Source organism: Ruixingdingia sedimenti, from assembly GCF_031432425.1.
GTDB classification, from domain to species: Bacteria; Pseudomonadota; Alphaproteobacteria; order Rhodobacterales; family Rhodobacteraceae; genus Ruixingdingia; species Ruixingdingia sedimenti.
Map to the genome: position 1 here is coordinate 1 of NZ_JAVKPH010000006.1, position 113222 is coordinate 113222.

General features: G+C 68.6%; 106 protein-coding genes and 1 riboswitch. Of the genes, 53 read left to right on the forward strand and 53 right to left on the reverse strand.

The window, feature by feature from the left end; translation table 11 throughout:
* Positions 1 to 158 precede the first annotated feature (158 nt).
* From RGD00_RS07090 to RGD00_RS07120, 7 genes are all read right to left on the reverse strand, one after another.
* The gene (locus tag RGD00_RS07090; protein ID WP_310456611.1) at positions 159 to 866 is read right to left on the reverse strand and encodes an ABC transporter ATP-binding protein; all 708 of its coding nucleotides are present in this window, start codon (positions 864 to 866) and stop codon (positions 159 to 161) included.
* Positions 859 to 1581, reverse strand: coding sequence for an ABC transporter ATP-binding protein (locus RGD00_RS07095; RefSeq protein WP_310456612.1), 723 nt, complete (start codon positions 1579 to 1581; stop codon positions 859 to 861). The genes RGD00_RS07090 and RGD00_RS07095 overlap by 8 nt, the downstream gene beginning before the upstream one ends.
* Positions 1574 to 2518: a branched-chain amino acid ABC transporter permease gene (locus RGD00_RS07100; RefSeq protein ID WP_310456613.1), complete on the reverse strand. Its 945-nt coding sequence runs from the start codon at positions 2516 to 2518 to the stop codon at positions 1574 to 1576. The genes RGD00_RS07095 and RGD00_RS07100 overlap by 8 nt, the downstream gene beginning before the upstream one ends.
* A gap of 10 nt (positions 2519 to 2528) precedes the next feature.
* Positions 2529 to 3389, reverse strand: coding sequence for a branched-chain amino acid ABC transporter permease (locus tag RGD00_RS07105; protein ID WP_310456614.1), 861 nt, complete (start codon positions 3387 to 3389; stop codon positions 2529 to 2531).
* A gap of 22 nt (positions 3390 to 3411) precedes the next feature.
* A complete protein-coding gene (locus tag RGD00_RS07110; protein ID WP_310456615.1) occupies positions 3412 to 4629 on the reverse strand; it encodes an amino acid ABC transporter substrate-binding protein in 1218 nt (405 codons plus the stop codon).
* Positions 4630 to 4739: 110 nt separating this feature from the next.
* Positions 4740 to 5279 (reverse strand): cupin domain-containing protein, encoded by a 540-nt coding sequence (locus RGD00_RS07115; RefSeq protein ID WP_310456616.1) that lies wholly within the window; start codon positions 5277 to 5279, stop codon positions 4740 to 4742.
* 51 nt (positions 5280 to 5330) lie between these two features.
* On the reverse strand, positions 5331 to 6476 hold the full coding sequence (locus RGD00_RS07120; protein ID WP_310456617.1) for an alcohol dehydrogenase catalytic domain-containing protein: 1146 nt from the start codon (positions 6474 to 6476) through the stop codon (positions 5331 to 5333).
* Positions 6477 to 6733: 257 nt separating this feature from the next.
* On the opposite strand from RGD00_RS07120, the gene RGD00_RS07125 reads away from it, so the two are divergent.
* From RGD00_RS07125 to RGD00_RS07145, 5 genes are all read left to right on the forward strand, one after another.
* Complete coding sequence (locus RGD00_RS07125) at positions 6734 to 7570, forward strand: fumarylacetoacetate hydrolase family protein (protein WP_310456618.1); 837 nt, start codon at positions 6734 to 6736, stop codon at positions 7568 to 7570.
* 80 nt (positions 7571 to 7650) lie between these two features.
* A complete protein-coding gene (locus tag RGD00_RS07130; RefSeq protein ID WP_310456619.1) occupies positions 7651 to 8556 on the forward strand; it encodes a VOC family protein in 906 nt (301 codons plus the stop codon).
* Between the two features lie 61 nt (positions 8557 to 8617).
* The gene (locus RGD00_RS07135; protein ID WP_310456620.1) at positions 8618 to 9496 is read left to right on the forward strand and encodes an alpha/beta hydrolase; all 879 of its coding nucleotides are present in this window, start codon (positions 8618 to 8620) and stop codon (positions 9494 to 9496) included.
* A gap of 17 nt (positions 9497 to 9513) precedes the next feature.
* The gene (locus tag RGD00_RS07140) at positions 9514 to 10548 is read left to right on the forward strand and encodes an Ldh family oxidoreductase (RefSeq protein ID WP_310456621.1); all 1035 of its coding nucleotides are present in this window, start codon (positions 9514 to 9516) and stop codon (positions 10546 to 10548) included.
* Entirely contained in the window at positions 10545 to 11789 is a 1245-nt protein-coding gene (locus RGD00_RS07145) for a multidrug effflux MFS transporter (RefSeq protein ID WP_310456622.1), read from the forward strand. The genes RGD00_RS07140 and RGD00_RS07145 overlap by 4 nt, the downstream gene beginning before the upstream one ends.
* A gap of 16 nt (positions 11790 to 11805) precedes the next feature.
* Here RGD00_RS07145 and RGD00_RS07150 read toward each other — a convergent pair whose 3' ends face one another.
* Together RGD00_RS07150 and RGD00_RS07155 are read right to left on the reverse strand one after the other, a co-directional pair.
* Positions 11806 to 12507, reverse strand: coding sequence for a winged helix-turn-helix domain-containing protein (locus RGD00_RS07150; protein WP_310456623.1), 702 nt, complete (start codon positions 12505 to 12507; stop codon positions 11806 to 11808).
* The gene (locus RGD00_RS07155; RefSeq protein WP_310456624.1) at positions 12479 to 12778 is read right to left on the reverse strand and encodes a hypothetical protein; all 300 of its coding nucleotides are present in this window, start codon (positions 12776 to 12778) and stop codon (positions 12479 to 12481) included. The genes RGD00_RS07150 and RGD00_RS07155 overlap by 29 nt, the downstream gene beginning before the upstream one ends.
* A 189-nt stretch (positions 12779 to 12967) precedes the next feature.
* Between RGD00_RS07155 and RGD00_RS07160 the strand changes: the two genes are divergently transcribed.
* The 3 genes from RGD00_RS07160 to RGD00_RS07170 all read left to right on the forward strand — a co-directional run bounded on the left by RGD00_RS07160 (position 12968) and on the right by RGD00_RS07170 (position 15682).
* Positions 12968 to 13468: a hypothetical protein gene (locus RGD00_RS07160; protein ID WP_310456625.1), complete on the forward strand. Its 501-nt coding sequence runs from the start codon at positions 12968 to 12970 to the stop codon at positions 13466 to 13468.
* A gap of 372 nt (positions 13469 to 13840) precedes the next feature.
* Entirely contained in the window at positions 13841 to 14479 is a 639-nt protein-coding gene (locus RGD00_RS07165; RefSeq protein ID WP_310456626.1) for a ribonuclease HII, read from the forward strand.
* Positions 14480 to 14566: 87 nt separating this feature from the next.
* Entirely contained in the window at positions 14567 to 15682 is a 1116-nt protein-coding gene (locus tag RGD00_RS07170) for a site-specific DNA-methyltransferase (protein WP_310456627.1), read from the forward strand.
* A 96-nt stretch (positions 15683 to 15778) separates the two neighbouring features.
* Here RGD00_RS07170 and RGD00_RS07175 read toward each other — a convergent pair whose 3' ends face one another.
* Complete coding sequence (locus RGD00_RS07175; protein ID WP_310456628.1) at positions 15779 to 16141, reverse strand: hypothetical protein; 363 nt, start codon at positions 16139 to 16141, stop codon at positions 15779 to 15781.
* Between the two features lie 158 nt (positions 16142 to 16299).
* Between RGD00_RS07175 and RGD00_RS07180 the strand changes: the two genes are divergently transcribed.
* From RGD00_RS07180 to RGD00_RS07210, 7 genes are all read left to right on the forward strand, one after another.
* Positions 16300 to 17175 (forward strand): NAD-dependent epimerase/dehydratase family protein, encoded by an 876-nt coding sequence (locus tag RGD00_RS07180; protein WP_310456629.1) that lies wholly within the window; start codon positions 16300 to 16302, stop codon positions 17173 to 17175.
* Positions 17172 to 17789, forward strand: a complete 618-nt coding sequence (locus RGD00_RS07185; RefSeq protein ID WP_310456630.1) for a sugar transferase — start codon at positions 17172 to 17174, stop codon at positions 17787 to 17789. Before RGD00_RS07180 ends, RGD00_RS07185 begins: the two co-directional genes overlap by 4 nt.
* 124 nt (positions 17790 to 17913) lie before the next feature.
* On the forward strand, positions 17914 to 20019 hold the full coding sequence (locus tag RGD00_RS07190) for a YjbH domain-containing protein (RefSeq protein ID WP_310456631.1): 2106 nt from the start codon (positions 17914 to 17916) through the stop codon (positions 20017 to 20019).
* Positions 20016 to 20690 carry a YjbF family lipoprotein gene (locus RGD00_RS07195; protein WP_310456632.1) on the forward strand — a complete coding sequence of 225 codons (675 nt, stop codon included), beginning with the start codon at positions 20016 to 20018 and terminating at the stop codon, positions 20688 to 20690. The genes RGD00_RS07190 and RGD00_RS07195 overlap by 4 nt, the downstream gene beginning before the upstream one ends.
* Positions 20691 to 20770: 80 nt before the next feature.
* Complete coding sequence (locus tag RGD00_RS07200) at positions 20771 to 21019, forward strand: hypothetical protein (RefSeq protein ID WP_310456633.1); 249 nt, start codon at positions 20771 to 20773, stop codon at positions 21017 to 21019.
* Between the two features lie 120 nt (positions 21020 to 21139).
* Complete coding sequence (locus RGD00_RS07205) at positions 21140 to 21376, forward strand: hypothetical protein (RefSeq protein ID WP_310456634.1); 237 nt, start codon at positions 21140 to 21142, stop codon at positions 21374 to 21376.
* A 69-nt stretch (positions 21377 to 21445) separates the two neighbouring features.
* On the forward strand, positions 21446 to 22273 hold the full coding sequence (locus tag RGD00_RS07210) for a YihY/virulence factor BrkB family protein (RefSeq protein ID WP_310456635.1): 828 nt from the start codon (positions 21446 to 21448) through the stop codon (positions 22271 to 22273).
* Positions 22274 to 22533: 260 nt separating this feature from the next.
* On the opposite strand, the gene RGD00_RS07215 is transcribed toward RGD00_RS07210, so the two are convergent.
* The 10 genes from RGD00_RS07215 to RGD00_RS07260 form a co-directional block, all read right to left on the reverse strand.
* Positions 22534 to 26352, reverse strand: coding sequence for a translocation/assembly module TamB domain-containing protein (locus RGD00_RS07215; RefSeq protein WP_310456636.1), 3819 nt, complete (start codon positions 26350 to 26352; stop codon positions 22534 to 22536).
* Positions 26352 to 28136, reverse strand: coding sequence for an autotransporter assembly complex protein TamA (locus RGD00_RS07220; protein ID WP_310456637.1), 1785 nt, complete (start codon positions 28134 to 28136; stop codon positions 26352 to 26354). Before RGD00_RS07220 ends, RGD00_RS07215 begins: the two co-directional genes overlap by 1 nt.
* Before the next feature lie 117 nt (positions 28137 to 28253).
* A complete protein-coding gene (locus RGD00_RS07225) occupies positions 28254 to 28970 on the reverse strand; it encodes a hydroxypyruvate isomerase family protein (protein ID WP_310456638.1) in 717 nt (238 codons plus the stop codon).
* A 41-nt stretch (positions 28971 to 29011) separates the two neighbouring features.
* Positions 29012 to 30247, reverse strand: a complete 1236-nt coding sequence (locus RGD00_RS07230; protein ID WP_310456639.1) for a saccharopine dehydrogenase family protein — start codon at positions 30245 to 30247, stop codon at positions 29012 to 29014.
* 22 nt (positions 30248 to 30269) lie between these two features.
* A complete protein-coding gene (locus RGD00_RS07235; RefSeq protein ID WP_310456794.1) occupies positions 30270 to 31364 on the reverse strand; it encodes a carboxynorspermidine decarboxylase in 1095 nt (364 codons plus the stop codon).
* A gap of 221 nt (positions 31365 to 31585) precedes the next feature.
* The gene (locus RGD00_RS07240) at positions 31586 to 32173 is read right to left on the reverse strand and encodes a glutathione S-transferase family protein (protein WP_310456640.1); all 588 of its coding nucleotides are present in this window, start codon (positions 32171 to 32173) and stop codon (positions 31586 to 31588) included.
* A gap of 13 nt (positions 32174 to 32186) precedes the next feature.
* On the reverse strand, positions 32187 to 33206 hold the full coding sequence (holA, locus tag RGD00_RS07245; protein WP_310456641.1) for a DNA polymerase III subunit delta: 1020 nt from the start codon (positions 33204 to 33206) through the stop codon (positions 32187 to 32189).
* The gene (lptE, locus tag RGD00_RS07250; protein WP_310456642.1) at positions 33203 to 33688 is read right to left on the reverse strand and encodes an LPS assembly lipoprotein LptE; all 486 of its coding nucleotides are present in this window, start codon (positions 33686 to 33688) and stop codon (positions 33203 to 33205) included. Before lptE ends, holA begins: the two co-directional genes overlap by 4 nt.
* On the reverse strand, positions 33675 to 36221 hold the full coding sequence (gene leuS / locus RGD00_RS07255) for a leucine--tRNA ligase (protein ID WP_310456643.1): 2547 nt from the start codon (positions 36219 to 36221) through the stop codon (positions 33675 to 33677). The genes lptE and leuS overlap by 14 nt, the downstream gene beginning before the upstream one ends.
* A gap of 78 nt (positions 36222 to 36299) precedes the next feature.
* Entirely contained in the window at positions 36300 to 36875 is a 576-nt protein-coding gene (locus RGD00_RS07260; RefSeq protein WP_310456644.1) for a DUF3576 domain-containing protein, read from the reverse strand.
* Positions 36876 to 37121: 246 nt separating this feature from the next.
* Here RGD00_RS07260 and RGD00_RS07265 point away from each other — a divergent pair, with 246 nt between their 5' ends.
* Positions 37122 to 38081, forward strand: coding sequence for a porin (locus RGD00_RS07265; protein ID WP_310456645.1), 960 nt, complete (start codon positions 37122 to 37124; stop codon positions 38079 to 38081).
* Positions 38082 to 38152: 71 nt separating this feature from the next.
* On the forward strand, positions 38153 to 38806 hold the full coding sequence (locus tag RGD00_RS07270; RefSeq protein WP_310456646.1) for a YggS family pyridoxal phosphate-dependent enzyme: 654 nt from the start codon (positions 38153 to 38155) through the stop codon (positions 38804 to 38806).
* 50 nt (positions 38807 to 38856) lie between these two features.
* On the opposite strand, the gene RGD00_RS07275 is transcribed toward RGD00_RS07270, so the two are convergent.
* Together RGD00_RS07275 and ribA are read right to left on the reverse strand one after the other, a co-directional pair.
* The gene (locus RGD00_RS07275; protein ID WP_310456795.1) at positions 38857 to 39330 is read right to left on the reverse strand and encodes a L,D-transpeptidase family protein; all 474 of its coding nucleotides are present in this window, start codon (positions 39328 to 39330) and stop codon (positions 38857 to 38859) included.
* 32 nt (positions 39331 to 39362) lie between these two features.
* A complete protein-coding gene (gene ribA / locus RGD00_RS07280; RefSeq protein WP_310456647.1) occupies positions 39363 to 40454 on the reverse strand; it encodes a GTP cyclohydrolase II in 1092 nt (363 codons plus the stop codon).
* 151 nt (positions 40455 to 40605) lie between these two features.
* Between ribA and RGD00_RS07285 the strand changes: the two genes are divergently transcribed.
* The 6 genes from RGD00_RS07285 (at position 40606) to RGD00_RS07310 (ending at position 44849) form a co-directional block, all read left to right on the forward strand.
* Positions 40606 to 41292: a response regulator transcription factor gene (locus RGD00_RS07285; RefSeq protein ID WP_310456648.1), complete on the forward strand. Its 687-nt coding sequence runs from the start codon at positions 40606 to 40608 to the stop codon at positions 41290 to 41292.
* Positions 41293 to 41627: 335 nt separating this feature from the next.
* Positions 41628 to 42056 carry a glyoxalase superfamily protein gene (locus tag RGD00_RS07290; RefSeq protein WP_310456649.1) on the forward strand — a complete coding sequence of 143 codons (429 nt, stop codon included), beginning with the start codon at positions 41628 to 41630 and terminating at the stop codon, positions 42054 to 42056.
* 171 nt (positions 42057 to 42227) lie between these two features.
* Positions 42228 to 43016 (forward strand): exodeoxyribonuclease III, encoded by a 789-nt coding sequence (locus RGD00_RS07295; protein WP_310456650.1) that lies wholly within the window; start codon positions 42228 to 42230, stop codon positions 43014 to 43016.
* A gap of 59 nt (positions 43017 to 43075) precedes the next feature.
* The gene (locus tag RGD00_RS07300) at positions 43076 to 43978 is read left to right on the forward strand and encodes a tetratricopeptide repeat protein (RefSeq protein WP_310456651.1); all 903 of its coding nucleotides are present in this window, start codon (positions 43076 to 43078) and stop codon (positions 43976 to 43978) included.
* 26 nt (positions 43979 to 44004) lie between these two features.
* Positions 44005 to 44667, forward strand: a complete 663-nt coding sequence (locus RGD00_RS07305; protein ID WP_310456652.1) for an LON peptidase substrate-binding domain-containing protein — start codon at positions 44005 to 44007, stop codon at positions 44665 to 44667.
* The gene (locus tag RGD00_RS07310; protein ID WP_310456653.1) at positions 44664 to 44849 is read left to right on the forward strand and encodes a Trm112 family protein; all 186 of its coding nucleotides are present in this window, start codon (positions 44664 to 44666) and stop codon (positions 44847 to 44849) included. Before RGD00_RS07305 ends, RGD00_RS07310 begins: the two co-directional genes overlap by 4 nt.
* Before the next feature lie 171 nt (positions 44850 to 45020).
* On the opposite strand, the gene RGD00_RS07315 is transcribed toward RGD00_RS07310, so the two are convergent.
* Positions 45021 to 46247, reverse strand: a complete 1227-nt coding sequence (locus RGD00_RS07315) for an FAD-dependent monooxygenase (RefSeq protein WP_310456654.1) — start codon at positions 46245 to 46247, stop codon at positions 45021 to 45023.
* Between the two features lie 81 nt (positions 46248 to 46328).
* On the opposite strand from RGD00_RS07315, the gene RGD00_RS07320 reads away from it, so the two are divergent.
* The 4 genes from RGD00_RS07320 to RGD00_RS07335 all read left to right on the forward strand — a co-directional run bounded on the left by RGD00_RS07320 (position 46329) and on the right by RGD00_RS07335 (position 52909).
* Positions 46329 to 47666: an amidase gene (locus tag RGD00_RS07320; protein WP_310456655.1), complete on the forward strand. Its 1338-nt coding sequence runs from the start codon at positions 46329 to 46331 to the stop codon at positions 47664 to 47666.
* Between the two features lie 119 nt (positions 47667 to 47785).
* Positions 47786 to 48970 carry an aminotransferase class I/II-fold pyridoxal phosphate-dependent enzyme gene (locus RGD00_RS07325; protein ID WP_310456656.1) on the forward strand — a complete coding sequence of 395 codons (1185 nt, stop codon included), beginning with the start codon at positions 47786 to 47788 and terminating at the stop codon, positions 48968 to 48970.
* A gap of 5 nt (positions 48971 to 48975) precedes the next feature.
* The gene (locus RGD00_RS07330; RefSeq protein WP_310456657.1) at positions 48976 to 52191 is read left to right on the forward strand and encodes a DNA translocase FtsK; all 3216 of its coding nucleotides are present in this window, start codon (positions 48976 to 48978) and stop codon (positions 52189 to 52191) included.
* Between the two features lie 88 nt (positions 52192 to 52279).
* Positions 52280 to 52909, forward strand: coding sequence for a LolA family protein (locus RGD00_RS07335; RefSeq protein ID WP_310456658.1), 630 nt, complete (start codon positions 52280 to 52282; stop codon positions 52907 to 52909).
* A gap of 20 nt (positions 52910 to 52929) precedes the next feature.
* On the opposite strand, the gene RGD00_RS07340 is transcribed toward RGD00_RS07335, so the two are convergent.
* A complete protein-coding gene (locus RGD00_RS07340; RefSeq protein WP_310456659.1) occupies positions 52930 to 53523 on the reverse strand; it encodes a transglycosylase SLT domain-containing protein in 594 nt (197 codons plus the stop codon).
* Positions 53524 to 53616: 93 nt separating this feature from the next.
* A complete protein-coding gene (locus RGD00_RS07345) occupies positions 53617 to 54108 on the reverse strand; it encodes a thioesterase family protein (RefSeq protein WP_310456660.1) in 492 nt (163 codons plus the stop codon).
* 173 nt (positions 54109 to 54281) lie between these two features.
* Here RGD00_RS07345 and hspQ point away from each other — a divergent pair, with 173 nt between their 5' ends.
* Complete coding sequence (gene hspQ / locus RGD00_RS07350) at positions 54282 to 54608, forward strand: heat shock protein HspQ (RefSeq protein ID WP_310456661.1); 327 nt, start codon at positions 54282 to 54284, stop codon at positions 54606 to 54608.
* A 290-nt stretch (positions 54609 to 54898) separates the two neighbouring features.
* On the opposite strand, the gene RGD00_RS07355 is transcribed toward hspQ, so the two are convergent.
* Both RGD00_RS07355 and RGD00_RS07360 read right to left on the reverse strand, forming a co-directional pair.
* On the reverse strand, positions 54899 to 55345 hold the full coding sequence (locus tag RGD00_RS07355; protein ID WP_310456662.1) for an ATP-binding protein: 447 nt from the start codon (positions 55343 to 55345) through the stop codon (positions 54899 to 54901).
* Positions 55335 to 55670: an STAS domain-containing protein gene (locus RGD00_RS07360; protein WP_310456663.1), complete on the reverse strand. Its 336-nt coding sequence runs from the start codon at positions 55668 to 55670 to the stop codon at positions 55335 to 55337. Before RGD00_RS07360 ends, RGD00_RS07355 begins: the two co-directional genes overlap by 11 nt.
* Before the next feature lie 123 nt (positions 55671 to 55793).
* Here RGD00_RS07360 and RGD00_RS07365 point away from each other — a divergent pair, with 123 nt between their 5' ends.
* The gene (locus RGD00_RS07365) at positions 55794 to 56444 is read left to right on the forward strand and encodes an RluA family pseudouridine synthase (RefSeq protein ID WP_310456664.1); all 651 of its coding nucleotides are present in this window, start codon (positions 55794 to 55796) and stop codon (positions 56442 to 56444) included.
* Between the two features lie 9 nt (positions 56445 to 56453).
* On the opposite strand, the gene RGD00_RS07370 is transcribed toward RGD00_RS07365, so the two are convergent.
* The 8 genes from RGD00_RS07370 to RGD00_RS07405 all read right to left on the reverse strand — a co-directional run bounded on the left by RGD00_RS07370 (position 56454) and on the right by RGD00_RS07405 (position 67321).
* On the reverse strand, positions 56454 to 57899 hold the full coding sequence (locus RGD00_RS07370; protein WP_310456665.1) for an aldehyde dehydrogenase family protein: 1446 nt from the start codon (positions 57897 to 57899) through the stop codon (positions 56454 to 56456).
* Positions 57900 to 58387: 488 nt separating this feature from the next.
* Positions 58388 to 59359, reverse strand: a complete 972-nt coding sequence (nrdF, locus tag RGD00_RS07375; protein WP_310456666.1) for a class 1b ribonucleoside-diphosphate reductase subunit beta — start codon at positions 59357 to 59359, stop codon at positions 58388 to 58390.
* Between the two features lie 76 nt (positions 59360 to 59435).
* Positions 59436 to 61559 carry a class 1b ribonucleoside-diphosphate reductase subunit alpha gene (nrdE, locus tag RGD00_RS07380; RefSeq protein ID WP_310456667.1) on the reverse strand — a complete coding sequence of 708 codons (2124 nt, stop codon included), beginning with the start codon at positions 61557 to 61559 and terminating at the stop codon, positions 59436 to 59438.
* The gene (gene nrdI / locus RGD00_RS07385) at positions 61544 to 61957 is read right to left on the reverse strand and encodes a class Ib ribonucleoside-diphosphate reductase assembly flavoprotein NrdI (RefSeq protein WP_310456668.1); all 414 of its coding nucleotides are present in this window, start codon (positions 61955 to 61957) and stop codon (positions 61544 to 61546) included. The genes nrdE and nrdI overlap by 16 nt, the downstream gene beginning before the upstream one ends.
* Before the next feature lie 4 nt (positions 61958 to 61961).
* Positions 61962 to 62183 (reverse strand): glutaredoxin-like protein NrdH, encoded by a 222-nt coding sequence (nrdH, locus tag RGD00_RS07390; protein ID WP_310456669.1) that lies wholly within the window; start codon positions 62181 to 62183, stop codon positions 61962 to 61964.
* A gap of 90 nt (positions 62184 to 62273) precedes the next feature.
* A riboswitch (cobalamin riboswitch) is annotated at positions 62274 to 62460 on the reverse strand.
* 67 nt (positions 62461 to 62527) lie between these two features.
* Positions 62528 to 65239: a methionine synthase gene (metH, locus tag RGD00_RS07395; RefSeq protein WP_310456670.1), complete on the reverse strand. Its 2712-nt coding sequence runs from the start codon at positions 65237 to 65239 to the stop codon at positions 62528 to 62530.
* Complete coding sequence (locus tag RGD00_RS07400) at positions 65236 to 66273, reverse strand: homocysteine S-methyltransferase family protein (RefSeq protein WP_310456671.1); 1038 nt, start codon at positions 66271 to 66273, stop codon at positions 65236 to 65238. The genes metH and RGD00_RS07400 overlap by 4 nt, the downstream gene beginning before the upstream one ends.
* A gap of 79 nt (positions 66274 to 66352) precedes the next feature.
* Complete coding sequence (locus tag RGD00_RS07405; protein WP_310456672.1) at positions 66353 to 67321, reverse strand: LysR family transcriptional regulator; 969 nt, start codon at positions 67319 to 67321, stop codon at positions 66353 to 66355.
* Positions 67322 to 67454: 133 nt separating this feature from the next.
* Here RGD00_RS07405 and torT point away from each other — a divergent pair, with 133 nt between their 5' ends.
* From torT to RGD00_RS07480, 15 genes are all read left to right on the forward strand, one after another.
* The gene (torT, locus tag RGD00_RS07410; RefSeq protein ID WP_310456673.1) at positions 67455 to 68540 is read left to right on the forward strand and encodes a TMAO reductase system periplasmic protein TorT; all 1086 of its coding nucleotides are present in this window, start codon (positions 67455 to 67457) and stop codon (positions 68538 to 68540) included.
* A 47-nt stretch (positions 68541 to 68587) separates the two neighbouring features.
* Entirely contained in the window at positions 68588 to 70159 is a 1572-nt protein-coding gene (locus tag RGD00_RS07415) for a sugar ABC transporter ATP-binding protein (RefSeq protein ID WP_310456674.1), read from the forward strand.
* A 13-nt stretch (positions 70160 to 70172) separates the two neighbouring features.
* Positions 70173 to 71177: an ABC transporter permease gene (locus RGD00_RS07420; RefSeq protein ID WP_310456675.1), complete on the forward strand. Its 1005-nt coding sequence runs from the start codon at positions 70173 to 70175 to the stop codon at positions 71175 to 71177.
* 45 nt (positions 71178 to 71222) lie between these two features.
* Complete coding sequence (locus RGD00_RS07425) at positions 71223 to 72764, forward strand: 4-hydroxyphenylacetate 3-hydroxylase N-terminal domain-containing protein (RefSeq protein WP_310456676.1); 1542 nt, start codon at positions 71223 to 71225, stop codon at positions 72762 to 72764.
* 42 nt (positions 72765 to 72806) lie between these two features.
* Entirely contained in the window at positions 72807 to 73214 is a 408-nt protein-coding gene (locus tag RGD00_RS07430; RefSeq protein WP_310456677.1) for a RidA family protein, read from the forward strand.
* A complete protein-coding gene (locus RGD00_RS07435; protein ID WP_310456678.1) occupies positions 73211 to 74785 on the forward strand; it encodes a 4-hydroxyphenylacetate 3-hydroxylase N-terminal domain-containing protein in 1575 nt (524 codons plus the stop codon). Before RGD00_RS07430 ends, RGD00_RS07435 begins: the two co-directional genes overlap by 4 nt.
* A 3-nt stretch (positions 74786 to 74788) precedes the next feature.
* The gene (locus RGD00_RS07440) at positions 74789 to 75343 is read left to right on the forward strand and encodes a flavin reductase family protein (RefSeq protein ID WP_310456679.1); all 555 of its coding nucleotides are present in this window, start codon (positions 74789 to 74791) and stop codon (positions 75341 to 75343) included.
* A gap of 71 nt (positions 75344 to 75414) precedes the next feature.
* The gene (locus RGD00_RS07445) at positions 75415 to 77805 is read left to right on the forward strand and encodes a xanthine dehydrogenase family protein molybdopterin-binding subunit (protein WP_310456680.1); all 2391 of its coding nucleotides are present in this window, start codon (positions 75415 to 75417) and stop codon (positions 77803 to 77805) included.
* Complete coding sequence (locus RGD00_RS07450; RefSeq protein WP_310456681.1) at positions 77802 to 78110, forward strand: YciI family protein; 309 nt, start codon at positions 77802 to 77804, stop codon at positions 78108 to 78110. Before RGD00_RS07445 ends, RGD00_RS07450 begins: the two co-directional genes overlap by 4 nt.
* Before the next feature lie 37 nt (positions 78111 to 78147).
* The gene (locus RGD00_RS07455) at positions 78148 to 78771 is read left to right on the forward strand and encodes an SRPBCC family protein (RefSeq protein WP_310456682.1); all 624 of its coding nucleotides are present in this window, start codon (positions 78148 to 78150) and stop codon (positions 78769 to 78771) included.
* 11 nt (positions 78772 to 78782) lie between these two features.
* Positions 78783 to 79271, forward strand: a complete 489-nt coding sequence (locus RGD00_RS07460) for a (2Fe-2S)-binding protein (protein WP_310456683.1) — start codon at positions 78783 to 78785, stop codon at positions 79269 to 79271.
* Entirely contained in the window at positions 79268 to 80101 is an 834-nt protein-coding gene (locus RGD00_RS07465) for an FAD binding domain-containing protein (protein ID WP_310456684.1), read from the forward strand. Before RGD00_RS07460 ends, RGD00_RS07465 begins: the two co-directional genes overlap by 4 nt.
* Entirely contained in the window at positions 80098 to 80946 is an 849-nt protein-coding gene (locus RGD00_RS07470; protein WP_310456685.1) for a fumarylacetoacetate hydrolase family protein, read from the forward strand. The genes RGD00_RS07465 and RGD00_RS07470 overlap by 4 nt, the downstream gene beginning before the upstream one ends.
* Positions 80943 to 81665 carry a ribonuclease activity regulator RraA gene (locus RGD00_RS07475; RefSeq protein WP_310456686.1) on the forward strand — a complete coding sequence of 241 codons (723 nt, stop codon included), beginning with the start codon at positions 80943 to 80945 and terminating at the stop codon, positions 81663 to 81665. The genes RGD00_RS07470 and RGD00_RS07475 overlap by 4 nt, the downstream gene beginning before the upstream one ends.
* 4 nt (positions 81666 to 81669) lie before the next feature.
* A complete protein-coding gene (locus RGD00_RS07480) occupies positions 81670 to 82110 on the forward strand; it encodes a cupin domain-containing protein (RefSeq protein WP_310456687.1) in 441 nt (146 codons plus the stop codon).
* Positions 82111 to 82113: 3 nt separating this feature from the next.
* Here RGD00_RS07480 and RGD00_RS07485 read toward each other — a convergent pair whose 3' ends face one another.
* The gene (locus tag RGD00_RS07485; protein ID WP_310456688.1) at positions 82114 to 82683 is read right to left on the reverse strand and encodes an FAD synthetase family protein; all 570 of its coding nucleotides are present in this window, start codon (positions 82681 to 82683) and stop codon (positions 82114 to 82116) included.
* Positions 82684 to 83188: 505 nt separating this feature from the next.
* Here RGD00_RS07485 and RGD00_RS07490 point away from each other — a divergent pair.
* The 4 genes from RGD00_RS07490 to RGD00_RS07505 are packed head-to-tail and all read left to right on the forward strand — an operon-like array spanning position 83189 to position 86828.
* Positions 83189 to 84094 carry an FAD binding domain-containing protein gene (locus RGD00_RS07490; protein ID WP_310456689.1) on the forward strand — a complete coding sequence of 302 codons (906 nt, stop codon included), beginning with the start codon at positions 83189 to 83191 and terminating at the stop codon, positions 84092 to 84094.
* A gap of 2 nt (positions 84095 to 84096) precedes the next feature.
* Positions 84097 to 84558, forward strand: a complete 462-nt coding sequence (locus RGD00_RS07495; protein ID WP_310456796.1) for a (2Fe-2S)-binding protein — start codon at positions 84097 to 84099, stop codon at positions 84556 to 84558.
* On the forward strand, positions 84555 to 85868 hold the full coding sequence (locus tag RGD00_RS07500) for a molybdopterin cofactor-binding domain-containing protein (protein WP_310456690.1): 1314 nt from the start codon (positions 84555 to 84557) through the stop codon (positions 85866 to 85868). Before RGD00_RS07495 ends, RGD00_RS07500 begins: the two co-directional genes overlap by 4 nt.
* Before the next feature lie 3 nt (positions 85869 to 85871).
* Positions 85872 to 86828 carry a VOC family protein gene (locus RGD00_RS07505; RefSeq protein WP_310456691.1) on the forward strand — a complete coding sequence of 319 codons (957 nt, stop codon included), beginning with the start codon at positions 85872 to 85874 and terminating at the stop codon, positions 86826 to 86828.
* Positions 86829 to 86906: 78 nt separating this feature from the next.
* On the opposite strand, the gene RGD00_RS07510 is transcribed toward RGD00_RS07505, so the two are convergent.
* From RGD00_RS07510 to RGD00_RS07560, 11 genes are all read right to left on the reverse strand, one after another.
* Positions 86907 to 88310, reverse strand: coding sequence for an aminotransferase (locus RGD00_RS07510; protein ID WP_310456692.1), 1404 nt, complete (start codon positions 88308 to 88310; stop codon positions 86907 to 86909).
* Between the two features lie 20 nt (positions 88311 to 88330).
* Positions 88331 to 89764, reverse strand: a complete 1434-nt coding sequence (locus tag RGD00_RS07515; RefSeq protein WP_310456797.1) for an NAD-dependent succinate-semialdehyde dehydrogenase — start codon at positions 89762 to 89764, stop codon at positions 88331 to 88333.
* Between the two features lie 16 nt (positions 89765 to 89780).
* Complete coding sequence (gene gabT, locus RGD00_RS07520; RefSeq protein ID WP_310456693.1) at positions 89781 to 91076, reverse strand: 4-aminobutyrate--2-oxoglutarate transaminase; 1296 nt, start codon at positions 91074 to 91076, stop codon at positions 89781 to 89783.
* Between the two features lie 67 nt (positions 91077 to 91143).
* Entirely contained in the window at positions 91144 to 91335 is a 192-nt protein-coding gene (locus tag RGD00_RS07525; RefSeq protein ID WP_310456694.1) for a hypothetical protein, read from the reverse strand.
* Positions 91336 to 91338: 3 nt separating this feature from the next.
* Positions 91339 to 93036, reverse strand: a complete 1698-nt coding sequence (locus tag RGD00_RS07530; RefSeq protein ID WP_310456695.1) for a hydantoinase B/oxoprolinase family protein — start codon at positions 93034 to 93036, stop codon at positions 91339 to 91341.
* Between the two features lie 12 nt (positions 93037 to 93048).
* Positions 93049 to 95079, reverse strand: coding sequence for a hydantoinase/oxoprolinase family protein (locus RGD00_RS07535; RefSeq protein WP_310456696.1), 2031 nt, complete (start codon positions 95077 to 95079; stop codon positions 93049 to 93051).
* Positions 95080 to 95086: 7 nt separating this feature from the next.
* Positions 95087 to 95821, reverse strand: a complete 735-nt coding sequence (locus RGD00_RS07540) for a GntR family transcriptional regulator (RefSeq protein ID WP_310456697.1) — start codon at positions 95819 to 95821, stop codon at positions 95087 to 95089.
* Positions 95818 to 96900 carry a branched-chain amino acid ABC transporter permease gene (locus tag RGD00_RS07545; RefSeq protein ID WP_310456698.1) on the reverse strand — a complete coding sequence of 361 codons (1083 nt, stop codon included), beginning with the start codon at positions 96898 to 96900 and terminating at the stop codon, positions 95818 to 95820. The genes RGD00_RS07540 and RGD00_RS07545 overlap by 4 nt, the downstream gene beginning before the upstream one ends.
* Positions 96900 to 97814 (reverse strand): branched-chain amino acid ABC transporter permease, encoded by a 915-nt coding sequence (locus RGD00_RS07550; protein WP_310456699.1) that lies wholly within the window; start codon positions 97812 to 97814, stop codon positions 96900 to 96902. Before RGD00_RS07550 ends, RGD00_RS07545 begins: the two co-directional genes overlap by 1 nt.
* A 9-nt stretch (positions 97815 to 97823) precedes the next feature.
* Positions 97824 to 98582 (reverse strand): ABC transporter ATP-binding protein, encoded by a 759-nt coding sequence (locus RGD00_RS07555; RefSeq protein ID WP_310456700.1) that lies wholly within the window; start codon positions 98580 to 98582, stop codon positions 97824 to 97826.
* Positions 98583 to 98686: 104 nt separating this feature from the next.
* Positions 98687 to 99889, reverse strand: a complete 1203-nt coding sequence (locus RGD00_RS07560; protein WP_310456701.1) for an ABC transporter substrate-binding protein — start codon at positions 99887 to 99889, stop codon at positions 98687 to 98689.
* A gap of 213 nt (positions 99890 to 100102) precedes the next feature.
* Here RGD00_RS07560 and RGD00_RS07565 point away from each other — a divergent pair, with 213 nt between their 5' ends.
* From RGD00_RS07565 to RGD00_RS07585, 5 genes are all read left to right on the forward strand, one after another.
* Complete coding sequence (locus RGD00_RS07565; RefSeq protein WP_310456702.1) at positions 100103 to 100819, forward strand: ABC transporter ATP-binding protein; 717 nt, start codon at positions 100103 to 100105, stop codon at positions 100817 to 100819.
* Between the two features lie 10 nt (positions 100820 to 100829).
* Positions 100830 to 101939 (forward strand): NAD(P)/FAD-dependent oxidoreductase, encoded by a 1110-nt coding sequence (locus RGD00_RS07570; protein WP_310456703.1) that lies wholly within the window; start codon positions 100830 to 100832, stop codon positions 101937 to 101939.
* Complete coding sequence (locus tag RGD00_RS07575) at positions 101936 to 103333, forward strand: FAD-binding oxidoreductase (protein ID WP_310456704.1); 1398 nt, start codon at positions 101936 to 101938, stop codon at positions 103331 to 103333. Before RGD00_RS07570 ends, RGD00_RS07575 begins: the two co-directional genes overlap by 4 nt.
* A gap of 67 nt (positions 103334 to 103400) precedes the next feature.
* On the forward strand, positions 103401 to 104507 hold the full coding sequence (locus tag RGD00_RS07580; protein WP_310456705.1) for an aminodeoxychorismate synthase component I: 1107 nt from the start codon (positions 103401 to 103403) through the stop codon (positions 104505 to 104507).
* Between the two features lie 5 nt (positions 104508 to 104512).
* On the forward strand, positions 104513 to 105118 hold the full coding sequence (locus RGD00_RS07585; RefSeq protein WP_310456706.1) for an aminotransferase class IV: 606 nt from the start codon (positions 104513 to 104515) through the stop codon (positions 105116 to 105118).
* 315 nt (positions 105119 to 105433) lie between these two features.
* Here the strand turns inward: RGD00_RS07585 and gyrB are convergent, their stop codons facing one another.
* The 6 genes from gyrB to dnaA form a co-directional block, all read right to left on the reverse strand.
* On the reverse strand, positions 105434 to 107884 hold the full coding sequence (gyrB, locus tag RGD00_RS07590) for a DNA topoisomerase (ATP-hydrolyzing) subunit B (RefSeq protein ID WP_310456707.1): 2451 nt from the start codon (positions 107882 to 107884) through the stop codon (positions 105434 to 105436).
* Positions 107885 to 107975: 91 nt separating this feature from the next.
* Complete coding sequence (locus tag RGD00_RS07595; protein WP_310456708.1) at positions 107976 to 108596, reverse strand: LysE family translocator; 621 nt, start codon at positions 108594 to 108596, stop codon at positions 107976 to 107978.
* Positions 108593 to 109030, reverse strand: coding sequence for a VOC family protein (locus RGD00_RS07600; protein ID WP_310456709.1), 438 nt, complete (start codon positions 109028 to 109030; stop codon positions 108593 to 108595). The genes RGD00_RS07595 and RGD00_RS07600 overlap by 4 nt, the downstream gene beginning before the upstream one ends.
* Positions 109027 to 110118, reverse strand: coding sequence for a DNA replication/repair protein RecF (gene recF, locus RGD00_RS07605; RefSeq protein WP_310456710.1), 1092 nt, complete (start codon positions 110116 to 110118; stop codon positions 109027 to 109029). The genes RGD00_RS07600 and recF overlap by 4 nt, the downstream gene beginning before the upstream one ends.
* 70 nt (positions 110119 to 110188) lie before the next feature.
* A complete protein-coding gene (gene dnaN / locus RGD00_RS07610; protein WP_310456711.1) occupies positions 110189 to 111307 on the reverse strand; it encodes a DNA polymerase III subunit beta in 1119 nt (372 codons plus the stop codon).
* Positions 111308 to 111418: 111 nt separating this feature from the next.
* The gene (dnaA, locus tag RGD00_RS07615; protein WP_310456712.1) at positions 111419 to 112789 is read right to left on the reverse strand and encodes a chromosomal replication initiator protein DnaA; all 1371 of its coding nucleotides are present in this window, start codon (positions 112787 to 112789) and stop codon (positions 111419 to 111421) included.
* Between the last annotated feature and the right edge of the window lie 433 nt (positions 112790 to 113222).

Sequence of the window (113222 nt, forward strand, 5' to 3'; positions counted from 1 at the left end):
CAGCGCCTGCCCCGGCGGGCGAGAAGCGCCCGCCATGGGCGGGGCGGGCGCTGGCCGGGGGCTTCGGGCCCCCGGCCAGGGCAACTCCACCTGCATCGCTGTGGCGAAGGCACGCGCCTTCGCCAGACAGAGCGATGTGGGCAGAATACCGACCCGGCCTAATGCCCCAGAAACGCCTGCGCCACCACCGGGTCGTCGCGCAATGCGTCCGCCGTGCCCTGCCCGACGATCCGCCCCGCCTCCAGCACATAGCCGCGCGCGGCCAGCGCGAGGCTCGCGCCCACGTTCTGTTCCACCAGCAGGATCGACACGCCCGTATCGCGCACGCGGCGCAGGGTCTGGAACATCTCCTCCACCACGATGGGCGCAAGGCCGAGGCTGGGTTCGTCCAGCAACAGAAGGTCCGGGCAGGACATCAGCGCGCGGGCGATCGCCACCATCTGCTGTTCGCCCCCCGACATGGTGCCCACCGTCTGCGCCAGCCGCTGGCCGAGCTTGGGAAACATCTCCAGCACCTCGGCCCGCCGCGTGGCCGTGGTGGCGCGCGCGCGTTGGGGGTAGGACCCGAGCGACAGGTTGTCGGCCACCGTCAGTTCGGTGAAATTGCCGCGCCCCTCTGGCACCAGCGCGATGCCGGTTTCCACCACCTCGTGGTCCGGCAGGGCGGTGATGTCGCGGCCCATGAAGCGCACCTTGCCCCCCGGCGCCCGCAGCCGCGCCCGCGTCAGCCCGCGCAGCAGCGAGGATTTCCCCGCCCCGTTCGCGCCGAGGATGACCACGCATTCCCCCGGCGCCACGCCGACGGAAACGGAATCGAGCGCCAGATGCTTGCCGTAGCGGACGGAAATGCCGGTCGCCTCAAACATGGGCTGCACCCCCCAGATAGGCGTCGATCACCTGCGGGTCGGCCAGCACCTCGGCCGTCGGGCCGTCGGCGATGCGCACCCCCGCCTGCATGACGATGCAGCGCGGGCAAAGGGCGCGCACCGCCTCCATGATATGTTCGACCAGCAGGATCGTCGTGCCGCCGTCGCGGACCGATGCGATCAGGTCGATGGCGGTTTTCAGTTCGGTCGGGTTCAGCCCCGCCATCCATTCGTCCAGCAGCAGAAGCCGCGGGCGGGTGGCGATGGCGCGGGCAAGCTCCAGCCGTTTCTGGTCGATGTAGTTCAGATCCGGCACCCGCCGGTCGCCCATGCCGCCAAGGCCCACCCGGTCCAGCGCGGCATCGGCGCGGCGCACGGCATCGGCCCCCCACAGGGGCTCGGGGCCGAAGGCGACCGACAGCAGCACGTTTTCCCGCAGGCTCAGCGAGGGCGCCAGCCGCACCAGCTGAAACGTGCGCGCCACGCCGCGCCGCGCGATGCGGTGCGCGGGCTCGCCGTCGATCCGCTGGCCGTCCACCCGCACCTCGCCCGCGCTGCGCATCAGCGCGCCCGAGATCAGGTTCATCACCGTGCTCTTGCCCGATCCGTTGGGGCCCAGAAGCCCCACCACCTCGCCCGTCTTCAGATGGAAGCTGACGTTGTTCACCGCCAGCAGGCCGCCGAAGCGTTTCGTCAGGTTCCTGACCTCAAGCATGGGGGGCCTCCTTTCCGCGCGCGGGCAGGCCGAGCCGCCGCAGCGCGGATTGCGCCAGATCCAGCACGCCATTGGGCACCAGAAACACGATCAGGATGAAGGCGAGGCCGAGGATGACGGAAAACTGGTCCGGCACCTTCACCGACAGCCATTCGAAGAAGAAGAACAACGGCACCGCCCCGAACACCGGCCCCCAGAGCCGCGTCGCCCCGCCAAGCAGCGCCATGATCAGCGTGATGAAGGAAATCGTCGGGTTGAAGACGATCGAGGGTTCCACATAGGTCCAGCGCGGGGCCTGTATCGCGCCGGCCAGCGTGATGATGACGGCCGAGATCGCGAACAGCGCCAGCTTGACCGCCGTCACGTTGATCCCGGCATGGCGGGCGACGGTTTCGTCGTCGCCGATGGCATGCACGGCCAGGCCGAGCCGGCTGCGTTCTATCCACCAGCGCAGGGCCAGCGTCGCCACCGCCAGCGCCAGCAGCAGCCAGTAGATGCCCCGCGCGTCGATGTCGATGAAGATATAGCGGCCGAGGGTCTTGTTCAGCGTGGTTTCGGCCCAGGTGATCAGCTGCCGGACAAGCTCTGCCAGCCCGAAGGAAAAGATCACGAAATAGACCCCGGCCAGCCGCAGCGTCGCCAGCCCCACGACCAGCGCCACCGCCAGCCCCACCGCGCCCGCGACGATCAGGATCAGGCCGAAGGGCACATGATCGGCCAGCACCGCGACCGTATAGGCGCCAAGGCCGAAGAAGGCGACCGTGGCCAGCGAGATGTACTTGGTCGGCCCCGAGAACAGCGCCCAGGCAGAGGCGAGCACCACGGCGCTCATCACCCCGACCAGCACGCCCTGCAGATAGGCCCCCGCCACCAGCGGCAGCGCCGCCAGCGCCAGCAGCAGAAGGCAAAGGCCGACAGGGATCAGCGCGTTTTTCATCACATGCTCCTCAGGCGAAAAGCCCCTTGGGTCGCCACAGAAGAACGGCGAGGAAGATCGCATAGGTGGCGGCAAGGGTCAGGCCCGGGTCCACGGCATAGGACACCAGCGCCTCGACCAGCCCGATGATCAGACCGGCGGCCAGCGCGCCGCCCATGTTGCCGACGCCGCCCATGATGACGATGACCAGCGCCTTCATGGTCAGGAAGCCGCCGTCCACGGGCGTTACCGGCTGATACATCGACAGGATCGCCCCGCCCGCGCCCGCAATCGCCCCGCCAAGGGCGAAAGCCTGCCGCGCGGTGCGGTTTTCGTCGACCCCGACGAGGGCGGCGAATTCGGGCCGCGTGGCGACGGCGCGCATCGCCAGCCCCCAACGGCTGTGGCGCATGGCGAACCACAGCCCGCCGCCGATCAGCACCGCCAGCACCAGCCCCAGGACGCGCCCGCCCGCGATGCTGGCGCCAAGCACATTGACCGGCGTCTGCAACCACGAATAGCCCGAATAGCCCGACCCGAAAACCTGCGTGAACACGCCCTGCGCCAGGAACATCAGCCCGAAGGTGACGAGGATGGAATCGACCTCGACCTTGGCCGGGTGATGCGCCCGCCGGACCAGCGGACGCATCAGGACCGTGTAGATCAGCCAGGAAACCGCAAAGGCCAGCGGCACCACCACCGCCATGCCCACCAGCGGCGACAGGCTGAACGCGGTCACGAATAGGAAGGTCATGAACGCGCCGAACATGACCGTCTCGCCGAAGCCCAGGTTCATGATCCGGGCCACCCCGTACTGGATGGTCATGCCCAAGGCCACGAGGGCATAGGTGCCGCCAAGCACCAGCCCGACGACCAGAGTGGAAAGCAGCATGGCGGCGCGCCCCGTTCTTGCGTTATTTCCAGGCCGGTTTCGGCACGACGGCCGCGGCGGCACCGGGCTTGTCCACCGGCGCGACGGCGACGAACTGGTCGCCCTGCCACTGGCCGATGTACCACATGTCATGCAGCTGGTTGTCGGTCAGCGTGATGGTGCCGAGGATCGTCTCGAACGTGCCGTTCGACAGTTCCGCCGTCACCGCCTCGCGGTCCAGCCCCTTGCGTTCTATCGCCTGCGCCAGCATTTCCAGCGAGGCATAGATGACCGGGCTGGCCCAGGCGTCGGGCGACTTGTCCAGCACCGCCTTGTGGCGGGCGATGTAATCCTGGATCGCCGGGCTTTGCGCGTTGATCCCGCCGAGGCTGATCACGCCCTCGATATTGCCGTCGTTGATCTGCGGATAGGCGGGGAAGTTGGTGCCGACCCCGGTATGGAACACCGGCGGGTTGTAGGACGAAAGCTGCGCCTGCTTGGTGATGGCGAAAGTATCGCCCGGATAGCTGTAGGCGACGAAGATGTCGGCGCCGGATGCCTGCGCCTCGGCCAGCAGCGTGCTGAAATCCTGCGTGCCGAGCGGATAGGTCTTGTCCATCACCAGATCGAACCCGGTGTCCTTGAAGGCATGGCGCGCGGCCTCGGACAGTTCGATCCCGAACCCGTCGGCGATCGAGATCATCGCGACCTTGCCGTTGAGCGCGCCCGCCTCGACCTGCGGTTTCAGCACCCCGGCGAGCGAATCGCCGTAGCCGTCCGCGGTGCCCAGCATCCAGAAGGCGGTGGGCCAGCGTTTGTAGATGTCGGGGATCGGCGGCACGACAGAGGTGGCGGCAAGCTGCGGATAGCCGAACCGCGCCATCAGCGGCGCCACCGCCAGGTTGAAGCCCGTACCCCAGGGGGCGAGGATGAAATCCACCTTGTCCTGGTTCGCCAGCCGCTCGATCCCGCGGACGACCTCTTCGGTCTGGGACCGGTCGTCGTAGGTGGTGACTTCGATGGGCAACCGGCTGCCATCGGGCAGTTTCAGCCCCCCGGCGGCGTTCACGTCATGCACCCAGAGTTCATAGTTGGGGATCGTGGTGGTGCCCGCGCCCGCGGCGTTCACGCCGGTCTGCGACACGACATAGCCGATGCGCACCGCGCTGCGGTCCTGCGCCAGGGCGGCGGGGACGGCCCCCGACAGGGCAATGACCGCGGCGGCGGCCGTGCCCAGAAGCATGCGACGATTCACTCTCATCTCTCTCTTCCTCTCCCTTCAGGGCAAAAGGCCCTCGTGCCGTCCCCGGGTACGGGGCGGCCTGTGGTGTGATCCGGGGTTCCGCTGCGGCCCCGGGCGGGGCCGAAGGCTCAGCGCGGATGCGCGCCGAGCATGACGAAGGACACGGTGGCCGGTTCGGTGCCCGGGTTGCGCCAGGCGTGGCGCGCGCCGTGCTGCACCACGGTGTCGCCCGCGCGCAGCGTGGTGGTCGCGCCGTCATCCAGTTCCAGCACGATCTCGCCCTTGATCACGGTGACGCAATCCAGCGTGGGCGTGGTGTGCATGCCGGGGTTGTCCATCTCGAACGTCTCGGCGATGCCGGGGGCGGCGGCGGCATGTTCCGGCCCGGCCAGCGCGGGGTTGAATTCCGGCGACATCATCACCGAATCCGGCGGGAAGGTGACGACCAGGAAACAGGCCCCGCCCGGCCCGGCCAGCAGGGGCCCGTTCTGCGCCATCGTGTCGGCATGGCCCTGCCGCAGGTCCGGCGGCCCCGGCACCAGCCAGAGGGGCGAGCTGACGAAGCCCGGCGTGTGTTGCAACACCATCTCGCGCGGGGAATGCCCGTCGCTGACGAAGACCGACTTGCCCGAGGCATCCTTGCCGGTGACGACGCGTCTGATTTTCATGCTTTCTCCCTCCCCAGAAAAGCGCCGCCCCGGGGGGCGGCGCCGGATGCGTCACGGATGGATGACGAAATTGGAAAAGCCGCCATGCCGCACGGCGATGCCCGAAATCGCCTCGTTCACCTGCGCCAGCGGCGATCCTTGCGTTTCCAGCAGCCCGAAGCTGACGACGCCGCTGCCCACCATGTCGGCCATTTCCTGACCTTCGGCGGTGGTGAACCAGGCCGATCCGATCAGGCGCTGGTTGTTGTCCATCATGTAGTGGACGTCGATGGGGATCTCGCCCGCCACCGCGCCGATGTCGACCGCGACGCCGCCCCGGCGCAGCGACCGCAGCCCTTGCAGGAAGGATTCGTGCGCCGCGCCGGGCCCGTTGCAGTCGATGAAGGCATCCACGCCCTCGCCGTTGACTGTATGGCTGCGCGCCCAGGATTCTATGGGACCGTCGTTGATCGAATGCACCTCGATCCGGTCCGGGGCCAGCGCCTTGATTTCCGCCAGCAGCGCGGCATCGCGCCCGGTGCCGAGGATCTTTTTCGCCCCCCGCGCCAGCCCGAACACCGCGCAACTAATGCCGAGCGTGCCCGAAATGCCGTTGACCAACACGATGTCTGTCGGGCCGACATTGGCCTTTTTCAACGCCGAATAGCCGGTGCCCATGTAGCCGAGCCGCGCGGCCTCGTCGAAGCTCATGTCGTCGGGCAGGGCGACGATGGCAGAGGCCGGGGCGGTCATATATTCGCCGAGCCCGCCGGTGTGGTAGTCGCCGAAGGTCTGCATCGCATGCTGGCTGAAACCGAAATACCCCTGAAAGGCATAGTGCTGGCACGACAGCCCGTCGCCGCGGCGGCAGTGGCGGCAGCTGCCGCAGGACCGGCCGGGGTTCACATAGACCCGGTCGCCCGGCTTGATGTTGTGCACCTGCGACCCGACTGCCGCGACCTCGCCCGCCGGGTCCAGCCCGAAGATCGCCGGCAGCGGCGGCTGCGGCATATGCGGGAACCATGTCGGCCAGTTGGCAAGGATGTTGCCGAGGTTCGGCACGATGCCGCAGGACCGCACGCGCACCAGAACGTCCATGGATCCGGGCTGCGGCACCGGCAGGTCCTCGACGATCAGGGGGCCGGCGATCTTGTGCATCCGCGCCGCCTTCATGGTTTTCGGAATGGCCGGGGTGGCCGTGGAAACTGCCGCGTTCATCGCGCTCCTCCCTTGATGTTCCCCGCGGGGCGATCCGCCGGACCGGCCCCGCGCCTTCGATCCGAAGGTTTACCGAAGAATTTCGAAAACACAATATTTTTTCGTAATAGAGATTTCCGGGGCTGGCCGGAAGGCAGGGCGTGCCGGCGGTGCGGGTGTCGCGTCCAGCCCCCGCCCCTGATGCTACCCCTTTCTTTATTTTCGCAAAAGTATATTTATTTCGTAACTCATGAGCAGCTTCGGGACAGGAGAGGGCGATGCGGCTGGTATGTATCCGCGCCGAAGGGCGGGCGCGCCATGCGGTGGAACGGGCCGATGGCCTGCATGAAATCGCGGCGGACCCGGGGGATCCGCAGGCCGTGGCCGCGCTGTTGCAAGACCCCGCCGCGGCCCTGCCCACCGGCCGGGTGTTCGATCCGGCGCGGGTGGATTTCCTGCCGCCGGTGCTGTCGCCCGGCAAGATCTTCTGCGTTGCCACGAATTTCCGCGAACCCACGCTGCCGGACCGGCCGGCGCCGGAATATCCGTTGCTGTTCACCCGATTCGCGGACACGCTGGTCGGCCACGGCCAGCCCCTGCGCAAGCCGGACGAAAGCGACCGGCATGATTTCGAGGGCGAACTGGCCGTGGTCATCGGCAAGCCCGGCTTCCGCATCGCCCGGGAATCGGCGCTGGCGCATGTCGCGGGCTACAGCTGCTTCAACGACGGCAGCATCCGCGACTGGCAGAAACATTCGACCCAGTTCACGCCGGGCAAGAACTTCTTCGCCTCGGGCAGTTTCGGCCCCGCGCTGGTGACGGCGGACGGGATCGACCCCGCCGCGCTGCGCCTGACCACGCGGGTGAACGGCGTGGTGATGCAGCAGATCGGGATGGACCGGATGATTTTCGGCATCGACTGGCTGATCGCCTATGTCTCTGCCTTTGCGCCGCTGGCGCCGGGCGACGTGATCGTGACCGGCACGCCCACGGGCTTCGGGTCGTCGCGCACGCCGCCGCGGTTTCTGACGCCAGGCGATGTGGTGGAGGTCGAGATCACCGGCATCGGTACGCTGCGCAACGCGGTGGCCGCCGCCAATGTTTTCGTAATGTAAAACTATTTTCGAAAATATTTGCCTTACGCCGCCCGACCCTGTATCAGTCGGCCAAGGGAACGGAACCGGAGGGGCCCATCATGTCGCCAGTCGTCTTTGCGATCGGTCACATCAAACTCAACACCACCTGCATCGACGACATGCTGCGCGATGCGACCGACATCCTGGGCCTGCGCGTCAGCGGCGAATCGGATGGCGCGGTCTGGCTGTCGGCGAACGGCCGTGCGGCGGAACTCGTGCTGGTCGAGGCGGCGGAAAACAGCACCAACACCATCGGGCTCGAGGCGCTGACGGCCGAGGCGGTGGCGCAGGCGGCCGCAAGGGTCGAAGCCGCCGGCTGCCGCATCTTCACCGACAGGCCGAGCCTGTCCTGCATGGACGCGGGCGTCACCTTCGACACGCCCGAGGGGCTGCGGTTCGAAATCCACACCCCCACCCGCGACGACATGTACCGCCCGCGCCATGACACCAAGGGCGTCGGCCCGCGGCGGCTGGACCACGCCAACCTGCTGACCCCCGACCCGGCGGCGACGCTGGCGCAACTGGCAGCCATCGGCGGCATGAAGATGTCGGAAAAGCTGGTGAACGATTCGCTCACCTGGCTCTATGGCGGCAACCGGCAGCACCATATCCTCGGGCTGGTGAAGGCGCGGGCGGCGGGGCTGCACCACTATTCCTTCGAATTCCCCGAATTCAACATGTACTGCCGCCTTGGCGACATCCTCGACCGGCACGACCGGCAGTTGCTGTGGGGCCCGGGGCGGCACCGGCCGGGCGACAACACCTATGCCTATTACATCGACAGCGCGGGCTGCATCTGCGAATGCTCGGGCCCGATGGCGCTGGTGGCCGACGACGCGAATTTTGCGCCGCGGATCATCACCAACCTCGCCCGCCCCGGAAACGTGCGCGAAATGAACGTCTGGGGCACGCCCGCGCCGGTGGAATGGCGCGAACACGTCTTCCCGTTCCAGAAGCTGGGCTGAGCCCGCCCCCGCATGCCTGCGCGGCCCCGTGCCCGCGCGGCCTGACCAGAAGGATATTCCCATGCAGGAAAGAGTGACGTTCGAATCCGACGGGCTGGTGCTGTCGGGGATGCTGCATGTCCCCGACGGCTACCGGGGCGAACCGCTGCCCGCCTTCATCGTCTGCCACGGGTTCGTCGGGTCCAAGGACGAAAGCCACGCCCAGATCCAGGCCGAGATGATGGAGCATTTCGGCTATGTCGCCCTGCGCTTCGATTTCCGCTGCTGCGGCGAAAGCGAGGGCGAGCGCGCGCAGGTGCGCTGCATGGATCAGGTGGCTGATGCCAGGAACGCGCTGAGCTGGCTGGCGAAACGGCCCGAGGTCGACGCGAAGCGCATCGGCATCACCGGCCACAGCTTCGGCGCCGCGGTGTCGGTCTATACCGCCGGGGTGGACGAACGGGTGGCCTGCTGCGTTTCGTCCTGCGGGTGGGGGGATGGCGAACGCAAGTTCCGCGGCCAGCACCCCACGCCCGAGGCATGGGCGAAATTCACCGGCCTGCTGGATCAGGGTCGCAGGCACAAACGCGAAACCGGCGAGAGCATGTGGATTTCCCGCTTCGACGCCGTGCCGATCCCCGAGGCGCTGCGCAAGAACCTGTCGCCCAAGGCGATCATGGAAATCCCGGTTGAAACCGCGTGGTCGATGATGAACTTCCGCGCCGACGATGTGGTGGCGAACATCGCGCCGCGGCCCCTGCTGCTGTTCCACACCGCGAACGACATCATCACCCCCACGATCGAATCCGTGCGGATGTTCGAAAAGGCCGGCCAGCCGACCGAACTGATGCTGATCGACACCACCGCCCATTTCCCGCTGGCCCCTTCGGATGCGCCGCGCACCAAGGCGCTGATGAAGGGATGGCTGGACAAGTTCTTCCCCTCGCCCCTCGGCGTCTGACCGGAACGGAGCAGATGATGGCACGGATTCCTGCGCCCGAGCTTCGGCGGTTCACCGAGGCGCTGCTGACCGCGGGCGGCTTCACCCCCGCCGACGCCGCGCAGATGGCGGACCTGCTGGTCTGGGCCAACCTGCGCGGGGTGGAAAGCCACGGGGTGCTGCGGGTGCCGCGCTATGTCGAGATGCTGGAACAGGGCATCGTGCGCACCGGCGCGCCGGTGGCCATGGCGCATCGTTTCGGCGCGGTGACGGTGCTGGACGGCGGCGATTGCCCCGGCGCGGTGGGCATGAACGCGGCGGTGGACCGGGCGGTGGCGGCGGCGCGCGATCATGGCGTGGGCGTCTGCGCGGCGCGCGCCATCTCGCATGCCGGGGCGGTGGGGTATTTCGCATCCGCCGTGGCGCGGGCGGGGATGGTGGGCATCGTCACTACCGCCTCCAAACCGCTGATGAGCTATCACGGCGCGCGGGGCGAGGCGCTGTCGACCAACCCGCTGGCCATCGCCGTGCCCATGCCGGGGGGCGAACCGGTGGTGCTCGACATGTCCACCGCCGCGGTGGCATTGGGCAAGATCATGGCGGCCAAGGATGCGGGCCGGACGATCCCCGAGGGCTGGGCCGTCGACGCGGCGGGCCGCCCGACGACCGACCCGGGGGCGGTGGCGGCGCTGCTGCCGATGGCGGGGGCCAAGGGGTCGGGCCTGTCGCTGATGATCGAGATCCTGACATCGGTCCTGCCGGGCAATCCGGTGATCGCGCCGGCGCTGGCGGGGCAGGCGGGGGGCGGGTTCAACGGCCTCGTCATCGCGCTGGCGCCCGGGGCGTTCGGCGATGCCGCGGCCTTTGCCGCCGCGGTGGCGGATCTGGCCGGGGCGATCCACGCCCTGCCGCCGGCCGAAGGCACCGATGCCGTCCTGCTGCCCGGCGAACGGGGCGCGCAGGCGGCCGCCGCACGGGCGGCGGGCGGCATCCCGCTGGCCGCGGGCACGGTGGCGCGGCTGGCGGAACTGGCGGGCAGGCTGTCGGTGCCGCTGCCGCAGGCGCTGGCATGACCCTGCCCCCCGGCCCGTCCCCCGGCCCCTGCGCGACAGCGCCGGGCTGGACGGGGGGGCCGGGGTTCATCCTGTTCGTCGCCGCGCTGATGGCGGTGCTGTCGCTGTCGCTCGACATCCTGCTGCCCGCCTTTCCGGCGATGGCGGCAAGCTATGGCCTTGCCGACGCGGGGGAAAGCCGCCTGACCCTGACGGTTTTCGTGCTGGCCTTCGGGCTGGGCCACCTGCTGCACGGCGCTTTGGCCGACAGGTTCGGGCGGCGGCCGGTCCTGAGTTGGGCGCTGGTGGTGTTCGCGGCCTGCGGGGTCTGGGCCGCGCTGGCGCCGGGGTTCGACCAGCATCTGGCCGCGCGGTTCGTGCAGGGCCTTGCCGCCGCCGGGCCGCGGGTGGTGGCGGTGGCGCTGCTGCGCGACACGCGCGAAGGGCCGGGGCTGGCGCGCGACATGTCGCGGGTGATGATGATCTTCATGCTGGCGCCGATCCTCGGGCCGGTTCTGGGGCAGGGGATCATGGCGGCCGCGGGCTGGCGCGCGATCCCGCTGGTGCTGGCGCTGGCGGCGCTGGTGCCGCTGGCGATCACCTGGCTAGTGTTGCCCGAAACCCTGCCGCCGGGCGCGCGCCGGGCGCTGGACCCGGCCAGCTACGGACGCACGCTGACGGGGTTGTTGCGGACGCGCGTGACGGTTGGCAACACGCTGGCGGCCGGAATGGCCTATGGGCTGATGTTCGGCTTCATCGGCATTTCGCCCGCGCTCTACCAGACGCGGTTCGGGGTGGGCGAGGGCTTTGCGGCGCTGTTTTCCACCGTCGGTCTGGGGATCGCGGCGGGGTCGTGGCTGAATGCGCGCATCGTCACCCGGGCCGGCCCCGCCCCGGTGCTGCGCCGCGCCGCCCGGGGGCTGGTGGTCTGCGGGGCGGCGCTGGCGGGCTTCGGGCTGGCGCCGCCGCCATTGGTGCTGTTTCAGGCGGTGCTGGTGGCGGCGATGGTCTGCATGGGCTTTGCCTTCGCCAATTGCAGCGCGCTGGCCATCGCGCCGCACCGGCATGTCGCCGGGCAGGCGGCGGCGCTGACCGGGGCGATGACGATCAGCCTCAGCGCGGTGGTGGCAGAGGCGCTTGGGCGGGCCTATGCGGTGTCCTTCACGCTGTTCGGGGCCGGGTGGCTGGCCGGGGCGGTGGCGGTGCTGGCGCTGGTCGCCGCCGCCAACCCGCAGCCTGCGGGACCCGGGGGCCGGGGGTAGGGCGGGCGGCTTCGGCCTACAGCATGCGGATCACATCCTTGTCGATGGCCAGCATGTAGCCCCGCCGCGCCACCGTCTTGACCAGCAGCTCGCTGACCAGTTGGTTGCCGAGCGCGTCGCGCAGCCGCTTGATCCGCGTCGCCCCCGCGGCCTCGTCGCAATCGGCGGCGCTGCGGCCGGAAATCATCGCCTCGATCTCTGCCCCGGTCAGCACCTCGTCATCCATCCGCGCCTCTGCCAGCACCGCCAGCGTCTCGATCGCGGCGGGCGTCAGCGCGAATTCCATGTTGTTGAGGCAGACGGTGCGTTCCTCGCGGCTGATCAGCAGCGAGGACACCTGGATCCCCGCCTGCCGCAATTCCGTGATGCGGCGGTTGAGCGCGAGGATCGTCACCAGAAACACCAGCGCCGCCAGCAACAGCGCGGTGGAAAACACCAGCAGCACGAAGATCACCATGCGATAGCTGACCAGCACCTCGGCAAAGCTGGTGCCGGACTGGGCCAGGATCTCCAGCAGGCGGATGTCGCTGCCCCCGGTGATGCCGTCGTTTTCCACGAAGATCCGCTCGACCCGCGCGTTGAAGGCATTGGCGTCGGGCAGATTGAGGAACAGGAACACCGCCGCCGCCAGCAGGATCACCAGCACCGCCGCCAGCCCGACCCCGACGGTGCGGTTGCCGCGCAGGGCGTCAGTAACGAAGGAAATAGGGGCCCGCACTGGCTTTCCTCTGGTTGAGGCCCTCGGGGCCGAAGACGGACATGACGTTCAGCAGCACCCAGCCATCCGCCCGGATGCGCGCGGCGATCACCGGCGCCGCGGCGGCGGGATCGCAGGCCGCGGCGGGCAGTTCGATCACGCCATAGTGCAGCCGCAGCGGGCCGTCGCGCTTGGCCTTGTAATCGGCATAGCAGGCGGCCTGCGCGGGCGCGGCGGCGGGCAGGGCGGCCAGCAGGGCCGACAGCAGGGCGGCAAGGAAACGGTGGCGCATGGCATCCTCCGAAGGCATGGCCGCAGGATGGGGGGAAGGCGGCGGATATTCAATGACACAAGGGGCGGCGGGGCGATGTTATCGGATAACCGCGCGCCGATATTGCCTTTCCGCCGCCGGCGGGCCGAGCCTTGGCCATCCCGTCGCGGGCCGCACCCGCCGCCCGGACGCCAGAGAAGGAGAGGCCCCATGCCGCACCGCCCCGCATCCCCCTCGCCCGCCCGCCGCGCGCTCGGCCTTGCCGCCGCGCTGGCGGTGGCGTTGGCGGGGTTCACCGCCGCCGCCACCCCGGCCCGCGCCGATGCAAAGGACGTCGCCAAGGTCGTCGTCGGGCTCGGCGCGCTCTACATGATCGGCAGGGCGCTGGACAACGGCCACCGCCGCGACCACCGTCCGCCGCCGGTCTACCAGCCCCGCCCGCAGCCCTACCCGCCCCACTACCGCCCGCCGGTGGTGGAACCGCGCCCGCCCGTCCACCACCGGGGCCCGTCGCTGCCCGGGCAATGCGAGATCCGCGTGGGCGGCGGCCATCCCGTCTATTACAACGCGCATTGCCTGAACCAGCGCGGCTACGACCGCCGCGACCTGCCGCAGAACTGCCTGCGCACGCTGCGCCTGCGCGATGGCGACCGGCTGGTCTACGACGGCAGCTGCGTCGCGAACGCGGGCGGCTATCGCCGCCACCGCTAGCACATACCGGCCGGGGGGACGAGCAGCCCCCGGACCGCCGGCCGCCGGCTGCCCCGTGCAGGCCGGCGGCCTTGGCGTTGTGAGGGGGGAATGCCGGGGCGGGCCCCCGGCCTGCGGACGCCGCCCCCTTGCCCGGCGTTTGGCCCGGGGGAAAGTGCGGGAGCCTCCGGCGGGGATATTTAAGTCCAGCCTGAAGATCGGCGCGTGCCCTTCTTCACTTTCTGTCCATAAATATCCCACGGGGGTGCGGGGGTGTGAAACCCCCGCCGCTGTGTCCTCCACCCGGCCAACGGCGGGAAGAAAGGCTTTGCACCCTTGGGCCAGACCTCGCCCCGGCATTGCATGCGGCGGCGGCTTGGGGTTGATGGGGGCATGACCCGGCTGCACCCCGACGCCAGTTTCGAAACCGCCGCCCGCGCCCGCGGCGCCCTGCGCATCGCGGGGGTGGACGAGGTGGGCCGCGGCCCGCTGGCCGGGCCCGTCACCGCCGCCGCCGTGGTGCTGGATTTCACCTGCCTGCCCGCGGGGCTGGCGGATTCCAAGGCGCTTACCCCCGCCGCCCGGGCCCGCATCGCCGCCGAACTGGCGGGTTGCGCCGAGGTTTCCGTCGCCCATGCGACAGTCGAGGAAATCGACGCGCTCAACATCCTTCAGGCCACCTACCTCGCCATGCGCCGCGCCGTCGCCGGCCTGCGCGCGCCGCCCGACCATCTGCTGATCGACGGCAACCGCATCCCCCCCGGCCTGCCCTGCCCGGCAGAGGCCGTGGTCAAGGGCGATGCGCGGGTGCTGTCGATCGCCGCGGCCTCGATCGCGGCCAAGGTGGCGCGGGATGCGGTGATGGTGGATTTGGCGCAACACCACCCCGGCTACGGCTGGGACCGCAACGCCGGTTATCCGACGCGCGACCATCTGGCGGCGCTTCTAGGGCTTGGTGTCACCCCACACCATAGGCGAAGCTTCCGCCCCGTGCACAACATCTTGTATCAAGAAAAATCAATAACCCCTTGATTCAATAAAGAATTTGACGGCGAATCAGCGATGACTCACACTCTGTCCGTCACAACAGCGCAAAAGCGCGGGCAGAGCAGGTAAGACATGGCGACGAAGACGGCAAAGCCGGAGGCGGTTTCGCTTCCGCTGAACGAAATCCTTGCGGGGGACTGCATCGAGGTCATGCGGGGGTTGCCCGCTGGCTCGGTCGATCTGATCTTTGCCGATCCGCCCTACAACCTGCAACTGCGGGGCGAATTGCACCGGCCCGACAATTCGCGCGTCGATGCGGTGGACGACCACTGGGACCAGTTCGCGTCTTTCGCCGCCTACGACCGCTTCACCCGCGACTGGCTGGCAGAGGCGCAGCGGATCCTGAAGCCCAACGGGGCGATCTGGGTCATCGGCAGCTATCACAACATCTTCCGCGTCGGTGCGGCCTTGCAGGACCAGGGGTTCTGGATCCTCAACGATGTCGTCTGGCGCAAGGCCAACCCGATGCCGAACTTCCGCGGCAAGCGGCTGACCAACGCGCACGAGACGCTGATCTGGGCCAGCCGGTCCGAGGGCGCGAAATACACCTTCAACTACGAGGCGCTGAAGGCGCTGAACGAGGGTGTGCAGATGCGGTCGGACTGGGTGTTGCCGATCTGCACGGGGTCCGAACGGCTCAAGGATGCGGCGGGCGACAAGGCGCATCCGACGCAAAAGCCGGAATCGCTGTTGCACCGTGTGCTGGTGGCGACGACGAACCCGGGCGACGTGGTGCTGGACCCGTTCTTCGGCACCGGCACCACCGGCGCGGTGGCTAGGATGCTGGGGCGCAGTTTCATCGGGATCGAGCGGGAAGAGGGGTATCGCAGGATCGCCGCCGAACGCATCGCCCGCGTGCGGCCCTATGACCGCAGCGCGCTGGAAATCACCACCTCGAAACGCGCCGAACCCCGCGTGCCCTTCGGCACGCTGGTGGAACGCGGCATGCTGCGCCCGGGCGAGGTGCTGGTGTCGCCGCGCGGGCAGACCGCCAAGGTGCGCGCCGACGGCACGCTGGCGGCGGACCGGATGACGGGATCCATCCATCAGGTGGGCGCGCATTACGAGGGTGCGCCGTCCTGCAACGGCTGGACCTACTGGCACTTCAAGCGCGAGGGCAAGATGGTGCCCATCGACCTGCTGCGCCAGCAGATCCGGGCAGAGATGGACCGCCCGCAGGCGCACTGACGCCCCCCTATACCCACGAATTACCGCCGGTGCCCGGGCATCTGCCCGGCACGACTGCCCCGCCTCATGGCGGGGCCTTTTTGGTTGGGGGAGGGGTCAGTCGGGCAGGCTGCTCATCCGCATCAGCCCCTCGGCCAGCCGCCCGGCGGCGCGGGCGTCCAGCGGGCGGTCGTTCGCCGTCACCTCGACCACCGGGCCCGTCCGGCCCTGCCAGTGCAGCCGGCCCGACAGCATCTGCGCGTCGTCGCGCAGCATCTCGAACCGGATGGTCAGCGCCGCGCCCTGCCGCACGGCGCCATAGCGCGCGGCCAGTTGCCGTTCCAGCGCGGCGCAGACCGGCCCCACGCCGACATGTCCGCCCCCGGCCCCGCCGCAGGCCAGCGCCACGGCATCGGTCTGTGCGGCGGCGGCCCCGGGCAGCAGGGCGCAGAGGGTGGCGAGGGCAAGGCGAAGGCGCATCGGCGGGTCCGGTCTCGGGCGGGTGGCTGCATCGACCCTACCACCCGCGCGCCCCGCGTGCAGCCCCCCATCCCGGGGGGGCATCCCGGGGGGCCATCCCGGGGGGTAGACAGCGCGCCGCGCCCCCGCTACCCCGGAGGTTGCAACCAGAGGAACCGATGCCCCAGGATCTGCCCGTGCTTCTTGTCGTCGGCGCGACCGGCAAACTCGGCCGTTTCCTGCGCGCGGCCTGGGGCGCGCATCCGCCCGCCGCCTTTCGCCCGCTGTGGCAAAGCCGCCGCCCGGTGGCGGGGGCGGGTTGGGTCGCATGGGATCCGCTGTCGGGCAATCCGATGCCGCGGGCGGATGCGGTGCTGATGCTGGCGGGCGTGACCGCCGGGCCGCCGGCCGCGCTGGCGCTGAACACCGCGCTGGCAGAGGCGGCCTGTGCCGCCGCCGCGCGGGTGGGGGCGGGGCGGGTCTTTCTGGCCTCCTCGCTCGCCGTCTATGGTGCGACCGATGCCGGGCCGGCGACCGAGGCCGCGCCCCCCGCCCCCCTGCGCCCCTATGGACAGGCGAAATGCACGATGGAATCGGCCGCCGCCGCCTGGCGGGCAGAGGCCGGGCCGGGGGCGCCCGCCGTCACCGTGCTGCGCATCGGCAATGTGGTGGGGGCGGATGCGCTGGCGCCCGCGCTGGCGTCGCGGCGGCGGGTGACGCTGGACCGTTTTCCCGGCGGGGGCGGGCCGGTGCGGTCCTATATCGGGCCGGGTAGCCTTGCCGGGGTGCTGGCGCGGCTGACCGCCCGCGCGGTGGCGGGTGCGGCCCTGCCCGAGGTGCTGAACCTTGCGGCACCCGGGGGCGTGGCGATGGCCGATCTGGCCGGTGCGGCGGGGTTGCCCGTGGTCTGGCAGCCCGCACCCGCGGGCGCGATCGAAAACGCGGTGATGGATGTCACCCGCCTGATGGCGCTGGCCCCGCTGCCGCCCGGCGCCAGCCACCCCGCCGCCATGCTGGCCGAACTTCATGCGCTGACGGCGGAACCCGCCGCATGACCCCGGCCAAGCGCGCCTTCGACATCATCGTGGCGTTGGTGTTGATGGCGGTGCTGGCGCTGCCCTTCGGCCTGCTGCTGCTGGTGCTGCTGGCGACCGAGGGGCGGCCGCTGTTCTATGTCTCGGAACGCATGCGCGCGCCGGGGCGGCCCTTCCTGCTGTGGAAACTGCGCACCATGCGCGCCGACCCCGGCGATGCGGGCGTATCGGGCGGGCACAAGGCGGCGCGGGTCACGCGGGCGGGGCGGTTCCTGCGGCGCACGCGGCTGGACGAGGTGCCGCAGCTGTGGAACGTGCTGAAGGGGGACATGAGCTTTGTCGGCCCGCGCCCGCCCCTGCGCGCCTATGTCGAACGTTTCCCCGACCTTTACGCGCAGGTGCTGCGGTCGCGCCCCGGGGTCACGGGGCTGGCGAGCCTGCATTTCCACCGGCACGAGGAATGGCTTCTGGCCCGCTGCGCCACGCCAGAGGAAACCGACGCCACCTATGCCCGCCGCTGCGTGCCGCGCAAGGCGCGGCTGGACCTGATCTATCAGCGCCGGCGCAATCTTTGCCTCGACATGGCGCTGATGTGGCAGACGGCGGCGCGGGTGCTGCCGGGGCGGCGGCGGTGACAGCGCAGGCAGGTTTCCGCCGCGGCGCGTGGCCCTGCTGCCGCAGCGCGGCGCCTTGCCGCGCGAGGGCTTGCCCTGCGCCGCCCCCTGCCCCTAGAGTGGCCCAAAATCCGAGGTCCTTTGCATGCCCGTTCCTTTCCGGCGCCTGATCCCGCCCGCCGCCGCGCTGCTGGCCCTGGCGCCCGTGGGGGCCTGGGCGCAGACGCTCAATTTCTACGGGGTCACGGGGCTGGTCGACATGCCCTCGGCCGAGATGCAGCCGGATGGCGAACTGTCGGCCAATATCGGCTGGTTCGGCCCCACCCTGCGCAACACGCTGACCTTCCAGATCACCCCGCGGTTGCAGGGCAGCTTCCGCTACAGCGGCGTGGACGGGCTGGCGATCGGGGGCTTCGGGCCGAACGATGTGTATTACGACCGCAGCTTCGACCTGCGCTTCCGCCTGCTGGACGAAGGCCGCTACATGCCCGCCGTCACCATCGGCTTGCAGGATTTCATCGGCACGGGGCAGTTTTCGGGCGAATACATCGTCGCCACCAAGTCCCTCACCCCGCGGGTGAAGGTGACGGGGGGCGTGGGGTGGGGGCGGCTCGGGTCGTATGAAAGCTTCGGGTCCACCGGCACGCGCCCGCCGCCGGATACCGGCCGGGGCGGCAAGCCCAACACGGGGCAGTGGTTCCGCGGCCCGGCGGCGCTGTTCGGCGGCGTGGAATGGCAGGTGAACGACCGTCTGGGGCTGAAGGTCGAATATTCCTCCGACGCCTATGACCTGGAAGAACGGCAGGGCATCTTCAAACACCGCAGCCCGCTGAACTTCGGCGCAGAATACCAGCTGACGGACTCTGTGCGCCTCGGGGCCTATTACCTGTACGGGTCGGAACTGGGGCTGGCCGCGCATATCGCGCTGAACCCGCGCAACCGGCCCACCAAGGGCGTCACCGGCCCCGCCGCCCGCGCGGTGGTGCCGCGCCCCGACCGGCGCGCCGATCCCGACGCCTGGTCGCCCGAATGGACGGCGCAGCAGGGCGCCCCGGCGATCCTGCGCAGCAATCTGGAAAAGCGGCTGGCCGAAGACGGGCTGGCGGTCGAGGCGCTGGCGGTCAGCGGCACGCGCGCCGAACTCTGGCTGCGCAACCCGCGCTATGACGCGGGCGCGCAGGCGATCGGCCGGGCGGCGCGGGCGCTGACGGCGGTGATGCCGGCCTCTGTCGAGGTGTTCGAGATCGTGCCGGTGGTCGATGGCATGCCGCTGTCCAAGGTGCGGCTGCGCCGGTCGGACATCGAGGCGCTGGAACATGCCCCCGCCAATGCCGCCGGCCTGCGCGCACGGGCGGAAATCGTGGACAACCCCCGCCGCCCCGCCGGCGCGCAGAACGGCACCGGCACCTATCCGGCGCTGTCCTGGTCCATCTCGCCCTATTCGCGGCTGAGCTATTTCGACCCCGACGCCCCCGTCCGCGGCGATCTGGGCCTGCGCTTTGCCGGCCGGGTGGACATCGCGCCGGGGCTGGTGCTGTCGGGGGCGATCACGCAGAAGGTGGCGGGCAATCTCGACAAGTACAGCCGGGTGTCGGATTCGGTTCTGCCACATGTGCGCACCGACGGCTATCTGTACGACCGCGAGGATACGCAGCTCGAAAAGCTGACGCTCGCCTGGTACAGCCGCCCGGGGACGAACCTCTATGGCCGCGTGACCGCGGGTTATCTGGAACGGATGTTCGGGGGCGTGTCGGCCGAACTGCTGTGGAAGCCGGTGGACAGCCGCCTCGCGCTCGGGGCAGAGGTCAACTATGCCCGTCAGCGCGATTTCGACCAGAGGTTCGGGTTCCAGAACTATTCCGTCGTGACCGGGCATGTGTCGGCCTATTACGCCTTCGACAACGGCTTCCACGGGCAGGTGGACGTGGGCCGCTATCTGGCCGGCGACTGGGGCGCGACGGTCGCGCTCGACCGCGAATTCGCCAATGGCTGGCGCGTGGGCGCCTTTGCCACGCTGACGGACGTGTCGTTCAACGATTTCGGCGAGGGATCGTTCGACAAGGGCATCCGGGTGACGATCCCGCTCAACTGGGCCATCGGCACGCCGACACGCGCGCAATCCACCGCCGTGCTGCGCCCGGTGCAGCGTGACGGCGGCGCGCGGCTGGCGGTCGACGGGCGGCTTTACGAAACCGTGCGCGAATATCACACCCAGGGCCTCGACGCCCAGTGGGGGAGGGTCTGGCGATGACCGGCGGCAATCGGATGCGTCTGGCACTGGCCGGCGCGGTGGTGGCGCTGGCGGCGGGCTGTTCCTCGGACCGCGGCCACCAGCAACAGGGCGAGGGGCTGCGCATCGCGGTGCAGACGGTGCGGGGCATCGGCCAGCCGCGCGCGGCCGCGCCGACCGGCGTGCCTGCCGGGCTGACGCGCGCGGCCATCGACGGATCGCCCCTGCCGCTGCTGATGGCGACGATCGAGGCGACGGGGGCCACCGCGGTCCTCGGCCTGTCGAACACCAATGCGGGCACACAGAGCTATGCGACCTCCGACCGGGTGGTGATCACGCTACGCGACGGGGTGGTGATCTCCACCGCCGGTTTCGGGCCGGACCTGCGGTCCTCTGCCGGGCCCACGGGGCGGCAGGTGGCGGCGGGGGCGGGCGCCACGCGGCGGGTGCACGACTACCTCGACGGGACCGACACGATGTTCCAGGTCGCGCTCGACTGCACACTGGCGCCCGGGGGCAGCGAAACCGTGACCCTGTTCGAACGCGCCTATGCCACCCGGATCGTGACGGAAACCTGCGCGAACGGCGTCCAGAACCGCTACTGGATCGAGGGCAGCGGCAAGATCAGGCAATCGCGCCAGTGGATCGGCGCGGATCTGGGCTATCTGAAGATCGCCGATCTTTCCCGCTAGGCGCGGCAGGATTTCGTTTTGCCGCGCGCCCGGTCGTGCTAGCATCGGCCATCCGCGCGCAACCCGGAAGGAGTGACCAGATGAAGAAGACCCCGATTCTAGCCGCCGTGGCTCTGGTGGCGGCCACATCGCTGGCGCAGGCCGGCGGCCCGGTGATCATCCCCGCCGAACCCGAACCCGCCCCGCCGGTTCTGGCCCCGGTGTCGAGCTTTGGCCCCGGTGCGACCGCGCTGGCCGTGATCGGCGCTGTCGCCGTGATCGCCGCGATCGCGTCGAACAACGATTCCTCGTCCTCGACCACCGCTGTGGCCTCGGCCGCCGCACGCTGATCCCGGGTGTGGGTTTTTTGCGACTTTCCGCGCGTGTATTGCGTGTAGGGCCATTGCGGCTTTCATCGCATGCGGAAAGATGCTAGCCAGAACCCCAAGGCACCTTCGATGGAGAGGATTATGAAAAAGACTTCGGCTTTTGTCGCCGCCCTGATGGTTGCGGGCTCTGTTTCCGCCGCTTTCGCCGGCGGCCCGGTGATCGTTGCCGCCGAACCCGAACCCGCCCCGCCGGTTCTGGCCCCGGTGTCGAGCTTCGGCCCCGGCGCGACCGCGCTGGCCGTGATCGGCGGCGTTGCCGTCATCGCCGCGATCGCGTCGAACAACGATTCCTCGACGTCGACCACCGCCGCCCAGTGATCGCCGTCTGGCGTTATGCACTTGAAAAAGCTGGCGAAAGCCAGCTTTTTCTTTTTATGCCCTGACGGTATGGCCGGCCTCTATTCCCTTCTGTCCGAAGTCTGGCGCCTGATGGGCAGCCGGCATCTGGGCCTGATCTCTGCCGGGGTCGCCTTTTTCGGCATCCTTGCGGTGTTTCCCGCGCTGGCGGCGCTGATCGCCATCTGGGGCTTTTTCGCCGATCCGCTGGAAGTGTCGCGCCAGTTGCAGGAACTGGCCGAATTCCTGCCGGCAGAGGCATTCGACATCCTGCGCAACCAGACCGAGGCGCTGGTCCAGGCCAACACCAGCCGGTTCGGCTGGACCACCGCGCTGTCGCTTGGCGCTGCGCTGTGGTCGGCGCGGGCGGGGGTGGCGGCGCTGGTGCAGGGGATCAACGCCATCTTCGGGCTGGAAAACCGGGGCGGCGTCCTGCATCAGGTGACGGCGCTGGTGCTGACGGTGGCCTTCGTCGGATCGGCGCTGATGGCGCTGGCGGCGGGGATCGTCCTGCCGGTGGTGCTGGCCTTCGTGCCGCTCGGCCCGTTCGAGGCGGGGTTGATCACGCTGGTGCAATGGGCGATCGCGCCCGCCGCCACGGTGCTGGGAATCGGGATGGCCTACCGCTATGGCCCCAACGTCCCGGGCGCGCGGCCGCGGCTGTTCAGCCCGGGGCTGTGGCTGGCGGTGGCGCTGTGGCTGGCGGCCTCGCAGGCGTTTTCGGTCTATCTGACCAATTTCGGCAACTACAACCAGATCTACGGATCCATCGGCGCGGTGGTGGCGCTGATGATGTGGCTCTACATCAGCGCCTATGCGGTGCTGATCGGCGCGGCGCTGAACGCCGCCCTGGCCGCGCGGCGGGCCGGTACGCCCTGAGGGGGATCAAGCACCAAGCCGGGCCGGGCGGGAACAGGAAACGCACCGCGTTTCCCCCGCCCGTCGCGCGGCGGTGCCGTGAGAGACGGAGATGCCGGGAATAACGGAGAGGCCAGCGCCTGCCCCGGCGGGCGAGAAGCGCCCGCCATGGGCGGGGCGGGCGCTGGCCGGGGGCTTGGGGCCCCCGGCCGGGATAGTGGCACCCGCAGGATGTGGCGAAGGCACGCGCCTTCGCCAGACAAAGCGGCGGGATTGGTTGTCTAGTAATCCCGTTCGTAGAAGATCCCGACGCCGGTTTCGCCGTCCGACGCCGCCGACCCCCGCACCGTCACATTGCGGCTGACGTCGAGGTTCAGCGTCACCTCGCTGGTGCCGTCGCTTTCGAACATCACATCGGCATAGAGGTTCTCGGACAGGTATTTCCCCACCCGGAGCGAGGTTTCCCCCGTCGCGCTGGTGCCCACGTCGAGATCGTCGAGCCCGAAGGACCGCCGCAGCCGGTCGATGATCCCCGCGCCGCCCTTGCCGGTCAGCGTCGCCACCGCCGAGGCCAGCTGCGCCGCCTGGAACGCCGTCAGCGTCTGCAACCCGCGCCCGAACAGCAGTTGCGCCACCACCTCTTCCTGCGGCAGTTCGGGGGACGAGGTGAAGCTGATCACCGGTTCGTCCGCCGGGCCATCGACGCGGATCGTGGCGGTCACATCCTCGGTCTGGGTGGTGGCGGCGAGTTCGACATAGGGCACGAACCGGCCCTCGAGCCGCACATTGCCCTCGGTCAAATCAAACCGCTTGCCCAGAAGATCCAGCCGCCCGCGGATCAGCGTGAACCCGCCCGAAGGCGCGATCGCCGCCGTGGTGCCCGACAGATACACCGACCCGCCCAGTTCGGCATCCAGCCCCCGGCCGCGGATGAACACCCGGTTGGGCGCGTCGATGGTCAGGTCGAGCCCATAGGGCCGCGCCGCCGCGCCGCCCCCGCCATCCTGCCCGCTGTCCAGCAGCCCCGCGCGCGCCCGGGTCGCGCGCCCCGCGGCCGGTTCGCGCAGGTGGCGCATTTCCGGGATCGCCGTGACCCCGCCGAGCCCGGTCGAGGGGATGCGCAGTTCCGTCACCCCCAGTTCCACCCGGCCAGAGATCATCGCCCCCCCCGCCAAGGGCCCGTTGACGCGCAAGGCGCCGCTCGCCTCGGTGGAATAGAGGTTGGGGTCGCGCAGGCGAAGGCCCGTCAGCGTGATCGCAAGATCGCCGGCATAGGGCGCGGTCAGCGCCACCGGCCCGCGCGCGGCCACCGTGCCGCCGGTTTCCAGCCCCGCGCGCGCATCCACCTGCGCCCGCCCGCCCGCCATGTCCACCGTGACATCCACCCCGGTGAAGGCCAGCGGCGGGCTGGTCAGCGTCACCCGCCCCCCGCGCAGGGCCACCTGCCCCGACAGCGCCGCCAGCCCCGGGGGGCCGTTCAGCGCCAGATCGAACCGCAGCGGGCCGCGCATCGCCACCGGGCCGGTAAAGGCATTGGCCAGCGCCGCATCGGCCTGCCCATTGATCCGCAGGTCGGCGCGGCTGAAATCGGCCGCGGCACTGCCCGCGACCGTCGCCGCGATCCCGCCGGGGCCGTTGGCGCGCACGTCGATCAGGATCGACTCGCCCTCGTCGTTCACCGTGCCCTCCACGGTCAGCGGCCCGGGCACACCCGGCACCACCACCGCCAGATCCGCCAGCCGCGCCGACAGGTTCACCCGCCGGCCGGCATCGCCCGCCTCTGCCGTCGCCTCTGCCGTCAGGCGCGCGCCGTCCAGGCGGAAGGCATCCACCTTCACCGCCCCGCCCGCCGTGCGGCGCACCTGCAACCGCAGGTCGGAATCGCCGGCCAGAACGCGGTCCGCCTCCGGCTGGCCAAGGCGCAGGTCGCTGGCGCGAGCGGTCAGCGACAGGTGATCCTCGCCCTCGCGCAGGGCATATTCCGCCTGCGCCTCGACCGCGCCGCCGAAACCGCCGCCGGCGGCCGACAGGTCGGGCAGGCGGGCGGTGGCGGTCAGCGCGCGCCCGGGTTCGTCGAGCCGCCCGCTGGCGGTCAGGTTCAGATGGTCGCCCGCAATCGCCGCCCGGTCGAGCGTCAGGGCATCGCCCTGCCGGTGCAGCGCCGCGTCGATGCTGATCGGGCCGCGCAGCAGGCCATCCACCTGCGCCACGCCGATGCGCAGGTCGGCGCCGGTGGCCGCCAGCGTCACCCGTTCCTGTCCGCCCGGCCCCTGCACCCGCAGATCCGCCCGCAGGCTGCCGCCGTATCGGGGGCCGAGCGCCGCCAGATCCGCCAGCGCCGCGCGCAGCGTCAGGTCCGACCCCGCGCTGCGCAGCCAGCCGCGGCCCGTCGCCTCGAACCCCCTGGCATTGGCGGTCAGGCTGCGGATTTCCAGCCCTTCGGTCCCGCGCGCGGCGGACAGGTGCACGGTGCTGTCGCCCGCCAGAACCCGGTCGAGTTCGGCCACATCCACCCGCAGCCCGTTGCCCGCCACATCCGTCGTCAGGTCGAACGCACCCGACAGCGGCGCATACCAGCCCGCCACATCGACCCGCCCGCGCCCGGCCAGATCGCGCCCGGCAAGGCCAGACAGCCGCGCGAAATCGGCCATCTGCGCGCTGAGCATGGTTTCCACGCGGGTTTCCCCGTCCGGCGGGCTGTCCAGCGCGATGCGGCCGGAAAGTTCATACCCCTCGCCCGTGACCGCCAGCCGCGACAGGCGCAGCTTGCCGCCCGTCGACCAGGAAAAGAGCGTCTGGCCGCTGATCGCGGCGCCCACCGCCTGCGCCAGCGCGGGATCGGCGGGGGCGATGCCTTCCGCCGCCAGCCGCAGCGTACCGCCGACCGTGGCGCCCTCGGGCAGCCGCGCGATCCGGCCGTTGCCAGCAAGCGTCACCGATTGCAGCCGCAGGTCGGGACGGTCCAGCCCCTCGACCGCGCCGGAAAGCCGCCAGCCGTCGCCCCGCGCGGCGTCGAAGGCGAAGGTCAGGTCGGCCGCATTCACCCGCATCGGCACGCCCGAACTGGGCAACAGCACCGGCCCGCCGTCGGCCGCGGCGATCCGCAACCGCAGGTCCAGCCGTTCGGGCACGCCATCCGCGGCCACCCGCGCCTGACCCTGCACCCGCAACTGCGCTGCGGCGATGTCGAGCCGGTCGAGCTGCACCGCGCCCAGGGGCGTGCGGCGGCCCTCGGCCACCAGCGCCACGTCGTTGCCAAAGAAATCGCGGTATTCCGGCAGGAGCAGCGGCGCCACATCGCCGCGCAGATCGAGGGCGAAGGTGCTCGCCCCCTCGACCGCGCGCAGCGCGACCAGCCCTGCCAGCCGGTCCTGTCCGTCGGTGGCCAGCCGGATGTCGGCGGTGTAATCCTCAAGCGGCCCTTCGCCCTGCACCGACAGCGTCAGCGCAGGCGCGCCGGGCAGGCCCATCAGCGTGCCGGCGATGCCGCCCGCGGCCTCTTCCAGCGCCAGCGACAGGCGCAGGACACGGGTTTCATTGGCGAAACCGCCATCGAACGACAGCCGTGCCTCCGGCCCGTCGGTGCGGGTGATGTCGAGTTTCGCATTGCCCTCGCCCCCGGCCAGATCGGCGCTGCCCTCGACGCGGAAGGTGGCGGCGATGCCCATCACCGGCGCGCCCAAATCCACCTTTTCGGCCAGAATCTGGCCGATGCGCACCGAAATCGGCAGGTCGGGCAGGGAAAACGGCACGGCCTCCGGCGTGGGGGCCTCGGGGTCGCCGGTGTCGGGCAGGCGGGGCAGCAGGATTTCCTCGGCCCGCAGGGTCTCTACCTCCAGCCGCCCGGTCAGCAGGGCCCTGCGGCTCCAGTCCAGTTCCAGCCCGCGCAGGGTGATCCAGACGCCGTGGTCGTCGGCGATGGTCATTTCCCGGATCGTCGCGCGCGAGGACAGCGCGCCCTCGAACCCCTCGATCCGCACCGCCCGGCCGGCGCCGGACAGGTTGTCCTCGATCAGCCGGGTGAGGAAACCGCGGTCGTCCTCCTGCGCGGTGGCGAGAAGGGGGAAGACGCAGAACAGGACGGCGAGGAGGAAACGCATCAGAAGGCCTGCCCGATACCGATGTAGATCTGTGCGCCCTTGCCGGTGTTGCCGCCCGCAGGCGCGCCCACGTCCAGCCGGATCGGGCCGATGCCGGTGGCATAGCGCACCCCCAGCCCCGCGCCCGCGTGCCAGTCGGCGGACCCGCCGAACCCGTCCGCGCCGACGCGGCCATAGTCGTAAAAGGCCACCACGCCGATCCTGTCCGTCACCTTCACCCGCGCCTCGACCGAGGCGCCGAGGAACGCGGTGCCCCCCGTGCGCTGGCCCGGCAGGACGTTGACGCCGAGCGACTGGTAGGGCTGGCCGCGCACGGTGCCGCCGCCGCCGGAATAGAACAGATAGTCCCGCGACGTCCGCGCGATCGCCGCGCCCATGACCGCGCCCACCTGCAACCGGCCCGCCAGCACCACCCGTTCGCCAAGCGCCCGGTAGATGCGCCCGTCGGCCACCAGCCGCGCGCCGCTGTCGGTGGTGCCGAAGCCGACGAAGGGGGCCAGTTCGGCATCCAGATAGGTCCCGCGCGTCGCATCGGTCTTGCTGTCGCGCCGGTCCCACAGCACGCCGAGCGGCATCCGCAGGTTCTTGAACGTGGTCTTGCCCAGACTGTCGCGCACCACCGAATAGCGGTAGTCGAGCCCCGCCCGCGCCGTCAGTTCGTTGCTGAACATATGCGAAAAGCCGAAGCCGATCTCGCCCGCGTCCTCGGTATAATCCTCTTCGGCCAGCCGCCCGACCTTGGCGCGCAGGTTCAGCGTCGTGTCCGGGGTCAGGGTCGCCGGCCGGTCATAGGTGGCGCCGAGCGAATAGTCGGTGCCCGACCGCTGCCCGCCGATCTGGGCGATCTCGGCGTCGAACCGCAGCCGTTCGGCCCCGCCCAGAAGGTTGCGGTGCAGCCAGTAGCCCGACAGCGTCAGCCCCTCGAAACTGGCCAGTTCGACGCCCGCGCCGATGCGCCGGGGCGCCTCTTCGATCAGCGCCGCCTGCATGTCGAGCGTCGCGCCGGGGCCGAGCCGTTCGTTTTCGGTCAGCGCGACGGACCGGAACACCCCCGTGCGCCGCAGCCGGTCGGCCACGCGGTCCACCTCTTCGGGGTCATAGACCTCGCCCGTGGGAAAGCCCGCGATCTTGTGCAGCCGCGCCGGGCGCACGTTGTCGGACCCGCTGAAGGAAAGATGCCCGAACCGCACCAGCGGGCCGGGGGCCAGCCCCAACCGCGCATCCACCCGCCGCGCGCCGTGATCGGCCACGATGTCCTGCCGCACGGTCGCGGCCTTGGCATGGCCCGCATGGCGCCAGCCGTCGATGGCGGCCTCGTTCGCGGCGCGGATCGCGTCGGAATAGGCCACGCCGCCGGGCACGAAATCCTCCGGCAACTCGGTTTCGGGGGCCAGCGGCCCGACCTCTGCCCGTCCGAAGGTGAAGCGCGGCCCCGGGTCTACCGTGATCTGGACCCGCCCGATGGATTGCGGCGCGTTCAGCGGCGCGATGCCCGCGGCCTCGCGCCCGTCGAGGCGGATGTTGATCACGCCGGAATAATGCCCCGCGGCATAGAGCGTGCCCAGAAGCCGCGCGTAATCGGCCTGCGCGGCGGCGAACATGTCCTGCGGTTCCAGCCGTTTTTCGCGTTCGGCCTGCAACACCAGCGAGGCCCCGCGCAGGTCGTCGGTCAGATCCTCGTCGGCGCTGCGGACATCGAACCCGACGGGGTCGAGCGCACCGGCCGGCGTCGCGACGGCAAGCGCCGCGATACAGGCCAGAACCAGTCTTTCGCGTCCGGCCACCGCAAACCCTCCGTCGAAATCATTCTGGTCACTTTGACATGGGTCATGGCGGGGGGCAATGCGATGGCGTGGCGACGCGGGGGAAAGCCGCGCACCAATCCCGCCCCGAACCTGTTGTCAGGCAAGGGCGCGGAAGGCCCCGAGCCAGCCGAGCCCGGCCAGCGTATCGCCCCCGCGCGGGCGGTATTCGGCGCCGAAGGGGCCGTGCCAGCGCAGCGCCGGCAGAAGCGTGCGATAGTCCACCGTGCCGGTATCGGGTTCGCCCCGGTCGGGGACGCCCGCGAACTGCACATGGCCCACCACATCGCGCGTGCGGGCAAAGGCGGCCCCAACATCGCCATGGATGCGCGCGATGTGATAGCAGTCGTACATCAGCCGCAGGTTCGCCCGCCCCACCGCCGCGATGATGGAAAGCGCGTGGTCGAGGCTGGCGAGGTGATAGCCCGGCGCGTCATGGGGGTTCAGCGGCTCGATCAGCACCGTCAGCCCCTGCGGCGCCGCCAGATCGCAGGCATGGGCCAGATTGGCGCGGAACGTATCTTCCGCCCCCGCAGCACCTTGGGAATAGCCGGCCATCACATGCACCGCCCCCGCGCCCGCCGCCACGGCATAGTCCACCGCCTGCGCGATCCCCGCCCGCGCCGCCGCGATGCGCCCCGGCACCGCGGCCAGCCCGAATTCCCCCGCCGCACGGTCGCCCGGCGGGGTGTTCAGGCTGATCACCGGCAGCCCCGCCGCGGCCAGATCGGCGGGCGGCGTGTCATAGGGAAAATGGCATTCGACCGCATCGAACCCCGCCCGCCGGGCCGCCGCCACCGCATCCGGCAGCGGCATCCCGGTGAACAGGAACCCCAGATTGGCCGAAAACCGCAGGCTCAGAACGACAGTTCCCGGTCGCCCGCGGCGTCGCGGATGCGGCTCGGCAGGCCCATCGTGTTCAGCAGGTTGATGAAGGGCTTCGGGTCCAGTTCCTCGGCGTTCACCATCGTGCCCACATCCCATGTGCCCTGCGCCACAAGGATCGCCGCCGCCACCGGGGGCACGCCCGCGGTATAGCTGATGCCCTGACTGCCGACCTCCTCATAAGCCTCCTTGTGGTCGGCCACGTTGTAGATCAGCACCTCGGCCGGTTTGCCGTCCTTTTCGCCCTTCACCAGATCGGCGATGCAGGTCTTGCCGGTATAGCCGGGGGCGAGGCTCGCCGGATCGGGCAGCACCGCCTTGACGACCTTCAGCGGAATGACCTCCTGCCCCTCGGCCGTCCTGACCGGCTTTTCCGACAGAAGGCCGAGGTTGTTCAGCACCGTGAACACGTTGATGTAATGGTCGCCGAAGCCCATCCAGAACCGCACATCCGCCTGCGGATAGCGGGCGGCAAGGCTGTGCACCTCGTCATGCCCCGTCAGATATGCCTTCTGGTCGCCCACCACCGGCAGGGTCCAGGTCTTGCCGACCTCGAACATCCGGTTTTCCTGCCAGCCGCCCTTCTGCCAGCTGTAGACGGTGCCGGTGAATTCGCGGAAGTTGATCTCGGGGTCGAAATTGGTGGCGAAATACTTCCCGTGCGAACCGGCGTTGATGTCGATGATGTCGATGCTGTCGATCCGGTCCAGCATGCCCTCGGCCGCGCGGGCCCAGACGTTCACCACCCCGGGGTCGAACCCGATGCCAAGGATCGCCGTCACGCCCGCGTCCTTGCAGGCGTCGCGTTTCTTCCATTCATAGTTGCCGTACCACGGCGGGGTTTCGCAGATCTTCGCCGGATCCTCGTGGATCGCGGTGTCCATATAGGCCGCGCCGGTCGCGATGCAGGCGTCCAGCACATACATGTTCACGAAGGCGGACCCGACGTTGATCACGATCTGCGCGCCGGTGTCGCGGATCAGCGCGGCGACGGCGGCACTATCCATCGCATCCACGGCATGGGCCCTGAACACGCCCGGCACCTTCATCGCGCCCTTCGCCTGCACCGATGCGATGATCGCCTCGCATTTGGCGACGGTGCGCGAGGCGATGTGCAGATCCCCCAACAGGTCGTTGTGCTGCGCACATTTATGCGCGACGACCTGCGCCACGCCCCCGGCCCCGATGATGAGCACGTTCCGTTTCATCGCCAAACCTCCTTGCCAGCAGTCACGACAGGCTCGCCGCGTAGTCCTCGTATCCGAATGCCCGCGCGACGCGCACGGTGCCGTCCAGTTCCCGCACCGCGATGGCGGGCATCTTCACGCCGTTGAACCAGTTTTTCTTGACCATCGTGTAACCGGCCGCATCCTGGATCGACAGCCGGTCCCCGGCGCGCAACGGCGCCGCAAAGCGGTATTCGCCGAAGATGTCGCCGGCCAGGCACGACTTGCCGCAGACCATCCATTCATGGTCGCCCGCATCCGGTTCCACCCGCGCGGGCTGGCGGTAGATCAGCAGGTCGAGCATATGCGCCTCGATCGAACTGTCCACGATGGCAAGGTTCTTGCCGTTGAACAGCGTGTCCAGCACCGTCACCTCCAGCGTCGCCGCCCGCGTGATCGCGGCCTCGCCCGGTTCCAGATAGACCTGCACCCCGTTCTCGCCCGCGAACCGCTTCAGCCGTTCGGCCAGCCGGTCCAGCGGATAGCCCTCGCCGGTGAAATGGATCCCGCCGCCGAGGCTGATCCAGTCCATGCGGCGGATCAGATGGCCGAACCTTTGTTCGATATGGCCGAGCATGCGGTCGAACAGCTCGAAATCCGCATTCTCGCAGTTGTTGTGGAACATGAAGCCGCTGATGCGGTCCACCACCTTCTCGATCGCCCCGGGGTCATGTTCGCCAAGCCGCGAAAACGGCCGCGCCGGGTCCGCCAGATCGAAGGACGACGACGACACCCCGGGGTTGACCCGCAGCCCCTGCACCTTGCCCGCCGCGGCGGGGCCGAAACGGTCCAGCTGGCCGATGGTGTTGAAGATGATCTTGTCGCAATGGCCCACGACCTCTGCGATCTCGTTGTCGGCCCAGGCGACGGAATAGGCATGCGTCTCGCCCGGGAATTTCTCGCGCCCCAACCGCACCTCGTAAAGCGAGGATGAGGTCGTGCCGTCCATGTACTGCGCCATGAAGTCGAACACCGACCAGCTGGCGAAACATTTCAGCGCCAGCAGCGATTTCGCGCCGGACACCGCGCGCAGATGCGCGATCTTTTCCATGTTCGGCAGAAGCCGGGCCTTGTCGATCAGGTAATAGGGGGTGTCCAGCATCTCTGGCCCTTCCGCTGCACAAAGGGGTCAAAGCCGCAGGGCCATGCCCCGCGCGCGCCGCTGGTAGCGGAAACCCCCCCCGGGCTCAAGCCAAAACGGACCCGGGGTCAGGATCGGCGCCGCCCCGCTCCCCTTCATTTTCTGTCTGAAAATATCCCACGGGGGTGCGGGGGTGTGAAACCCCCGCCGCCGCGCCATCCCCCCGCGCAACGCCGGGTTCAGCGCCCCATCGCCCGCCGGAACGCCGGCCGCGCCACCATCATGTCGCGGAATGCCGCCAGCCGGGGTTCCCCGATCTCGAACCGGGCGACGCCGGCCCAGACCAGGCAATGGCCCAAAAGCACGTCGGGCACCGTCATCATGTCGCCCATCAGGAACGGCCCCTCGCCCATGCGCGCCACCAGCGTGCGGCAGTTGCGGGCGAATTCCCATTTCAGCGTGTCCTTCACCGCCGCGACCCGCCGCTCCTCGGGCAGGATGAAGCTGTGCCGCGCCGCGACCCAGAGCACGCCGTCGATCTCGTCCAGCAGGAAATGGGTCAGGCTGTCCTGCCGGGCGCGCGCGATGGTGCCCGCGGGGTGGGTCAGCGCGCCGTGGCGGTCGGCCAGGAACTGCATGATCGCCACCGAATCGATGATCGGCTCGCCCTCCGCCAGCAGCACCGGCACCTTGCCCGAGGGGTTGAAGGCGCGCACCGTATCCGACCAGACCTCTGCCGGGTCGTGTTCGTAGGGCTGGCCCAGTTCCTCCAGCATCCACAGCACGCGGCCCGTGCGGGTGTTCTTGGGGCCGATGACCTTGTACATGGTTTCCTCCCTTTCAGCGCGCCAGCGTCGCCAGCCGGATCAGCGCGCGTTCGACCAGCGCCATGTCGGGCGCCTTGGCGGCCGAGCGCAGCGTCAGGTCCGTTTCCACCAGCACCGCCAGCGCGGATTCGAGCCGCCGCATCCCCCAGTGCTGCGCCTGCCGCTGCATCCGGTCGCGCCGGGGCCCGAACACCGGCGGGCGCGCCCGCGCCAGCCCCGCGCCGGGCCCGCCCGGGTCGGAGGCTGCGGCATGCAGGGTGCGGAAATGGCGGGTGGCGTCGATGCAGATGCGCACGGCGTTGATGCCCTGCCCCTCGATCCGCCGCATCAGGGGGCCGATCTCGCGCAGCCGCGCCTCTGCCACCACATGCATCAGGTCGTCCAGTTCCGCCTCTATCGTCGCGGGGGCGCAGGCGGCGATGTCCTCGGGCGTCAGGGGGCTGTCATCGCCCCATTTGTACAGCCCGATCTTTTCCACCGTCTGACGGAAATCCCCGGGGTCGAGCACCTTGGCCAGCGTTTCCAGATCGCCCATCGCCGCGCGGTCGATAGTCTTCAGCCCCGCCTGCGCCAGTTCGGCCTCGATCTCCTCGCGCGACGGCGGATCGTCGTAAAGGCCCACGGCATAGGCATGGGGGGCGGATTCGAACGCCTTGCGCAGCGCCGATTTCGCCGTCAGCGATCCGGCCGTCACCACCAGCACCGCATCGCCCGGCCGCCAGTCGGCCAGCGCGCTGGCCAGCGGGGCGGCCACGGTGTCGTTTGCATCCTCCACGAACACCACGCGCGGGCCGGGAAAGAAGCCCTGCTCGCGCATCGCATCGCCCGCCGCCGCCGGATCGCGGCGCAGGTCGCCCGCCGCCATGCGCACCAGCCGCATTTCGGCCTCGCCCTGCGGCCCCACCAGTGCGGCGATCACCTGCTGGCGGCGCAGGGCCACGCGCATCGCATCGGCGCCATAGATCAGCAGCCCCGCCTTGCCCGGATCGGGCCGGGCGAAATAGCGCGCGGCCTCGGTCCCCGAAAGCTTCATGCCGCCCCCGTGGCCAGAAGCCGCGTCACGATCCGGTCGGCGAGGATGCGCATCAGGCGCACCCGCGCGTCCTCTTCCGCGGTCAGCGTGGCGACGGTGGACCCGGTGGCCGACCAGCCGGTGAAGCCCTCGACCCGCCCCTCGGCCACCACGGTGCCGGTGGCGCTTTCCGTCAGCCGGAAGGTGGCAGCACCCGTCATCGTATAGCGCGTGATCGCGCGCGACGGCGTGATGCCCGCGCCGATCTTTTCCGTGGTGACGGTATAATCCAGCGCATAGCGCGGCGCGGCGGCGCGGCCGAGCCGTTCTTCCAGCCGCACCACCAGTTCCCAGGCGTTTTCGTCGCGCGGTTCGGCCATCCGCACCGCGCCATGCAGCGCCGCCCCCGCACCGCCCGGCCCATAGGCCGGGGCAAAACCGCATGCCGCCAGGGGCAGCGCCCCCAGCATCAGCAACACGGTCCTGCGGTCAGACGACGACATTGACGATCCGGCCGGGCACGACGATCAGCTTCTTCGGCGCCTGCCCCGCGAGGAAGCGTATCACATCGGGGTCCGCCAGCACGATCTTTTCGACCTCTGCCGCAGGCATGTCCTTGGGCACCGTGACTTCGGCCCGCCGCTTGCCGTTGATCTGGATCGGCAGGGTCACGGCATCCTCGACCAGCAGCGCGGGGTCGGCCTTGGGCCATGCGGCCTGCGCCACCAGCCCTTCGCCCCCCAGCATCGACCAGACCTCTTCGGCCAGATGCGGCACCATGGGCGACATCAGCCGCGCCATGATCCGCAGCGCCTCGGCCCGCGCCTGCGCCGACGCGCCGGATTTGGCGATGGCGTTGGTCAGGGTGTAAAGGGCGGCGATGGCCTTGTTGAAGGCGAATCCCTCCACCCCCGCGGTCACATCGGCGATGGCGCGATGCGCGGCCTTGAGCACCGCGGCATCCTCTGCCCCCTCGCCGCCCTCTGCCGCGGCCACATCGGCGGCCAGCCGCCAGACGCGCGACAGATGCTTGTGCGCGGCCTCCGCCCCCGCGGCGGTCCATTCCACGTCGCGTTCGGGCGGGCTGTCCGACAGGATGAACCAGCGCGCGGTATCGGCGCCATAGGCGGCGATGATCGCCTCGGGGTCGACCACGTTCTTCTTGGATTTCGACATCTTGGCCGAGGGGATGGTATCGACCCTTTCCCCCGTCGCCTTCAGCGCGCCGTTTTCCACATCCTCGGGGTAGTGGTAGACGGGCCGCCCGTTCGCGTCGCGGGTCAGGTAGATCTCGTGCGTCACCATCCCTTGGGTGAACAGCGCATCGAAGGGTTCCACCGCCTTGGCGGGCAGGTGGCCGGTCTTGTGCATCGCCCGGGCGAAGAAGCGCGAATAAAGCAGGTGGAGGATCGCATGTTCGATCCCGCCGATATACTGGTCCACGTTCATCCAGTAATCGGCCTCGGCCGCATCGGTGGGCGTCGCCGCGCGCGGCGCGGTGAAGCGGGCATAGTACCAGGACGAATCGACGAAGGTGTCCATCGTGTCGGTTTCCCGCAGCGCGGGCTTGCCGCAGGCGGGGCAGGTGCAGTTGCGCCAGGTCGGGTGCCGGTCCAGCGGGTTGCCGGGCTTGTCGAAGCTGACATCCTCGGGCAGGCGGACGGGCAGGTTTTCCTTGGCCTCGGGCACCACGCCGCAGGCGTCGCAATGCACCACCGGGATCGGGCAGCCCCAGTACCGCTGGCGGCTGAGCCCCCAGTCCCGCAGGCGGTAGTTGGTGACGCCGCGACCGAGCCCGCGCGATTCGAACTGCGCGATGGCGGCATCCACCGCCGCCTCGCCGGTCTGTTCGGCCTCGCCCGCGAAACCGGCGACATAGCGCACCTTTTCGGTCTTGGGCGGCACGAAGGCCTCGTCCGCCACGGGCGCGCCGCCGTCCAGTGCCACGAACACGTCGCGGACCGGCAACCCGTACTTGCGCGCGAAATCCAGATCGCGCTGGTCATGCGCCGGGCAGCCGAAGATCGCGCCGGTGCCGTAGTCCATCAGGATGAAATTCGCCACATAGACCGGCAGTTCCCACGCCGGATCGAGGGGATGGCGCACACGCACGCCGGTATCCATCCCGCGCTTTTCCGCCTTTTCCAGCGCCTCTTCGCTGGTGCCGATGCGGCGGCATTCGGCGTTGAAGGCCGCCAGACCGGGGTTCGCGGCCTCCAGCGCCTTCGCCAGCGGGTGATCGGGCGATACCGCGCAGAAGCTCGCCCCCATCAACGTGTCGGGGCGGGTGGTGTAGACCTCGACCTTTTCGAAACCCGCGGGCGCGCCGATGGTGTCGAAGGCGAATTGCAGCCCGCGCGACCGGCCGATCCAGTTGGCCTGCATCAGGCGCACCTTTTCGGGCCAGTTGTCCAGCCCGTCGAGCGCGTCGAGCAGTTCCCCGGCATAGTCGGAAATGCGGAAGAACCACTGCGTCAGTTCCCGCCGTTCCACCACCGCGCCCGACCGCCAGCCCTTGCCGTCGATCACCTGTTCGTTGGCCAGCACCGTCATGTCCACCGGGTCCCAGTTGACGACGGCGTTCTTGCGGTAGACCAGCCCGGCTTGCAGCATGTCGAGGAACATCGCCTGCTGCTGGCCGTAATATTCCGGGTCGCAGGTCGCGAACTCGCGGCTCCAGTCGATCGACAGGCCGAGCGGCTTCATCTGCCCGCGCATGACCTTGATGTTGTCATAGGTCCAGGTGGCCGGATGCCCGCCGCGTTCCATCGCCGCGTTTTCCGCCGGCATCCCGAAGGCGTCCCAGCCCATCGGATGCAGCACCGAAAAGCCCTGCGCCGCCTTGTAGCGCGCCACCACGTCGCCCATCGTGTAGTTGCGCACATGCCCCATGTGGATGCGCCCGGAAGGGTAGGGGAACATCTCCAGCACATAGTACTTGGGCTTCGCCGTGTCGTGCCGCGCGGTGAACACGCCCCCCGCCTCCCATGCGGATTGCCAGCGGGGCTCTATCGTCGCGGGGGCGTAACGGGACATGGCGGGACCTTCTTCATGACAGCGCCGGGCGCCGACGATGCGGGCCCGGCGCGGTTATAGCTGCCGCAGCGGCGGAATCTAGTATCTCGAATCGCGCACGCGCAACTGGCGGGCGCGGGTCAGGATCGCATCCTCGATCGCGCGCAGCGTTTCGGGCGCCACCGCCGCGCCGCCCTGGCCCTGCACCGCGACGTTGAGCGAACGGGCATCCAGCGCCGGGTCGGACACGTAGATCGTCGCCCGGTAGGCGCGCCCGCCGCCCGGCGGCCGCCCGTAGCCGGTCGAGATCACGCCGGAAAACGGATCGACCGTTTCCACGGGCAGGAAGCTCAGCACATCCAGCGCGGCGTTCCACAGATAGCGGTTCACGCTGCCGCCGAGCGAGCCGTCGTCGCGCGCGCGCAACAGATCGCCCAGCTTTGCGCGCGGCGCGGTGTCGGGAACGCCCGTCGCCATCCGTGCGCCGCGTTCCTGCGCATCGAGGTTGATATAGTTGTCCAGGTCGATGCGCTGCTGGTCCGTCTGCGCCGGGGCCGGCTGCGGCGCCCGCGCGCGCGAGAAGGGGTTGAGGCTGCCGATGCCGCCGCCGCACCCTGCGACCGACGCCACGATACCGCCCAGAAGCACGAGGCGGGCAAGGCCGGAAAACTGCATACGTCTGCCCCCGTTCAGGTTTCGCAACTGTCTAGCCGAGCCTCCGGGGGGGAACAAGGCTTTTCCGGGCGGGGTCTGCGCGGGGGGGGCTGCCGCGACTGTGGCATCGCTGCACCATGCCGCCACCAGTTTCGCCACGGGGCGGCCAGACGATTGCAATCGAGGGGCAGGGGGGCGAAATAGGCAGCATTCCCAATTCGGATTTCCCTGAGTTGGGCGGCACCCTAGATACAACGAGGGAAAACGATGAAAAAAGTTCTTCTGGCCACCACGGCGCTGCTGATGACCGCCGGCGCGGCCGCCGCGGAAGTTACCTTCAACGGGAACGCCCGCTTCGGTCTGCAATACAACAGCGATCCGACCGTCGTCCCCCCGGGCGCTGCGTTCGACTCGAACATGCCGGTCGGCACCCGCGAAGCGACCCTTGAAAAGCGTCTGCGCTTCCAGGTGAACGCCTCGACCACCACCGACGGCGGTGTGACCCTCGGCGCGTTCCTGCGTCACCAGTCGGACGAAATGGGCGGCAACCGCGGCTTCTCGGGCGCCCGTCTGTATGCCGCCTACAACGGCCTGACCGTTGCCGTCGGCAACATCGAAGGCTCGATCGAATCGATGCCGGGCCTGTACTGGACCGCTGGCATGAGCCTCACCGGCCTGTCGTGGTCGGGCCTCGTCACCAACACCGTCGCCAAAGGCTACTTCGGCTGGGATGCGTACTCGTCCACCGGCAACGGCCCGGGCGGCCGCGAAGGCATCGAAGTGAAGTACACCATGGGTGACTTCACGGTGCACGCCTCGCACTCGTCGAACTCGCTGAGCGGCCTGGCCGGCAAAGTCGAGCGTTCGGCCATCTACGGCGCCTACAAGTTCTCGGGCTGGACCGTCGCTCTCGGCTACTCGGACAGCACCCTGAACACCGAAGACAAGCTGATCCTGCTCGTCGGCGGCAACATCGGTGACTACGGCGTCGGCTTCCAGGTTGCCGACAACGACGGCACCACCAAGATCGCCCTGAACGGCTCGGCCACCTTCGGCGCGACCACCGTGATGGCTTACGTCGCTGACGAAGACACCGCGGGCGTCGACACCGCCTACGGCCTCGGCGTGTCCTACAACCTCGGCGGCGGCGCCAAGCTGGTCGGCGGCGTGGAAAGCACCCCGTGGAACACCACCCGCGCCGACTTCGGTGTGAGCTTCAGCTTCTGATCCAACCGGATCATCGGCTAGGGGAAGAGCGGGCGAAAGCCCGCTCTTTTCTTTTGCAGAAGGGGGATCCCATGTCGTTGACGGACATCCAGACCCGCATCGCAGCGGCCGAGGCCGCGGCAGGCCGCGCGCCGGGTTCGGTCCGGCTGATCGCCGTGTCCAAGGTGCAGCCGCTCGACCGCGTGACCGCGGTGCTGGAGGCCGGCCACCGCCGTTTCGGCGAGAATTACGTGCAAGAGGCCGCGGGCAAATGGCCCGACCTGCGCGCGCGGTTCCCGGGGGTGGAACTGCACATGATCGGCCCCTTGCAGACCAACAAGGCCAAACCGGCGCTGGACCTGTTCGACGCCATCCACACGCTGGACCGGCCAAGCCTTGCCGAACGGCTTTCGCGCCTCGTGCAGGCGCGGGGGGCCTGCCCGGAGTTGTTCGTGCAGGTCAACACCGGGATGGAGCCGCAGAAGGCCGGTGTCCTGCCCGATGCGGCCGACGGTTTCATCGCCGCCTGCCGGGGGATGGACCTGACGCTGGCCGGGCTGATGTGCATCCCGCCCGAGGATACGGACCCCGCCCCCCATTTCGCCCTGCTGGCCCGGATCGCCGAACGCAACGGCCTGACGGGTCTGTCCATGGGGATGAGCAGCGATTTCGAGACCGCCATCGCCCACGGCGCCACCCATGTCCGCGTGGGTTCGGCCATCTTCGGCGCGCGGGCCTACGGCTGACAACCGGGGGGCGAAAATTTTTCTCCGAAAAATTTTCCGCGCGGTAGCGGTCAGCCCTGCACGATCAGCCGCGTCCCCGGCACCACCCGCCGGGCGATCCAGTGCAGGTCCGCCCGCGCAAAGGCCACGCAGCCCGCCGTGCGCCGCAAGGGCCGCCGCCATTGGTGCACGAAGATCGCCGATCCCCGCCCCGGCACCGCATCGGGCCAGTTCCAGTCGGTGATCAGGACCAGATCATACATCGGATCCGCCCGCCGCAGCCGTTCGTGCGAAAACCCGTGCGGGGCGCGGGTCATGTGGTTGTAGGCCGGATCGGCGTCATCATCCGACCACAGGTCCCCCGGCCCGATCGGCAGAGCCCAATCCGCAGGCCGGGGCAGGCGGTCGGCACGGTAGAGCATGCCGACGATCCGGTGCACCCCCGCTGGCGTCGCCCCGTCCCCTTCGCGTTTCGCGCCCGGGGGCACCACGCCGCCGCGGCCCACCGTACAGGCGAAACGGCGGCCCAGAAACCGCGCGCCCATGCGCGTGATCACGATGTCGCCCCATCCCGTGATCACAGAAGATGCCCCGACTTCGCCGCCTTGGTCGCCAGATAGCCCGCGTTCTGCGCCGTCTGCCCCACCTTCAGCGGCACCCGTTCCACCACCCGCAGGCCCTGCGCCTCCATCATGCGGATCTTGGCGGGGTTGTTGGTCATCAGCCGTACCGCGCCGAAACCCATCTGCCGCAGGATGCCCGCGCCGATGCGGAAATCGCGCTCGTCATCCTCGAACCCGAGCCGGTGGTTCGCCTGAACCGTATCGAACCCCTGATCCTGCAAGGAATAGGCGCGCATCTTGTTGGCCAGCCCGATCCCCCGCCCCTCCTGGTTGAGGTAGAGCAGGACCCCCGCGCCTTCGGCCCCCATCTGCGCCAGCGCGGCGCGCAACTGGGGCCCGCAGTCGCATTTCAGGCTGCCCAGAACGTCGCCGGTGAAACAGGCCGAATGCAGCCGCGCCAGCACCGGTGCGCCGCGGTCGGGGCGGCCGATCTCGATCGCGTAATGTTCATCCCCGCCGTCGTCGGGGCGGAAGATGTGCAGCCGCCCGGCCTCTGCCGCCGCCATCGGCAGGCGCGCCGACACCACCGGGTGCAGCGCCGCCGCCCGCAGCAGGACCGGCCCCGCCTCGTCCACCGGGATCAGCGTCAGCCCGTGTTCGGCCGCCACGGCCAGCCCGTTCGGCACCGCCAGAACCACCGCCGCAGGCAGCAGATGCGCCGATTTCACCAGCATCACCGCCGCCCGGTGCAACGCCGCGTCGCCCTCGCGCGCGGTCAGCAGCGGGCCCTTCATCGGCGCGTTCAGGTCGTCCGCCGGGTCGGCCACCGCCTGCACCCAGGCCAGCCCCACATCCGGCGGGATCACGATCCGCGCCAGATCGCCGTCATAGGCCCGGGCCTTGAGCGTTTCGGCCCGCCGCGCCGTCACCGCCAGCACCGGATCGCCCCCCATCGCCCGCAGCGCCGCCAGCCGCGGCGCCCCGAGCGTTTCCGCCGGCACCGCCAGCACCGCCTGCCCGCCGCCCACCAGCACCACGGGCACGCCCATGCGCAGGTCCGCTCGGGCGCGGCTGAGCCGTTCGACGATGCCGGGGGCGAGGGTCATGGGCGGGTCCTTTCGGCCCCTTCTCTAGCGCGTCGCGTAGCATATTGAAACATATCCCGCATTTCCGACACGACCGCGTGAGCATAGTGTTGCAATCCTTGCCCCGCGCCGCGCCGCCTCACATGTCGATCACGCAAAACGGAGGAAGCCCATGGCCAATCTCAGGAAAATCCTTCTGGTCGACGATGACGACGACCTGCGCGAGGCGCTGTCGGAACAACTGGTGCAGACCGAGGATTTCGACGTGTTCGAGGCCGCCAACGGCCACGACGGGATCGAAAAGGTCAAGGCGGCGCATTTCGACCTGATCATCCTCGACGTGGGCCTGCCCGACACCGACGGGCGGGAGCTGTGCCGGCGGATGCGCAAGCAGGGGGTGAAAAGCCCGATCCTGATGCTGACGGGGCATGACACGGATGCCGACACGATCCTCGGCCTCGACGCGGGGGCGAACGACTATATCCCCAAGCCTTTCAAATTCCCCGTCCTTCTGGCCCGCATCCGCGCGCAACTGCGCCAGCACGAACAATCCGAGGACGCGGTGTTCCAGCTTGGCCCCTATACGTTCAAGCCGGCGATGAAGCTGTTGCTGGACGAGAAGGAACGCAAGGTGCGGCTGACGGAAAAGGAAACCAATATCCTCAAGTTCCTCTACCGCGCCGGTCAGGCGGTGGTGCCGCGCGATGTGCTGCTGCACGAGGTCTGGGGGTATAACGCGGGCGTCACGACGCATACGCTGGAAACCCACATCTACCGCCTGCGGCAGAAGATCGAACCCGATCCCTCGAACGCCCGTCTGCTGGTGACAGAGGCGGGGGGTTACAAACTGGCGACCTGATTGCCATATTGTTGACGAAAACGCCTGCTATCCCCCGAAATCGACGGCAGCGTTTCCACGAGTTCCCCTGGCCGCGTCGGGGTCATGACGCGGCATCCTCCCTGTTGGACTGGCCCGGGCCCTGTGCCCGGGCCTTTTTTCATGGGCGTTGACAGGACCGGGGCAGGGGTATAGCCGGGGCGCAGGGGTGCCGATCCCCGCCGCCTGCTGGCGCCAAGCCATGGTGAAATCGGACCTGAGCGTTTCAGGATGACCGTTCTGCTGACCTTTCCGGGCCGGGAGACATGGCAACGCAGGCCCCATGCCAGACCCCGGCGAACCGAAAGGAACGCAAGATGACGGGCTTTCCCCGTTCGATAGAGGCCGCGAAGGCCGAGGCGCGGGCGCTGCGCGCGGCACTGGCGGCTCAGGGGCGCGAAACGACCCATTCCGCCGCGCTGGAAACGGTGGCGCGGGCGCATGGTTTCCACGACTGGAACACGCTGCACGCGCAACTGGGCAACCGGCTGCAGCCGCCGGCAATGCCGGGCGACCGGGTGGCGGGGCGTTACCTCAAGCAGCCCTTCGTGGCGGAGGTGCTTGGCGTGACCGAACTTTCGCCCGGCCGTTATGCGCTGGTGCTGCATTTCGACACGCCGGTCGATGTGGTGACATTCGACAGCTTTTCCCTGTTCCGCCGCCGGGTGCGGGCGGTGGTGGGGCCGGACGGGGTGTCCTTCAGCACGACCTCGGACGGCGTGCCGCATCTGGTGCTGGATATGTGATCCTATTTGCCCGGCTTGACACAGGTCAAGGTGCGGCCCCCGCGCAGGGTGCCATATGATCGCGTCTCCCTGTTAGACTGGCCCGGGTTCCGCCCGGGCTTTTCTTTTCCCCCGCGGCTTGAGCCCCCCGGCGCGGGGCATTACCCTGCCCGCCGGATAAAGGAGCCTGCCATGACCCTCACCATCGCCACCTGGAACATCAACTCCGTCCGCCTGCGCGAGGGGCTGGTGGCGCGGCTGCTGACCGAAGAGGCGCCCGACGTGCTGTGCCTTCAGGAATGCAAGGCCCCCGTGGACAAGATCCCGCTGGAGGCGTTCCGCGCCGCGGGCTACGGCCATATCGTCGCGCGCGGGCAAAAGGGCTACAACGGCGTCGCGATCCTGTCGAAACTGCCGCTGGAGGATGCGGGCGAGGTCGATTTCGCGGGCCTCGGCCATGCCCGCCATGTCGCGGCGCGGCTGGAAAACGGGGTCGTCATCCACAACGTCTACGTGCCCGCGGGCGGCGACATCCCCGACCGGGCGCTGAACGTGAAATTCGGACAGAAGCTCGATTTCGTCGCCCATCTGCGCGACTTCTTCCGCGACAATGCGCCGCAAAAGGCGATCCTCGTCGGCGATCTCAACATCGCCCCGCGCGAGGACGACGTGTGGAACCACAAGGCGCTGCTCAAGATCGTCAGCCACACGCCCGTCGAGGTCGAACATTTCACCGATGCGCAGGCGGCGGGCAACTGGGTCGACATCACCCGGCAGGACATCCCGGACGGGCGGCTTTACAGCTGGTGGTCCTACCGCTCGCCCGACTGGGACGCGGCCGACAAGGGCCGGCGGCTGGATCACATCTGGGCCAGCCGCGACATCGCCGCCGCGGGCCATGCCAGCCGCATCCTGCGCCCCGTGCGGGGATGGGAACAACCCTCCGACCACGCGCCGGTGCTGGCCTCGTTCGATCTGTGACCCTTGGCAGGGGCGGGCTGCGCGCGCATATAGGGACAAATCAGTATCGGAGGGCAGGTATGCTCGGTTTGGGACAGACGACAAAGGCGGCGGGCGATCTGGTCAAGGACGGGTCCGAGGCCACCTTCATGCAGGACGTGATCGAGGCCAGCCGCGAGGTGCCGGTCATCGTCGATTTCTGGGCGCCGTGGTGCGGGCCGTGCAAGACGCTCGGCCCCGCGCTGGAATCGGCGGTGCAGGCGGCGGGCGGCAAGGTCCGCATGGTCAAGATCGACGTGGACCAGAACCAGATGATCGCGGGTCAGCTGCGCATCCAGTCGATCCCCACGGTCTATGCCTTCTGGCAGGGCCAGCCGGTCGACGGCTTTCAGGGCGCGCTGTCGGGCAGCGAGGTGAAGAAGTTCATCGACCGCGTGGCGGCGCTGGCCGGTGACGGCGGGCTTGCCGATGCGATCGCGGCCGCCGAACAGATGCTGGAAGAAGGCGCCGCCGCCGACGCCGCCGAAACCTTCGCCGCGATCCTGGCCGAAGAACCCGAAAGCGCCGCCGCGCTTGGCGGGCTGGCACGCGCCTGGATCGCCGTGGGCCAGATCGACCAGGCCGAGGCGCTGGTCGCCAACGCCCCCCCCGCCATCGCCCGCGCCGCAGAGGTCGAGGCCGCCCGCGCGCAGATCGCGCTGGCGAAACAGGCCGCCGAGGCCGGGCCGCTGGATCAGCTGGCCGCACAGGTCGCCGCCGACCCCGGCAACCCTCAGGCCCGGTTCGATTTTGCGCAGGCCCTGCATGCCGCCGGCCGCGTGGACGAGGCGGTGGACGAACTGCTGGAACTCTTCCGCCGCGACCGCGAATGGAACGACGGCGCCGCGCGGGCACAGCTGTTCACCATCTTCGATGCGCTGAAACCGCAGGACCCCATCGTGCTGAAGGGCCGGCGGCGCCTGTCGTCGATGATCTTCGCCTGAACCGGCGCCTGCCGGAGGGAGAGACCATGAAACGCTTTGGTGATCTGCCCGACGTGATCGCGGTCTTTCCCCTGCCCGGGGCGCTGCTGCTGCCCCGGTCGCGCCTGCCGCTGCATATTTTCGAGCCGCGCTATCTGGCGATGATCGACGATTGCCTGCGCACGCCGCACCGGCTGATCGGCATGATCCAGCCGCGCGACCTGCCCGGCGGGCGGGGGGGCGAGACGGGCGAGGAAAAGCGGCTTCAGGCCATCGGCTGCGCCGGCCGCCTGACCGGGTTTTCCGAAACCGAGGACGGGCGCTACATGATCTCGCTCACCGGGGTGTCGCGGTTCCGCATCGGGGACGAGGCTTTGGGCTTCACCCCCTACCGGCGGTTCCATATCGACTGGGCCCCCTTCGGGCGCGACATGGGGCCGGCGGAAACCGACGCGGGCTTTCGCCGCGAACCCTTCCTCGACCTGCTGCGCCGGTATTTCGAGGCGATGCAGCTGTCGACCGACTGGGGCAGCCTGACCGCGGCGGAGGATGAACTGCTGATCAACTCGCTGTCCATGCTCTGTCCCTTCTCGCCCGAGGACAAGCAGGCGCTGCTGGAGGCGCCGTCGCTGGAAACCCGGCGCGAGACACTGGTGACGCTGATCGAATTCGCCCTTCACGCCGGGCCCGGAGAGGAAACGATGCAATGACCGACACCGCGCCCGCCTTCGACCGCCGCATGCTGGAGGCGCTGGTCTGCCCGGTGACGCGCGGGCCGCTGGCCTACGACGCCGAACGGCAGGAACTGGTGTCGCGATCCGCCCATCTGGCCTATCCGATCCGCGGCGGCATCCCGATCATGCTGGTCAGCGAGGCGCGCGAGATCGACTGACCCTGCCGGTGGATGGGGTGGCGCCGGGGGCCAGCCCCCGGACCCCCGGAGTATTTATGGCAAGATGAAGCCCCGCTTTCGGGCAGCGAGGCGCCCCCTGCTCATTTTCTGTCCTTAAATATCCCGCGGGGGTCCGGGGGCGCGAAGCCCCCGGCGCTGTCCCATCCAGCCTCAGACCGGCCGGCCCTGCATCAGCCGCGGCAGTTCGCCCGTCAGTCCGGCGGCCTGCCGGATGAAGTGGCGGCGCAGCGGCGGGGTGGCATTGACCAGCCCGAGGCCGAGGTCGCGGGCCGCGCGCAACAGCGGGTTGTCGTTGGAAAACAGCCGGTTGACCCCATCCATGCCAAGCGCCAGCGCGGTCGCGTCGAACCGCCGCCAGCGTTGATAGCGGTCCAGCACGTCGGGCGCGCCGATATCCTCGCCCCGCCGGTGGGCATCCACCAGCACCTCGGCCAGCGCGCCCACGTCGCGCAGCCCGAGGTTCAGCCCCTGTCCCGCGATCGGATGCACCCCATGCGCCGCGTCGCCCGCCAGCGCGATGCGGGGCGCGGCATAGCGTTCGGCCAGCGACAGGCTGAGCGGATAGGTGAAACGTGCGCCCGCCAGCCGGATGCCCCCCAGAAAATCGCCGAAGCGCGGGCGCAGCAGGTCGAGGAAGGCGTCGTCGGGCAGGGCGGCGATGGTGGCGGCGGTCGCGTCGGATTCCGACCAGACGATGGAACTGCGGTTGCCGGGCAGGGGCAGGATGGCGAGCGGCCCGGCGGGCATGAACAGCTGATGCGCGATGCCGTGGTGGGGCAGGTCGTGGTCCAGCGCGCAGACCAGCGCGGTCTGGCCATAGCCCCATCCGTGGCGGCGGATACCGGCGCGCGCGGCGGTGCCGCTGGCCCGCCCGTCGCAGCCGACCAGCACCCGCCCCGTCACCCGCCGCCCCGAGGCCAGCGCCACGGTGACGCCCGCCCCCGCGACCGCCTGCGCCACCACCTTTTCGCCGTCGCGCAGCGTCACCCCGGGCGCGTTGCGCATCGCATCCAGAAAGGCGGCGTAGAGGAAGCGGTCTTCCAGCATGTGGCCCATCGGGCCTTCCTCGATTTCCGCATGGTCGAAATGGAGGAAGAAGGGCGCAGCACCTTCGCCCGCGCGCCCGTCGCTGGCCTTGATGCCGAGGATGGGTTGCGCCCTGTCGGCCACCGCCCCCCAGACCCCGATGGCCGCCAGCAACCGGCGCGAGGCGATGGCCAGCGCATAGGCCCGCCCGTCGAACCCGGTTTCGGCGCGTGCCGGTGCGGGGCGCGCGTCGATCACGGTGACGCGCAGGCCCCCCTGCGCCAGCGCCAGCGCCAGTGCGGGGCCGTTCAGCCCGCCCCCGGCAATGATGACATCGGTATCGCGTTCCATGCCCCCACTATGCCCCGCCGCGCGGGATTGTCCATGCGCCGCGCTGCCGTTACGGTCGGCGCGCAACCGGTGGAGGGTGGGATGCGCGCGAACTGGCTGACGATGACGGCGGGCGATCTGGGGCGGGCGATCGGCGCGGGGCAGATCCATCCGGTCGAACTGGCCGAGGCGTTCCTCGACGCCATCGCCGCCCATCCCGACACGCCGCGCATCTATGCCCGCACCACCCCGGAACGTGCGCGGGACGAGGCGATGGCGGCCGCCGAACGCGCCAAGATGGGGTTGCGGAGGGGGCTGCTGGACGGCGTGCCGATCAGCTGGAAGGACAATATCGACACCGCGGGCGTGGCGACCGAGGCCGGATCGGCCCTGCTGGCGGGGCGGGTGCCTGCGGCGGATGCGCCGGTGCTGCGTGCGGCGACCTTTGCCGGGCTCGTCTGTCTGGGCAAGACGCATCTGTCGGAACTGGCGTTTTCGGGTCTGGGGCTCAATCCCGTCACCGCGACCCCGCCGAATGTGAACGACCCGGCGGCGGTGCCCGGGGGGTCGTCCTCCGGCGCGGCGGCCTCGGTCGCCTTCGGGCTGGCGGCGGCGGCCATCGGCACGGATACGGGCGGCTCGATCCGCATTCCGCCGGCGTGGAACGACCTCGTGGGGTTCAAGCCCACGCGGGGGCGGCTGCCGGGGGCCGGGGTGGTGCCTTTGGCCAACAGTTTCGACACCGTGGGCCCGATGGGGCGGAGCGTCGAGGATTGCGCGCTGCTGCTGGCGGCGATGGGGGGCGGGCGGCCGGCCGACCTGCGCGGGGCCGGTCTGGCGGGGCGGCGGCTTCTGGTGCTGGAAACCGTGGCGCTGGACGATCTTTCCCCCGCCCCCGCGCAGGCGTTCGACGCCGCGGTGTCGTGCCTCACGGCGGCGGGCGCGCGGGTGGACCGGCTGCGCTTTCCCGGCGTGGCAGAGGCATTGGGGCTGGCGGCGACACTGGTCGCACCCGAGGCCTATGGGCTGTGGCAGGACACCATCGAGGCCGCGCCGGACAAGATGTTCCCCCTTATCCTCGACCGTTTCCGCACCGGGGCCGCGATCAAGGCGACGGATTTCGTGGCGGCATGGCGGCGGCTTCATGTCCTGCGCGCGCAATGGGCGGCGGCGGTCGCGGGGGCGGATGCGGTGATCCTGCCCACGACGCCCAACCTGCCGCCCGATGCGGCCCGCCTGCTGCGCGATGCCGACTATTACACGCAGGAAAACGCCCGCGCCCTGCGCAACACCCGTATCGGCAACCTGTTCGAGGGCGCGGCGCTGACCCTGCCCACGGGCGTTGCGTCCTGCGGGATCATGTTCCTGACCTTGCCGGAGGCCGAGGAACGCCTGCTGCGTCTGGGTGCGGCGGCGGAACCCGTGCTGCGCCGCGGGTGAAAAAGCCACAATTCCGCCCATCAAGCGGCGGGGATTGCGGCGTTTTTCTGGACCCGGCCCCGAATAGCCGGTATCGTTCCCCCAAACGGGGCGATACGACCCCGGTGAACGAGGCAGTAATGGCATATCCCGAGCGGTTTTCGAACCTGCCAGACTACGCATTTCCGCGTCTGCGCGCGTTGCTTGATTCGCATGCGCCGGGGGGTGAGCCCTTGGCCATGACCATCGGCGAGCCGCGCCACCCCTTTCCCGCCTTCGTGGGCGAGGTTCTGGCGGAAAACCTTGGCGGTTTCGGGGTTTACCCGCCGAACGAGGGCACGCCGGAACTGCTGGCCGCCATATCCGGCTGGATCGCGCGGCGGCACGGGGCGGATGTCGCGGCGGACCGGCTGATGGTGCTGAACGGCACGCGCGAGGGGCTGTTCAACGCGGCGCTGGCGCTTTGCCCGGAAACGAAGAACGGCCAGCGTCCGGTGGTGCTGATGCCGAACCCCTTCTATCAGGTCTATGCCGTGGCCGCGCTGGCGGTGGGGGCGGAGCCCGTCTATGTGCCCGCGACCGCGGCCACCGGGTTCCTGCCCGATTACGGCGCCTTGCCCGCCGCGGTGCTGGACCGCGTGGCGCTGGCCTGGATCTGTTCGCCCGCGAACCCGCAGGGCGCGGTGGCGGGGCGCGACTATCTGGCCGACCTGCTGGCGCTGGCGGAAAGGCACGGTTTCACCGTCCTGTCCGACGAATGCTATTCCGAAATCTGGCGCAGCGCGCCGCCGCCCGGCATCCTGTCGGTCGCGGCGCAGGTGGGCGCGGACCCGGAAAAGGTGTTCGCCTTCAATTCGCTGTCGAAACGGTCCAACGTGCCGGGGCTGCGGTCGGGCTTCGTGGCCGGGGGCGCGCGGGGCATGGCGCTGATCCGCCGGCTGCGGTCCTATGCGGGCGCGCCGCTGCCCCTGCCGCTGCAACGGGTGGCGGAACGGCTGTGGGCGGACGAGGATCACGTGACCGCCAACCGCAAGCTTTATCAGGAAAAGTTCGCGCTGGCCGAGGCGGTCTTTGCCGGTCATCAGGGCGTCGCGATGCCCGAGGGCGGGTTCTTCCTGTGGCTGCCCGTCGCGGATGGCGAGGACGCGGCGCTGCGGCTCTGGCGGGAAACCGGCGTGCGGGTTCTGCCCGGCGCCTATCTGGCGCGCGAGGTCGGGGGGGATAACCCCGGCAAGGGCTATATCCGGGTCGCGCTGGTGGCCGAACAACAACAGATGCAGCAGGGGCTGACCCTGTTGCGCGACTGTCTCTACGGACGAGGGTGAGGCGAATGGCATCCTATCAGGTCAGGCAGCGGGATCCGCTTCTGGATCGGAACATGCAGGCCATGATCGAACGGCGCGGCAAGGAGCTTTTGGGCGTCCTCCTGATCGCGCTCGCCCTTGCGGTGGCGGTGATGCTGGGCAGCTATGCGCCCGACGATCCGGGCTGGATGGTGGCGACGGACGAACCCGCGCAGAACGCGATGGGGCGGTTCGGGGCGGCGGTGTCCTCGACGCTGATCATCATCGCCGGGCTCGGCGCCTGGGGCCTGCCGGTGGTGCTGGCGGCCTGGGGGCTGCGCTTCATGCTGCATCTGGGCGAGGATCGCGCGATCGGCCGGCTGATCTTTGCGCTGATCGCCATCGCGCTGGCCTCTGTCTATGCCGCGACGCATGTGCCGGGGGCGGATTGGGGCCATTCCTTCGGTCTTGGCGGTCTGTTCGGCGACACGGTTCTGGGCGCGTTGCTGGGCGTGGCGCCGGTTCAGGCGACGGTGGGGCTGAAGATCCTGTCGCTGCTGATCGCGCTGGCGCTGGTGGCGATGGGGCTGTTCGTCACCGGGTTCGACATGCCGGAACTGCGCGCGGTGGGCCGGTTCCTGCTGGTCGGGCTGGTGATGACCTATGCCGGTGCGGTGATGCTGACGCGGCAGGGGCTTGGCCTCGCGCTGCGGACGGGCAGCGCGGTCCGGTCGCAGGCCAGCGCGCGGGCAGGCGACTGGCGCGCTGCGCGGGCGGAACGGGCCGCCGCGGCCCCCGTGCCTGCGCCCGCTGCTGCCGCCCGCGTCCGCCGTGCCGCGGCGGCAGAGGAACCCGCGCCCGTGGTGGCCGACAGCGTGACCCGCGCCGTGCAGGCCCGTGTTGCCCGCGCGGCCGAACCCGCGCAGTTCCAGGCGCCGCAGCCGCTCAACGCCGATCCGCGTGCGGCCCCGCGCCCCCTGCGCGCCGACCCGCGCCCGCAGGCCGCCGCGCCCGCGCCCGAACCCTCTGCCCCGGTGCGCAGCCTGCTGGCGATGGTGCCCGGGTTGATGAAACGCACGCCGGAACCCGAGCCCGAACTGGTGGAGCCCCCGCCGCTCGACCCCCACCGCTATTCCGACCTGCCGAGCGAGGACCGCATCCGCGCCCGTATCAGCGACGTGATCCGCGCCCGCGTGCGCCGGGCGCCGGTGCCCGTCGTGACCGCACCGCCCGTGGATGCCGCAGCCCGGGCCGAACCGCCGATGTTCCGGCCGCGCAAGCCGATGCCGCTGATCCTCGACACCCAACGCCGCCCCGCCGCGCCCGCGCTGCCGCCGGAACCGCCGGTGACGGCGGCCCCCCTGACGGCGGCCCCTGCGGCGGCGGCTTTCGTGGCTGCGGCCCCGCGCGCCGCCGTGGCGATGCCCGAGGCCGACCCCCTGCCGCGCGAATACCTCGACCCCGCGCCCCATACGGCCGGGGCAGGGCCCGCATGGGACGAGGATCTGGTGGAAGACGACCTCGGCTTCGAGGATATGGAGGATGTGGACGACACCTGGTCCGTGCCCGAACCCCTGCACGCGGCCCCGCCCCTGCGCGCGCCGATCAGCCCCGCCGCGCCGGCCCCGCGCCTGACGGTGCCCGTGCCGGAACCGCGCCGCATCGTCCAGCCCGCGGTGAAACGCACGATCCCCGAATCCCGTCAGGCCCGCGCCGAGGCGCAGCCGCGCCTGAAGTTCGAGGACCACTTCCCCGAGTACGAGGCGCCGCCGCTGTCGCTGCTGACCAACCCCACCTCGATCATCCGCCACCACCTGTCCGACGAGGCGCTGGAGGAAAACGCGCGGCTGCTGGAAAACGTGCTGGACGACTATGGCGTGAAGGGCGAAATCGTTTCCGTCCGCCCCGGGCCGGTGGTGACGATGTACGAACTCGAACCCGCGCCGGGGCTCAAGGCCAGCCGGGTGATCGGTCTGGCCGACGACATCGCGCGGTCCATGTCGGCGCTGTCGGCGCGGGTGTCCACCGTGCCGGGGCGGTCGGTGATCGGGATCGAACTGCCGAACGCCCACCGCGAAAAGGTCGTGCTGCGCGAGATCCTCTCGGCCCGCGATTTCGGCGACAGCAACATGCGCCTGCCGCTGGCCCTGGGCAAGGATATCGGCGGCGATCCGATCGTGGCGAACCTGGCCAAGATGCCCCACCTGCTGATCGCCGGGACCACCGGGTCGGGCAAGTCGGTGGCGATCAACACCATGATCCTGTCGCTGCTGTATAAACTCACGCCCGAGGAATGCCGGCTGATCATGATCGACCCCAAGATGCTGGAACTGTCGGTCTATGACGGCATCCCGCATCTGCTGTCCCCCGTCGTCACCGACCCGAAAAAGGCGGTCGTCGCCCTGAAATGGGTCGTGGGCGAGATGGAGGAACGCTATCGCAAGATGTCCAAGATGGGCGTGCGCAACATCGAGGGCTACAACGGCCGCGTCCGCGAGGCGCTGGACCGGGGCGAGATGTTCAAGCGCACCGTCCAGACCGGCTTCGACGAGGACACCGGCGATCCGATTTTCGAGACCGACGAATTCGCCCCCGTGGCGCTGCCCTATATCGTCGTCATCGTGGACGAGATGGCCGACCTGATGATGGTCGCGGGGAAAGAGATCGAGGCCTGCATCCAGCGTCTGGCGCAGATGGCGCGGGCGTCGGGCATCCACCTGATCATGGCGACGCAGCGGCCCTCGGTCGATGTCATCACCGGCACGATCAAGGCGAACTTCCCCACCCGGATTTCCTTCCAGGTCACGTCCAAGATCGACAGCCGCACCATTCTGGGCGAACAGGGGGCCGAACAGCTTCTGGGCATGGGCGATATGCTCTACATGGCCGGGGGCGGGCGGATCAGCCGCATCCACGGGCCCTTCGTCAGCGACGAAGAGGTCGAAGAGGTCGTGACCCATCTGAAAAGCTTCGGCCCGCCGCAATACATGTCGGGCGTGGTCGAGGGGCCGGACGAGGATTCGGCATCCGACATCGACGCGGTGCTGGGTCTGGGCGGGGGCGAGAATTCCGAGGATGCGCTTTACGATCAGGCGGTGGCCATCGTGGCGCGGGACCGGAAATGTTCGACCTCCTACATCCAGCGGAAACTCGGCATCGGCTATCAGAAGGCCGCGCGGCTGGTGGAACAGATGGAGGACCAGGGCGTCGTCACCCCCGCGAACCACGTGGGCAAGCGCGAGATCCTGCTGCCGGAACAATAGGCCGGGGACAACCCCGGCCCGCCGCCCCTCCGCCGAACGTGAAGCGCGGGGGGATGCGGGGCGTACCGGGGGCGGTTATATAGGTCACATGAGCATGTTCCGTTCGCTGATCCTGGCGCCCGTCGCCGCCCTTGCCGCCGCTGCGGCCTTGGCGCTGCCTGCCCTGGCCGCGCCGATCCCGCTGGCCGAACTGTCGCGTTACCTCAACGGTATCGACACGTTGCAGGCGGCCTTCACCCAGATCAACCCCGACGGCACCATCGCCACCGGCACGATCCGTATCGACCGCCCGGGCCGGGTGCGGTTCGAATATGCGCCGCCGGACAAGACGCTGGTCCTGTCGGATGGCCAGCAGGTGGCGATCTTCGATCCCAAGTCGAACCAGCCGCCGGAACAATACCCGCTGCGCCGCACGCCGCTGAACCTGATCCTCGGCAGCAATGTCGACCTCGGCGCGGCGAAGATGGTCGTGGGGCACCGCGAGGAAGGCCCCGCCACCCATGTGATCGCGCAGGACCCCGAACACCCCGAATACGGTACGATCGAGATGGTGTTCACCCCCGCGCCGGTCGAACTGCGCCAGTGGATCATCACCGACGACGCCGGCGGGCGCACCACGCTGGTTCTGGGCGAGGGGCGGCGCGGCGGTGGGATCGACCGCAACCTGTTCAACATCGCGCGCGAGATGGAACTGCGCGGCATGACCGCCGGGCGCTGAGCCGCCGGGGCGCGCGGGCCTCAGCGCCCGCCGCCACCGCCGCAGTTGCGCAACTGCACCCGGTACATCTCTGCCCGGTCGCCCACGCGCTGCGCCACCGCCACCAGCCAGGGCTTGTCGTTGTAGCTGCCGCGGGCAAAGCCGTTGCGCCCTTCGTGATAGGCGAGATACTGGTTGCGCGCGTCGCGCTTGGAAATGCCGAGGCCCTTTTCCGACTTGTCCATGTACCAGCCCATGAAATCGGTCGCGTCCTGGATCCGGTCGCGCCGCGCACTGCGGCGGCCGCTTTCCTGCTGGTATTCCTCCCATGTCTGGTCCAGCGCCTGGCTGTAGCCATAGGCAGAGCTTTGCCGCCCCATCGGGATCACGCCGAGCGCATAGCGGAAGGGCGTGCGGGCGTTGCCGATGAACTTCGATTCCTGATGGATCGTCGCCATCTGCACATGCACCGGCACGCCCCACCGGCGTTCCGTCCGCTTCATCGCGGAATGGTACTTGGGCCGTTCGCGCACGATGGCACAGGCGTTGTCGAGGTCGCGCGGCGCCGAAAAGTTGCCGCCTCCGCAAGAGGCAAGCACAAGCAACAATACCGACGCGCGAAGAAGTCTGCTCATCTGCCCCTCGCGTTTTCTTTTGTCCGACTTTACGCGAAACCGCGACGGGTTGAAATGCCCCGCCCGCACCCCCCGATCAGAAACGCGCGAGCGTCAGGCGCGCCGGCGGATGCCGATCACGCGGCCGGCCTGCGGGGGGCGGGGCAGGCCGGCCTGTGCGGCCTGCGCGGCGGCGATGCGTTCCATGCAGTCGGGCGGGAAGGGGGCGACGCGGGGGCCGCGGGTATCGATATGCAGCACCATCGTTTCCGAGGTCGCGGCCAGCCAGCCATCGACATGGCGCATTTCCTGAAAGCAGTGCATGCGCTTGGCGTCATGGTCCAGCAGCCGGAAGCTGCATTGCACGCGGTCGCCGGCGTGCAGTTCGCGTAGGTAGCAGACATGGACCTCGGCGGTGTAGACGGTCAGGCCGCGGGTCTGGATATAGTCGGACCCGAAGCCCAGGGGGGCATAGGCCTCTTCGATGCTGCGGTCGAAGAGGACATGGTAATAGGCCATGTTCAGGTGGCCGTTGAGGTCGATCCATTCGGGTTCGACCACCATTTCGCGGGCGACGAACAGGGGTTGGGGCGCTGTGGCGGTCATGGCGGCTCCGGCTCCGGTCGGGGATTGCAGGTTTGGGCATCCGGCCGCCGGGGGCAAGGGCGGATCGCCGCTTTTTCGGCCGCTGCCGGACAGTCTGTTTCCGCCAACCCCTTGGTGCAGCGGTGGACAGTCCCCGGCCCGAGGATGTACTAACCAAGTTCGGGGGTATGTGTATGTTCAAGGCGCAGGCGAAATATCATCTCGGTCAGGTGCTGCGCCATCGCAAGCATCCGTTCCGGGGCGTGGTGTTCGATGTGGATGCGATGTTTTCCAACACCGAGGAATGGTATGCCGCCATCCCCGAGGAAAGCCGGCCCGCGAAGGATCAGCCTTTCTACCACCTGTTGGCTGAAAACGACCAGAGTTATTATGTGGCCTATGTCTCGGAACAAAATCTTGTGCCGGATGACACGGGCCAGCCGGTCGACCACCCCGACCTGCCCGACCTCTTCGGCGATTTCGAGGATGGGCGCTATCCCTTGCAGTTCCAGCTGAACTAGGCCCCGGTCCCGGCGGCGCTGCGTCTTGCGGGTGCCGATGCGGCGGTTCCAACATGCCAAGGGCGGCCTTGCCCGGTGATTCGGCGCAAGACGCTTCCATCCCCCGCGGGGGTGACAGCAAAGACCTCGGCGCCGCAGGCTGGGTGGGGGCTTGTGTCCACGGCGCCGAGGGAAGCCTTATGCAGCTACCCGGCCTGTCTGGACGATTCGTCGGGCTGCATTTCGGGTGAACTGGGGCATTTTCGGGGCATCGTTTCTGTTGGCGTGACAATCGGCGGCCGGTCGCGGCATTACATCGCAGGCAGATGGAACCGCAGCAGGTTGCGGGTGCCTTCGCGCCGGTAGTCGAGATCGCGCGACAATGCGCGGATCAGGTGCCAGCCGAAGCCCCCCTCTGGCAGGTCGGCGGCATCGGTGCCCGGCAGGTCGCCCGGGGGCAGGGCGCCATGGGGCATGGGGCGGCCGCTGTCCGCCACGCAGCAGACGAGCCCGCCGCCGCTGCGCTGCACGCAGATCTCGATCTCGCCCCCGCGGTCGGCATAGGCATGTTCGACGACATTGTTCAGCACCTCTGCCAGCACCAGTTCCATCGTCGCGCGGCACTGGGGCGAGACGGGGCAATCCCGCAGCCCTTCGTGCAGGTCGTGCAGCGCCTGCCGCACCGCCAGCGGATCGGCCGGAAACACCAGCCGCAGCCTGCGCGGACAGGCCGGTTGCGCCCCCGTCCTAGCCGGCATGGCGCAGCGAGGGGGGCGCGGCGTCGTGGATGGTGAACACGCTGTCCATCCGCGTGAGGCGAAAGACGCGCAGCACCCCCGGCGTCAGCCCCGCCAGTTCCAGCCGCCGCCCGGGGCCCAGAAGCTTCATCACCGCGACCACCGCGCCAAGGCCGCTGCTGTCCAGGAACGCCACCTGCGACAGGTCCAGCACCACCACCGGCGCGGCGGTCTGAAGCAGTTCGCGCATGCGGTCCTTGAACTGGATCGCCACCGCCGCGTCGATCCGGTTTTCGTTCACGCGGGCGACCACCATATCGCCGGAATGTTCGAAACTGATGTCCATCGTCTGGTTCCTCTGGCTGGATGTGGCAAGATTAGGGCGGCGGAGTTACCAATCCGTAACCGCCCACGCCCCAGCCCGAGGGGCGCGATTGACGGCGGGGGCGTTATCGGCGATGCCCCGGGGATGATCGAATTCAGCTACGACCCGCCCGATGTGCCGCTGTCGGTGCTATACCGGGACGACGACATTCTGGTGGCCGACAAGCCCGCGGGGCTGCTGTCGGTGCCCGGCAAGCTGCCGGGGCGCGACGATTGCCTGATCGCCCGGCTGGCGGCGGAATATCCGCGGGTGCTGCTGGTCCACCGGCTGGATTGCGACACATCCGGGGTGATGGTCTTTGCGCTGCACAAGCCGGCGCAAGGCGCGCTCGGCAAGCAGTTCGAGCGGCGCGAGGTCGAAAAGACCTATCTCGCCCGCCTCTGGGGTCGGCTGTCGCCCGCGACGGGGCGGGTGGACCTGCCCTTGTGCGCCGACTGGCCCAACCGGCCGCGGCAGATGGTCAGCCACGACCACGGCCGCGCCGCGCAGACGGACTGGGAGGTGCTGGCGCAGACCGATACCGAAACCCGCACCCGCCTGCGCCCCCTGACCGGGCGCAGCCACCAGTTGCGGGTGCATATGGCGGAACTGGGCCACCCGATCCTGGGCGACCCGATCTATGCCACCGGCCCGGCGCGCGCCTTTCCGCGGCTGATGCTGCACGCCGAAAGCCTGCGCCTGCGCCACCCGGGCACGGGGCAGATGATGACCTTCACCGCCCCCTGTCCGTTCTGAGGCCGCATCCTAGCCCCTGTCGGGATCCCAGCCGGAAATCGCCTTGGATTCGAGGAATTCCTCGATCCCCCAGACCCCGCCCTCGCGCGCGCGGCCCGATGCCTTGATGCCGCCGAAGGGCGCGCCGGCTGACCGGGACTTGCCGTTCATTTCCACCATGCCCGAACGCAGCCGCCGCGCCAGCCGGTTGCGCCGCGCGCCGTCCCCGCTTTGGACATAGTTGGTCAGGCCATAGGGCGTGTCGTTGGCGATGCGCACCGCCTGATCCTCGGTGTCGAAGGGCATCATCGCCAGAACGGGGCCGAAGATTTCCTCGCGTTCGATGGTCATGCCGGGTTTCACATCGGCAAAGACGGTGGGGCGGACGTAGAAGCCCTTGTTCATCCCCTCGGGCAGGCCCGGACCGCCGGCGACCAGCCGCGCGCCCTCGTCGATGCCCTTCTGGATATAGCCCTGGATCTGGTCCCACTGGCGGCGGTTGATCACCGGGCCGATATGGCCCCCATGTTCGCGGGGCGAGGCGACGCGCGTTTCCTCGGCCACCTGACGGGCGATTTCCACCGCCTGATCGTAGATCGGCCGTTCCACCAGCATGCGCGAGGGCGCGTTGCAGCTTTGGCCCGAGTTCTCGAACATGTGCTGCACGCCGCGCCGCACCGCCATCGGATCGGCATCGGCAAAGACCAGATTGGCCCCCTTGCCGCCCAGTTCCAGCGTCACCCGTTTCAGCGTTTCGGCCGCCGTGCGGCTGATCGCCTTGCCCGCGCGGGTCGATCCGGTGAACGAGATCATGTTCACATCCCGGTGGGCCGACAGTTGCGTGCCCACACCCGCGCCGTCGCCGTTCACCAGATTGAAGACACCCTTGGGCACGCCCGCCTCGTGCAGCATTTCCGCGAACAGCATGGACGACAGCGGTGCCTCTTCCGAGGGTTTCAGCACCATGGTGCAGCCCGCCAGCAGCGCCGGCGTGACCTTCAGCGTCACCTGGTTCATCGGCCAGTTCCAAGGCGTGATCAGGCCCACCACCCCGATGGGTTCCAGCGCGATGCGGTCGTTGGGGGTGTGGGGGCCGAGGGGGCGGATCCACTCGACATGTTTGAAGGCGGTGATGAAGTTGCGGATGTGCCAGCTGCCGGATGTGGCCTGCGACCGCCGCGCCATGTCGATCGGCGCGCCCATTTCCAGGCTGATCGCGCGGCCCATTTCGTCCAGCCGCGATTCGTAGATGGCCAGAAGCCGTTCCACCAGCGCCAGCCGTTCCGCCGGGGGCGTGGCGGCCCAGTCGTCGAAGGCGTCCTTCGCGGCGGCCACGGCGGCGTCGGTATCGGCCTGCCCGCCGAGGCTGATCGTGGCGCAGGATTCCTCGGTCGCGGGGTCGATCACCGCATGGTCGCGCGCGACGGCGGGCGCGACCCATTTGCCGTTGATGTAGAACAGACGTTTGTCGAGCATCGGGGCATCCTCTTCGCGGGCCGGGGGCTGTGGGCAGAGGATGCGGCGGCGCGCGGCGCGTGTCCAGCCCGCGCCGGGGCCTGCGGGCAATGCGGCCACCTGCGACCTGCTGCCGCAGCCGTGGCGGGCCGCGCTTTCCCGAAGGCTGCGCGCGCGCAGTCGGGGCGTGCGGGCTTTTCCCTGTCCGCTCAGGCGGTTGCGCCTGTGCGGCGATGCCCGACCGAAAGCGTCGGGCAAACACCCGACGATTTCTGTCAACTATTTGATTTTGCGGGAATTTATTGACAGCCCTGCTGCGGCGGCCTATATCGGGTCTCAAGAAGGCCAGCCAGCATCACGCAAGCAAGCTCTCTCCTCCGGGTCAGCGAGTAAGGGCCAGCCACCCAGGATGCCTTGCATCCCAGGCAGCGCGCAATCCGACCAGCAAGCAAACCGGGGCAGCCGCAGACAGCGGCCTGACGGGCGGCCTTTCGGGCCGCCCTTGTTCGTCAGAAATCCCAGTCCTCATCCTCGGTCGCCACGGCCTTGCCGATGACATAGGACGATCCCGAGCCCGAAAAGAAATCGTGGTTCTCGCTGTCGGGGCTCAGCGCCGCCAGGATCGCCGGGTTCACCTCGCAGGCGGCGGGCGGGAACAGCGCCTCGTAGCCGAGGTTCTGCAACGCCTTGTTGGCATTGTAGTGCAGGAAGGCCTTCACATCCTCGGTCAGCCCGATACCGTCATAGAGTTCGGCGGTATATTTCGCCTCGATCTCGTAAAGGTCGAACATCAGGGCAAAGGCGAAATCCTTCAACTCCTGCCGGCGCGCCTCGGGCACCCGTTCCAGCCCGCGCTGGTATTTGTAGCCGATGTAATAGCCGTGCACCGCCTCGTCCCGGATGATCAGGCGGATCAGGTCGGCGGTATTGGTCAGCCGGGCCCGGCTGGACCAGTACATCGGCAGGTAGAAGCCCGAATAGAACAGGAAGGATTCGAGGAACACGCTGGCGATCTTGCGCTTCAGCGGGTCGGCCCGGGCCCCGTATTCCCTGACGATCAGCCGCGCCTTGGCTTGCAGATGCGGGTTGTCCTCGGACCAGCGGAAAGCCTCGTCCACCTCTTTCGTCAGGCAGAGGGTAGAGAAGATGGACGAATAGGACCGCGCGTGGACCGCCTCCATGAAGGCGATGTTGGTCAGCACGGCCTCTTCATGCGGGGTGATGGCGTCGGGCAACATCGAGGGCGCGCCCACCGTGTTCTGCACCGTGTCGAGCAGCGTCAGGCCGGTGAACACGCGGATGGTCAGTTCGCGTTCCTCTGGCCGCAGCGTCGCCCAGGACTGCACGTCGTTCGACAACGGCACCTTTTCCGGCAGCCAGAAGTTCACCGTCAGCCGGTTCCAGACCTCCAGGTCCTTCTCGTCCTCCAGCCGGTTCCAGTTGATCGCGCGCAAGGGCGCCCGCATCGCGTGATCCTTCATCGTGAAGAACCTTTCTTCATCTTGCCAAAAATACTCCCGGGGGGTCCGGGGGGCTGGCCCCCCGGCCGCGCCGGTCTCACAACGTGCAGGACACGCAGCCCTGCACCTCGGTTCCCTCCAGCGCGGTCTGGCGCAGGCGGATGTAGTAGATGGTCTTGATTCCCTTCCGCCACGCATGGATCTGCGTCCGGTTGATGTCGCGCGTCGTGGCCTCTGCCGGGAAGAACAGGGTCAGCGACAGGCCCTGATCGACATGTTCGGTCGCCGCCGCATAGGTGTCGATGATCGCCTCGGGCCCGATGTCATAAGCATCGCGGTAGTAGTCGAGGTTGTCGTTGGTCATGAACGGCGCGGGGTAATAGACCCGGCCGATCTTGCCTTCCTTGCGGATCTCGATCTTCGCCACGATGGGGTGGATGGAGGAGGTCGCGTTGTTGATGTAGCTGATCGACCCCGTGGGCGGCACCGCCTGAAGATTGCGGTTGTAGAGCCCGTGTTGCATCACATCGGCCCGCAGTTTCGCCCAGTCCGCGCGCGTGGGCAGCGGGATGTTTCCGAACAGGCGTACGACTTCGGGCAGGGTGGGCAGCCAGTCGCGGGCCGTGTATTTGTCGAAGAACGACCCGTCCGCGTATTTCGATTTCTCGAAATCCCTGAACACCGCGCCCTTTTCCTGTGCCAGCAGGCAGGAGGCGCGGATGGCGTGATAGGCCACGGCGGCGAAATAGACCGAGGTGAACTCCACCCCCTCGGGGCTGCCGTAGTGGATGCGTTCCCGCGCAAGGAAGCCGTGCAGGTTCATCTGGCCGAGCCCGACGGCATGCGCCTCGTCATTGCCGCGGCGGATCGAGGGCACGGCCGCGATGGACGACATCTCCGACACCGCGGTCAGCGCGCGGATCGCCGTTTCCACCGTGGCGCCGAAATCCGGCCCGTCCATGGTGGCGGCGATGTTGAGCGACCCGAGGTTGCAGGAAATGTCGGTGCCGAGATGCGCATGGGACAGATCCTCGTTGTATTCCGACGCCTCGTTGACCTGAAGGATTTCCGAACACAGGTTCGACATGGTGATGCGCCCGTGCACCGGATTGGCGCGGTTCACCGTGTCCTCGAACATGATATAGGGATAGCCGGATTCGAACTGGATTTCCGCCAGCGTCTGGAAGAAGGCCCGCGCGTTGATCTTCCGCTTGCGGATGCGCTTGTCGTCGACCATCTCGGCATATTTCTCGGTGACGGAAATTTCTGAAAACGGCACGCCATAGACGGCCTGCACGTCATGGGGCGAAAACAGGTACATGTCGGCGTTCCGCCGCGCCAGATCGAAGGTCACATCGGGAATGACGACGCCGAGGCTCAGCGTCTTGATGCGGATCTTTTCGTCGGCATTCTCGCGCTTGGTATCCAGAAACCGCAATATATCAGGATGATGCGCGTTGAGGTACACCGCCCCCGCCCCCTGCCGCGCGCCCAACTGGTTGGCATAGCTGAACGAATCCTCCAGCAGTTTCATCACCGGGATGACGCCCGAGGACTGGTTCTCGATCCCCTTGATCGGCGCGCCCGCTTCGCGCAGGTTGGTCAGCATCAGCGCCACGCCGCCGCCGCGTTTCGACAGTTGCAGGGCGGAATTGATCGACCGGCCGATGCTTTCCATGTTGTCCTCGACCCGCAGCAGGAAACAGGAAATCAACTCGCCGCGGCTTTTCTTGCCGGCGTTCAGGAATGTCGGTGTCGCGGGCTGGAAACGGCCGGAAATGATCTCGTCCATGAAACGCAGCGCCAATGCCTCGTCGCCGCGCGCCAGCGTCAGGGCGACCATCACCACCCGGTCCTCGTAGCGTTCCAGATACCGGTGCCCGTCGCGGGTTTTCAGCGTGTAGCCGGTGTAATACTTGAACGCGCCAAGGAAGGTCGGGAAGCGGAACTTGCGCTTGTAGACCTCGTTCCAGATCCGGCGCTGGAAGTTCTTCGAATACTGATCCAGAACCTCGGGCTCGTAATAACCTTCGTCCACCAGATAGCCGAGCTTTTCGTCAAGGCTATGGAAAAACACGGTATTCTGGTTGACATGTTGCAGGAAATACTGCCGCGCGGCCATGCGGTCGGCGTCGAACCGGATCTTCCCCTCGGCATCATAGAGGTTCAGCATCGCATTCAGCGCGTGGTAATCCAGCGCGGGTTTCACGGCGTCAAGCATTCGGCCCCCAGATATGTCGCAAGCCCCGCGCGCACGCGGGCGATGTCGGTCTCTGTCCCGGCCAGTTCGAAACGATACAGCACGGGTACGTTGCATTTCGCGGCGATCACATCCCCGGCGCAGGCGAAATGCGCGCCGAAATTGCGGTTGCCGCCGGCGATGACCCCGCGCAACGGCGCGCGGCGGGCGGGGTCGTTGAGAAAGCGGATCACCTGTTTGGCCACCGCGCCCCGGCCCTGCCCATCGGCATAGGTGGGGCAGATCAGGACGTAAGGCGCCGCCGGTTCCGGCATCGGTTCCGCCGGTGCGATCGGGATGCGCAGCGCATCCCGCCCCAACCGCGCCACGAAACGCGCCGTGTTCCCCGAGGCCGAGGAATACCAGACCAGCCCCGCCATCGGCCTAGGACAGGCGGCCGATCATGTCGGGGCGAAAGCCCGCCCAATGCGCCTCGCCCGCCACCACGACGGGGGCCTGCCGATAGCCCATCGCCGTTACCCGTTCCATCGCATCGGCATCCTCGGTCAGGTCGATGACGCTGTAGGCGATCCCCCTGGCATCCAGCGCGCGGGTGGTCGCGGTGCACTGCACGCAGGCGGGTTTGGAATAGACGGTGATGGTCATGGGCCTGTCCCTCTGGTGGCGGTGGACAGGGGGCGGATCGGGCAGGCGACAGGCCGGCCGGAACCCACGCCCCCGCGCCCGCCGCACGGTTTCGTTCGCATCGTCCTGGCAGGTCTTCTGGCTCGCGGGTCGCAGCTTGGCCGGCCTTCCCGGGGGCTTCCCAGTGGCGGTTCGACCTTGCTATCCGCTTACAGCTGCGGGGGCAGCGCCGGAATTCCACCGGCTTCCCTTTTCACCCCCGAGTCACCCCGGGGGAACCATGACGGGTTCAGTTAGCCCTGATCGGCGCCCCCGGTCAACCACATATCAACGGGTGGAAGGCGGGGGGCGCAAAATGTTGTGGGTCAGGCGGCAGACTTTTTCCCGTCGACCGGCACATAGTTCAGGATCGGCGCCAGCCAGCGTTCGGTTTCGGCCACACTCATTCCCTTGCGGGCGGCGTAATCCTCGACCTGATCGCGTTCCACCTTGGCGACGCCGAAATAATAGCTGTCGGGATGGCCGATATAGAGGCCGGACACCGACGATCCCGGCCACATCGCCATGCTTTCCGTCAACTGCACGCCCGTCGCGGCCTCGGCATCCAGCAGGCGGAAAAGGGTGGTCTTTTCCGTATGGTCGGGCTGCGCCGGATAGCCGGGGGCGGGGCGGATGCCCTTGTAGGGTTCGGCGATCAGTTCCTGCGGCGTGAACGCCTCGTCCGGGGCATAACCCCACAGGTCCTTGCGCACCCGTTCGTGCAGCATTTCCGCCATCGCCTCTGCGATCCGGTCGGACAGCGCCTTGACCATGATCGCGGCGTAATCGTCGTTGGCGCGTTCATAGCGTGCGGCGATTTCCGATTCCTCGGGCCCCGCGGTCACGACGAAGCCGCCCACCCAGTCGGGCCGGCCCTCGGGCGCCACGAAATCGGCCAGCGCAAGGTTCGGCCGCCCGTCGCGTTTCTGCGTCTGCTGGCGCAGGGTGTGCAGCGTCGCTAACACCTCTGCCCGGTCGTCGCCGGTATATAGGCGGATGTCGTCGCCCACCGTATTCGCGGGCCAGAAGCCCACCACCGCCCGCGGCCTGAACCAGCGTTCGGAAATGATGCGGGACAGCATTTCCTGCGCCTCGGCGAACAGCTGCCGCGCCGCCTCGCCCTGTTTTTCGTCGTCGAGGATGCGGGGGTAGACGCCTTTCAGTTCCCACGTCTGGAAGAACGGGGTCCAGTCGATATAGCGCGCGATGTCCGCCAGATCCCAGTCGTCGATCACCCGCGTGCCGGTGAATTTCGGCGCGGTGGCGGCATGGGCGGACCAGTCGATCTTCATCGCATTCGCCCGGGCGGTGGCCAGCGGCACGCGCTGTTTCGCGCGTTCGGCGCGTTCGTGGCGTTCGGCCACATCCACATATTCGGCGCGGACGCTTTCGACATAGGCCGTCTTCTGCGTGGGCGACAGCAACTGGCTGACCACGCCCACCGCGCGGCTGGCGTCGGTGACATAGACCGCCTGCGACCGTTTATAGCGCGGCGCGATCTTGACCGCCGTGTGCACCTTCGACGTCGTGGCCCCGCCGATCAGCAGCGGGATGTCGAAGCCTTCGCGCTCCATCTCTGCCGCCATGTGGACCATTTCGTCCAGGGACGGCGTGATGAGGCCGGAAAGCCCGATCACATCCACCTTTTCCTCGCGCGCAACCTGAAGGATCTTCTGCGGCGGCACCATCACGCCGAGGTCGATGATCTCGTAGTTGTTGCAGGCCAGCACGACGCCGACGATGTTCTTGCCGATGTCGTGCACATCGCCCTTCACCGTCGCCATCAGCACCCGGCCGGCGGCCTCGCGCCCCGTGCCGCCGTTCGCGGCCTTTTCGGCCTCCATATGCGGCAACAGCACGGCCACCGCCTGTTTCATCACGCGGGCCGATTTCACCACCTGCGGCAGGAACATCTTGCCCGCGCCGAAGAGGTCGCCGACCACGTTCATGCCCGCCATCAGCGGCCCCTCGATCACGTCGAGCGGGCGGGTGGCGGCCAGACGGGCGGCCTCGGTATCGGCCTCGATGAATTCGGTGATGCCGTTGACCAGCGCATGTTCCAGCCGCTTTTCCACCGGCCAGTCGCGCCACGCCAGATCGCGGACCTTTTCTTCCTTCGCGCCGCCCTTGAACCGTTCGGCGATTTCCAGCAGCCGTTCGGTCGAATCCGCGCGGCGGTTCAGGACCACATCCTCGCAGGCCTCGCGCAGGTCGGGTTCGATCTGGTCATAGACGGCCAGCTGCCCGGCGTTGACGATGCCCATGTCCATCCCCGCCTGAATGGCGTGGTAGAGGAACACGGCATGCATCGCCTCGCGCACGGGTTCGTTGCCGCGGAAACTGAACGACAGGTTGGAAACCCCGCCCGACACATGCGCATGGGGCAGGTTCTGGCGGATCCAGCGGGTGGCCTCGATGAAATCGACGCCGTAGTTGTTGTGTTCCTCGATCCCCGTCGCCACGGCAAAGACGTTGGGGTCGAAGATGATGTCCTCTGGCGGAAAACCCACCTCGTCCACCAGAATCCGGTAGGCGCGGGCGCAGATCTCGATCTTGCGCTCGAAACTGTCGGCCTGCCCGGTCTCGTCGAAGGCCATCACCACCACGGCCGCGCCATAGGCAAGGCACAGGCCCGCCTGTTCGCGGAACTGGTCCTCGCCCTCCTTCATGCTGATGGAGTTGACGATGGGCTTGCCCTGCACGCATTTCAGCCCGGCCTCGATCACCTCCCATTTGGAACTGTCGATCATCACCGGCACGCGGGCGATGTCGGGTTCCGACGCGACGAGGTTCAGGAACTCGACCATCGCGGCCTTCGAATCGATCAGGCCCTCGTCCATGTTGATGTCGATGACCTGCGCGCCGTTTTCCACCTGATCGCGCGCGACATCCAGCGCGGCGGCGTAATCGCGGTTGGTGATCAGCTTGCGGAACCGGGCGGATCCGGTGACGTTCGTCCGTTCGCCCACGTTGACGAAGGGGATGTCGGGCGTCAGGACGAAGGGCTCGAGGCCCGAAAGGCGCAGGTAACGGGTCATTTCACTACCCTCGGCGGGAAGGGGGCGATGGCGTCGGCGATCGCACGGATATGGTCGGGCGTGGTGCCGCAGCAGCCGCCGACGACATTCACCAGTCCCTCGCGGGCGAAATCGCCGATCTGGGCTGCGGTATCCTCGGGCCCCTCGTCATACTGGCCGAAGGCGTTGGGCAGGCCCGCGTTGGGATAGGCGCAGGTGAAGGTGTCGGCCACCGCGGCCAGTTCGGCCAGATGCGGGCGCATCGCGGCGGCGCCCAATGCGCAGTTCAGCCCCACGGTGAAGGGCCGCGCATGGCGTACCGAATGCCAGAAGGCCGTGGGCGTCTGGCCCGACAGCGTGCGGCCGGAGGCATCGGTGATTGTGCCGGAAATCATCACCGGCAGGCGGGTGCCATGTTCGGCGAACGCCTCGAAACAGGCGAAGATCGCGGCCTTGGCGTTCAGTGTGTCGAAGATCGTCTCGACCAGGATGATGTCGGCCCCGCCTTCGATCAGCGCCCGGATCTGCTGGCCATAGGCCATGCGCAGATCGTCGAAGGTGACGGCGCGATAGCCGGGGTTGTTCACATCGGGCGACAGCGAGGCCGTGCGGTTCGTCGGCCCCACGGCGCCTGCGACGAACCGGGGCTTGCCGTCGATGGCGGTCGCCCGGTCCAGCGCCCGGCGCACGATCCGCGCGCCCTCGGCGTTGAGGTCGTGCACCGCCGATTCCATCCCGTAGTCCGCCTGCGCGATGGTGGTGGCGGAAAAGGTGTTGGTTTCCACGATATCCGCCCCGGCCATGGCGTATTTGAAGTGGATCTCTTCGATCGCCTCGGGCTGGGTCAGGATCAGAAGGTCGTTGTTGCCCTTCTGGGGGTGATCCGAATGGTGGCGGCAGGCGCAGCCCGCGCCATGGCCGGCATAATCCTCCTCCGACAGGCCGAGGCCCTGGATCTGCGTCCCCATCGCCCCGTCGAGGATCAGGATGCGTTCACGGGCGAGGGTTTCAAGCTGGCCGAAGGCCGCGCTGCGGGGAAGATGGAAGCTCTGCATGGGTCCGCCGATGGGCTGTATCAGACGGGGACCTTACTCCGACAGAAAACCGTTGGAAAGTTCATGTTTCTGGACAAGATCATGAGGCGGACAGCAAGTTGGGCGCCGCCGCCGCCAGCGTCTGCGCGGTTTCCACCAGCAGGCGGTGGCCCATGATATGCGCCTCTGTCCGGTCGCGGTCGGCGATGCGGACCATGCCGATGGACAGGTTCACATCCGGCGGCAGTTCCAGCGGCAGCGGTTCCAGCACGCCGAGCCGGGCGAAATGCGCCACCAGCGACCGCGACAGGAACCCGATCGCATCCGTCACCTGCAACGTACCCACGTTCGCCATCGTCGATACGCTGTCCACGCGGTTCTTGGTGATCGGGATGCGCCGGTTCATGAACATCGCCTCGATCGCGCCGCGGGCGAGCGTATTGGCCGGGGGCAGCACCAGCGGATAGCCCTGAAGTTCCTCCCACGCGATGCGTTCGCGGCTGGTCAGCGGATGGCCGCGCCGCGCCGCCGCCACCACCGGGTCGGTGAACAGGATCTCTGTCTCGAATTCGGGCCCCATCTGCGGCCCGCCCAGAAGCCCCACGGCAAAGTCGATCTGCCCGGTCTTGAGCGCGGGCAGAAGGCTGTCCATCGTGCCCTCGCGCAGGCTGACGGTGGTGTTGGGCAGTTCGCTTTCCAGCCGGGCGATGAAGGCGGGGATCAGGTAGACCGCCGTCGCCGGCAGGGTGCCGATGGAAATGTGGCTCGATCCCTGGAACAGGATCTCTTCCAGTTCGCGTTCGGCCTGTTCGATGCGAATCATCACCCGGCGCGAATGCCGGATCAGGCAGCCGCCGGCGTCGGTCGGCACCAGCCCGCTTTTCGCCCGGCGGAACAGCGGCGCGCCTATTCCTTGTTCAAGCCCGGCCAGCGCCTTGGAAATCGCGGGCTGCGTGAGGTTCAGATAGGTCGCCGCCTTCACCACACTGCGGTGGTCGTCCAGCGCGATCAGCAGCCGCATATGCCGGATGTTCAGGTTGTTTTTCAGGAAGATGCGCAGGTTCGTCATGACCGCCGCCCGGGGATGTATTCCAAACGGTTATGTTTGTCTGTGATATAAGTCAATTGACTTCATGTTCATCGGCAACGAACGTCGCCGCCACTAGCCCCGCGCCAAGGAACGGGGACGGCATGGAGGTAAGATGACGAAGCTTCGTACACTGTCGGCCCTGATGGGCGGGATCGCGGCCGTTTCGGTGCTGGCCACCGGTGCGCTGGCCGAAGACGCCTGGTATCCGCTGGAGGTGGAGGCGATCAAGGCGGGCGCCACCGAGCGCGCGCCTGCGGCCTATTCGCCGCTCAGTGCCACCGAAAAGGCGTCGAAGAACTGGCAGATCTGCGTGTCGCTGCCGCATATGAAGGATCCGTTCTTCCTGGCGATGAACTATGGCATGGTCGAAGAGGCCAAGCTTCTGGGCGTCGATGTGCAGACGCTGGATGCCGGCGGCTACGACAAGCTGGCCAACCAGATCAGCCAGATCGAGAACTGCGTCGCCGGCGGCGCGGATGCGGTGGTGATGGTCGCCGTGTCGCAGGACGGGATGGACAACCTTCTGGGAGAGTTGAAGCAGAAGGGCATCCCCGTCATCGACGCGATCAACGGCGTGTCGTCCAGGGACACCGCCGCCCGCGTACTGACCAGCCCCTATGACGAGGGTCTGCGCGCCGGCCAGTATCTGGCCGCGAAACACCCCGCCGGGTCGGAAACGGCCAATGTCGGCTGGCTGCCGGGCCCCGCGGGCGCGGGCTTCGTCACCGCCTTCGACAGCGGTTTCCAGAAGGGGATCGAGGGCAGCGCCATCAAGGTCGTCGAAACCAAGCATGGCGACGTGGGCAAGGAAATCCAGGCCGCGCTGGTCGAGGACATGCTCCAGACCCATGACGATATCGACTATGTGGTCGGCACCGCGGTGATGGTCGAAGGCGCATTGCCGCTGCTGCGCGCCAAGGGCGTGCAGGACAAGGTGAAACTGGTGTCGGTCTATACCACGCCGGGGGTGCATGCCTCGCTCAAGGCCGGGCAGATCGAAGCAGCGGGCGCGGCGCCGGTGGTGCTGACCTCGCGCGTCATCCTCGATACCGCGGTGCGCGTGCTGGAAAACAAGGTGGAGTTCACCGATGTCGGCACGCTCGGCAAGGTCTATACCGTCGATACGATCGGCGAACTGGACCCGCTCGCGGTGATGGCACCTGCGCGCTATGCGCCGGTGTTCTCGCTCGACCAGTAACCGCAGGGGGCCGGCCCTTGCGGCCGGCCCGTCCAGGGACCGATCCGATGACCGCAGCCGCCGCCCCCCTGGCCGTACCGGCCGGGCCAGCCCTAGCCGTGTCCGAGGCCGTGCCGACGCTGGCCGTCGAGGGCCTGACCAAGCTTTACGGCCAGCATGCCGCGCTGGACGACGTGTCGCTGCGCTTCATGCCCGGCGAGGTGCATGTGCTGTTCGGCGAAAACGGCGCCGGCAAGTCCACGCTGATTTCCATGATCGCCGGGGCGAACACGCCCACATCCGGCACGATCCTGATGCAGGGCCGCCCCGTCGAGTTCGAAAGCGTGCGGCAGGCGCGTGCGGCGGGCGTGCGGGCGGTGTTCCAGGAATTCTCGCTGGTGCCCGACCTGACGGTGGCGGAAAACATCACCCTTGGCGAGGAACCGGTGGCGGGCCTGCGCCGTCTGGGGCTGGCGGGGGTGCTGTCGAAATCCGCCGCGCGGGCAGAGGCGCGCCGGCTGATCGACGATCTGGGCTTCGATCTGAACCCCGATGCGCGTGTCTGCACGCTGACCCGGGGCAAGCAGCAGATGGTGGAAATCTGCAAGGCGATGCGCCTGCGCCCCGACCTGCTGATCCTCGACGAACCCACGGCCTCGCTGTCCGAACACGACAGTCAGGCGCTGTTCGCGCTGATCCGGCGGCTAACGGCGGCGGGGACGGCGATCATCTATGTCACCCACCGGATGCATGAAATCCCGCTGATCGGCACGCGGCTGTCGGTGCTGCGCGACGGCCAGTTCGTCGCCACCGTCCCCGCCGACACGCCCGAGGACCGGCTGATCGAACTGATGACCGGCCGCAGCCTGGCCAAGATCTATCCCAGACCCCGCGCCGATCTGGGCGAGGTGGTGCTGGAACTGTCGAATGTCACCCTCGCCCCGCAGGTGGGCGCCGAACCCGTGCGCAATGCCAGCCTGACCGTGCGGGCGGGCGAAATCGTCGGCATCGCGGGCCTTGTCGGCTGCGGCAAGGGCAATCTGGCGCAGGCCTGTTTCGGGCTGCACCGCATCGTGGAAGGCGAGATGCGCCTGAAGGGCCGTCCCTTCCGCCCGCGCCACCCCGCCGACGCGATCCGCAAGGGCCTGTGGTACAGCCCCGCCGACCGCAAGCACGACGGTCTGGCGCTGGAGCTTTCGGCGCACCGGAACATGATCCTGTCCGGGCTCAGCTTCGGCCCGTCGCGCGGGGAATTCCTGCGCCCGCGGCGCGACGAGCTGCGGTTGCGCGATCTGGTGCAGATGGTGGACTTCGACGCCCGCCGCCTGTCCGAACCCGTGGGGCGGTTTTCGGGCGGCAACCAGCAGAAGATCCTTCTGGGCAAGGCGCTGGTGCAGGATGTCGAGGTCTATGTCTTTGACGAACCTACCGTGGGCGTCGACATCGGCGCGTGCCTGTCGATCTACCGCTGCCTTGCCGCGCTGTCGGCGCGCGGCGCGGCAATTCTGGTGGTGTCCTCGAACCTGCCGGAACTGATGGGGCTGACCCACCGGATGCTGGTGATGAGCGGCGGCAGCCTCGTCGCCGAATTCGACCGCGCCGACTACGACGAACACAAGATCCTGGAACAGTTTTTCTGAGGGGCCCGAGAACATGAGCGGTGACATCGGCGTGACGGCACGGCAGGGGCGCATGGGGCCGGGGCCCGGACAGTGGATCATCGAGAACCGCCAGATCCTGGCCTTGCCGGTGATGTTCGTTCTGGTGGTGGTGCTGTTCTCGCTCGCCTCGCCCAAGTTCCTGACGACGGACAACCTGACCAATGTGGCGCGGCAATCGGTCTATCTGCTGATCGTGGCGCTCGGGCAGCTGGTGGTGATGATCTGCGGCGGGCTGGACCTGTCGGTGGGCTCGAACGTGTCGCTGACCTCGGTGGTCAGTTCGATCGTGATGGCCATCGTCTTTGCCGCCTTCCCGGAAAACCAGTGGTATGCGCTGTGGGCGGGGCTGGCCGTTGGCATGGCGGTGGGCACCGCGGTGGGGCTGGTCAACGGGCTTGGCGTCACGGTTCTGGGGATCAACCCGTTCATGATGACGCTCGGCATGGCGTCGATCGTGTTCGGGATCACGCTTTACATTTCCGGCGGCGTGCCGATCTACGGCATCCCCCCGCTGCATGGCGAGATCTTCGGTTTCGGCCGCATCGCGGGCATCCCGATCCCGGCGCTGGTGGCGATCTTTCTGGTGGGGCTGGCCTATTTCACGCTGGAATGGACGCGCTTCGGCCGCCACCTTTACGCCGCGGGCGGCAACGGGCGCGCGGCGGAACTGTCGGGCGTGCGCACGGTGCCGGTGCGGATCGTGGCCTATGCGATGTGCGGGATGATGGCGGCGCTGTCGGGCCTGCTGCTGACCGCCCGTCTGGGAACGGGCGAGGCGAATATCGGCGCCTCGCTGCCGCTCGAATCCATCGCGGCCTGCGTGATTTCCGGCGTCAGCCTTGCCGGCGGGCGGGGGCGTGCGCTGGCGGTGGTCATGGGCACGCTGCTGATCCTGCTGGTGCAGAACGGGCTCAATCTCATGCAGGTGGGCGCCTATGCGCAGTCGATGGCGACCGGCGCGATCCTGGTCTTTGCCATGGCCATCGGGCGGCGCTGAGCATTCACGAAAACGCGCGACCTTTCAGGGAGTAAGGCGAGTACCATGAACAAGCACACAGTGGCCGCGACCGACCGGCCCATGACCGGCAAGGAATACCTCGACAGCCTGAACGACGGGCGCGAGGTCTGGATCTACGGCAAGCGGGTCGAGAACATCACCGAACACCCGGCCTTCCGCAATTCCGCCCGCATGATCGCCCGCGTCTACGACGCCATGCACGATGCGGCGACGCGCGACATCATCACCGCGCCGACCGAAAACGGCGGCTTCACCCACCGCTATTTCCTGGCCCCGAAAACCACCGAGGAACAGGTGAAATCCCGCGACGCGGTGGCCGAAACGCAGCGCGTGACCTATGGCTGGATGGGCCGCAGCCCCGATTACAAGGGCTCGTTCCTCGCCACGCTCGGCGCGAATTCGGCCTTCTACCGCGGGTACGAGGCGAACGCGCTGCGCTGGTACCGCAAGGCGCAGGAGCGGACGTGGTACATCAACCACGCGATCATGAACCCGCCGGTGGACCGCAACAAGCCGACCGCCGACACGTCGGACGTCTATGTCCATGTGGTGAAGGAAAACGACGCCGGCATCTGGGTGTCGGGCGCCAAGGTGGTGGCGACGAACTCGGCGCTGACCAACTACACCTTTGTCGCCCATGCCGGGCAGATCCCGATCAAGGATCCGAAATACGCCCCTGTGTTCATCGTGCCGACCGGAGCGCCGGGGGTGAAGATGATCAGCCGCATGTCGAACGAACACCGCGCCGCGGTTCTGGGGTCGCCCTTCGACTATCCGCTGTCCTCGCGCATGGATGAAAACGACGCGATCCTCGTTCTGGATAACGTTTTCGTCCCGTGGGAAGACGTGTTCATGCACGGCGACGTGGATCAGGCGAACGATTTCGCGCCCGGGTCCGGCTTCAACGCGCGCGCGGCGATGCATGGCTGCACCCGGCTGGCGGTCAAGCTCGACTTCATCACCGGGCTGATGGTCAAGGCGCTGGAAATCACCGGCACCCACACCTTCCACGGCATCATGTCGCGCATGGGCGAGGTCATCGCCTGGCGCAACACGATGTGGGGCCTGTCGGATGCGATGGCGAAATCCAACATCCCGTGGAACGGCATGGTGCAGCCCGACAGCCGTTTCGGCACCGCCTACCGCACGATTTCGCAGATCGCCTATCCCTCGATCAAGAACATCATCGAGGCGTCCGTCACCTCTGGCCTGATCTACCTCAACAGCCACGCCGACGATTTCCTCAACCCCGAACTGCGCCCCTATCTGGACCAGTACATGCGCGGGTCCGGCGGCGCCGACGCGGAAGAGCGCGTGAAGGTGATGAAACTGCTGTGGGACTGCATCGGCACCGAATTCGGCGGCCGGTCGGAACTCTACGAGATCAACTATCTCGGCTCCAACGACCTGACGCGGCTCCAGAACTACTGGGAGGCCGGGTCCTTGGGCGAGATGGCCAAGATGAAGAACATGGTCGAACGCTGCATGGGCGAATACGACCTGAACGGCTGGACCGTTCCCGACCTCGTCAACAATGACGACGTAAGCATCCTGCGCGCCCGCTGAACGGCGCGCCGGGGCAGAACCGTTCTACAGGAGGACAGCCAAATGGCTCTCAAGAAACAGCGCTTCATCTCGGACAAGGTGGCGGAATATCCGCCGGGCCATTGGTCGAACACGATCCGGGTTGGCGATCAGATCTGGCTGTCGGGCTTCACCGCGCGCGGGGCCGACCTCAAGACCATCCACGGCGAGGGGTCGGCCTATGAACAGACCAAGGTGATCTTCGAAAAGGTGAAGAACTGCCTCGAAGCCGCCGGTTCGGGCATGGAGGACGTGGTGAACATGACGATCTACGTCACCAACATGGCCGACAACAAGGAAATCTGGCGCGCGCGGCAAGAGTTCTTCACGGGCGACTTCCCCTGTTCCACTCTGGTGCAGGTCGCCGCACTCGGCGATCCCAGGATCCTCCTGGAAATCACCTGCACGGCAATGGCGGGAAGTGGAAAATGAACGCAACACAGAAACCGGCCGGGGGGGAAACCCCCCGTGCCTATGACCCGGCCTTCGTGCCCCTCACGGGGCGCGAATACCTCGACAGCCTGAACGACGACCGCGAGGTCTGGATCTATGGCGAGCGGGTGAAGAACGTCGCCGAACATCCGGCGTTCCGCAATTCGGCCCGCATGATCGCGCGGATGTACGACGCCCTGCACGACCCGAAACGGCAGGCGGCGCTGACCATCCCGACCGAATGGGGCGGGTTCACGCAGCGGTTCTTCCGCGCGCCGCTCGACGTGCAGGAACAGGTCGCCCAACGCGACGCCATCGCCGAATGGCAGCGCGTGGCCTGGGGCTGGATGGGCCGCAGCCCCGATTACAAGGGGTCTTTCCTCGGCACGCTCGGCGCCAACGCCGCCTTCTACAAGGGGTTCGAGGACAACGCCGCCCGCTGGTACCGCAAGGCGCAGGAACGCACCTGGTACGTCAACCACGCCATCATGCACCCGCCGGTGGACCGCGATCTGCCCACGGCGGACGGCAACGATGTCTACGTCAAGGTGGTCAAGGAAAACGACGCCGGCATCTGGGTCACGGGCGCCAAGGTGGTGGCCACGAATTCGGCCCTGACCAACTACACCTTCATCGCGCATATCGCGCAGGTGCCCATCGCGGACCCGAAGTTCGCGCCCGTGTTCATCGTGCCCACCGGCGCGCCGGGGGTGAAGCTTTTGTGCCGCGTGTCGAACGAATACCGCGCCGCGACCACGGGCAGCCCCTTCGACTATCCGCTGTCCTCTCGCCTCGACGAAAACGATGCGATCCTGGTTCTGGATAACGTGTTCGTGCCCTGGGAAGACGTGTTCATGCACGGCGACCTGGAACAGGCGAACAAGTTCAACACCGGGTCCGGTTTCCTCGAACGCGCCTCGCTGCACGGCTGCACGCGGTTCGCGGTCAAGATGGATTTCATCACCGGCCTGCTGGCCCGCGCGCTGGAAATCACCGGGGCCAAGGGCTTCCACGGCGTGCAGTCGCAACTGGGCGAGGTCATCGCCTGGCGCAACGCCTTCTGGGCGCTGTCGGATGCGATGGCCAAGTCGGCGGTGAACTGGAACGGCATGGTCCGCCCCGATCCGCATTTCGCGGGCGCCTACCGGGTGCTGAACCAGATGGCGATGCCCAAGATCAAGAACATCATCGAACAGGTGGTGGCCTCGGGTCTCATCTACCTCAACAGCCATGCGGTGGATTTCCAGACCCCCGACATCCGCGGGTATCTGGACAAATACGTCCGCGGGTCCGGCGGCATCACCGCGACCGAACGGGTCAAGGTGATGAAGATGCTGTGGGACGCGATCGGGACCGAGTTCGGCTCGCGCCACGAGCTTTATGAAATCAACTACATCGGGTCCAACGACATCACCCGGCTGACCAACCTTTGGGCGGCCGAAGGGTCGGGCAACATGGCGCGGTTCAAGGCCTTCGCCCAGACCGCGATGGACGAATACGACCTGAACGGCTGGACGGTGCCCGATCTGGTCAACCCCGATGACGTGAGCCTGATCGCAAGGAAGGGCTGAGCCATGCACGCGACCGAAACCACCCCCTTCACGGCCCGCGATTTCCGCAACGCGATGGGGCAGTTCGCCTCGGGCGTCGTGGTCATCACCGTGATGACGGACAACGGCCCCCATGCGATGACCGCGAATGCGTTCATGTCGGGGTCGCTGGAACCGCCGCTGGTGGTGATCTCGGTCGCGCTGACGGCGCGGATGCACGGCTGGCTGGAAACGGCTGATGGCTTTGGCGTCTCTATCCTGACCAGCGTGCAGGAAAAGACATCGAACCATTTCGCCGGCCGCCGGTCGGCCGATTTCGCGCCGGTCATCGACCGGCTGGACGGCGCGCCGGTGATCGCGGGGGCCTCTGTCCGCATCGCGGCCGACAGGCAGCATGCCTATGCCTGCGGGGATCATACCCTGTTCGTGGGCCGGGTGCGCGCGCTGGAACTCGCGCCGCCCGGGGATGTGAAACCGCTGCTTTACCACTGCGGCAAATACGCCGCCCTCTCGCCCTCGGACTGGAGCGCCGAGGGCGCAGCCCGGCTCTGGCCAGAGGTGGGCGGCCCGGGCTGGTAGCCCGCCGCTGGACCGAAGTTTCAAGGACGATCCCGATGAACCGCCATGTCGATCCCCCGCCGGCGGGCCAGATGACGGCCCCTGACCGCCCCCGCAGCATCGCGGGCGAAGGCGCGGGCCCCGCCAACCATACCGGCATCGGCGCCCCCCTGCCGCGGGTGGAGGACGCGCGCCTTGTCACCGGCCTTGGCCGGTTCGCGGGCAATGTCAGCGAACCCCGGCAGCTTTACGGCTATGTCCTGCGCTCGCCCGTCGGGCATGCGCGGATCCGGGGCATCGACGCGACCGGGGCGGCGGATGTGCCCGGCCTCGTCGCCGTGCTGACGGGCGAGGATTATGCGGCCGATGGCCTCGGCCTTATCCCCTGCGTGTCGATCCCGCCGACGATCACCGGCAAGACCTATCACAAGACCCCCTTCGCACCGCTGGCGCGCGACCGCGTGCTGTGCGTGGGGGCCGAAGTCGCCTTTGTCGTGGCCGAAACCGCCGAGGCCGCAGAGGACGCCGCCGAACGCATCGTGGTGGATTACGACCCCCTGCCCGTCGCCGCGACGGTAGAGGCCGCCATCGCCCCCGACGCCCCCCTCGTCTGGCCGGAGGCGCAGGGCAACGTCTGTTTCCGCCACGAGATCGGCGATGCCGCCGCGACCGAGGCCGCCTTTGCCCGCGCCCACCACATCACCCGCGCGCGCATCCGCAACCAGCGTCTTGCCGGGGTGCCGATGGAACCGCGCACCTGCGTCGGCCGGTTCGATCCGGCGGACGGGCGCTGGCACCTGACCAGTTCCACCGCCAACCCCCACCGCATCCGCCTGCTGCTGGCCGAACATATCTTCAAGGTTCCCGCGCATCGCATCCGGGTGACGGCGGGCGATGTGGGCGGGGGCTTCGGCACCAAGGGCGGGCTCTACCCCGAGGAAATCCTCGTCCTCTGGGCCGCGTGGCGGGTGGGGCGGCCGGTGAAATGGGTCTGCGGCCGGTCGGAAAGCTTCCTTGCCGATTTCAACGGCCGCGATCAGGTGGCCGATGCCGAAATGGCGCTGGACGATCAGGGCCGGGTGCTGGCGCTGCGGGTGGCGGTGAACCACAACCTCGGCTGCATGCTCGGCCCCTCGACCGCGCATCCGCCGCTGGTGGGCACGCGGATGCTGTCGGGGGTCTATGCCTTTCCGGCGATGCATGTGTCGATCAACGGCATCTTCACCAACAGCCGCACCCTGACCACCTATCGCGGCGCGGGCCGTCCCGAGGCGACGATGATCGTCGAACGGATGATGGACATGGCGGCGGTGGAACTGGGCATGGACCCGGTGGACATCCGCCGGCGCAACTTCATCCAGCCCGGCCAGATGCCCTACCGCACCGCCATCGGCGAGGTCTACGACTGCGGCGAGTTCGAAGCGATCACCGACGCCACCCTGCGCCTTGCCGACTGGGACGGGTTCGACGCCCGCCGCGCCACCAGCGCCGCAAGGGGCCGCCTGCGGGGGCGGGGGCTGTCGTGCTATATCGAGGTCTGCGCCACGATCAGCGAACGGATGGAGGTCCGCTTCGATTCCACCGGCGCGGTGTCGGTGCTGGCCGGTACGTTTTCCTACGGGCAGGGGCATGAAACCACCTATGCCCAGATGATCAGCGAATGGCTCGGCCAGCCGATCGACCGCATCCGCTTCGTGCAGGGCGACACCGATGTGATCGCCACGGGGCGGGGCAGCTTCGGGTCGCGGTCGATGACGGTCGGTGGCTCGGCCCTGAAAGAGGCGTGCCAGCTGGTGATCGACAAGGGCCGCCGGGCGGCGGCGATCCTGCTGGACATGGACGAGGACGACCTGACCTTCGCCGAGGGCACCTATCGCGGCGCGGGCAAGGCGATGAGGCTGGATGAGGTGGCGAAGGCAATGTTTTCATGGGGTGCGCCCCGCCCGATGCCCGCCGACATGCGCAACGGGCTGGAAGGCGTCGGCTTTTTCACCGCCGAACCGCAGAACTACCCCAACGGCTGTTACGTGGCCGAGGTGGAGATCGACCCCGACACCGGCGACATCACGCTCGACCGGCTGGCGGGGGTGGATGACGTGGGCACCGTGGTGAACCCGCTGCTGCTGGAGGGCCAAGTGATCGGCGGCGCGGCGCAGGCGGTGGGGCAGGCGCTGAAAGAGGCCGTGGTGCATGACGCGCAGGGCCAGGTGCTCAGCGGATCCTTCACCGATTACGCGATGCCGCGCGCGGCGGATTTTCCCCGCATGATGCTGGATACCCGCGCGGTGCCGACGCGCACCAACCCGCTCGGCGTCAAGGGCGGGGCCGAAACCGGCACCATCGGCCTGCCCCCCGCCATCGTCGGTGCGGCGGTCGATGCCCTGCGCCCCTATGGCGTGCGCGACATGGCCATGCCGCTGATCCCGCAACGCATATGGGAGGCGATCGACGCCGCCCCCCCGCAGAAGGACCCCGCCGCATGACCCATTATTGCGTCTTCCGCCTCGACCGCACCGATGGCCGCGCCGCCGCCATCCGCGCCGAAACCCGGCCCGCGCATCTGGCCTACATGAAAACGCTCGGTCCCCGGGTGCTGCTCGGCGGGCCCCTGCTGGCCGATGACGGCGCATCCTGCGGCGGCATGATGGTGATCGAGGCGGAAACCGAGGCCGAGGTGCGCGCCATCCTCGCCGCCGATCCGTTCGAGGTGGCGGGCCTTTCGGCCACCATCGAGATCGCCCCCTTCCGCTGGCAGACCAACCGCCCGGCGCATCTGCCGCCGCTCTGACACCGCGCACCGACCAGACGACAGAAAGCAGGACGACATGGAACTTTCCGGGGAACGCATCCTTACGCTGCCGCGCGAAACGGTCTGGCAGGGCCTGATGGACCCCCGCGTGCTGCAAGCCGCCGTCCCGGGCGCGGAATCGGTGACGGACGAAGGCGGCGGGGTCTATGGCGCGGTGGTGCTGGCCTCGGTCGGCCCGGTCCGGGCGCGGTTCAAGGGCCGCATCATCCAGCGCGACCTTCAGGCCCCCGAACGCTATGCGCTGGATTTCGAGGGCGAAAGCGGCATGGCCGGGTTCGCCACCGGCAACGCGGTGGTGGAACTGTTCCCGCACGAAGGCGGCACAAGGCTGGTCTGGCGCGCCGAAAGCCAGATCGGCGGGCGGCTGGCGCAGATCGGGGCGCGGCTGATCGACGCCACCGTGGCGCGGATGTCCAAACAGTTCTTCGACCGGTTCGAAGAGGTCCTGGCCAACCCCGCCCTGCTGGAAACTCCGGCGGCGGCGGAAACCCCGGCGACAGCCACGGCCCCGGCGGGCATCGCCGCCGCCGGCGCGGCGCAGGCCACGCCCGGACAGGTGGTGGTGCAGATGCCGGCATGGGCCTACGCGCTGACGGCGGTGCTGATCACCGCGCTGGTCGGCTGGATCGCGGCGCAATAGGGGGCGGGGCGATGATCGAGATCACGATGACGGTGAACGGCGCGCAGGAACGCCACCGGGTCGAGGACCGCACCCTGCTGGTCCAGTACCTGCGCGACCACTGCCGCCTGACCGGCACCAATATCGGCTGCGACACCACGCAATGCGGCTGCTGCACGGTGCATGTGAACGGCGTGGCGATGAAATCCTGCACCATGCTGGCCGCGCAGGCCGAGGGGGCAGAGGTCACGACCATCGAGGGCCTCGGCCAGCCCGACAACCTGCACCCGATGCAAGAGGCGTTCCGCCGCCACCACGCGCTGCAATGCGGCTATTGCACATCCGGCATGATCATGCAGGGCGTCGACATCGTGCGCCGCGGCCGGACCGACAGCGAGGCGGTGATCCGGCACGAGCTGGAAGGCAACATCTGCCGTTGCACCGGCTATCAGGGCATCGTGGACGCGATCACCGACGTGGCGCAGAACGCGCCGCAAAGCTGCTGCCGGGGGTCGCGATGAGCCTGCCGGATTTCATCTACCGCCGCCCGAAAACGCTGGCCGAGGCGCTGGCGATCCTGGCCGACGACGCGGACGCGCGGGCATTGGCGGGGGGGCAGACGCTGCTGCCGGCGCTGAAACAGCGGCTGGCGCGGCCCAGCCAGTTGGTGGATTTGCAGGACATCCCCGACCTGCGCGGCGTGACGGTCGGCGCCGATGCCGTGACCATCGGCGCGATGACCCCCCACCATGTCACTGCGACGGACCCCGCGGTGGGCCGCGCCATCCCGGCGCTCGCGCATCTGGCGGGCGGCATCGCGCATCCGCAGGTGCGCCACCGCGGCACCATGGGCGGGTCCATCGCCAACAACGACCCGGCGGCGGATTACCCCGCCGCGCTGGTCGGCCTCGGCGCCACGGTGCAGACGACGCGGCGGCGGATCGCGGCGGATGACTTCTTCACCGGCCTCTTCCTGACCGCGCTGGAACCGGGCGAACTGGTGCTGTCCATCCGCTTTCCCCGCCCGCGCCGGGCGGGGTATCACAAGTTTCCCAGCCTCGCCTCCGGCTATGTCACCACCGGCGCCTTCGTGTCCGAGGGGCCGGCGGGCATCCGCGTCGCGGTCAACGGCGCGGGCCCCTGCGTGTTCCGCCAGGCCGACGCCGAAGCCCGCCTGACCCGCGATTTCACCCCCGCCGCGCTGACCGGCTTTGCCCAACCGACCGAGGGGCTCAACAGCGACCTGCACGCCCATGCCCGCTACCGTGCGCAACTGGTGGCGGTCGCCATCGCCCGGGCGCTGGACATGGCGCTGGCCCAACCCGTGCCCGAACCGGAGACCCTGCCATGAAATTCCTGTCCTTCGTCGGCCCCACCGGGGCCAGCTTCGGCCTTGTCCGCGGCGATGCCGTGGTGGACCTCGGCCTGCGTACCGGGGGCGACCTGAAAGCGGCGATCCGCGACGGGCGATTGGCGGCGCTGGCGCGCGACCATGGCGGGGCGCCTGCCGATTTCCGGCTGGACGAGGTGACGTTCCTGCCCGTCATCCCCAACCCGGGCAAGATCATCTGCGTCGGCCTCAACTACCTCGAGCACCGGCGCGAGGGGAACCATGCCGAAACCGCCGCCGCCCCGGCGCTGTTCGTGCGGTTTCCGCAGTCGCAGACGGGCCACGGCCAGCCCATGGTGATCCCGCGCGAATCCGACGCCTTCGATTTCGAGGCAGAGATGGCCGTGGTCATCGGCCGCGCCGGGCGGCGGATCGCGCGCGCGGATGCACTGGCGCATGTGGCCGGGATGTCGTGCTACAACGACGGGTCGGTGCGCGACTGGCAACTGGCGACGAACCAGTGGACGCCAGGCAAGAACTTTCCCGCCACCGGCGCCTTCGGACCGTGGATGGTGACGCCGGACGAACTGCCGCTGGATCGCGCGCTGCGGCTGCAATGCCGGCTGAACGGGCAGGTGATGCAGGACGCCACCACCGACCTGATGATGTTCCCCGTGGCCGACCAGATCGCCCATATCTCGACCTTCGTCACGCTGGAACCCGGCGATGTGATCGTCACCGGCACCCCCGGCGGCGTCGGGTTCCGCCGCGACCCGCAGGTGTTCATGCAGCACGGCGATGTGGTGGAGATCGAGCTGGAAGGCGTCGGCATCCTGACAAACCCCGTTGTGAAGGAACCGGCATGACCCTTTCCCCCGACACGCGCGCGAAACTGGCCCGCTGCGGTGCCGCCACGCTGGCCAATGCGCTGCTCAAACGCGGGTTCCGCAACACCTTCGTTCTGGGCATGTCGCCGGTCGCCCCCGGCCAGCCGCCCCTGATCGGCCCGGCCTGGACGCTGCGCTTCATCCCCGCGCGCGAGGATCTGGACAGCATGGAGCTTTACGCCCGCAACGACAGCCTGCACCGCCGCGCGATCGAGGAATGCGACCCGGGCGCGGTGCTGGTGCTGGCGACGGGGGGCGATGCGCGGGCGTCGTCGATGGGCGACATGATGGCGCTGCGGCTGAAAACCCGCGGTGTGGCGGGCGCGATCACCGATGGCGGCTTTCGCGATGCGCCGGGGATCCGCGATACCGGGCTGCCCTGTTTCCAGATCCGCGAATCCGGCCCCGCCACGCCGATCTGGCTGCACCCGGTGGAATTCAACGCCCCCGTGGGCCTTGGCGGCGTCGCCGTCTACCCCGGCGACATCATCGTCGGCAATGACGAGGGCGTCGTCGTCATCCCCCGCCATCTGGCCGACGAGGTGGCCGAGGAGTGCGCGGGCGTCGCCGATTACGAAACCTTCGTGGCGCGGGAAATCCGCCGGGGCCGGTCGCTGTTCGGCCTGTTCCCGGCGACCCCCGAAAGCCGTGCCGACTACGACCAATGGGTGGCACGCGGCCGCCCGCAGCAGGAGTGATCCGATGACCACCGAAGCCGAAGCGAAGAAACTGGCCGAGACGCTGGAAATCCTGATCCATGCCGACCAGCTCGACCCCGAAAAGTGGGTGAACTTCCCCGAATACGGCCTGCGCCAGTATTTCCTGTGGAAGAACCCGGCCACCGGCGCCTCCATCGCCATTCTGGAATTCGACAAGGGCGGGCATATCCCGGTCAAGCATACCCATGCGTCGAACCAGTTCATGTACTGCCTGTCGGGCGATTACGAATACACCGATGTCGGCCTGCGGCTGAAGCCCGGCACCTTCTACATGAACCCCAAGGATCACCCGCACGGCCCGACCATCGCGCATGAAAAATCGGTGCTGATCGAGATTTACGACGGCCCGCACTATTACGAAAAGCCGGTGTTCCATACCGATGCCACCATCGGCGGCTTCATCGCCGGCCAGCAGCAGGACTGACCCCTACCACCCGGTTTCCCAGGCCGGGTGGACATAGAAATCCTCCCACCCCACCAGTTCGCGGACCCGATGGAACTCTCCCCTCTCCCAATGCGACCGGATCCGGCTGGAGGAAATCCTCTGGCCCTTGCGGCACATCACCGGGGTCAGCAGGCGCACCGCGAACCGGCTGCGCAGCAGGTCCACATCGCCCCGCTGCATCGCACCGAAGCGGAAGTCGTCGCCGACCCAGACCTCGGCCGGGTTCATGGCGGCAAGATCGTCCATGAAGCTTTCGGCGCTGCGGGCGCGGAAGGCACCGTCGAAATGCGACAGGATGACGTGATCGACGCCGAGCGAGGCGATGCGGGCGACCTTTTCCTGCGCGCACATCAACAGCGGCGCGCGGCCGAAGAACACCTTGGGCGGGGGATCGAAGGTCCAGGCGACCACCGGCAGGCCCTGCGCGCGGCCCGATGCGATGACGCTGCGGATCAGCGCCTGATGGCCCATATGCACCCCGTCGAAGGCGCCGATGGTGACGACGGACGCGCCGAGCCCCGGCACCGGCGCGGAATGGATCGTGGCTGCCATGTGAATCGCCCTCATGTCCAGGGCCGCAGGATCGGCGCGGCGGGGCATGAAGTCAAATGGCGGTATGGGCAGGGTCGCATAACCTGCGGGATATATGACATGTGTGGATCGGCAATCGACCCTGCCGGTCTGTCTGGCGAAGGCGCGTGCCTTCGCCACCGCGATGCAGGTGGAGTTGCCCCGGCCGGGGGCCCAAAGCCCCCGGCCAGCGCCCGCCCCGCCCATGGCGGGCGCTACTCGCCCGCCGGGGCAGGCGCTGGCCTACCCTTTGTGCCTGTGATCTCCGTTTTCAGCGGTAAGGTCGCGCGACGGGCGGGGGAAACGCAGTGCGTTTCCTTGTCCCGCCCGGCCCGGCCATTGTGCGACAATGGAACCGCTCCGACCCCGGCCATGCGCAGCCTCGGTGTCTCGGGCGGGTTCCGGCGGGCGGTGGCATCCGCTAACGTTTCCCCCGGCACGCAGGCGCGCGCGCCTTCCACCGCAGCACGACAGGAAAGGGACCGCGATGGCATCTGAACTGCCGCCGTTCGAATGGGCCGAACCGGCCGACCTGACGCAGGCCGTGGCGCTGGCCGCCGCCGGTTGGGTGCCGGTGGCGGGGGGTGTCGATCTGGTGCGGGCCATGCGGCGCACGGGGCAGGGCCCGGCGCGGCTGATGTCGGTGGACCGGATCGCGGGGCTCGACGCCTTTCACGGCCACCCGCGCTATGGCCTGCGCATCGGCGCCCGCATCCGCGCCGGGCGGCTTTTGCCCGATATCTGGACGGGCAAGCGGTTCGCCGCCGTGCACGAATCCGTCGAACAGTTCGACGCGCCGCATGTGGCGAACATGGGCACGGTGGTCGGCAACCTCTGCGCCGCGCGGGCCGATCATGACCTGCCGGTGTCGCTGATGGCGATGAAGGGCGAACTGACGGTGGCGGGGCCTTCGGGCACCCGGCAGGTGCCGCTGACGGCCTTTTACCGCGCCCCCGGCGCAACCGCGCTGACGCCGGCAGAGATCGTGACAGAGGTCTTTTGCCCCGGCCCCGGCACCGATGGGGGCAGCGCGTTCAAGAAACTCGACCTCATCCGCCGCCGTGCGGGCGACCCGGGCAGGCTGTCCGCCGCCGCCACGGTGATCTACGGCACGGAACGCGAGCGGATCGTCGAGGCGACGCTGGTTCTTGGCGGTGTCGCCATGCCCCGCCGTTTCGCGGCGGCGGAGGCGATGCTGGTGGGCGAACTGCCCGCGCCGGACCTGTTCACCGCGGCGGCAGAGGCGGCGTTGACGGGCCTGCCCCTTTCGGGGGTGATCCGGGCGCAGGCGCGGGCGTTGCTGCGCGATGCGCTGATGCAGGCGAACGCCCGCGCGCAGGCCCGGCACGACCATTTCGACGATGCCGCCGAAATCGCGCAGGAGGCGCTGTGACCATGCGGTTCATCGTGAACGGGGTGGAACGGGAACTGGAGGTGCCGCCGCACCGGCTGCTGTCGGAACTGCTGCACGATCTGGGCCTGAACGTCCCGCCCGCGCCCTGCTGCGACGGGGACTGCGGGGCGGGGATGGTGCTGGTGGATGGCATGCCGGTGGAGGCGGGGCTGACGCTGGCTTGGCGCGCACGGGGCAGGGCGGTGGAAACGGCAGAGGGTCTGGCCCCGCCCGGTTCGCCCGTCGCCCGCGCCTTTGCCGCCGCCGGGGCGGATGCCTGCCCGCATTGCACGCCCGGGGTGCTGGTCGCGGCGGCGCAGGCGCTGCGGGTGAATCCCTGGATCACCGAGGACGAGGCGCGCGCGGCGCTGATGGGCAATCTGTGCCGGTGCGGGGGCTATGTACCGCAGGTGGCGGCCATCCTTGCCGCTGCCGGGGAAATCCAGACCGGGGGCGGGGCATGAACGCGGCGGTTCTTCTCAGCCCCCACGCCGGCCGCCTGACCGCGCTGGATACCGCCGCCGCGCTGGCCATGCCCGGCGTGCTGGCGGTGCTGCGGGCGGCGGACTGCCCGGCGCTGACCGATGCGCCCGGCCATGCGGGGGCGCCCGTCGCCGCCGTGGTCGCCGAAACCGCCGCCGCCGCGCGGGCCGCGCTGGCGGCGCTGGCCCCCGTTTACGATCACAGGCCGCCGGTGGTGGACCCGGCCGCGGGCCGTATCCTTTCCACCGTGCAGACCTCCATCGTGCAGACGGGCCAGCCCGCGCGCGCCGATGCCGTGGCCAGCGTGACCGCCGCGCGCCGCCACCTGCCAGACCTGACGCCCCCCGCCGCGCTGGAAACCGCGCTGGCCCGGGCCGTGGGTCGCCCCCTGCACCTGTCGCTGCCGCTGGCCGCCCGCCTTGCCGCCGAACCCGCCGGCGCCGACCGGCAGGCCACCATCCGCCTGACCGCCGGGCCCGATGGCGCCGTTGTCGCGGCGGATCTGGCGGCGCGGCTGAACGCCGGGGCGGTGGGGGATGCGCGGGCGCTGGCCCCCACCTGCCTTCCCGGCCTGCCCGGGGTTCCCCTGTCCGCGCGGGTGGACATCGTGGCGACCGACACGCCCCCCACCCTGCTGCCCGCCCCCGGTGCCGCCTGCCCGGCAACCGCCGCGGCGCTGGAACTTGCGCTGCTGGCGCTGGCCCGCGCGCAGGGCCGCGATCCGCTGGACCTGCGCCGCCAGACCCTGCCCGATGGCCCGGCGCGGGCCTGTCTGGAATCCGTGGCGCAGCACTGGCAGGGCCCGCTGAACGGCGCGCCGCTGGATGACGAAGGCCGCCTGACGCTTGGCGCCGGGTTCGCCGTCATCGCCCATCCCGCCACTGCCGTGCTGGCAGAGGTCATGGCCGACCGCGACACCGGCCATGTCAGCCTGACGCGCCTTGCCGTGGCCGTGGATGCCGCCCCCGGCCCCGCGGGCCTGCTGCCCGCCGCCGTCGCCCGCGCCCATGGCTATGCCCTGCGCGAGGAAGCGGCGCTCGACCCCGAAACCGGCGCGGTGCTGGCCGGGGGGCTGGCGGACTATCGCCTCGCCCATGCCTTCAGCCTGCCGGAGGTCGAGGCCGAATGGCTCGGCCACGCCCCTGCCGACCCGGAAACCGTGACCGCCGCCGCCGCGGCCGCGATCCTGTCGGCGCTGGCCGATGCCACCGGCATCGCCCCCGGGCACCTGCCCATGACCGCCGACCGCGTTCTTTCGCCCATCCTCTCCGCCCCGAAACCAAGGGAGTAGCCCATGACAGACAACCGCATCCGTATCGAGGATCTCGCCTATACCTGCTATCAGGTGACGGACCTCGACCTGATGGAACGTTTCCTCGTCGATTTCGGCATGAAGCGGTCCGCCCGCACGGGCGACACGCTCTACATGCGCGGCACCGGCCCCGCGCATCACATCCATGTCGCGCGGTTGGGCGCAACCAACCGCTTCATCGGCGGGGCCTTCACCGTGGCCGACCGGGCGGAACTGGAAAAGGCCGCCGCGATCCCGGGGGCGAGCCCGATCACCCAGATCACCGACCCCGGCGGCGGGCTGCGCGTGACGCTGACCACGCCGAACGGGCATACCGTCTGGATCGAGCATGGCGCCGACACCCTGCCGGAACTGCCGACGCGGCGGATCTATCCGCTGAACTTCTACGGCTCGCACCTGCGGCCGAACCGCCCCGTGCGGCAGAAGAAGGAAATCACCCCGATCCTGCGCATCGGCCATTACGTGCTGCGGGTGAAGGACGCGCCGTCGGAGGTGGCGTGGTTCCGCAAGCATTTCAACATGGTGCCGTCCGACTATATCTGCGGCCGCCACGGCACGCCGGGGCAGGACGACACGATGGCGGGCACCTTCCTGCGGCTGGACCGCGGGACGGAGTTCGTGGACCACCACATCATCCTCATCAACCAGTCGCATCTGGAAGGGTGCCATCATTCGTCCTACGAGGTGCTGGATCTGGACGCCGTGACCACCGGCCACCACCATCTGGTCAATCAGGGCTGGAACCTCGATGCCGGCTATGGGCGGCACTATCTGGGGTCGCTGATCTATGACTACTGGCTGGACCCGTTCGGGAACCGGGTGGAGCATTACACCGACACCGATCTGGTGAACGACGAATACAAGCCCGTCTATTTCAGCGGCACGGTCGAGGAAACGACGCAATGGGGCATGTCGCCCCCGCCGTCGTTTTTTGACTGAGGCAGTCAGCCTTTCCGTTTTGTCTGGCGAAGGCGCGTGCCTTCGCCAGACAGCGCGGCGTGCTATGATCCGAAGGCCCTACACGCAGCCCGCCAGTTCCGGCATCGCCGCTTCCAGCGCGCGGGCGTAGCGGTCGGCGGCCTCGTCGATTTCCGCCGCGGTGATCGACAGCGGCGGGGAAAAGGCGTTGACCGGCAGGAAGGGCAGCGCGCGGGCCAGCACGCCCTGCGCGGCGGCATGGCGCGACACGATCCGGTGGGGCGCGGTGCCCTCGCGGAACGGTTTGCGCGTGGCGCGGTCGGCCACGAATTCCACCCCCGCCATCAGCCCCACGCCGCGGATGTCGCCCACGAAGGGGTTGTCCCCGATCCGGTCGCGCAGCGCCGCCAGCAGCCGGGGCGCCAGCCGCGCGGCATTGTCCACCAGCCCCTCGCGTTCGATCAGGTCGAGGTTCGCCAGCGCGATCGCGCTGCCCACCGGATGGCCGGAATAGGTGAAGCCATGCATGAAGGCCCCCGTCGCATCCGAGGTATCGGCCAGCACCTGCCAGATCCGGTCCGAGATCATCGAGGCCGACATGGGGAAATAGGCCGAGGTCAGCCCCTTGGCCAGCGACACGATGTCGGGGCGCAGGCCATAGGTGCCGGTGCCGAACCATTGCCCGGTGCGGCCGAAGCCGGTGATGACCTCGTCCACGACAAACAGGATGTCGTGACGGTCCAGCACCTGCTGCACCCGGGCGAAATAATCGGCGGGCGGCAGGAACACGCCGCCGGTGCCCATCACGGGTTCCGCGATGAAGGCGGCGATGGTGTCGGGGCCTTCGCGTTCGATCAGCGCCTCCAGATCCGCGACCATGCGGGCGGCGAAGGCGGCCTCGTCCTCGCCCTCATGGGCGAAGCGGTAGTGGTGCGGGCAGGCGGTGTGCAGCACCCCGTCCAGCGGCAGGTCGAAGGCCTTGTGATAGGCGGGAATGCCGGTCAGGCTGCCGCTGGCCGCAGTCAGCCCGTGATAGGCGCCGCTGCGCGAGATGATCTTCTTTTTCTCGGGCCGCCCGCGCAGGTTGTTGTAATAGCGCACCAGCTTGAACGCGGTGTCGTTCGCATCCGACCCCGAGGTGCCGAAGAACACCCGCGCGAAATGCCCCGCCCCCGCCCGGTCAGCGAACAGGCCGAGCAGCCGGTCGGCCAGCAGGATCGTATCGGGGCAGGACGCGCCGCCGAAAAGATGCTGATAGCTGAGGTTCTTCAGCGCCGCCGCCCCGGCATCGGCCAGTTCCGCCCGGCCATAGCCGACGTTCACGCACCACAGCCCCGCGCCCATGTCCAGCAGCTCGCGCCCCGCCGCGTCGCGCAGCCGGGCGCCCTGCGCGGCCTCGTAGATGACCGGGCCGTTGCGGTCGTGGTCCGCGATCGAGGTGACGGGGTGCAGAAGGCTCATCCGGTCGATCTGGTCGAGCGTGAGGTTGCGGTGGGTGTTCATCAAGGTCTCCGGGGCCGCCCCTAGCGGCTGATGCTGGCGAAACGGGTGTCGAGATAGGCGAGGATCGCCTCCGACCCGCCTTCGGTGCCATAGCCCGAATCCTTGATGCCGCCAAAGGGCACTTCGGGCAGGGCGAGGCCGAGGTGGTTGACGCTGATCATCCCGGCCTCGACCTCGGTCGTCAGGCGCTGGATGGTGGCGTGGCTTTGCGCCCATGCGTAGGAGGCAAGGGCGAAGGGCAGGCGGTTCGCCTCTGCGATCATCCCGTCCAGCCCGCTGTGGCGGTTGACGATGGCGACGGGGCCGAAGGGTTCCTCGTTCATGATCCGGGCGGAAACGGGCACGTCGGCCAGCACCGTGGGCTCATAAAACCAGCCCTTGTTGCCGATCCGCCGCCCGCCCGCGACCAGCCGCGCGCCCTGCGCCACGGCGTCGTCCACCAGTGCCTGCAACGCGGGGATGCGACGGGGATTGGCGAGCGGGCCCATGTCCACCCCGTCTTCCAGCCCGTTGCCCACCCGCACCTGCGCGGCCCCGGCGGCGAAACCGTCGAGGAAACGGTCGGCCACCGCATCCTCCACCAGAAACCGGGTGGGCGACACGCAGACCTGGCCTGCGTTGCGGAACTTGTGGCCCACCATCTGCGGGATCGCGCGGTCCAGATCGGCATCGGCGGCTACGATCACCGGCGCATGGCCGCCCAGTTCCATCGTTGCGCGTTTCATGTGCTGGCCGGCCAGCGCGGCCAGCAGCTTGCCCACGGGGGTGGACCCGGTGAAGCTGATCTTGCGGATGACGGGATGGGCGATCAGGTATTCCGAAATCTCGGCCGGCACGCCGTAGACGAGGTTCACCACCCCGGAAGGCACGCCCGCATCGGCGAAGGCGCGGATCAGTTCGGCGGGGCTGGCCGGGGTTTCCTCGGGCGCCTTGACGATGATGGAACAGCCCGCCGCCAGCGCGGCGGCGAGTTTGCGCACCGCCTGGTTGATGGGAAAGTTCCACGGCGTGAAGGCCGCCACCGGGCCGACGGGGAAACGCGCGGCGATCTGCATCACGCCCTCGGCGCGGGCGGGGATGACCTGGCCATAGGTGCGCCGGCCTTCCTCTGCGAACCAGTCGATGATGTCGGCGGCGGCCAGAACCTCCAGCCGCGATTGGGCCAGCGGCTTGCCCTGTTCGCGCGTCATCAGCCACGCCGTCCGGTCCACCCGGTCGCGCAGCAGATCCGCCGCGCGGCGCATCAGGCGCGAACGGTCCAGCGGCGACATGCGCCGCCAGACGGCGAACCCGGCCTCGGCGGCGGCCAGCGCGGCGTCGAGGTCGGGTTGGCGGGCATGGGCGACGGTGCCGATGGTTTCCTCGGTCGCCGGGTCGATCACCGGGATGGTGGCGCCGTCGGCGGCATCGCGCCAGGTGCCGCCGATGAACAGGCGGGTGTCGGGATAATGCATGCCCATGGTCCCCGCCTCAGGCCAGTTCATCCAGCGCCTCGCGCAGCGCACGTTCCAGCGCGGCGATGCCTTCGTTCAGGATCTCGTCCGGGATCGTCAGCGGCGCCAGCACGCGGATGACGTTGCCGTAGGTGCCGCAGGACAGCAGCACCAGCCCGTGCTGCGCGGCCTTCTGGGTCAGCAGCTTGGTCAGTTCCGGCCACGGCCGTTTCGGGTCGCGGTCGTGCGACAGTTCCATCGCCACCATGGACCCCAGGCTGCGCACATCGCCCACGCAGGCGAAGGCGTTCGACCGTTGCCAGCCGCGCAGGGTTTCCGTCAGCCTTTCCCCGATCTGCGCGGCGCGGGCCACCAGCCCCTCTTCCTCGATCACGTCCAGCACCGCCAGCGCCGCCGCGCAGGACAGGGGGCTGCCCGCGAAGGTGCCGCCCACACCCGCGGCGGGGATTTTTTCCATCACGTCCAGCCGCCCGGTGACGGCGGCGATGGGAAACCCGCCGCCAAGACCCTTGGCCAGCGTCATCAGGTCGGCGGCGATCCCGGCATGTTCGATGGCGAACATCTGGCCGGTGCGGGCAAAGCCGGTCTGGATTTCATCCACGATCAGCAGGATGCCGTGTTCGTCGCAGATCCGCCGCAGCGCCTGAAGGAATTCCGCCGGCGCGGGGTTGAAGCCGCCCTCGCCCTGCACGGGTTCCACCACGATCCCGGCCACGCGCGACGGGTGCAGGTCGGTCTTGAACAGCACATCCAGCGCGGCCAGCGACTGATCCACCGTCACGCCGTGGTAGGCATTGGGGAAGGGCACGTGGAACACGTCGGGCACCATCGGGCCGAAGCCGTGCTTGTAGGGCACCGTCTTGCCGGTCAGCGTGGTGGCCATCAGCGTGCGGCCGTGGAAGGCGCCGGCAAAGGCGATGAAGGCCGACCGCCCGGTGGCGGCGCGGGCGATCTTGACCGCGTTTTCGATCGCCTCTGCCCCGGTGGACACCAGATAGGTCTTTTTCGGGAAATCGCCCGGCACCAGCCGGTTCAGCCGTTCGCAGACCTGCACGTAATTCGCATAAGGCGTGGTCTGGAACGAGGTATGCGTCACCTGATCCAGCTGTTCGCGCACCGCGGCCAGCACCTTGGGGTGGCGGTGGCCGGTGTTCGTCACCGCGATGCCCGAGGCGAAGTCGATATAGCGGTTGCCCTCGATATCCCACAGTTCCGCGTTTTCGGCGCGGTCGATGAAGACGTCGAGGTGACGGGACAGACCCGTGGGGATCGCCGCCACGCGGCGTTCGGTCATTTCGGCATTGGTGGTCATGGCGTACCTCAGGGGGTGCAGGCAGGGGCAGGGGATGCCCGCGCCGGGTGGGGCGCGGGCGCGTGGGTCATCCGGCCTGCGTGGCGCGGCGCGCCTCGCGGTCGAGCGTCCAGTCCACGCAGCGTTGCGAGCAATAGGTCTTGCCCTCGTGCCGGACCTGTTTCGCCCGGTCCTCTGCCGAGTTTTCATACATCAGCACGCCGCAGTTCGGGCATTTGCTGTAGCTTTCGATGTAGAAACCGTTCGCGGAAAACTTCATCGCTCAGCCCTCCTGATGGCCGTAGTGTTTCGCCGCCGCGGCGGCAGAGATATAGCCCTCGCGCAGGTCGCGGGCGACGGCTTCGGGGTCACGTTTCGCCGGGTCGCCATAGCCGCCGCCCCCCGGCGTCACCAGTTGCACGCGGTCGCCCTTGCGGATGGCGACGTTGGAATAGCGGCTGGTCGAGGGCTTGCCGTAAGCCTCGCGCATGGTCTGCCAGTCGTTGCGGCCCGACTTCTTCACCAGCGTCGCGCCGCAGCCGCCCTCGGTTCCGCCATCGAGGCCCCAGGGGGCCAGCAGGTGGCGGTCGGTCATCTGCGAACAGGTGATCACGTCGTTGAGGCACAGCATCTGCTTGGTATAGCCCACGCCGCCCCGGTATTCGCCCGCGCCGCAGCTGTCGGTGTTGAAGGCGAGGCTTTCGATCAGCCAGGGAAAGCGGGTCTCGTAGACCTCGACCGGGGTGATGCGGCAGTTGCCGTTGATCGAATCCACCGCGTCGTTGCCGTCAGCAAAGGCGCGCCCGCCCCAGCCCACGGCCTCCAGATCGTAGCAGGCGAAATATTCGCCCGTGTCGGCATCCACGCCGCCGAAGACGAAGTTGCAGTGCGTCGCCCCTTCGGCCGCCATCACCCGGTCGGGCAGCGCCTTGGCCATCGCGCCCAGGATGGTGCCGACGATGCGGGGGTGGGTTTCGGTGTTGCCGCCCACGGAAGGCGCGGGGAAATCGACGTTCACGATGCTGCCCGGGGGCGCCATCACCTCGATCGGGCGGAAACAGCCCGAATTGCGCGGGATCGACGGGTCGGTCATGTGCAGCACGGCGTTGTAGGCCGCAGAGGTCGCCACGCCCAATGTCGCGTTGATCGGCCCCGCCGCCTGCGGGGACGAGCCGTGATAATCCACGATGAAGGACCCGCCCTTCTTGTGCACCTCGACCTGGATCCGGTAGTGGCGTTCGGCGTCGATCCCGTCGCTTTCCAGATGGTCGTGGAAGGTATAGATCCCGTCCGGGATCGCCTCTAGTTCCGCCCGCATCCGGCGTTCGGAATAAAGCAGCAGATCCGCCACCGTCTCGCGGATCTTTTCCTTGCCGTATTTCTGGTAGATGCCGCGCATCTGTTTCTCGCCCAGATCCACCGCGGCGATCAGCGCCTTGAGGTCGCCATAGTTCACCCGCGGCGTGCGGACGTTGGCCAGCAGAAGCTTCCAGACCTCGATATTGTCCTTGCCGCCCTTGACGATCTTGACGGGCGGAATGCGGATGCCTTCCTGAAAGATCTCTGTCGCCTCGCCGCAGAAGCCGCCGGGAGCCATGCCCCCCACCTCTGCGATATGGCCGATGGCGACGGCAAAGCCCATGATCTCGCCATCCACGAAGATCGGCTTGAAGAAGGTGTGTTCAGGCGTGTGCAGCCCGCCCCGGTAGGGGTCGTTGTGCAGGATGATGTCGCCTTCTTCCAGTTCGGCGAGCGAGATTTCCTTGAGGCAGGATTTCACCAGCAGCGGCATCCCCCCGATCTGCGCCGGGCAATAGTCGGCCACGGCGATCATGTCGCCCTTCATGTCCGTCAGCCCGCAGGTGAAATCCAGCGCCTCGTTGAAGATCGTGGAATACGAGGTCTTCATCAGCGTGATCCCCATTTCCCGGCAGATGGAAACCATCGCCGAGTCGAGGATGTTCATCGTCACGAAATCCATCTGAATACCTCCTCAGGCAGAGATGATGAGGTTGCCGAGCCGGTCCACGGCCAGCGTCTGCGCGGGTTGCAGGATGGTGACAGAGGCGCTTTCCTCGATCACCGCCGGGCCTGCGATGCGGTCGTTCTGCGCCAGCGTTTCCCGGTCGTAGACGGGCACCTCGTGCCAGCCGTCGGCATAGCGCACGCGGCGGGTGCCGGTCGCCCTGGGTGCGCCCTGCGTCAGCGGCAGTTCGCGCATCTTGGGCTTGTCGGCCACCGCCACCGCGACGACCTTGAGGTTCACGGTCTCGATCGTCTCGCCGGGGATGGAAAAGCCGAACCGCGCCTGGTGTTCCTGATGGAAGCGGTCCCACATGTCGGCGATGGTCGCCTCGGTGAAGTCGTTGCCCGGGAAGGACAGTTCCAGTTCGTGGTTCTGGCCCATGTAGCGGGCTTCGATGGAACGGTGCAGTTCGATCCGCTGCGTGTAGCCCTGCGATTTCAGTTCCTCGATGGCGCCCTCGACCAGTTCGGTCATCGCCTTGGTGGCGCGGTCGCCGTCGAAGAACTTGGAAATCTGCTGCACGGTGCGGTGCCGGTCCACGCGCGCGTCGGTCATGATGAAGCCGAAGGCGGAAAACTGGCCCGGGTAGTTGGGCACCAGGGCCTGCGGGATGCCGGCGATGTCCATCAGGTCGCAGACATGCACCGGCCCCGCCCCGCCGGATGCGACCAGCGTGAAGTCGCGCGGGTCGAGACCGCGTTGCAGCAGCACCGCGCGCAGCGCGCCGAGCATGTTGTTGTTGGCGATCTGCACCATCGCATGGGCGCAGGCATCGACCTCCATCCCCAGTTTTTGCGCCACGCGGGCGACGGCGGCATGGGCGGCGTCGGCATCCAGCCTCATCTTGCCGCCGAGGAAGTTGCCGGGGCTGATCCGGCCGAGCACGACATTGGCATCCGTCACCGTCGCATCCTGCCCGCCGCGGCCATAGCAGGCGGGGCCGGGGTCGGCGCCGGCCGATTGCGGGCCCATGCGCAGCATGCCGCCCTTGTCGATCCAGGCGATGGACCCGCCGCCCGCGCCGATGGTGTGGATGTCGATCATCGGGATCTGGATGGGGATGCCCCATTCGATCTCGAAATTCGTCGTCACATGTTCCTTGCTGTCCACCACGGTGGAACAGTCGGTCGATGTGCCGCCCATGTCGAACACCACCAGATTGCGGATGCCGGTCAGTTCCGACATCACGCGGGTGGCGACCACCGCCCCGGTGGGGCCCGAAAGCGTCATCTGCACCGGCGCGTCGGCGGCGGCGGCCAGCGTCGCCTCGCCCCCGTTCGACTTGATGACCCCCACCTTGTCGCCCACGCCGACCTCGGCGAAGCGCGCCTGCATCTTGCGGAAGTTTTCCGACACGATGGGCTTGAGATAGGCATCCGCGATGGTGGTCGAGGCGCGGTCGTATTCCTTCCACTTGGGCAGGACGTCATAGGAAATGGAAATCGGCATCCCCGGCAGTTCCGCGGCAAGGATGTCGCGGATGCGCTGTTCGTGCCTGGGGTCGATGTAGGAAAAGAGCGTGCAGATCGCCACCGCCTCGATGCTGCCGTCCGCGCGGATCTTGGCCGCCAGTTCGCGCACCGCGCCTTCGTCCAGGGGGGTCCAGACCTCGCCCTTGGCGGTCAGGCGTTCCTCGACCTCGTGGCAGTCGGCGCGGGCGACCAGCGGGCGGGTCTTGATCCAGGTGATGTCATAGTGGCTGCGCCGGTCGCCGCGCTGGATGAAGGGCACGTCGCGGAAACCCTTGGTGGTCACATAGGCGACCTTGGCGCCGCGGCGGGTCAGCAGCGCGTTGGTGGCGATGGTGGTGCCGAGCCGCGCCTTCGTCACCGCGCCGAGGTTGTCCATCCTGCCAAGCCCCTCCATCACGCCGGCGATGGGTTCTGCGGGGGTGGTGAGGTTCTTCCAGTTCTCGATCCGGCCGGTCGCGGAATCGTAGGAAACGAAATCCGTGAATGTGCCGCCGATGTCGATGCCGATGATGGTGCTCACAGCCATGTTCCTTTCAGTCCGGCTTCGTGATGGGTGGGGGGGCGCCGTCGGGCCGGTCATAGGCCTCTGCCAGGCGGCGCCAGGAATCCTTGATATGTTCGCGCAGTGCCGCCGACGCCTGCGCAAAATCGCGGGTGGCGATGGCCGCGACCACCGGCCAATGGTCGGCGGCGGCCTCTTCCAGCGTCTCGAACCGCTGTTCGGCCATGGTGATCAGCATTTGCAGTTCCGCCTGGATGTTCTGGAACGCATGCCGGGTCTGGTGGTTGTCCGACAGGTTGCAGATGCACTGGTGGAAGGCGAGGTCGTGTTCGACCAGCGCGGGTTCGTCCCCCGTCACCGCCGCGGTGTCCATCGCCTCGGCATGGCCGGTGATTTCGGCCAGCGCGGCGTCGGTCATCCGCGGCAGGCCCTGTTCCAGCGCGAAGTTTTCCACCAGCAGGCGGAAGGAAAAGATGTCGTCGATGTCCTTCTTGGTGAAGCTGCGCACGAAGGTGCCGCGCCGGGGGGCGGATACCAGCATCCCGCGTTCTTCCAGCCGCCGTACCGCCTCGCGGATCGGGTTGCGGCTGATGCCCAGATGGCGGGCAAGCTCCGCCTCGTTGATGCGCTGGCCCTGCCGCAGGCTGCCGAAGGTGATTTCCCGGATCAGGAAGGCCACCACCTGATCGGACAGCATCCGGTTGTCGAGCCGGGCATCCCCGAATTCGGATTGTCCGCGCGTGTCGGGCACGAAGGGCTGGGTCATTTGGGGCCTTCTCCTGCAAGGCTGGTGTCGATGGCGGCTTTCTTGCCCCTGAAACCGCGCCAATGGAACTCTTGCCCGCCCATGATGCCGTCCTTGCGGAAGATGAGGATCGCCAGCATCACCACCGCCAGCACCAGTTCCTGCGTGCCCGCGGGCAGGGCCAGCGTGGTGCCGCCAAGGCTCACCCCCGCCTCCATCCGGCGGAACACGTCGATGATGATGCTGACCGCCGCGACGCCGACGACCGCGCCCGCAAGGCTGCCCATGCCGCCCACCACCAGCATGGCAAGCGCCAGGAAGGTGAGCTTGAGGAAGAAGAAGTTGATGGAAACGGTGCCGAGGAAATGCGCCGTCAGTACGCCCCCCAGGCCCATCACTGCGCCCGACAGCGTGAAGGCCAGCAGCCGCGGCCAGTAGAGAGACACCCCGCAGGCCTGCGCCGCGACCTCATCGGCGCGCGTGGCGCGGATCGCAAGGCCGAGCGGGGATTTCTGGTAGACCCAGGCCACCACGATCGCCACCACCGCCGCGCCGAGCGCGATCCACGCGGTGACATAGCGCGGCAGGCCGACCATGGATGCGGTGCCCATCGTCACGCTTTCCCAGTTGGAATAGACGACGTTGATGATGAACAGCACCGCCAGCGTGGAAATCGACGCCGCCAGCCCCCCCATCCGCATCAGCACCAGCCCGGTGACGAAGGCCACCAGCGCCGCCAGCGCGACAGAGGTCAGCGCCGCAGGGAACAGCGGATAGGTGGCGTCGCGCAGGAATTCCGGCAAGCCCGGCATGGTGATGGGTTTCAGCATCGAACAGCAGGTCTGCCAGCCGGTGGCATAGGCCGCGATCGCCATGAAGGTGACGGACCCGAAGGAAATGATTCCCGAATTGCCGACGAAGATGTAGATCCCCACCACCACGACGACGCGGATCAGCGCCTCTGTCACCGTGCGTTGCAGCATCACCGATCCGAACAGGTCGGCCACCACCACCACCGCCAGCAGCGGCAGGATCAGCGCCAGCACGGGGAACCAGTATTTCGCCAGCCGCGCGGCGGGGGTCATGGGCTTGTCGGGCATCACACACGCTCCCTTGCGGCACGGTCGACGATCAGCCCCTGCGGGCGGACCAGAAGGATCAGGATCACGAGAAGGAACACCCCCGCATCGCGGAAGGGGCGCAGGTCGGCGGGCAGGAAGGCTTGCAACATCACGCTGATGAAGCCGACGATGAACCCGCCGAGCGCCGCGCCGGGCAGCGATCCCATGCCGCCGATCACCGTGGCGAAGAAGGCGAAGATCACCGGCATCAGCCCCATGCGCACATCGAGCGTGCCGGTCTGCACCACCAGCAGCAGCGATACCGCCGCCGCCATCACCCCGCTGATGACGAAGGCCACCGCGATCACCCGATTGGCCCTGACGCCCATCAGCCGGGCCATCTGGAAATTTTCCGCCGCGGCGCGCATCTGGATGCCCATCGGCGTCTTTTTCAGAAAGATCACCAGCCCCACCAGCATCACCGCCGCCACCACCATCGTCAGGATCTGGTTGCCCGGCAGGCGGATGCCCGCGATCTCCACCGCCGCCGACAGGCTGTTGCCGACGCCCACCGACTTGGGCCGCCCGGTATGCACCAGGATCACCAGATGTTGCAGGAAATAGCTGACCGCAAAGGAGGAAATCAGCAGCGTCGCGGGGTTGGAATTGCGCATCGGGCGAAAGGCGATGCGTTCGGTCAGCAGCGCCAGCACCGTCACCACCGCCAGCACGCCCGCCACCATGAACACCACCGGCCATCCGCCGATGAACAATGCGGGCGACACGCTGGCCGAAGGCACGACCAGCGCATAGGCGCCGATGGTGATATAGTCGGCCTGCGCGAAGTTGATCAGCTTCATCACCCCGAACACCAGCCCGATGGCCAGCGCCACCAGCGCGTAGAGACTGCCGAGGGAAATCGCGTCGACGAGGATCTGCACAAGGTTCGACATGCGGGGGCCTCAGATCAGGTGATGGGCTTCGGCGGCGGCCTTTTTGCCCAGATAGGCGCGGCGCACGTCGGGGTCGTTCTGCACCTCGCCCGGCGTGCCCTCGGCCAGGCTCCGGCCGCCGTCGAGCACATGGATGCGCTGGCAGACGCCCATGATGACCTTCATGTTGTGTTCGATCAGCAGCACGCCGCAGCCGAACCGTTCGGGGATATGCGCGATGGTATGCATCAGCGCGTCGCATTCGGCGTCGTTCATCCCCGATGCGGGTTCGTCCAGCAGCACGAAGGCCGGATGCAGCGCCAGCGCGCGGGCGATGGATACGCGGCGTTCGTCGCCATAGGACAGCGCGTCGCAGCGTTTTTCGGCCACGCGGGTCAGGCCCATCCAGTCCAGCACCTCTGCCGCCGCCCGCGCCGCGGCCCGCCCGCCCCGCCCGGTGCCGATGCCCGCGACGGTCAGGTTCTGTTCCACCGTCATGTCGCGGAACAGCCGCGCCGCCTGGAACGACCGCCCCACCCCCGCCCGCGCCAGCCGCTGCGGGCCGAGGGCGGACACGTCCTGCCCGTTCAGCACGACGGACCCGCGCGTGGGTTTCTGGAACCCCGACAGCACGTTGACCATGGTGGTCTTGCCCGCGCCGTTGGGGCCGATCAGGCCAAGGACGGTGCCCTGGTCGAGCCGCATGTCCACGCCGCTCAGCGCATGGATGCCGCCGAAGGCCACATGGACGTTGTGCGCCTCCAGCACCTGTTGGGTCTTGCCGGTCATCGCTGCCTTCCGGGGATGTGCGGGGCCTGCGCGCCCGGATCGCGGGCGCGGGGGGCCGTTCGGATCGGCGCGCGCCCCCGTGGCGGCGCGCGCCCGGCGTCAGGTCACTGCCCGACGCGGAACAGCAGCTGCATGTCCGGCACGATGGTGTTGCGGAACAGTTCCACCGCGCGGAAGCTGTCGTTTTCCACCTTCATGATCAGCCACGGACGGTCGACCTGGATATGCATCTGGTCGGTGAAGGTGGTGGGACCGGCGGTGAAGGGTTCGTCCTTGAACTGGTTCATCTCGGCCAGCACGGCATCCGAGTCCACGGTGCCCGCCTTTTCCACGCCGCGCGCCCAGGATTCGATCAGGCTGTAGCCCAGAACGGCGTAGGAGGATACGGGCGGTTCGTTCCAGCGCGCCTTGAAGGCATCGAGGAAGGCGTTCATTTCCGGCCGCGGATCGTCGCCATAGAGCGACATGAAGCCCGGCAGGTAGAAATCCTTCAGCCCCGGCACGGCGTTCAGCCAGTAGTTGTCCACCATCGCGGTGTCGGCCAGGATCGGCGTGTCGATGCCCGCCGCGCGCAGCTGCCGCACGGCCGAGGCGCCGCCCGGCGTGACCGAACAGATGTAGATCGCATCGGGGGGCGTCGGCAGGGCCTTGATGCGGGTGATCTGCGCGGCGATGGACGGGTCCTCGTTGCGGAACGTGTCCTCGCCCACGATGGAATCCTCGCCGCCGCCCGCCTTCCACGCGGTGCGGAAACCGGCGCAGGCCGACTTGTTGTATTCGATGATTACGTCTTCAAGGATATAGGCGGTCTTGAGGCCCATCTTGGTCTGGGCATATTCCGCCATCGCGATGCCCTCGGACTGTGCGGCGCTGTTGGCGGTGAAGGCATAGGGGCCCACGCCCTGCACGCCCATCTTGGGATCGCCCGCGCAAAGGCTCATGGTGATGATCCCGGCAGAGTTCGCGGCCAGCGCCGCCGGCGCGCCGAAGTCGTAGTCGCAGGACACGACCAGCATGTCGACGCCGTTCGACACCATTTCCGCCCCGATCGAGGCCGAACGTTCCTGTTCGGTCTTGGTGTCGGCGATCGTGTATTCGATCTGCCGGCCCAGAAGCCCGCCGGCGGCGTTGATTTCGTCTATCTTGGTGATCGCGGCGCGCAGGGGCGCCAGATCGTAGTTCGACAGCCAGCCCGATTCGGCGATGGCGAAGCCGATCCTGATCGGGTCGGCGGCCTGTGCCTGCGCCGCAGGCAGAACACCTGCCGCAAGGGCAAGCGCGGCACCCAGCTTGATCGTCGCGTGCATGATTCTGGTTACTCCTGTTGGATCGGGATTGATCGGGCCACGTTGAATCGTGGACTGTGGACAGAAGAAAGACGCCGGGCGGAGATTCTGTCAACCGAAAATCGCAAAAATAGTCCTCAGTGGTTTGTGGACTGTGGACAGATTTGGCGCTATCCATAGGACAACACCGGAACCGGGGGGCCGCGGCAGAGGCGGCGACAACAGGGGGATGCGATGCTGAAGGTGGAGGGGCTGAAGGCCGGATACGGGCGGCTGACCGCGCTCGACGGCGTGGACCTGACCGTGGAAAAGGGCGAGATCGTCTTTGTCGTCGGCCCCAACGGGGCGGGCAAGTCGACGTTGCTCAAGACCGTCGCGGGGCTGCAATCGCCCTTTGCGGGCACGATCAGCTTTCAGGGCACACGCATCAACGGCCAGGCGCCGGAACGGCTGTGCCGCGAGGGGCTGGTGCTGGTGCCGGAGGGGCGCAGCATCTTCCGCACCCTGACGGTCGAGGAAAACCTCGCCCTCGGCAGCATGGGGCGCGCCGACCGCGATCTGGTGGCGGGCGATCTGGAACGGGTGCTGGAAATCTTTCCGATCCTGCGCGCGCGGTTCAAGGGCGTGGCGGGGCACCTTTCGGGGGGCGAACAGCAACAGCTGGCCATCGCCCGCGCGATCCTGCAACAACCGACGCTGATCATGATCGACGAACCCTCGCTCGGCCTTGCGCCCTTGGTGATCGACCAGGTGTATGAAAGCCTGCGGGGGTTGAACCGCGAGTCGGGGATGACCCTGCTGATCGTGGAACAATCGACCGCGCGCATCCTCGATCTGGCGCACCGGGTCTATGTGCTGCGCAACGGCCGTGTGGTGCTGTCGGGCAAGGTGGACGAGATCGGCGGCGACCGCGCGCTGGAAGACGCCTATTTCGGCTACGCCAGGGCCTGACGGCACGGCCATGGACAGGGTGGATTGCATCATCGCCGGGGCGGGCGTCGTGGGGCTGGCCATCGCGCGCGCCCTTGCCGCGAAGGGGCGCGAGGTCCTGATCCTCGACCGCGCGCCGGCCTTCGGCACGGAAACCTCGTCGCGCAATTCAGAGGTCATCCATGCCGGGATCTACTATGCCCCGGGCAGCCTCAAGGCGCGGCTCTGCGTGCGGGGGCGCGATCTGCTTTATGCCTATGCTGCCGAACACGGGGTGCCGCACCGCCGCTGCGGCAAGCTGATCGTGGCGACGGCCGATGACCAGATCGCCGCGCTGGAAGGGATCCGCGCGCAGGCGGCGGCGAACGGGGTTACGGACCTGCGGCTGATCGGCGCGGCAGAGGCGCGGGCGATGGAACCGGCGCTTGCCTGCACCGCGGCGCTGCTGTCGCCCTCGACCGGGATCGTGGACAGCCACGCGCTGATGCTGTCGCTGCTGGGGCAGGCAGAGGCCGGGGGCGCGATGCTGGGCCTCAACACCGCGGTGGCCGCCGCCCGCGTGGTGCCCGGCGGGTTCGAGGTGGAAACCGAGGATGCGGCGGGGGGCGAACGCTTTGCCATCGGCGCGCGCTGTCTGGTGAATGCGGCGGGGCTCTGGGCATCCGACCTCGCGCGGCGGATCGCGGGGCTGGACCCCGCGCATGTGCCGGTGACGCGGTTCGCGCGCGGCAATTACTACAGCCTGCCGGGGCGGCCCGCGTTTTCGCATCTGATCTATCCGGTGCCCGAACCCGGGGGGTTGGGTGTCCACCTGACGCTGGATCTGGGCGGGGGCATGCGGTTCGGCCCCGATGTGGACTGGATCGACACCATCGACTATCGCGTCAACGGCGCCCGGCGCGCGCATTTTGAATCAGAGATCCGCCGCTATTGGCCCGGCCTGCCCGCAGGCGTGCTGGAACCGACCTATAGCGGGATCCGGCCCAAACTGTCCGGCCCGGGCGAGCCTGCGGCGGATTTCCGTATCGACGGGCCCGCGCGGCATGGCATAGCGGGGCTGGTGAACCTGTTCGGCATCGAAAGCCCGGGGCTGACCTCGGCGCTGGCCATCGCCGAAATGGTTGCCGAAGGATTGGAATGACGATGCCCGACCCCGCCCCTTTCCGCGCCCTTCTGGGCCCCGCCGGCTGGCGCGAGGGCGCGGACGCCGCCGGTTTCACCCGCGACTGGCTGGACCGTTACGGCGCGGCCCCCCTTGGCGTCGCCCTGCCGCGCGATACCGGTCAGGTGGCGGCGGTGATGCGGCTTTGCGCCGAACAGGGGCTCGCCGTCACCCCGCAGGGCGGCAATACCGGGCTGAACGGCGGGGCGGTGCTGTCGGCGGGGGCGCAGGGCATCATCCTGTCGCTGGCGCGGATGACCCGGATCCTTGCCATCGACCCGGTGGAATATACCGTGACGGTGGAGGCGGGCGTGGTGCTGGCCGCGCTGCACGAGGCATTGGGCGAACAGGGCCTGACCCTGCCGCTGCATCTGGGGTCCGAAGGGTCGGCCCGGATCGGCGGGCTGATCGCCACCAACGCGGGCGGCAGCCATGCGATGGCCCACGGGATGATGGAGGCGCAGGTTCTGGGGCTGGAGGCCGTGCTGCCCGATGGCCGGGTCTGGGATGGCCTGCGCGCGCTGATCAAGGACAACGCGGGTTATCAGTTGCGGCGGCTTTTCTGCGGGGCCGAGGGCACGTTGGGCGTGATCACCCGCGCCGTCCTGCGCACCCGCCCCGCCCCGGTGGCGCAGGCGACCGCGCTGCTGACGCTGCCCGATCTGGCGGCGGCGGTGCAGGCGGGGGCCTTCCTGCGGCGGCGGACGGGCGAGTTTCTGTCGGCGCTGGAATTCTTTCCCGAACTGGGGCTGGCGCTGCTGCTGCGCCATGTGCCCCTGCCGCGGCCGGTGGAAACGCGGGGGCCGGTCTATCTGCTGGTGGAACTCGCCACCTCGATCCCCGGCATGGGGCTGGAGGAACTGCTGGAAGCCGCGCTGGCCGACCTGCTGGAAGAGGGCAGCGTGACCGATGGCGTGGTCGCCGCCACCGGGGCGCAGCGCGCGGCGATCTGGCAACTGCGCGAGGAACTGCCCGAAGGCCAGCGGCGCGAGGGCGCGCAGATCAAGCATGACGTGGCGGTGCCGGTCGGCCGCCTGCCCGAATTCGTGGCGCGGGCCGGTGCGGCGGCGGCGGACATCCTGCCCGGCGTGCGGGTGAACCCGTTCGGCCATCTGGGCGACGGCAACGTGCATTTCAACCTTTCCCCGCCAGAAGGGCGGGCGGATTTCGGCGGGCTGGCGGGGGCGCTGTCGGATGCGGTCTACGATCTGGCTGTGGACTGCGGCGGCACGTTTTCGGCCGAACACGGGCTCGGCCAGTCCAAGATCGCGCTGGCGGACCGGCTGCGCCCGGGGGCCGAACGCGACATGATGCGCGCCATCCGCCATGCATTGGACCCCGAGGGGCGGATGAACCCCGACAAGCTGGTCTGAGCTTGCCCCCACGGGGCGGGTGGCGCTATCCCGTGCGGGGAAGGCCCGGGTGGGCGGGGAAGGCGGCATGATCCTGATCGAGAACGGCCCCGGCGGGGCCCCCGCGCTGTTCGACACGCCACGCCGCGTGATCCGCGCCGATGCGCCGGGCGACCTGCCCGGGGCGCTGGCGGCGGTGGAAGACGCGCTGGCCCGGGGGCTGTGGGTCGCGGGGTACCTCAGCTACGAGGCCGGTCTGCTGTGGGAGCCCCGCCTTGCCCCCCTGCTGCCCGGCGTGCGGGCGGTGCCGCTGGCGCTGTTCGGCGTCTATGACGCGCCGCTGCCTGCGCCGCGGCTGGATGCGGGGGGCGCCACCCTTTCCGTGCCCGAGCCGCTGGTCCGCCGGGCCGATCACGCCGCGGCGATGGCGCGGGTGTTGGACTACATCCGCGCGGGCGACATCTATCAGGTCAACCTGACCTTCCCGATGCAGGCCCGGTATGCGGGGGCGCCCGCCGCGCTTTATGCCGCGCTGCGCGCGCGTCAGCCGGTGCCGCATGGCGCGCTGGTGGCGCTGCCGGACGCGCCGGCGGTGGTGTCGATGTCGCCCGAACTGTTCTTCGCGCTTGATGGCGGGCAGATCACCGTGCGCCCGATGAAGGGCACCCGCCCCCGCGCGGCAAGTCCGGCGGCGGATGCGGCGCTGGCCGCCGAACTGGCCGCCAGCACCAAGGACCGGGCGGAAAACCTGATGATCGTGGACCTGATGCGCAACGACATTTCGCGTTTTTGCCGGGTGGGCTCGGTCCGGGTGCCGGAGCTGTTCGCGGTCGAGACCTATGCCACCGTGCATCAGATGGTGTCGACCGTCACCGGGCAGGTGGTGCCGGGCACGGGACTGGCGGCGATCCTGCGGGCGATCTTTCCTTGCGGGTCCATCACCGGCGCCCCCAAGATCCGCGCGATGGAGGTCATCCACGAACTGGAACCCGCCCCCCGCGGTGTCTATTGCGGCGCGGTGGGATGGGCCGGGCCGGGCGGGCGGGCGGCCTTCAACGTGGCGATCCGCACCTTGACGTTGTTTCCGGGCGGGCGGGCGGTGTTGAATGTGGGCGGCGGCGTGGTGGCGGATTCCACCGCCGAAGGGGAATATGACGAGGCGCTGTGGAAGGCGCGCTTCGCGGTGTTGGGATAGGTGGCATGCAGTTGATAGAGACCATGCGGTGGGATGGCCGCACCATCATCCGGCGCGATCTGCATCTGGCGCGGCTGCGGGCCAGCGCCGCCGCGCTCGGGTTCCGCCACGATCCGGCGGCGGTCGCCCATGCGCTGGCCACGGTCGCGGGGCCCGAACCCCGCCGGTTGCGGCTGACGCTGGCCCGCGACGGGGCGGCGGAACTGACGCAGGCCGCCCTTGCGCCCCCGGCCGACCGCTGGCGCATCGCGCTGGCGCCCGAGCCGCTGGACGCCGCCGACCCCCGCCTGCGCCACAAGACCACCGACCGCGCGATCTACGACCGCTGGCGCGCCGCGCTGCCCGCGGGGGTGGACGAGGTGGTGTTCGCCAACCGCGACGGGCGGATGGGCGAGGGCACGATCACCAACCTCTTCTTCGATCTGGGGCAGGGGATGCGCACCCCGCCGCTGGCCGACGGCTGCCTGCCCGGCTGCCTGCGCGCGGAACTGCTGGCCACCGGCGCCTGCCGCGAAGAGCCGCTGCCCTGCGCGGATCTGGCCCGCGCGCGGCTCTGGTGCGGCAATTCGCTGCGCGGGCTGATCGCGGCGGATTTCGCGGGGGCGATGTAGGGGGGCAAGCCGGGGCTTGCGATCCCTGGTGCGGCTTCCCGGCCGGATCGGCATTCACACCGTCTGGCCGGGCGGGATCAGGAAACGCATTGCGTTTCCCCCGCCCGTTCGCGCGGCGGTAACGCCGAAAAGGGTGATGCCAGGAAACCCGGATAGGCCAGCGCCTGCCCCGGCGGGCGAGAAGCGCCCGCCATGGGCGGGGCGGGCGGCTCACCGGGGGCTTCGGGCCCCCGGCCGGGGCAGCGGCAATGGCAGGATGTGGCGAAGGCACGCGCCTTCACCAGCCACAGGGGGGGTGCCCGATCCTGCCCGCCCTCAGAAGTCCAGGTTCTCCACGCTCAGCGCGTTCTGCTGGATGAACTCGCGCCGCGGTTCGACCTCGTCGCCCATCAGCTTGGTGAAGATGTCGTCGGCCTCTGCCAGATCGTCGATGCGCACCTGCAACAGCGTCCGCGCCTCGGGGTCCAGCGTGGTTTCCCACAGCTGTTCCGGGTTCATCTCGCCCAGACCCTTGTAGCGTTGCAGCGACAGGCCCTTTTCGCCCTCGGCCAGAATCGCCTGAAGCAGATCCAGCGGCCCGTGGATCGGCTGGTCGCGGTCCTTGCGCAGCAGGCGTGCGGGTTTGTCGTACACGTCCTGCAAGCCCTGCGTATGGCTGGCCAGCCGCCGCGATTCGCCCGAGCGCAGCACCGGCCCGTCCAGCACCCGCGATTCCTCGACCCCCCGCAGCAGGCGCGAGAACCGCAGCCCGTGGTCCTGCGTCGGCAGGCCGCGCCAGCCGCGTTCGTATTCCTCTGCGATCAGGTCCAGCCGCGCGGCGACGGTGTTCGCCACGCCCTGCGCATCGGCATCCACCCGCCCCGGCACCAGCGCGCCGGCGATGGCGGCCTGTTCGAGGATGTGCTGCGGATAATGCGTCGGGAAGGCTTGCAGGATGCGGCGCACCACGCGGGCCTCTTCGACCACGCGGGCAAGGTCGGCGCCGCTGATGTCTTCGCCGGAACCAAGACGCAGCACCGCGCCCTCGACCCCCATCTGGATCAGGTAATCCTCCAGCGCCGCCTGATCCTTCAGGTAGACCTCGGACTTGCCGCGCGCGACCTTGTAGAGCGGCGGTTGCGCGATGTAGAGGTACCCCCCCTCGATCAGGCCCGGCATCTGGCGGAAGAAGAAGGTCAGCAGCAGCGTGCGGATATGCGCGCCGTCCACGTCGGCGTCGGTCATGATGACGACCTTGTGGTAGCGCAGCTTGCCGATGTCGAATTCGTCCCGCCCGATCCCGGTGCCGAGCGCGGTGATCAGCGTGCCGATTTCCTGGCTGGACAGCATGCGGTCGAACCGCGCGCGTTCGACGTTCAGGATCTTGCCCCGCAGCGGCAGCACCGCCTGGTTGGACCTGCTTCGCCCCTGTTTCGCGGACCCGCCGGCCGAATCGCCCTCGACCAGGAACAGTTCGGATTTCGCCGGGTCGCGTTCCTGGCAATCGGCCAGCTTGCCGGGCAGGCTGGCGATGTCCAGCGGCGACTTGCGCCGCGTCAACTCGCGCGCCTTCCGCGCGGCCTCGCGGGCCAGCGCCGCCTCGATGATCTTGCCGACGATGATCTTGGCGGGGCCGGGGTTTTCCTCGAACCATTCGGCCAGCTTTTCGTTGACCAGGTTCTCGACCGCCGGGCGCACCTCGGACGACACCAGCTTGTCCTTGGTCTGGCTGGAGAATTTGGGATCCGGCACCTTGACCGACAGCACGCAGGTCAGCCCCTCGCGCGCATCGTCGCCGGTGAAGTCGATCTTTTCCCGCTTGGCGATGCCCGAGGACTGCGCATAGGCGTTGATCGTCCGCGTCAGCGCGCCGCGAAAGCCGGCAAGGTGGGTGCCGCCGTCGCGCTGCGGGATGTTGTTGGTGAAGGGCAGCACGGTTTCATGGTAGCTGTCGTTCCACCACATGGCGATCTCGACGCCGATCCCGTTGCGGTCGCCCATGATGTAGATCGGTTCGGGCATCACCGGATGCTTGGAACGGTCGAGGTATTTGACGAATTCCTTGACCCCGCCCTCGTAGAACAGTTCCGTGCGCAGGGGTTCGGCCGGGCGTTCGTCCTCCAGCACGATGCGCACGCCGGAATTGAGGAAGGCCAGTTCCCGCAGCCGGGTTTCCAGCGTCTTGAAGCTGTAGTCGAGGTTGGAAAACGTCCCGTCCGGCCTGTTCGTCTTGGCCGAGGCGAGAAAGCGCACCTCTGTTCCCCGTTGCCCCGGCGCGGGGCCGGCGGGGTGGACATGGGTCACGCATTCGCCATGTTCGAACCGGGCGCGGTATTCGGTGTCGTTGCGCCAGACGGTCAGTTCCAGCCATTCCGACAACGCGTTGACGACCGAGACGCCGACCCCGTGCAACCCGCCGGAAACCTTGTAGGCGTTGCCCCCTTCGGCGGTGTTGTCGAATTTGCCGCCCGCGTGCAGCTGGGTCATGATGACCTCTGCCGCCGAAACGCCCTCTTCGGGGTGGATGTCGATCGGGATGCCGCGGCCGTTGTCGCGCACGGACACGCTGGAATCGGCATGGATCTTGACATGGACCGCCGTGGCGTGGCCGGCCAGCGCCTCGTCGATGCCGTTGTCCACGACCTCGGTGATCATGTGGTGCAGGCCGCTGCCATCGTCGGTATCGCCGATATACATGCCGGGGCGTTTGCGGACCGCCTCCAACCCCTTGAGAACCTTGATGGATCCGGCGCCGTATTCGTCGGCTTTCCGCGCTGCTTCGGCCATGCCTGCCTATCCTTGAAATTGCCCGCAGGTTATAGCCCCGGGGGCGGGGAATGTCACCCCTCGCACATGATTTCGGCCCTATGGGATGCGTTCACGTGAAGGGGATGACCACCCCGACGAGGATCAGCAGGACGCCCGACCCGATATTCAGCCGCCGCACCGCCGCCGGGCTTTGCAGCAACCGCCGCGCGCGGTCCAGAAACAGCGCGAGCCCGAGGTTCCCCAGCATTGGCACGATGGCGGAAATGGCAAGGATCGCGGCGATGTCGGGCAGGGTGACGCGGGTCAGGTCGAAGAAGCCGGGCAGGAAGCCCATGTAGAACAATATCGCCTTGGGGTTGCCGATCACCGCCGCGACGCCCACGGAAAACCCCGCCCAGACCCCGGGCCGCGTCAGGCGGCTGTCGGTGCCGGGGGGCGCGGCGGGCTTGCGGATCAAGAGGATCCCCATGACGATGAACACCGCCGCCGCGATCCAGCGCAGCAACGACAGAAGGTCGCCATAGACCGACAGCACCCAGGCCAGCCCCAGGATCGCACAGAGCGGCCAGAGCAGATCGCCAAGCGCCACTCCCACCGCCAGCGGCCATGCCCCGCGCATGCCCCCCGACAGCGCCCGCGCCGTCAGCGCCACCCAGACCGGCCCCGGCACCGCCCACAGCCCGGCCATGCCGAGCGCGTAAAGCAACAGTTGCTGTGCGGTGACGGTCACTTTTGCGCCCCGGGCAGGGTCAGGCTGCCATCGGCGGCCAAGGGCCAGAACGGGTTCATCGCAACCTCCCACACATGGCCGTCGGGGTCCGCCCAATAGCCGGAATACCCGCCCCAGAACACCTTTTCCGGGGCTTTCAGCGCCGTGGCGCCCGCCGCCAGCGCGGCGGCAAAGGCGGCGTCCACCTCTGCCTCCGAACCGAAGTTCTGCGCCAGCGTCACCGCGCCGGTGCCAAGCGCCGCCCCCGCACGGCCCTGATCGGCGGCCAGATCGTCGCGCCCGAACAGCGCCAGCACGGCGCCCTGCATCTGGTAGAACGCCGCGCCGGGCTGGCTTTCGCCATGTTCCACCCAGCCGAGCCGCGCATAGAACGCCCGCGCCGCCGCCAGATCGGCCACGCCGAGCGTGATCAGGCTTACCCGTTGCGGGGTCATCGCCATGCCTCCTGCATCACCGATCCGCCCTCGCCCCCGGAAACCTCGAACCCCTGCGCCCGGCCCGCCAGCGGGGTGAACAGGGCGGGTTCGGTGCCGGTCATGAAGGCTTGCGCGCGCATGGCGCAGATCTCGTCGTATAGCGCCGCGCGCCGGCCCGGGTCCAGATGCGCCGCAACCTCGTCCAGCAGCAGGGCGGGCGCGGTGCCGGTATCCGCCGCCAGCGCCCGGGCATTGGCGAGGATCAGGCTGATCAGCAATGCCTTCTGTTCCCCGGTCGAACACAGGGCCGCCGCCATACCCTTTTCGGCCCAGAGGGCGGCCAGATCCGCCCGGTGCGGCCCCACCAGCGTACGCCCCGCCGCCATGTCGCGCCGCCGCGATGCGGCCAGCGCCGCGGCCAGATCTTCGCCCCCGCCGGCGTCCTCGGCCATTTCCACCGTCAGATCGGCGGCGGGAAAGGCGGTGGCCGCGCCCCGCTGCGCCGCCATGATCCGGTCCAGCGCCGCCTGCCGATGCGCCACGATCCGCGCGCCCGCCATGGCCATCCGCGCCTCCAGCGCGTCGAACCAGGCCGCATCGCGCACCCCGTCGCGCAGCAGCCGGTTGCGTTCGCGCATCGCCTTTTCATAGGCCAGCGCATCCTCGGCATGGTCGGGAAAGAAACTCAGCGCGATCCGGTCCAGAAACCGCCGCCGTTCCTCGGCCCCTTCGGTCCACAGCCGGTCCATCGCCGGGGTCAGCCACAGCACCCGCAACAGCCGGCCGAGCGCCGCCTGCGGCGCGGCCTTGCCGTCGATGCGCACCTGCCGCGGCTGGCCCGGTTCGGCCCGGGTCTCGACCTCATGCCCATCGAGCAGCGCGGACACTTTCCAGCCCAAAGTCTCCGGCCGCCGCGCGATCGCTTCGGGCCCCGCCCGCCGCAGCCCCCGGCCCGGCGACAGCAGCGACACCGCCTCAAGGATATTCGTCTTGCCCGCCCCGTTCGCGCCCCAGATGGCCACGGGCCGCCCGTCCAAGGCCAGCCGCAGCCCGCGCCAACTGCGGAAATGCGACAGCGCAAGGGACAGGATCACCGGCCCACTCACGCCCCTCTCCACTTTCTGTCTCTAAATATCCCGGGGGGTCCGGGGGGCTGGCCCCCCGGCGCGCCGCGCCTCACACGCGCATCGGCATCACGACATAGACCGCCGAGGTATCGTTGCCCTCGCGCATCAGCGTGGGATCGCCCGAGGAGTTGAACAGGAACACGGCATTTTCCCGGTCCACCTGCCCCGCGATTTCCAGCAGGTACTTGGCGTTGAAACCGATCTCCAGCGGCTCGTCGCCATAGGCCACGGCCAGTTCCTCTTCCGCCGCGCCGGAATTGGGCGCGTTGACCGACAGCACCAGCCGGTCCTCGTCGAGGCTCATCTTCACCGCGCGCGACCGTTCCGACGACACCGTCGCCACCCGGTCCACGGCGCGGGCGAATTCCTGCGCGTCGACCTCCAGCCGCCGGGCGTTGCCCATCGGGATCACGCGGGTATAGTCGGGGAAGGTGCCGTCGATGACCTTCGATGTCAGCGTGATCGCCGGCGTGGCGAAGCGCACCTTGGTTTCGGAAACCGACACGGCGATCTGCGCCTCGTCGTCATCCAGCAGCTTGCGCAATTCGCCCACCGTCTTGCGCGGCACGATCACGCCGGCCATGCCCTCGGCCCCCTCGGGCAGCGCGGCGTCGATGCGCGCCAGCCGGTGGCCGTCGGTCGCCACACAGCGCAGCACCGGCCCGCCCTCGCCCTGCGCCACATGCATGTAGACGCCGTTCAGGTAATAGCGTGTCTCTTCGGTCGAAATCGCGAATTTCGCCTTGTCGAACAGCCGCCGCAGCACCGGCGCCGGGCAGGCGAAATTGGTGCTGTATTCGGACGAGGCCATGACCGGGAAATCCTCGCGCGGCAGCGTGGCGAGGTTGAAGTTGGACCGCCCCGCCTCGATCAGCAGCCGGCCCTGCGCGGCATCGTCCGACAGCACGACCAGCGCGCCATCGGGCAGCTTGCGCACGATTTCATGCAGCATCACCGCCGACACCGTGGTCGCGCCCGCGCGTTCCACCTGCGCCACCGTGCGGTCCACCACCTCGATATCCAGATCGGTGGCGCGGAAGCTGACGCCGTTGCCCTCTGCCTCGATCAGCACGTTGGCGAGGATCGGAATGGTGTTGCGGCGTTCGACGACAGACTGGGCCTGGGCCACGGCCTTCAGAAGCGTGCCGCGCTCGATGCTGAACCTCATGCCATTTCCCTTCCGTACTCCGAGCCGCCCCCGCGCGGGAGGCCGAAGGTATCCGAATTATCCCGCGCCGCAAGGGGTTTTGCCGCGTCCCTGCCGGCGCAAAAGGCTGGTTCAGCCTTCCAGTTGCCGGCGCAGCATCTGAAGGTCGTCCGCCAGCTGCGAATCCGTCGCCATCAGTTCCTCGACCTTGCGCACGCCATGCATGATGGTGGTGTGGTCGCGCCCGCCGAAGCGGCGCCCGATGTCGGGCAGCGACCGCGTGGTCAGGTGTTTGGACAGATACATCGCCACCTGCCGCGGCCGGGCGATGGTGCGCACGCGCTTGGGCCCGATCAGGTCGGCCAGCCGCACGTTGTAATGTTCGGCCACCTTGCGCTGGATGTCCTCGACCGAAATCTTGCGGTCCGAGGCGCGCAGGATGTCGGCCAGGCAGTCCTGCGCCAGTTCCAGCGAGATTTCCCGCCCGACAAGGCTGGCGAAGGCGAAAAGCCGCGTCAGCGCGCCTTCCAGAACCCGCACGTTGGTGGAAATGCGATGCGCGAGGAATTCCAGCACCCCCGGCGCGATCTGCAACCCGCGGTACTGACCGCGGTAATGTTCCGCCTTCTGTTGCAGGATGCCGAGGCGCAGTTCGTAATCCGTGGGATGCAGATCCACCACCAGTCCGCATTGCAGGCGCGACCGGATACGCTCCTCCAACCCCTTGATTTCGCCCGGCGCGCGGTCGGCGGAAATGACGATCTGCTTGTTCTGGTCGACCAGCGCGTTGAAGGTGTGGAAGAATTCCTCCTGCGTGCTTTCCTTGCCGGCGATGAACTGCACGTCATCGACCATCAGCACGTCGACCGACCGGAACAGTTCCTTGAACCCCATGATCTGCTTGTCGCGCAACGCCTGGATGAAGCGGTACATGAACTGTTCGGCCGACAGGTACAGCACCCGCAGGTCGGGCCGGCCGGCGATCAGCTCATGCGCGATGGCATGCATCAGGTGCGTCTTGCCGAGCCCGACGCCGCCGTAAAGGAACAGCGGATTGAAGGTGACGGGCCCGCCCTCGGCCACGCGGCGGGCGGCGGCATGGGCAAGCTCGTTCGGCTTGCCGACCACGAAACTGTCGAAGGTGAAACGCGAATCGAGCGGCGCGCCCGGCAGGTCGGCATCCTCCGCCGATCCGCGCCCGGCGAGGACGGGGCGGGCGGCGGGCTGCGGGGCGGGGGCGGCGGTGTCGGGGCCCGCCGGCGTGCGGCTGACGGAAAACTCCAGCCGGCTGACATCGGCGCCGGCGGCGGTCAGGTGCTGGCAGATGTGGTCGCCGAAATGGCGCGACACCCAGTCGCCGAAGAAGGTGTTGGGAACGGTGAAATGGGCGACACCGTTGTTGAGTTCGCGCAGTTGCAGCGGCGCGATCCAGGTCGTGTAGTTGTTCTGCCCCACGCGCTTGATCAGCTGTTCGCGCACGCTGCCCCAGGTTTTCTGCGTCATTTTATCCGACCCGGCCTCATCTTGGCTCCGTGTTGCCGGAAGGGCCGGCAACTTCCCCGCGATCCGCAACCCCGCAGGAACCACCGGGTTCCCCGCATGGGAAACCCGCACCGGCCAGGGCCGGCGGTGCCGAACGGTTCGGGGGAACGACAAAGCCCGCCCGGCGCCCGGGCAACGGCCGGATGCCGAATCAAACCCGACAGGGCAAGAGGCCCTGTCTTTACAACTACTTGACTGCAAAGGAATTCGGGGCGTGTACGGCCCTTTCCCCCCTGCTGCGGCGCATGTCCCCCCAAGGACGATGTGAATCGCTGGCGTGAAGCTACCAACTCCGGCAAATCGGGTGCAACCGATCTTCATCCTTGACTCGGTTCCGCCCGGGCCGAATCCGGCGGGCTGTGTAAAAAGGTCACGAACCCGTGTCGGGGGGCGG

Coding starts and splice junctions, on each gene's coding strand:
- RGD00_RS07265 (WP_310456645.1), top strand. CDS start 37,122: ATGAAAAAAGTTCTTCTGGCCACCACGGCGCTGCTGATGACCGCCGGC.
- RGD00_RS07480 (WP_310456687.1), top strand. CDS start 81,670: ATGACCACCGAAGCCGAAGCGAAGAAACTGGCCGAGACGCTGGAAATC.
- RGD00_RS07575 (WP_310456704.1), top strand. CDS start 101,936: ATGACGATGCCCGACCCCGCCCCTTTCCGCGCCCTTCTGGGCCCCGCC.
- RGD00_RS07355 (WP_310456662.1), bottom strand. CDS start 55,345: ATGCCGGCTAGGACGGGGGCGCAACCGGCCTGTCCGCGCAGGCTGCGG.
- nrdE (WP_310456667.1), bottom strand. CDS start 61,559: ATGCTTGACGCCGTGAAACCCGCGCTGGATTACCACGCGCTGAATGCG.
- RGD00_RS07090 (WP_310456611.1), bottom strand. CDS start 866: ATGTTTGAGGCGACCGGCATTTCCGTCCGCTACGGCAAGCATCTGGCG.
- RGD00_RS07495 (WP_310456796.1), top strand. CDS start 84,097: ATGCGGTTCATCGTGAACGGGGTGGAACGGGAACTGGAGGTGCCGCCG.
- RGD00_RS07170 (WP_310456627.1), top strand. CDS start 14,567: ATGGCGACGAAGACGGCAAAGCCGGAGGCGGTTTCGCTTCCGCTGAAC.
- RGD00_RS07230 (WP_310456639.1), bottom strand. CDS start 30,247: ATGAAACGGAACGTGCTCATCATCGGGGCCGGGGGCGTGGCGCAGGTC.
- RGD00_RS07345 (WP_310456660.1), bottom strand. CDS start 54,108: ATGACCGCCACAGCGCCCCAACCCCTGTTCGTCGCCCGCGAAATGGTG.
- RGD00_RS07505 (WP_310456691.1), top strand. CDS start 85,872: ATGACAGACAACCGCATCCGTATCGAGGATCTCGCCTATACCTGCTAT.
- RGD00_RS07140 (WP_310456621.1), top strand. CDS start 9,514: ATGGCACGGATTCCTGCGCCCGAGCTTCGGCGGTTCACCGAGGCGCTG.
- RGD00_RS07105 (WP_310456614.1), bottom strand. CDS start 3,389: ATGCTGCTTTCCACTCTGGTCGTCGGGCTGGTGCTTGGCGGCACCTAT.
- RGD00_RS07580 (WP_310456705.1), top strand. CDS start 103,401: ATGATCCTGATCGAGAACGGCCCCGGCGGGGCCCCCGCGCTGTTCGAC.
- RGD00_RS07510 (WP_310456692.1), bottom strand. CDS start 88,310: ATGAACACCCACCGCAACCTCACGCTCGACCAGATCGACCGGATGAGC.
- RGD00_RS07445 (WP_310456680.1), top strand. CDS start 75,415: ATGACGGCCCCTGACCGCCCCCGCAGCATCGCGGGCGAAGGCGCGGGC.
- RGD00_RS07130 (WP_310456619.1), top strand. CDS start 7,651: ATGTCGCCAGTCGTCTTTGCGATCGGTCACATCAAACTCAACACCACC.
- RGD00_RS07325 (WP_310456656.1), top strand. CDS start 47,786: ATGGCATATCCCGAGCGGTTTTCGAACCTGCCAGACTACGCATTTCCG.
- RGD00_RS07525 (WP_310456694.1), bottom strand. CDS start 91,335: ATGAAGTTTTCCGCGAACGGTTTCTACATCGAAAGCTACAGCAAATGC.
- RGD00_RS07180 (WP_310456629.1), top strand. CDS start 16,300: ATGCCCCAGGATCTGCCCGTGCTTCTTGTCGTCGGCGCGACCGGCAAA.
- RGD00_RS07160 (WP_310456625.1), top strand. CDS start 12,968: ATGCCGCACCGCCCCGCATCCCCCTCGCCCGCCCGCCGCGCGCTCGGC.
- RGD00_RS07135 (WP_310456620.1), top strand. CDS start 8,618: ATGCAGGAAAGAGTGACGTTCGAATCCGACGGGCTGGTGCTGTCGGGG.
- RGD00_RS07305 (WP_310456652.1), top strand. CDS start 44,005: ATGAAACGCTTTGGTGATCTGCCCGACGTGATCGCGGTCTTTCCCCTG.
- RGD00_RS07285 (WP_310456648.1), top strand. CDS start 40,606: ATGGCCAATCTCAGGAAAATCCTTCTGGTCGACGATGACGACGACCTG.
- RGD00_RS07400 (WP_310456671.1), bottom strand. CDS start 66,273: ATGCAGAGCTTCCATCTTCCCCGCAGCGCGGCCTTCGGCCAGCTTGAA.
- RGD00_RS07310 (WP_310456653.1), top strand. CDS start 44,664: ATGACCGACACCGCGCCCGCCTTCGACCGCCGCATGCTGGAGGCGCTG.
- RGD00_RS07190 (WP_310456631.1), top strand. CDS start 17,914: ATGCCCGTTCCTTTCCGGCGCCTGATCCCGCCCGCCGCCGCGCTGCTG.
- RGD00_RS07470 (WP_310456685.1), top strand. CDS start 80,098: ATGAAATTCCTGTCCTTCGTCGGCCCCACCGGGGCCAGCTTCGGCCTT.
- RGD00_RS07560 (WP_310456701.1), bottom strand. CDS start 99,889: ATGCACGCGACGATCAAGCTGGGTGCCGCGCTTGCCCTTGCGGCAGGT.
- RGD00_RS07465 (WP_310456684.1), top strand. CDS start 79,268: ATGAGCCTGCCGGATTTCATCTACCGCCGCCCGAAAACGCTGGCCGAG.
- RGD00_RS07225 (WP_310456638.1), bottom strand. CDS start 28,970: ATGCCGCTGCCGGATGCGGTGGCGGCGGCCCGGCGGGCGGGGTTCGAT.
- RGD00_RS07165 (WP_310456626.1), top strand. CDS start 13,841: ATGACCCGGCTGCACCCCGACGCCAGTTTCGAAACCGCCGCCCGCGCC.
- RGD00_RS07155 (WP_310456624.1), bottom strand. CDS start 12,778: ATGCGCCACCGTTTCCTTGCCGCCCTGCTGTCGGCCCTGCTGGCCGCC.
- ribA (WP_310456647.1), bottom strand. CDS start 40,454: ATGACCCTCGCCCCCGGCATCGTCGAACGGCTCAGCCGCGCCCGAGCG.
- RGD00_RS07205 (WP_310456634.1), top strand. CDS start 21,140: ATGAAAAAGACTTCGGCTTTTGTCGCCGCCCTGATGGTTGCGGGCTCT.
- RGD00_RS07490 (WP_310456689.1), top strand. CDS start 83,189: ATGGCATCTGAACTGCCGCCGTTCGAATGGGCCGAACCGGCCGACCTG.
- RGD00_RS07515 (WP_310456797.1), bottom strand. CDS start 89,764: ATGCATTATCCCGACACCCGCCTGTTCATCGGCGGCACCTGGCGCGAT.
- RGD00_RS07460 (WP_310456683.1), top strand. CDS start 78,783: ATGATCGAGATCACGATGACGGTGAACGGCGCGCAGGAACGCCACCGG.
- RGD00_RS07540 (WP_310456697.1), bottom strand. CDS start 95,821: ATGACCCAGCCCTTCGTGCCCGACACGCGCGGACAATCCGAATTCGGG.
- RGD00_RS07545 (WP_310456698.1), bottom strand. CDS start 96,900: ATGCCCGACAAGCCCATGACCCCCGCCGCGCGGCTGGCGAAATACTGG.
- RGD00_RS07120 (WP_310456617.1), bottom strand. CDS start 6,476: ATGAACGCGGCAGTTTCCACGGCCACCCCGGCCATTCCGAAAACCATG.
- RGD00_RS07435 (WP_310456678.1), top strand. CDS start 73,211: ATGAACGCAACACAGAAACCGGCCGGGGGGGAAACCCCCCGTGCCTAT.
- RGD00_RS07145 (WP_310456622.1), top strand. CDS start 10,545: ATGACCCTGCCCCCCGGCCCGTCCCCCGGCCCCTGCGCGACAGCGCCG.
- RGD00_RS07535 (WP_310456696.1), bottom strand. CDS start 95,079: ATGGCTGTGAGCACCATCATCGGCATCGACATCGGCGGCACATTCACG.
- RGD00_RS07600 (WP_310456709.1), bottom strand. CDS start 109,030: ATGACCCCGCAACGGGTAAGCCTGATCACGCTCGGCGTGGCCGATCTG.
- RGD00_RS07200 (WP_310456633.1), top strand. CDS start 20,771: ATGAAGAAGACCCCGATTCTAGCCGCCGTGGCTCTGGTGGCGGCCACA.
- RGD00_RS07290 (WP_310456649.1), top strand. CDS start 41,628: ATGACGGGCTTTCCCCGTTCGATAGAGGCCGCGAAGGCCGAGGCGCGG.
- RGD00_RS07585 (WP_310456706.1), top strand. CDS start 104,513: ATGCAGTTGATAGAGACCATGCGGTGGGATGGCCGCACCATCATCCGG.
- RGD00_RS07100 (WP_310456613.1), bottom strand. CDS start 2,518: ATGAAAAACGCGCTGATCCCTGTCGGCCTTTGCCTTCTGCTGCTGGCG.
- RGD00_RS07530 (WP_310456695.1), bottom strand. CDS start 93,036: ATGGATTTCGTGACGATGAACATCCTCGACTCGGCGATGGTTTCCATC.
- RGD00_RS07215 (WP_310456636.1), bottom strand. CDS start 26,352: ATGCGTTTCCTCCTCGCCGTCCTGTTCTGCGTCTTCCCCCTTCTCGCC.
- RGD00_RS07260 (WP_310456644.1), bottom strand. CDS start 36,875: ATGCAGTTTTCCGGCCTTGCCCGCCTCGTGCTTCTGGGCGGTATCGTG.
- RGD00_RS07335 (WP_310456658.1), top strand. CDS start 52,280: ATGAGCATGTTCCGTTCGCTGATCCTGGCGCCCGTCGCCGCCCTTGCC.
- RGD00_RS07415 (WP_310456674.1), top strand. CDS start 68,588: ATGACCGCAGCCGCCGCCCCCCTGGCCGTACCGGCCGGGCCAGCCCTA.
- metH (WP_310456670.1), bottom strand. CDS start 65,239: ATGACCCGTTACCTGCGCCTTTCGGGCCTCGAGCCCTTCGTCCTGACG.
- RGD00_RS07570 (WP_310456703.1), top strand. CDS start 100,830: ATGGACAGGGTGGATTGCATCATCGCCGGGGCGGGCGTCGTGGGGCTG.
- nrdF (WP_310456666.1), bottom strand. CDS start 59,359: ATGAAGGATCACGCGATGCGGGCGCCCTTGCGCGCGATCAACTGGAAC.
- RGD00_RS07450 (WP_310456681.1), top strand. CDS start 77,802: ATGACCCATTATTGCGTCTTCCGCCTCGACCGCACCGATGGCCGCGCC.
- nrdH (WP_310456669.1), bottom strand. CDS start 62,183: ATGACCATCACCGTCTATTCCAAACCCGCCTGCGTGCAGTGCACCGCG.
- RGD00_RS07330 (WP_310456657.1), top strand. CDS start 48,976: ATGGCATCCTATCAGGTCAGGCAGCGGGATCCGCTTCTGGATCGGAAC.
- RGD00_RS07295 (WP_310456650.1), top strand. CDS start 42,228: ATGACCCTCACCATCGCCACCTGGAACATCAACTCCGTCCGCCTGCGC.
- RGD00_RS07095 (WP_310456612.1), bottom strand. CDS start 1,581: ATGCTTGAGGTCAGGAACCTGACGAAACGCTTCGGCGGCCTGCTGGCG.
- nrdI (WP_310456668.1), bottom strand. CDS start 61,957: ATGGCGGGGCTGGTCTGGTATTCCTCGGCCTCGGGGAACACGGCGCGT.
- RGD00_RS07210 (WP_310456635.1), top strand. CDS start 21,446: ATGGCCGGCCTCTATTCCCTTCTGTCCGAAGTCTGGCGCCTGATGGGC.
- RGD00_RS07185 (WP_310456630.1), top strand. CDS start 17,172: ATGACCCCGGCCAAGCGCGCCTTCGACATCATCGTGGCGTTGGTGTTG.
- RGD00_RS07440 (WP_310456679.1), top strand. CDS start 74,789: ATGCACGCGACCGAAACCACCCCCTTCACGGCCCGCGATTTCCGCAAC.
- RGD00_RS07565 (WP_310456702.1), top strand. CDS start 100,103: ATGCTGAAGGTGGAGGGGCTGAAGGCCGGATACGGGCGGCTGACCGCG.
- RGD00_RS07320 (WP_310456655.1), top strand. CDS start 46,329: ATGCGCGCGAACTGGCTGACGATGACGGCGGGCGATCTGGGGCGGGCG.
- RGD00_RS07500 (WP_310456690.1), top strand. CDS start 84,555: ATGAACGCGGCGGTTCTTCTCAGCCCCCACGCCGGCCGCCTGACCGCG.
- gabT (WP_310456693.1), bottom strand. CDS start 91,076: ATGACCACCAATGCCGAAATGACCGAACGCCGCGTGGCGGCGATCCCC.
- leuS (WP_310456643.1), bottom strand. CDS start 36,221: ATGTCCCGTTACGCCCCCGCGACGATAGAGCCCCGCTGGCAATCCGCA.
- RGD00_RS07275 (WP_310456795.1), bottom strand. CDS start 39,330: ATGGGCGCGCGGTTTCTGGGCCGCCGTTTCGCCTGTACGGTGGGCCGC.
- RGD00_RS07475 (WP_310456686.1), top strand. CDS start 80,943: ATGACCCTTTCCCCCGACACGCGCGCGAAACTGGCCCGCTGCGGTGCC.
- RGD00_RS07550 (WP_310456699.1), bottom strand. CDS start 97,814: ATGTCGAACCTTGTGCAGATCCTCGTCGACGCGATTTCCCTCGGCAGT.
- gyrB (WP_310456707.1), bottom strand. CDS start 107,884: ATGGCCGAAGCAGCGCGGAAAGCCGACGAATACGGCGCCGGATCCATC.
- RGD00_RS07365 (WP_310456664.1), top strand. CDS start 55,794: ATGATCGAATTCAGCTACGACCCGCCCGATGTGCCGCTGTCGGTGCTA.
- RGD00_RS07420 (WP_310456675.1), top strand. CDS start 70,173: ATGAGCGGTGACATCGGCGTGACGGCACGGCAGGGGCGCATGGGGCCG.
- RGD00_RS07110 (WP_310456615.1), bottom strand. CDS start 4,629: ATGAGAGTGAATCGTCGCATGCTTCTGGGCACGGCCGCCGCCGCGGTC.
- RGD00_RS07425 (WP_310456676.1), top strand. CDS start 71,223: ATGAACAAGCACACAGTGGCCGCGACCGACCGGCCCATGACCGGCAAG.
- RGD00_RS07370 (WP_310456665.1), bottom strand. CDS start 57,899: ATGCTCGACAAACGTCTGTTCTACATCAACGGCAAATGGGTCGCGCCC.
- RGD00_RS07340 (WP_310456659.1), bottom strand. CDS start 53,523: ATGAGCAGACTTCTTCGCGCGTCGGTATTGTTGCTTGTGCTTGCCTCT.
- RGD00_RS07485 (WP_310456688.1), bottom strand. CDS start 82,683: ATGGCAGCCACGATCCATTCCGCGCCGGTGCCGGGGCTCGGCGCGTCC.
- RGD00_RS07315 (WP_310456654.1), bottom strand. CDS start 46,247: ATGGAACGCGATACCGATGTCATCATTGCCGGGGGCGGGCTGAACGGC.
- torT (WP_310456673.1), top strand. CDS start 67,455: ATGACGAAGCTTCGTACACTGTCGGCCCTGATGGGCGGGATCGCGGCC.
- hspQ (WP_310456661.1), top strand. CDS start 54,282: ATGTTCAAGGCGCAGGCGAAATATCATCTCGGTCAGGTGCTGCGCCAT.
- RGD00_RS07430 (WP_310456677.1), top strand. CDS start 72,807: ATGGCTCTCAAGAAACAGCGCTTCATCTCGGACAAGGTGGCGGAATAT.
- RGD00_RS07240 (WP_310456640.1), bottom strand. CDS start 32,173: ATGTACAAGGTCATCGGCCCCAAGAACACCCGCACGGGCCGCGTGCTG.
- RGD00_RS07175 (WP_310456628.1), bottom strand. CDS start 16,141: ATGCGCCTTCGCCTTGCCCTCGCCACCCTCTGCGCCCTGCTGCCCGGG.
- RGD00_RS07555 (WP_310456700.1), bottom strand. CDS start 98,582: ATGACCGGCAAGACCCAACAGGTGCTGGAGGCGCACAACGTCCATGTG.
- lptE (WP_310456642.1), bottom strand. CDS start 33,688: ATGTCGTCGTCTGACCGCAGGACCGTGTTGCTGATGCTGGGGGCGCTG.
- RGD00_RS07115 (WP_310456616.1), bottom strand. CDS start 5,279: ATGAAAATCAGACGCGTCGTCACCGGCAAGGATGCCTCGGGCAAGTCG.
- RGD00_RS07455 (WP_310456682.1), top strand. CDS start 78,148: ATGGAACTTTCCGGGGAACGCATCCTTACGCTGCCGCGCGAAACGGTC.
- RGD00_RS07125 (WP_310456618.1), top strand. CDS start 6,734: ATGCGGCTGGTATGTATCCGCGCCGAAGGGCGGGCGCGCCATGCGGTG.
- RGD00_RS07405 (WP_310456672.1), bottom strand. CDS start 67,321: ATGACGAACCTGCGCATCTTCCTGAAAAACAACCTGAACATCCGGCAT.
- holA (WP_310456641.1), bottom strand. CDS start 33,206: ATGAAGCTTTCGGGGACCGAGGCCGCGCGCTATTTCGCCCGGCCCGAT.
- RGD00_RS07300 (WP_310456651.1), top strand. CDS start 43,076: ATGCTCGGTTTGGGACAGACGACAAAGGCGGCGGGCGATCTGGTCAAG.
- dnaA (WP_310456712.1), bottom strand. CDS start 112,789: ATGACGCAGAAAACCTGGGGCAGCGTGCGCGAACAGCTGATCAAGCGC.
- RGD00_RS07270 (WP_310456646.1), top strand. CDS start 38,153: ATGTCGTTGACGGACATCCAGACCCGCATCGCAGCGGCCGAGGCCGCG.
- RGD00_RS07360 (WP_310456663.1), bottom strand. CDS start 55,670: ATGGACATCAGTTTCGAACATTCCGGCGATATGGTGGTCGCCCGCGTG.
- dnaN (WP_310456711.1), bottom strand. CDS start 111,307: ATGAGGTTCAGCATCGAGCGCGGCACGCTTCTGAAGGCCGTGGCCCAG.
- RGD00_RS07195 (WP_310456632.1), top strand. CDS start 20,016: ATGACCGGCGGCAATCGGATGCGTCTGGCACTGGCCGGCGCGGTGGTG.